Genomic DNA, 115,343 nt, shown 5'->3' with positions numbered 1-115,343 from the left:
AACCGATTCGGCGGATCCGGGCACATCCGGCGGCCGGATTTGCCGGGGGTGCGGGGTGGTGGGGTAATGGAAGCGACCCGTGCTTGAGCGTTCCGCGAACGACCCGGGAGCAGCCATGACAGACGGTCCCGAGCCCATCAGTGCCGAGGCCCTGCGTGCCGTGCAGGAGGAGCTGGCCGAGCTGCGCGCCGAGCGGGCGAAAGTGGTGGGGACGCTGCGCGGGGAGGACGTGGGCGACCGGGCGGACGCGGCGGACGAGTTGCAGCGGGCCGACGACGTCGCCCGGCTGGACGAGCGGATCGCCGAGCTGGAGGCCCGGGTCCGCGAGGGGGCCGCCGCCGGGCCGCCGTCCACGGAGGTGGTGGGGGTGGGCTCCACGGTCACCGTGCGGTTCGCGGACGGGGTGGAGGAGACCGTCGAGGTGGCGGAGCTCGCCGAGGTGCGGGAGGAGACCCTGGTGACCGCCGACAGCCCGCTCGGGCGGGCGCTGCTCGGGCGGCACGCCGGGGAGACCGTGAACTACGAGGCGCCGAACGGCGCGGCGAGCGCGGTCGTGCTGTCGGTCGGCGGACGGCGGGCTTCGTGAGCTCCCCCGACGACCCTCAACAGAGCCCCGCCCAGGACGAGCCGGCCGTGGGCCCCGACCCCGTCGGGCCGCCGCAGTTCGCGCCGTACCACCACCCGGCCGCCGGCTGGGGTGCCGCGAAGAGCGTGACGCGCTTCCTGGTCAAGGAGGGCGCGTACGTGGACGGGCCCCGGGCGATCATGCGGATGAACCACGAGAGCGGCGGCTTCGACTGCCCAGGGTGCGCCTGGCCGGACGACACCAAGGGCCTGCACCTGGACATCTGCGAGAACGGCATCAAGCACGTCACCTGGGAGATGACCCGCAAGCGGGTCGGCCGCGACTTCTTCGCCGCCCACTCGGTGACCGAGCTGTCCGGGTGGAGCGACTTCGCGCTGGAGGACCAGGGCCGCCTCACCGAGCCGATGGTGTACGACGCCGGCTCGGACCATTACGTCCCGATCAGCTGGAAGGACGCCTTCGAGCTGGTCGGCCGCACCCTGCGCGAGCTGGACGACCCGAACCGGGCCGCCTTCTACACCTCCGGCCGGCTCGGCAACGAGGCCACCTTCCTCTACCAGCTGATGGCCCGCGAACTGGGCACCAACAACCTGCCGGACTGCTCCAACATGTGCCACGAGGCCAGCGGACGCGCCCTCCAGGCCTCGCTGGGCACCGGGAAGGGCACGGTCGACCTCAAGGACTGGGAGGTCACCGACGCGCTGTTCATCATGGGCGTCAACGCCGCCTCCAACGCGCCCCGGATGCTCACCGCCCTCGCCGACGCGCACCGCCGCGGCGCGCAGATCGTGCACATCAACCCGCTGATCGAGGCGGCCGCCACCCGCACCATCGTCCCGCACGACTTCGTGGACATGGCGCTGTTCAAGTCCACGAGGACCAGCACGCTGAACCTCCAGCCGCGCATCGGCGGCGACATGGCACTGGTGCGCGGCATGGCCAAGGCGATCCTGGAGCAGGCCACGGCCGACCCCCAGGCCCTGGACCGGCAGTTCATCGAGCGCCACACCACCGGGTTCGAGGCCTACCGCGCGCTGTGCGGGGCCACGCCCTGGGAGGAGATCGAGCGGCAGAGCGGGCTCGGCCGGGCCGAGGTCCTCAAGGCCGCCCGGGTCTACCGCGACGCCGACCGCTCCATCGTCAGCTGGTGCCTGGGCGTCACCCAGCACGAGCACGGCGTGGACACCGTGCGGGAGATCGTCAACCTCCTGCTGCTGCGCGGCAACCTGGGCCGCGAGGGCGCCGGCCCGTCGCCGGTGCGCGGGCACAGCAACGTCCAGGGCAACCGCACCTGCGGCATCGACCACCGCCCCTCACCCGAGTTCCTGGACCGCCTCGCCGAGGCCTGCGGGATCGACCCGCCGCGCGCGCACGGCCTGGACACCGTCTCCGCCGTCGAGGCGATGCGGCGCGGCGAGGTGACGGTCTTCGTCGCCATGGGCGGCAACTTCGCGCTCGCCGCGCCCGACACGCCCTACACCTACGAGGCGCTGCGCGGCTGCGAGTTGACCGTCCAGGTGAGCACCAAGCTGAACCGCAGCCACCTGGTGCACGGCCGCCGGGCGCTGATCCTGCCGTGCCTGGGCCGCACCGAGAAGGACCACCAGCGCGGCGGGGTGCAGAGCACCTCGGTCGAGGACTCGATGAGCATGGTGCACCTGTCCGTCGGCATGAAGCGCCCGGCCTCCCCGCACCTGCTGTCCGAGCCCGCCATCGTCGCCGGGATGGCCCGCGCGGCGCTGCCGGACAGCGGGACACCGTGGGAGTGGTACATCGAGGACTACGACCGCATCCGCGACACCATGTCCCGGGCCCTGGACGGCTTCGAGGACTTCAACCGCCGGGTGCGGCTGCCCCTCGGGTTCCGGATCAAGCAGCCGGCCCGCGAACTGGTCTTCCTCACCCCCTCCGGGCGGGCCGAGTTCTCCACCGCCCCGCTTCCCGACGTCGTTCCCGCCCCGGGCACCCTGGCGCTGGGCACCATGCGCTCCCACGACCAGTGGAACACCACCATCTACTCCGACAACGACCGCTACCGGGGCGTGCGGAACCTGCGCACGCTGGTCTTCCTGAACACCGACGACATGCGCGAGCGCGGCATCGCCGAGCTCGACCCGGTCGACATCACCAGCACCGCGAAGGACGGCAGCACCCGCACGTTGAACGGCTATCTCGCGATCCCGTACGACATCCCGCGCGGCTGCGCGGCGGGCTACATGCCCGAGATGAACGTGCTGTGCGCGATCGGCGACTACAGCACCCAGAGCGACCAGCCGATCATGAAGCACCTCAAGGTCACCGTCACCAAGGCGTAGGAGGCGAAGGGATCAGGCGCGGCGCCTACGCCGACGACTTCGTCTACTCCGACGGCTGCGGCGTCCAGCGGTGCAGGCCCTTGCGGTCGTAGTACCGGGTCATCCCGAAGCCGAAGGCCAGGGCGAGCACCACGCCGACCGCGATCATGGTCCAGCCCCGGGCCAGGCCCGCGTCCGCCCGGGCGTCGAAGAACAGGATCGCCCGGATGCCGTCGCTGAGCTGGCGCATCGGCTCGAAGACGCTGAGGAAGCGGTAGAAGCCGGGCACCGCCTGGAGCGGGATGGTCGCCCCCGAGGAGGGCAGCGCCAGCGCGATGAAGACGAACATGGACACCAGCTGCCCGATCCCGCCGAACGCCGCGTTGATCGCCTGGACCCCGAGGCCGACGGCGAGGCTGGCGCAGTAGGCGAAGACCCAGAGCAGCGCCTGGTGCGGGGCGTCCATGCCGAGGACGGTGACCGAGCAGAGCATCACCAGGGTGGTGGTGAGCAGCATGATGCCGGCCGTCATGAGCATCTTCAGCAGCAGGGTCTGGGTGCGGGTGATCGGGACGGTCGGGCGCCGGGTGTGCCAGGGGCCGAGCTCGCTGTCGCTGTAGCCGAGCGCGGTGTCGACGCCGTTGTGGATGATGTTGCCGCCGATGAAGCCGGTCAGCACGGCCAGCAGGGTGTAGTAGAAGGCGCTCAGGCCGAGCCCGCTGTGGGTGCCGATCGGGTGGCCGACCCGGGTGGTGACGGCGAGCGGGTCGGCGAGCAGCAGCCGCGCGGTGGCGCTGGCGCCCGTGCCGGAGGCGGTGGGCGGCGCGGCGGCGGTCAGCTCCTTGCCGAGCGCCAGCGAGGCCTGGTGGGCGGCGGACTGGGTGATCTGAGAGGCCAGCGAGGAGCCGAGGCTGCCGAGGCCGGGGTTGGTCAGCACCGTCAGGGTGGGCCGTTCGGTGGCCCGGCCGGTGGTCAGTGCCGCCACGTCGGCGGTGAACGCCTGCGGGACGAGCAGCGCGCCGTAGACCTTCCCGGTGGAGAGCTGGTCCATCGCCTCGGCCTGGTCGACCTGGCGCCAGTCGACGGTGCTGCCGGGCGTCCCGGCGACGATCTCCCGGGTGAGCCGCGCGCCCAGGCTCTCCGTCCGGCCCGGCGGCGGCGGGCCCTGATCCGCGTTCACCAGGGCGATCGGGAGCCGGTGCAGGTGCCCGGTCGGGTTGAGGATGCCGCCCATGTAGAGCAGCGAGAGCACCACGGCCAGCAGGCCGCACAGGATGCTCGGAACGAGCCACAGCTTCGCGTGGCGGGCGAGCACGAGGGCCCGCGCCTGCCGGGGACCGTCCTGGGAGCCTGCGGACGCCATGCCACCCCTCGGATTCGGGCGCAACCTGGTGCTGCTGCCGATGCGGTGGGAAGTCGTTCCGTGGCGGCTCGGCGGCAAAACCCCACGTCACCCGATCCGCCCCGCCGTGCTCCGGCCGGGGCCGCCGGGACAGAAGGTAAAGGTTCTACCAAGTACGCAAGTATCGGCCTCCGCGCGGTCTATGCTTCTGGAGGTTTGAAGAAGGCACCTCGTTCGGTGAGGCTTCTTCACGGACACAGGCCACTGATCCGACGACGTCGAGAGACGCCCAGGGTTAGGACAGATCTTCCCGACCTAAGGGTTGATCCGAAGTGGCTTCCGGCCCGACCGGGCTGGACACGCCGTGGAGTGCCAAAGCTCTGACGAGTTGGGGTGAACCGGCGGTCGCTTCGCGCGCCGGCGAACTCCTTGCCGCGTCGATCACACGCACCACGGGGTGCGTCGACCGGGAGGAGGCGAGAGACATGGATTGCAGTAGTCCGGGCCACAGTTGCCCCTGCCCCCGCTTGTCCTCGCACACTCCCGGCACGCGGTAACGACCCTCCCTGCGCACATCTCTGACGGTTCATCACCTCGACACCCGGCTTCGCCGTGCCCGAACGGGCCCGCACCGCCGGGTGGCGATGCGCCGCGCCCGTCCGCAGGGGGATCGCCGCCGTGCGCCCCCGATCGCCCCGCCTGCCCGGGGCCCACGGGAGGATCGTCATGACCACCAACGCCACGCTCGACTCCAAGGTCCCCGCCCCGCGTTCAGCGGTACTGGACGACGCCCACGTCGGCGACATCAGGGGTGCGCTCGGCACCATCCGGCTCGACGACACCACGCCGCGCCACGGCCTGTCCGCGCGGCTCAAGACCCTGCTGGCGATCGTGGGCCCCGGCCTGATCGTGATGGTCGGCGACAACGACGCGGGCGCCTTCTCGACGTACGGGCAGGCGGGGCAGAACTACGGCACCCAGCTGCTGTGGACGCTGCTGATGCTGGTCCCGGTGCTGTACGTGAACCAGGAGATGGTGCTGCGCCTGGGCGCCGTCACCGGTGTCGGGCACGCCCGGCTGATCCTGGAGCGCTTCGGGAAGTTCTGGGGCGCGTTCAGTGTCATCGACCTGTTCCTGCTCAACGCGCTGACGCTGGTCACCGAGTTCATCGGCGTCACCCTGGCCGCCGGGTACCTGGGCCTGCCGAAGGTCGCCTCGGTGGTGCTGGCCGCCGTGATCATCATCGCCTCGGCGTTCACCGGCTCGTTCCAGCGCTTCGAGCGCGTCGCCGTCACGCTGTGCGTGGGTTCGCTGCTGCTGGTGCCGATCTACTTCATGGTCCACCCGAAGACCTCGCAGATGGCACACGACTTCGTGGTGCCCAGCATGCCGGGCGGCTCGGGCCAGCTGGCGGCCGTGATGCTGGTGATCGTCTCCATCGTGGGCACCACCGTCGCCCCGTGGCAGCTGTTCTTCCAGCAGTCGTACGTCATCGACAAGCGGATCACGCCGCGTTTCATGAAGTACGAGAAGGTCGACCTGTGGATCGGGATCGCCATCGTCATCATCGGCGCCGCCGCGATGATGGGCTTCACCGCCGCGGCCTTCGCCGGCACCGACGGCTTCGGCCAGTTCTCGGATGCGGCCGCCGTCGCCAAGGGCCTTGAGGACAAGGCCGGGCACGTGGTCGGTGTGCTGTTCGCCATCGCGCTGCTGGACGCCTCGATCATCGGCGCCTTCGCCGTCTCCCTCTCCACCGCCTACGCGATCGGCGACGTGTTCGGCATCAGGCACTCGCTGCACCGGGGCGTCAAGGGCGCCAAGGGCTTCTACGCGATCTACGCCGGCCTGGTGGTCGCGGCGGCCGCGATCACGCTGCTGTCCACCGGCTACACCCAGGGCCTGATGACGCAGTTCGTCCAGGTGCTGGCCGGTGTGCTGCTGCCCTCGGCGACGGTGTTCCTGCTGCTGCTGTGCAACGACAAGGCCGTCCTGGGGCCCTGGGTCAACGGGCCCAAGACCAACGCCTTCACCTCCGCCGTGGTCGGCGTCCTGGTGATGCTGTCGCTGATCCTGACCGCCGCCGTGGTCTGGCCCGACATCAGCTCGCAGGCGATCCTGTGGATCATGGCCGGCTGCGGCGTGGCCGGCGTCCTGGTCGCTGGGTACTTCTTCACCTTCGGCCGCACCGCCACCAAGGAGGACCCGATCGACCGCACCGGCCGCGAGGAATGGCGGATGCCCCCGCTGGAGACCCTCGGCAAGCCGGTCATGTCCACCGCCCGCAAGGTCGGCATGGGCGCCCTGCGCGCCTACCTCCTGGTCGCGATGGTGATGGTCATCATCAAGATCGTCCAGACCGCGCTCAACCACTGAGCCGCCGCCGGGGCGGCGCCCGACAGTACCGCCGCCCCGGCCCCGACCCGGAAACCTCGACCGCCCCGCACCCGGGGAAGGAAGGAAGTACGGCCATGCGCACCGCCCCTCACCACCACTGCCCGCGCGTCCGCCTCGCCCTGCACGACGGCGTCGAGAGGAACTACCGCCTCGACGACCCCGGCGTCTGCCCGCACTCCGGCACGCCCAACACCCGGGCCTGCGCGTACGAGCCGCGCGTGCACCTGGCCTACCTGCTGGCCCGCCAGGGCCACCGCCCGGACTGGCTCGCCGACTTCGCGGACCTCCCGCCGGCCGCCGCGCGCCGCCTCAGCCGCGCCGCCGCCCGCCACCGGCCGCACGGCTGACGCCCCGCCGACCGCACCACCCCGCGCCCTCGCGCACCCCCTTCACCCGCTGCCCCGTCACGGAGGTGACCTGCCATGTCCATCGTCGCCGCGTTCCACCCCTCCCTCCCGTCCGCCGGCCTCGGCCGCCTGCGCGCCGCGCTCGCCGCCGTGGGCCGACGCCTGGCGGAGAGCCCGCTGGACAGCCCCGTCCTGCACGCCGTCACGGCCCAGGCCCCGGCACCGGCCGCCGCCTCCGCCGACCGCCCCGCCCGACTGCGGGCCAGCTGGCGGACCGTCACGGCCCCGGACGGCACCGCCCGGCTGGAAGCCTCCTGGCACCCCTGGCACCCCTGGCACCCCGCCCGCTGACCACCCGTACCGATGCGTACAGATCCGCACCGACCCCGCACCGACCCGCCGAAGGAGCATCCGCCATGGCCGTGCGCTACCCCAGGCTCGAAGCCATCTTCTCGGACCACACCGCCGCCGCCCCGCCCCGGCGGCCGCGCCCCGCCCCGGCCCCCCGGCCCGCCGTCGACCCGGACACCGGCCTGGTGGTGGACCCCGAGCAGCGCACCGTCACCGTCGACGGGCAGCAACTGACGCTCCCCTACCTGGAGTTCGAGCTGCTCGCGCACCTGGTCGACAACCCGCTGCGGGTCCACTCCCGCCGCCAGCTGATGGAGACGGTCTGGGGCCGGCCGGACACCGGCGACACCCGCACCATCGCCACCCACATCGCCCGGATCCGCCGCAAGCTCGGCCCCGGCCACCGGGAGGCGATCGCCACCGTCCGCCAGATCGGCTACAAGTACGACCCCCGCCTGACCCGCGTCGCCTGACCGCCGCCCGGCCGCGCCGCCCGACTGCGCCGCCCGAGGCCCGATCGCCCGCCCCGGCGGCACCCCACCGGCCAGCACCCCACCGAAGGAGGACACCGCCGTGACCAGAACCGCCCTGTTCCCCTGGACCAGCAGAGGGACGGCGCTGTGCGGCGTCCTGCTCCTCCTCACCCTCCAGGGGATCGCCGTCGGCGTCGCCCCGGGGCGACTGCGGCTCTTCCTCTCCGGCGTGCTCATCGGCGCCTCGGCGGCCGGACTGCTCCTCGCCCTGCTGCTCGCCCGCAGCGGGCGCGGCACCGCCCGACCCGCCGACCCCGGCGAGGACGACACCCAGTGGTTCAGCGCCCGCTCCCTGGACGGGTTCCCGATGGAGCAGGTCCGACCGCTGCTGCTGTCGCCCGGCGCCCCCGGCCTGAACCGGCTCTACACCGCCTGGGTGTTCGCCACCCACGGGCACGACCCCCAGTGGATCGCCCACCACCTCGACCTGTCCACCCCGACCGCCCGGCTGCTGGTCACCGCGGCCCGGCACCACACCGCTCCCGACAGGAGGCCGCAGTGATCACGGCCCTCGACCACGTCCAGCTCTCCGCACCCCCCGGCAGCGAGGCCCTGCTGCGGGCCTTCTACGGCGACGTCCTGCAGATGGCCGAGATCCCCAAGCCCCGGCCGCTGACCGAGGGCGGCGGCTGCTGGTTCGCCGCCGACGGCGGCCGGGTCCGGCTCTACCTCGGCATCGAGGAGCGCTTCCGCCCCAGCACCAAGGCCCACCCCGGCATCGCGGTCTCCGAGATCGACGACTTCGCCTCGCGGCTGTCCGAGCTCGGCGCGCTCGTGGTGTGGGACGACAGCCTGCCGCCCCGGCGCCGCTTCTACACCACCGACCCCGTCGGCAACCTGCTGGAGTTCGTCGAAACGGCCTGAGCCGGCACGCGGGGGAACCCCGGATCCATTTGCCTACGGACGTACCGAAGGAGCAGACTGCCCGGGGCCCGCAGGACGGGCCGGGACGGCACCAGACGACACCACCGGAGGAGGCGGCCATGGGCGAAGACCCTCCCAGTACGCGCCGCCGTACCGGCCGCCTCCCCCACGCCCGCCCGCGCGCCTGACGCGACGGCCCGGGGGGACGCGGCGTTCGTCCCGATCCCGCTGACGTCGCACGCACCTCTCCCGACCCCGGGGCCCCGGGTGCGCGCCGGAGGTGCACCCCATGACCCTGCCGAAGCCGGCCCCGGGCGCCGCCCGGGGCTCACTGCCATCCCGGACGGCCGCCCGCCTGGCCCGGATGACCTGGGTGGACGCGCTCGTCGCGGCCGCCGTCCTGGTGCTGCTCTACCTCGCGCTGCGGGTCGGGCAGGGCACCACCGTCCGGTTCTCCACCGGCCGGAACGCGGCGGTCGACACCGACCCGGCGCGGCTGCCGTACGACGCGGCGCGCTCGCTGCTGCGGATGTTCGCCGCGCTCGCCGTGTCGGTGGTCTTCACCTTCGGCTACGCCTACGCCGCGGCCCGCAGCCGCCGGCTGGAGCGGGTCCTGATCCCGGCCCTGGACATCCTCCAGTCGGTGCCGGTGCTCGCCTTCCTGACCGTCGCGGTGACCGGCTTCCTCGCCCTGTTCCCCGGCTCCGTGCTGGGCCTGGAGTGCGCGGCGGTGTTCGCCATCTTCACCTCCCAGGCCTGGAACATGACCTTCGGCTTCTACTGCTCGCTGGTCTCGCTGCCGCCCGAACTCGACGAGCTGTCGCGCTCGTTCCGCTTCACCCGGTGGATGCGGTTCTGGAAGGTCGAACTGCCCTCGGGCATGATCGGCCTGGTCTGGAACGGCATGCTGAGCTTCGGCGGCGGCTGGTTCTTCCTGGTCGCCTCCGAGGCGATCAGCGTCGACAACCAGCGCTACGCGCTGCCCGGGGTCGGCTCCTACGCGGGCGCCGCCATCGCCGCCGGCGACCTCGGCCGGGTCGGCTGGGCGATCGCCACCATGGCCGTCCTCGTGGTCGGCGTCAACCTGCTGTTCTGGCGCCCGCTCACCGCCTGGGCCGAACGCTTCAAGAACGAGCAGTCCGAGGCCACCGAGGTGCAGCGCTCCGTCGTGCTGGACCTGCTGCGCCGCTCGCACTGGCCCGGACTGCTCGGCCGGCTGCTGCGCCCGGGGTGGCGGGCGCTCTCCCGGGCCGGGCGCCTGCTGGGCACCGACGACCGCCCGCTGGCCGTCGACCCCGGGCGGCGGCGCGCCGGGGACGCCGCCTTCGCCGCCGTCGCCGGCGGCCTCGTGCTCTGGGGCCTGGTCGACCTCGGCCGCTACCTGCACGGCGCGACCGGCCTCGGCGTGTTCGGCGAACCGCTGCTGCTCGGCCTCGCCACGCTCGCCCGGGTCGTCGTCCTGGTGACCGTCGCCACCCTGGTCTGGGTGCCGGTCGGCGTGCGGATCGGCTTCTCCCCCCGGCTGACCCGGATCGCCCAGCCGCTGGTGCAGGTGCTCGCCAGCTTCCCGGCCAACTTCCTCTTCCCGCTGGTCGTCTGGCTGCTGCTGCGGACCGGGCTGTCGATCGACCTCGGCGGCGTCCTGCTGATGGCCCTCGGCGCCCAGTGGTACATCCTGTTCAACACCATCGCCGGTGCCATGGCCATCCCCACCGACCTGCGCGAGGCCATGGACGACCTCGGCGTGCGCGGCTGGCAGCGCTGGCGGCGGCTGATCATCCCCGGGATCTTCCCGGCCTACGTCACCGGCGGCCTCACCGCCTCCGGCGGCGCCTGGAACGCCTCCATCGTCTCCGAGGTCGTCACCTTCGGCGGTACCACGCTCACCGCCACCGGCCTCGGCGCGTACATCGCGCGGGCCACCGAGCGCGGCGACTACCCGCACCTGCTCGCCGGGGTGGCGGTGATGAGCCTGTACGTCGTCGCCCTCAACCGGCTGCTCTGGCGCCGCCTCTACCGCCTGGCCGAGCGCCGCTACTCGCTCTGACCCGCGCCCGCTCCCCGCCCCGGAGGTCCCCGCATGCGCTTCCCGTTCCCCCGCGCCGCCCGCCCCGCGCCGCCCGCCGCCGCCGTGTTCTCCCCCTCCGAACCTTCCCCCGCCGACGGCGAGGTCCTGCTGGAGACCGTCGGCCTCACCAAGGCCTACGCCGGCGCCGACGGCGCGCTGCCCGTGCTGTCCGGCATCGACCTCACCGTCCGGGCCGGCGAGATCGTCGCCCTGCTCGGCCGCTCCGGCTCCGGCAAGTCCACCCTGCTGCGCTGCCTGTCCGGGCTGATCCCGCCCAGCTCCGGCACCGTCGCCTACCGCGGCACCCCGCTCACCGGTGCCAACCCGGGCACCGCCCTGGTGTTCCAGACCTTCGCGCTGCTGCCCTGGCTGACCGTCCGGCAGAACGTCGAACTCGGCCTGGAGGCCCGCGGCGTGCCGCCCCGGGAGCGCGCCGAGGCCGCCGTCCAGGCCATCGACCTGATCGGCCTGGCCGGCTTCGAGTCCGCCTACCCCAAGGAGCTCTCCGGCGGCATGCGCCAGCGCGTCGGCTTCGCCCGCGCCCTGGTCGTCGAACCGGACGTGCTGATGATGGACGAGCCCTTCTCCGCGCTGGACGTCCTCACCGCCGAGAACCTGCGCGGCGAGCTGCTGGAACTGTGGGAGTCCGGCCAGTTCCCCACCCGCGCCGTCGTCCTGGTCACCCACAACATCGAGGAGGCGGTCCTGATGGCCGACCGCATCGTCGTCCTCGGCTCCCGCCCGTACGGCACCATCAGGGAGACCGTCGAGGTCGACCTCGACCGGCCCCGCGACCGCGACGCCGCCGCCTTCGACGAACTCGTCGACCGGGTCTACCGGATCATGACCGGACGCCCCAAGGAGACCCGGCTGCCCGGCCGCGCCGACGGCGCCCGGCCCGACCGGCGCACCGTCGCCAACACCCCGCTGCCCACGGCCAGCGTGGACGGCCTCGCCGGCCTCGCCGCGATGATCGCCCACCGCGGCGGCTGCTGCGACCTCGCCGACCTCGCCGACGAACTCGGCCTCGACATCGACGACATGCTCCCCCAGCTCGACGCCCTCGACCTGCTCGGCTTCGCCGAGATCCACGGCGACGACCTGCTGCTCACCGAGGCCGGCACCGCCTTCGCCGGAGCCGACGTCCAGGAGTCCCGGACCATCTTCGCCGGTGCCGCGGTGGACGTCCCGCTGGTCCGGCTGATCACCAACGGCCTGCGCGGCCGCCCCGGCGCCGCCGTGCACGCCGGCTTCTTCCGCGACCTGCTCGCCCACCACTACACCAGCGAACAGGTCGACCGGCAGTTGGAGACCGCCACCGACTGGGGCCGCTACGCCGGGCTGTTCGGCTACGACGCCGCCCTGCGGGAGTACCGGCTCGACGAGGAGACGGCCTGAAGCCCCGGAGTCAGGCCTGGCCGGTGGCCGGGCGGCGGCGGGCGGAGCGGACGGCGCGGGCGAACGGCTGCTCGGCCGTCGCGGCGGCCGGGCCGGTACCGCCGCCGTCGCCGCCGTCACCGCGCCCGGGCAGGTCGTTGGCGATCAGCGCCGCCTCCGTCAGCAGGCCGCGCACCTCGGCGGCGCGGTAGAAGATCCGGGTGCCCTCCCGGCGCGAGACGACCAGCCCGGCCGCCCGCAGCCTGGCCAGGTGCTGCGAGGTCGCCGCCACGTGCGCGCCCAGCAGCTCCGCCAGTTCGCTGACCGGCAGCTCCCGCCGGGTCAGCGCCCAGAGCAGCCGGTACCGGGACGGGTCGGCGACCGCCTTCAGCACCGCGACCGCCCGCTCCGCCGCGTCCGTGTCCCACGCCTCTTCCTGCGCACCCATGCCAGGGATCCTACCGAGCCGGTCCCGCCGCCCCGGCGGCGCCGAAGCCGGTGCCGTCCGGCCGGGCGCGGGCGTCGCCGACAGGCGTACCCAGCGGGCGTCGACACCGGGCGTCGATAGCGGGCCGATGGCCGGGGCTGCCAGGCTTCAGCCATCCTTTCAGCCGCTGCCGACCGGCCGCGCCGTCCAGGAGTTGGAGTCCGTACGAGATGATCGAGCACACCACGTTCCGTACCGCGGTCAGCGGATCGCACGAGCACAATCCCTGGGGCTGAGCGGCCTGGGTCCGCCTTCGGACGCCCGCCCGCCGGGCGGTGTCGGGGAGGACGGACCCGGCCGCCGTGGTCGGTGGGGCGACCACGGCGGCGGTTGGGGGGGTGGGGGCGGGTCATGCCGTCAGGCCGCGGCGAGGGCCGCCCTGACCGCGGCGCCGACCTGCTCGGTGGTGAGGGTGCCGCCGAGGTCCGGCGTGCAGGCGCCCTCGGCCACGGCCGTGCCGACGGCCAGCTGGATCGCCTTCGCCTCGGCGGCCCAGCCCAGGCGCTCCAGCATCAGCGCGGAGCTGAGGATGGCGCCGAAGGGGTTGCCGATGCCCTGGCCGGCGATGTCGGGCGCGCTGCCGTGCACCGGCTCGTAGAGGCCGAACCCGGTGTCCGGGTTGATGTTGGCCGAGGCCGCGTTGCCCAGGCCGCCGGCCAGCATGGCCGCCAGGTCGCTGAGGATGTCGCCGTACGAGTTGTTGGTGACGATCACGTCGAACTGCGACGGGTCGGAGATCAGCTTCATCGCGGCGGCGTCGACGTAGAGGTGGGTGGAGTCGATGGCGGGGTGCTTCGCGGCGGCCTCGCGGAACACCCGCTGCCACACCTGGCCGCCGTGCCGGACGGCGTTGGACTTGTCGACCATGCAGACGCCGCGCTCGGCGATCGAGTACGCGTACTCCATCACCCGCGAGACGCCCATGTAGGTGCTGACGTCCGCGTCGACGGCCATCTCGTGCACGGTGTTCCCGCGCAGCACTCCGCCGATGTCGGTGTAGAGGCCCTCGGTGTTCTCCCGGACGATCACGGCGTCGATGGCGCGGGTCCGGGCGTCGCGCAGCGGGCTCAGCCGCTCCTGGAGCAGGGTGGCCGGGCGGTGGTTGACGTACAGGTCGAGGTCGAAGCGCAGGCGCAGCAGGACGCCGCGGCCGTAGTCCGAGGTCTTCACCCGGGGGTCGCCGATGGCGCCGAAGAGCACCGAGTCGCTCGCCTTGATCCGCTCGAAGTCCTCGTCGGACAGGGAGACCCCGGTCCGCAGGTAGGTGTCGGCGTTGACGTGGTCGAGCACGTCGACCGCGAGGTCCAGGCCCAGCGACTCGATGGTCTCCAGGGCCTCCTTGGTCACCTCGGGGCCGATGCCGTCACCGGGGATGACGGTCACTGTCTTGGTCATGGGTCTCTCACCGTTTCTGGGGTGGGGCCGGCCGGTTGTGGGTCGGGTCGGCCGGGCCGGGGGCGTCGGGCAGGGTCACCGCCGCGCGGCCCTGGGAGCTGCGCCGGGGGGCGCGGTCGTCAGGAGGCCCGGCGCTGCTTCGCGGTGTCCGGGGAGGAGAAGGCGCCGCGGGTGATGCTGGTCATCCAGGCCGGGCGGCCCTGCTCGAAGGCGGCGATCGCGTCGGCCTTGCGCAGGGTGACGTCGATGTCGTCGAGGCCGTTGAGCAGCAGCCAGCGGGCGCGCTGGTCGGCCTCGAACTCCCAGGTCCCGAGGTCGGTGCCGACGGTCAGCTGCTCCAGGTCGACGGTGATCTCGAACTTCGGGTCGGCCTGGGCGCGTTCGGCGAGGTCGGCGACGACGGGCACCGGCAGGGCGACGGCCAGCAGGCCGTTCTTCAGCGCGTTGCGCAGGAAGATGTCGCCGAAGCTGGTGGCGATGACGGCCCGGAAGCCCCAGTCGCGCAGGGCCCACACGGCGTGCTCGCGGGAGCTGCCGGTGCCGAAGTTGTGGCCCGCCACCAGGACGCTCGCGTCCTGGTGCTCCGGCTGGTTCAGGACGAACCCGGGCTCCTTGCGCCAGTGCCCGAACAGGGTGTCGGCGTAGCCGGTCTTGGTCAGCCGCTTGCAGAACTCGGCCGGGATGATCTGGTCGGTGTCGACGTCGTCCCGGGACAGGGCCACGGCCTGTCCGGTGTGCGCCGTGAGCGGCTGCCTCATGCCTCTGCCCCCTGCTGGTCGGTCTGGCTGCGGTCGGTGGAACGGGTCGAACAGGCCGGTCGGGTGGAACGGGTCGGGCGGGTGTGCCCGGCGGGCGCGGTCACAGCTCGGTCGGCGCGGCCAGGCGGCCGACCACGGCGGTGGCGGCGGCGACGACGGGCGAGACCAGGTGGGTGCGGGCGTGGGTGCCCTGCCGGCCCTCGTAGTTGCGGTTGGAGGTGGAGGCGACCCGCTGGATGCCCTGGAGGCGGTCGGCGTTGATGCCCATGCACATCGAGCAGCCGGAGAGCCGCCACTGCGCGCCCGCGTCGAGGAAGACCTGGTCCAGGCCCTCCTCCTCGGCCTGGGCCCGGACGGCCATCGAGCCGGGGACGACGAGCATGGTGATCCGGTCGGAGACCTTGCGCCCGCGCAGCACGTCGGCGGCGGCCCGCAGGTCCTCGATCCGGCCGTTGGTGCAGGAGCCGAGGAAGACCGTGTTGATCTCGACGTCCCGCAGGGCGACGTCCGGTTCGAGGCCCATGTACTCCAGGGCGCGGCGCGCGGCCTGCTGCTCGGCGGGGGTCGCGAAGGTCTCGGGCGCCGGCACCGCGGCGTCCAGCGGGACGGCCTGGCCGGGGTTGGTGCCCCAGGTGACGAAGGGCTTGAGCCCGGTGACGTCCAGTTCGACGACGCGGTCGAAGGCGGCGCCCTCGTCGGTGCGCAGGGACTGCCAGTAGCTGACGGCCTCGTCCCAGTCGGCCTCGGCGGCCGGGTCCCAGCGCTCGCGCAGGTAGGCGAGCGTGGTGTCGTCGGGGGCGATCAGGCCGGCGCGGGCGCCCGCCTCGATGCTCATGTTGCAGACCGTCATCCGCCCCTCCATGGAGAGGTTCTCGACGGCCTTGCCGCGGTACTCGATCGCGTAGCCGTTGGCGCCGTTGGCGCCGATGTGCGCGATCAGCGCGAGGATCAGGTCCTTCGGCGTGACGTCGGCCGGCGGCTCGCCGACGAACTCGACGGACATCGTCCGGGGGCGCTGGAGCGCCAGCGTCTGGGTGGCGAGCACGTGCTCGACGTCGCTGGTGCCGACGCCGAAGGCGAGCGCCCCGAAGGCGCCGTGCGTGGAGGTGTGGCTGTCGCCGCACACCACGGTCATGCCGGGGCGCACGAAGCCCAGTTCGGGCGCCACCACGTGCACGATGCCCTGCCGGTCGTCGCCGAGCGAGAACAGCTCGATCCCCTGCTCCTCGCAGTTCTCGCGCAGGCGCTCCAGCTGGGCGCTGCCCATCGCGTCCTTGACCAGCAGCGTGTTGGTGGGCACGTTGTGGTCTTCGAGGGCGAGCGCGAGGTCGGGCCGGCGGACCCGGCGGCCGGCCAGCTGGAGGCCGTCGAAGGCCTGCGGGGAACTCGCCTCGTGGAGCAGGTGCAGGTCGATGTAGAGCAGGTCGGGCTCGCCCGGTGCCTGGTCGACGACGTGGCTCTGCCAGACCTTCTCGATCAGGTTGCGCTCGGTGCCGCCCATCAGCTGGCCACCGCCATCTCGCTGGTGCGCTCCAGGCGCTCGGCGATGATCTCGCGCAGCTCGCCCAGTTCGATGCAGGTGCCGTCGGCGCGGCCCGCGATGTAGGTCTCGTAGATCTCGTCGAGCAGGTCGTGCTCGGCGCCGATTCCCATCTGGTCGAACAGGTTGCGGACCACATTGCGCCCGGAGTGCCGGCCGATGAGAATTCCGCGCTCGCGGCCGAAGCTGTGCGGCTCGACGTATTCGTAGGTCACCGGATTGCGCAGCATTCCGGCCTGGTGGATTCCGGCCTGGGTGGCGAAGGCGTTCTCCCCGAATATCGCCTTGTTGCGCGGCGTCGACATTCCGATGATCCGGGCCAGCAGCTGGTAGGCCTCGTAGAACTTCTCGGTGCGCAGCCGGCTGGTCAGGCCGAGCTGCTCGCCCTTGTAGAGCAGCACCGCGGCCAGCTCCTCCAGCGGGGTGTTGCCCGCACGCTCGCCGATGCCGGCGATGGTGGCCTGCACCTCGTCCGCGCCGGCCTCGACGCCGGCCAGGGCGTTGGCGAGGGAGAGCCCGAGGTCCTGGTGGCAGTGGGTGGACAGGATGATGTGGTCCGGGATCCAGGAGCGGACCCGCGCCACCTGGGCGCCGAACTCGGACGGGATCAGGCAGCCGGTGGTGTCGGCGAGCGCCACCGTGTTGGCGCCCTCCTCGATGCCGGCCTCGATCATCGGGCGCAGCAGGTCGTCGCTGCCCCGGCTGGCGTCCTCGATGCCGAGCGTGATGTCGGTGAAGCCCAGCTCGCGGGCGAACCGGATGCTGTCGATGATCTCGTGCAGGCCCTCGGCCCGGGTGAGGCCGCGCTTGTGCTCCAGGTGGACGTCGCTGCCGGTGGCCATGATCTGGACCTGGTGGCGCTCGACGCCGCCGGCCTGGGCGGCCAGCTCGATGTCCGCGCGGACGGCCCGGTTGAGGGTCGCCACCTTGGCGGTGGTGAGCGCGCCCGCGATCAGTCTGGTCGCCTCGAAGTCACGCGGTGAGGAGCTGGGGAAGCCGGCCTCGATGGTGTCGACGCCGGTGGCCTCGATGGCGAGGGCCAGCTCCAGTTTCTGGTCGGGGTTCATCGCGTTGCCCGGGGCCTGTTCGCCGTCGCGCAGTGTCGAGTCGAATACCCGGAGCCGCCGTGCGGTGGGGACGGATTTCGGAGACATGGATTTTCCGCCTCTTTCGGGAACGCCGCCGGACGGGCGACCGGACGGGAGGTCGCGGTGTGCGGCGGCGGAGGATTGTGGCTGGCAGCGGTGACTTTACTGGTCCGGAATCACTGCCCGTCAAGACTTTTCGAACAAATAATCATTCGATGGCGGGCCGATAGCGGGACCCCTGACAATAGGCTTGACGCGCCCTTTTCCCGATGCATCGTGTACTGAGGCAAGGAGTGGTTTTCATGCGAGATATCCCGTCCGAGGAACGTCCGCCGGCCCGGTTACCGCGCCCGGGGCGGGTGGGCTGATGGCGAGGGTCATCGTCGAAGCGCTGGACAGCGTCCACGGGCGCACCGCCGCCGGCCTCGACGCGAGACTGGAGTCGCTGGTCGACAACGAGTGGGTGCCGGTGGTCGAGCGGAGAACGGACGCGAGCGGCCGGATCGAGGAGTGGGGCGGGACGGACGGCGGACGCGGCCTCTACCGGCTGGTGTTCGACGTCGACCGGTACTTCAGCGGGCTCGGCCTGTTCACCGTGCACCCCGAGGTGGCGGCCACCTTCCGGGTCTCCGACGGCGAGTCGGGGCACCGGGTGAGCCTCACCCTCTCGCTGAACCACTACGCGGTGGCCTTCATCGCCGACTAGGACGGTGGACCCGGGCCCGCGGGGGGCTCCGGGTCGCCGGCGGCCAGCCGGGCGGCGCGCAGCAGGTCGAGGGTGCGGGCCTCCTCGGCGGGGGTCCGCATCAGGCGGAACACCAGCCGGGCCCGCCGCAGGTGCTGGACCGCCAGGTCGGCCTCCCCGGTGCCGAGCGCCAACTCGCCGAGGGTGACGAGGATCCGGCCCATGATCAGCCGTTCGTTGGAGCCCTCCGCGAGGAGCAGGGCGCGGTGCAGGGCGTGGGCGGCCTCGCCGCTCTCGCCGAGCCGGTGGCGGGCCGCGCCGATGCCGTGCAGGGCGTAGATCTCGCCGGTGTGGTCGCCGATCAGCCGGACGACGTCGAGGGCGTGGGAGAAGGCCTCCAGGGCCCGGTCGTAGCCGCCGCGTTCCAGGTGGCTCTGGCCCATCCGGTGCAGCACCTGGGCCTCGACCCGCCGGCCGCGGCCCTCCCGGCTGAGCCGCAGCGCCTCGTCGAGGAGCTCCCCGGCGCCCTCCTCGTCGCCCGCGCCCAGTTTGAGCTGGGCCAGGTTGTGCAGCACGTAGGCGACGGCGACGGAGCCGCCGCTCGCCCGCAGGACGGTGAGGGCGGCCTGGTAGTGGGCGGTCGCCTCGTCGATCCGGCCGTCCACCCGGGCGAGGTAGCCGAGGCCGCGGGCGGTCAGGGCGGAGCCGAGGTCGTCGCCGAGGTCGGTGAAGATCCCGGCGGCCTGGCGGAAGCGCTCCTCGGCGGCGGCGAAGTTCTGCCGGGTCAGCGCGAGCGAGCCGAGGGAGTGCAGTGCGGCGGCCTGGCCGAGCCGGTCGCCGCCCTTACGGGCGGCCGCGAGGGCGAGTTCGTGGGTGTCGCGCCAGTCGTCGAGCCGGCCGTGGGTCTCCAGGAACGTCACGGCGGTGACGGCGAGTTCCCAGCAGTGCGCGGTGAGGCCCATCATGGCCGCCTGTCTGACCCGGGGCACAAGCATGGGCCGCTCCCGGGCGAACCACCGCAGCGGCTCGGCCAGCAGCCGGTCCACCGTCCGGGCGGGCAGCGGGTGCAGGGCGGTGCCGCGGCCGCGGATCAGCACGTCGCGGCCGTACTCGCGCTGCCTCGCCTCGATCAGCAGGTAGAGGAAGCAGCCGATCACCCGGGCCAGTGCGGCCTCCCGCTCCTCGACGCTCTCCTCGTCGACGAGGCGTTCGCGCGCGAAGACCCGGATCAGGTTGTGCAGCCGGTACTGGGTGTGGCGGCCGGGCGCGGTGCCGACGGCGTCCAGCAGTTGGGCGTCGGAGAGTTCGTCGATCAGGTCCTGGACCTGGTACTCGGGGAGGTCGAGCAGCGCCATGCCGACCCAGGTGGAGAACGGCCCCTCGTCGATCAGGGCGATCCGCCGCAGCAGCCGGCGGGCGCCCTCGCTGACGCTCTCGTAGGTGAGCGAGAGGCCGGCCCTGATGCCGACGTCGGCGTACTTGAGCTCGTCGAGCCGGCGGGTCCCGTCCTCCAGCCGCTCCACCAGTTCGGTGATCTCCCAGTGCGGCCGGGCGGCGAGCCGGGCGCCGGCGATGCGCAGCGCCAGCGGCAGGTGGTCGCAGAGTTCGGCGAGCGCCTTCGCCGCCTCCGGTTCGGCCGCCACCCGCGCGGGGCCGGCGATCCGGCCGAGCAGTTCCGCGGACTGCTCGGGGTCGAAGGTGTCGACGTCCACCCGGACGGCTCCGGCGAGGCTGCCGATGTGCCGCCGGCTGGTGACGATCACGGCCGAGGTGGGCTTGCCCGGCAGCAGCGGGGTGATCTGGCTCTCGGTGGCGACGTTGTCGAGGACGATCAGCACCCGGCGCTCGGCGAGCAGGGCCCGGTACATCTCGGCCCGCTCCTCCAGCCCGTCGGGGATGGCGGTGCCGTTGACGCCGAGGGCGCGCAGGAAGCGCTCCAGCACCTGGGCCGGGCCGACGGTGTCGGGGGCCCCGGCGTGCAGGTCGGCGAAGAGCTGCCCGCCGGGGAACTCGGCGGCGATCTGGTGGGCCGCGTGGACGGCCACGGCGGTCTTGCCGACCCCGGCCTTGCCGACGACGGAGACGATCGGGACGGCCAGCCGGGACTGGTCGTGGGAGGAGAGCAGCAGCCGTTCGCGCAGGCCGGCGAGCAGGTGCTCGCGGCCGGTGAAGTCGGCGAGGTCGGCGGGGAGCATCTCCGGGACGGCGGCGGGGGCGGCGGGGGCCACGGGCGGCGCGGCGGCGGGCTCGGCGGCCGGGGCTCCGTGGGCGGCGGCCGGACGGCTGTCGGGCAGGTCGAGCCGGGGGTCGCCGGCGAGGATGGAGAGTTCGAGCCGCTGCAGCCGGGGGTCGGGTTCGACGCCGAGTTCGTCGATCATCCACTGGCGGGTGTCGCGGTAGACCTGGAGCGCCTCGGTCTGGCGCCCGGAGCGGTAGAGCGCCAGCATCAGCTGGCCGCGCAGCCGCTCCCGTAACGGGAACTCGTCGACCAGGCCCAGGAGTTCGCCGACGGCAGCGCCGTGCCGGCCGAGCGCGAGTTCGAGCTGGATGCACTCCTCGGTGGCGCCGACCCACTGCTCGGTGAGCTGGCCGGCGGCGGAGCGGATCGACTCGCTGGGCAGGCCGCCGAGGGGGTCGCCGCGCCACAGTCCGAGCGCCTGCCGGAAGAGGGCGGCGGCCTCCGCCTTGCGGTCCTGGGCCTCCGCCCTGCGGTCGCGGTCCTCCGCCGTGCGGTCGTGGGCCTCCGCCTTCTGGTCGCGCAGCGCCCGCGCCTTCCCGACCCGGTCGCGGGCCTGGAGCAGGTCGAGCTGGTCGTCCGCCGCCTTCACCATGTAGCCCTGCGGGTGGGTGGTGATGACGTCGGAGAGGCCGTGCGCGGCGAACAGCCGGCGCAGGGCGGAGACGCTGATCTGCAACTGCGCGCGGGCGGTGGCCGGCGGGGCCTCCTCGTAGAGGGCGCGGACCAGGCGGTCCACGCTGACCACCCGGTTGACGTCGAGGAGCAGCGCGGCGAGCACCGTCTGCTGCCGGATCCCGCCGAGGTTCAGCGGCCTGGCGTCGACGAGCGCTTCGAGCGGGCCGAGAATGCGGTACTCGACCCGGGGCACGGGTGAGGAACTGCCGTCGTGGCGTATGCCGGAACCAGGTCTGTGCCCCACCGTTTCCACTCCCCCCAGAGGAATAGGCGCAGGATCGCAAGGCACTCTAAGGACGGCCCGGTCAATGGGTCAACGCTATTCAGTTCTCCCCAAAAGACGCCGCCTGACGGGTTGCGATCGGCGCCCGCACCCCCGGGTGACCCACGAAAAATCGGCACGGAAATGCCGGTTGGCCGGATCGGCGCGCACCGATCCGGCCAACCGTCGCCCGGGGCGGTTTCAGGCCTTCATCAGTTCCGCGACCCGGAAGGCGAGGTCGAGGGACTGGCGGTGGTTCAGCCGCGGGTCGCAGGCCGTCTCGTAGCGCTGGTGCAGGTCCTCGGCGCGGACCTGGTCGCCGCCGCCGAGGCACTCCGTGACATCGTCGCCGGTGAGCTCGACGTGGATGCCGCCGGCGTGCGTGCCCAGCTCCCGGTGCACCTCGAAGAAGCCGGCGACCTCGCCCAGGATGTCGTCGAAGCGGCGGGTCTTGCGGCCGTCGTCGGTCTGGACGGTGTTGCCGTGCATCGGGTCGCAGATCCAGGCGACCCGGGCGCCCTCCGCCGTGACCTTCTCCACCAGCGGCGGCAGCAGTTCGCGCACCCGGCCCGCGCCCATCCGCACCACGAAGGTCAGCCGGCCGGGCCGGCGGTCGGGGTCGAGGCGGTCGACGTAGCCGAGGACCTCGTCCGCGGTGGTCGTGGGGCCGAGCTTGACGGCGATCGGGTTGTGGATCCCGGCGAAGTAGGCGATGTGCGCGTCGTCCAGGCCCCTGGTCCGCTCGCCGACCCAGAGCAGGTGCCCGCTGGTGGCGTAGTGCGCCCCGGTGCGCGGGTCGGTGCGGGTGAGCGGCTGCTCGTAGTCCAGCAGCAGTCCCTCGTGGCTGGCGAAGAACTCGGCCTCCAGCAGCCCGGCCGGGTCGCAGCCGCAGGCTTGCAGGAAGCGCAGGGCGCGGTCCACGCCGTCGGCCAGTTCCTCGTAGCGGCGGGCCTCGGCGGAGTCCTCCAGGAAGCCGCGGTTCCACTGGTGGGCCTGGTAGAGGGAGGCGCTGCCGCCGGCCGCGAAGCCGCGGACCAGGTTGAGGGTGACCGCCGACGCCTCGTACATCCGCCGCAGCCGCGCCGGGTCCGGGCGGCGGGCCGCCTCGGTGAACTCCGGGCCGTTGACCGCGTCGCCCCGGTAGGAGGGCAGGCTGAGGCCGTCGCGGGTCTCGTCCGGCTGGGAACGGGGCTTGGCGTACTGCCCGGCCAGCCGGCCGATCTTCACGACCGGGACGCCGCTCGCGTAGGTCAGCACCACCGCCATCTGCAGCAGGGTGCGCAGCTTGGCGGTGACCGCGTCCGCGGTGAGGCCGCCGAAGGTCTCGGCGCAGTCGCCGCCCTGGAGGACGAAGGCCTCGCCGGCGGCGACGGCGGCCATCCGGTCGGTCAGCCGGTCGCACTCCTCGGCGAGGACCAGGGGCGGGGCGGCCGACAGGTCGGCGACCACCTCGCGCAGCGCCGCCTGGTCCGGCCACTGCGGTTGCTGGGCCGCCGGCAGGGAACGCCAGGCGGCAGGTGCTCCGGTCTGCGGAATTCGATTCATCACGGCCCTCGGATGGGAACGGAAATCGCTGGCCCGCTCATTGCAGCCCGGCCGCGGAAAGAAGGTCAAGCGTCCGCGAATTGGCCTGCTCCCACACCGGAGAACTGGTCTGACCGCCTTCCGGGACGAACGGATTGACTGGGGGCCATTCGTTCACCGGCCGTACCCAGCCGGCCATTCACGATGAGGATTCCGATGCCAGACGCGCCATCGCACCCTCCGTTCGCCGTCCGGCTCGGCACCGCGCCGCTGCCGCCGCACGACCCGCTGGAGCTGTACACGCGGCTGGGCGACCGGCTCGGCGCGGAGCAGGTGTACCTGCTGGAGAGCCTGACCGAGTCCGGCCGGCAGGGCGGGCCCGCGGTACTCGGCTGCGGCCCGCTCGCCGAGATCCGGCTGTACGGCTCGTACCTGGAGATCGACGGGATCGCGGAGCTCGCCCCGGTGCTGCGGGCGACCGCCGAGGCGGCGGGCCTCACCCCCGCCGCCGACGCCCCCGGGCGGCTGGAGGCCCCCGACCCGGCCCGCGTCTGGGAGTTCCTGCGGCGCGCACAGGGCCTGTTCGGCCTGGAGCCGGGCCTGCCCGGCGACCGCTTCCACTTCGGCTTCCTGGCCCGGTTCGGCTACGACGCGGCCTGGCACATGGAGGACCTGCCGGCCCGGGCGCTGCCGCCGGCCCGCCCGGACGCCGTGCTGACGCTGTTCCGCGACAGCGTGCACTACGGCACCGACGGCGCGCCGGTCCTGCGGACGGCCGACAGCCCGGCCTTCGGCGAGCACGGCCGGCACGACCTCGCGGGCGCGGCCCGGGAGGCGGCCGGGCAGGAGCCGCAGGCCGCGTGCCCGCCGGCCGCCCGCCCGCAGTCCGTGCACGACAGCGTGGACCGCGACACCTTCCACGGCTGGGTCCGGCGCTGCCTGGAGCACATCGGGGTCGGCGACATCTACCAGATCCAGGTCGGCCACCGGATCGACGTCCGCACCGCGCTGACGCCGGTCGAGGTCTACCGGCGGCTGCGCTCGCGCAACCCCTCCCCGCACATGTACCTGCTCCCGAACGGCGAGGGCACGCTGATCGGCGCCAGCCCCGAGCTGCTGTTCCGGATCGAGGACGGCCGGATCGTGATGCGCCCGATCGCCGGCACCACCCGTCGCGACCAGGACGAGGAGGAGAACGAGCGGCGGATCAAGGCCCTGCTGGCGAGCACCAAGGAGCAGGCCGAGCACGTCATGCTCGTCGACCTCTCCCGCAACGACATCAGCCGGGTCTGCAAGCCGCACACCCTGACGGCCGACGACCTGATGGTGGTGGAGACCTTCTCGCACGTCTTCCACCTGGTGTCCACGGTCAGCGCCGAACTGGAGGAGGACGCCGACGTGTGGCGGTCGCTGTGCGCGACCTTCCCGGCCGGCACCATGACCGGCGCGCCCAAGCTGCGCGCCATGGAGATCATCCACGAGATCGAGCGGGAGCCGCGCGGGGCCTACGCCGGCGCCGTCGGCCTGATCGACGTCGGCGGCTGGAGCGAACTGGCGCTGTGCATCCGCACGATCGCGCACGACGGCGCGGTGTACTCCGTGCAGAGTTCCGCGGGGATCGTCGCCGACTCGACCCCCGAGGGCGAGTGGAACGAGACGTTGGCGAAGCTGGGCGCCGCCTACTGGGCCCTGACGGGTGAGGAGTTGACGGCGTGAAGGTTCTTCTGGTGGACGCGCGGGACAGCTTCGTCCACATCATCGACCAGTACCTGCGGGCGCTCGGCGCGGACACCGAGGTGGTCCGCTCGCACACCCGCACCCCCGAGCAGCTGGCCGCGACCGCGCCCGACGCGGTCGTGCTCGGCCCCGGCCCCGGGCACCCGGCGGCCTCCGGCCACGTCGAGCTCGTCCACCACTTCGCCGGGAAGGTCCCGCTGCTCGGCGTGTGCCTGGGCCACCAGGCGATCGGCCTGGCGTTCGGCGGGCGGGTCCAGGTCGCCGACCGGCTGATGCACGGACGCACCAGCACCGTGACGCACGACGGGCGCGGCCTGTTCGCCGGCCTCGGCAACAGCCTCACCGCGACCAGGTACCACTCCCTGATCGTCACCCAGCCGCTGCCCGAGGACCTGGAACTCACCGCGACCGCCGACGACGACGGCTACGTCATGGGCATGCGGCACCGCAGCCTGCCCATCGAGTCGGTGCAGTTCCACCCCGAGAGCATCACCACCACCGGCGGCATGCAGCTGCTGGAGAACTTCCTCGCGGTCGGCGCCGGGCGCTGACCGCACGCACATCGGAATCGACGAGCGGAATGGGTGACCAGTGACAGGGAATGGTGAATCGCGCAGCTGGCCGCAGCTGCTCGCGGCGCTGATCGGCGGGACGGACCTGAGCGCCGCCGACACCGCCTGGGCGATGGACCGGGTGATGCGCGGCGAGGCGGCGCCGGCGCAGCTGGCCGGGTTCCTGGTGGCGCTGCGGGCCAAGGGCGAGACCGCCGAGGAGGTCGACGGGCTGGTCCGGGCCGCGCGCGAGCACACGGTGCGGGTCGACGTGCCGGGGCCGACGCTGGACATCGTCGGCACCGGCGGGGACGGCGCGAAGACCGTGAACGTGTCCACCATGGCCGCGATCGTGGCGGCCGCCGCCGGGGCCCGGGTGGTCAAGCACGGCAACCGCTCGGCCTCCTCCGCCTCCGGCTCGGCGGACGTGCTGGAGCGGCTCGGCATCGCGCTGGAGCTCTCGGCCGAGGAGGTGGCCCGCTCGGTGCGCGAGGTCGGGATCGGCTTCTGCTTCGCCCCCGCCTTCCACCCGGCGTTCCGCCACGCGGCCGTCGCCCGCAAGGAGTTGGGCGTGCCGACGGCGTTCAACGCGCTGGGCCCGCTGACCAACCCGGCCTCGCCCACGGCCATGGCGGTCGGCGTCGCCGATCCCCGGCTGGGCCCGCTGATCGCCGCCGTGTTCGCCCGCCAGGGCGTGGACGCGCTGGTCTTCCGGGGCGACGACGGCCTCGACGAACTGTCCGTCTCCACCACCTCGACGGTCTGGACGGCGACCACCGGCCGGTTCGTGCAGGAGCGGCTCGACCCGCGCGAGCTCGGGATCGCCACGGCGGCCCCGGACGCGCTGCGCGGCGGCGACGCCGCCCACAACGCGGGCGTGGTCCACGCCGTCCTGGACGGCGAGCAGGGCCCCGTCCGCGACGCCGTCCTGCTGTCCGCGGCAGCCGGCCTGGCGGCGCTGACGCCCTCCGAACAGCCGGTCGTCGAGCGGCTGGCGGCCGCGCTGCCCCGGGCCGCCGAGGCGGTCGACTCGGGCGCGGCGGCCGCCCTGCTGAAGCGCTGGGCCGAGAGCGGGCCGCCGCGCGCGGGGCGGCCGGACTGAGCCGCCACCGGGCCGCCGTCGTCGGGCGGCGGCACCGGGGCGCGACGCCGACGGGCCGCGCGGACCTCCTCGGGGGGAGGCCCGCGCGGCCCGTCGCGTTGGTGCGGGGTGGGTCCTACGGCCCGAGTCTGCCCCGCTCGTCCGCCCCCGTTCGTCCGCCCCCGGCGTCACGGGGGCGGGCGAAGGGGCCGACCGCGGACAGGCGGACGGGCGGCGGTCAGGCCCGGTGGCGCAGCTCCAGCGTGCAGCACTTGACGCTGCCGCCGCCCTTGAGCAGCTCGGACAGGTCGACGCCGATCGGCTCGAAGCCGCGCTCCCGCAGCTTGTCGGCGAGGCCGGTGGCCGCCTCCGGCAGGAACACGTGCCGGCCGTCGCTGACCGCGTTGAGGCCGAACACGGCGGCGTCGCCGGCGTCGGCCAGCACCGCGTCCGGGAACAGCCGGCCCAGCACCTCGCGGCTGCCCGCGGAGAAGGCCTCCGGGTTGTACATGATCTCGTCGCCGTCCAGCACGGCCAGCGCGGTGTCCAGGTGGTAGTAGCGCGGGTCGATCAGCTCCAGGCCGATCACCGGGCGCCCGAAGAACTCCTGGGCCTCGGCGTGGCCGGCCGGCGTGCTGCGGAAGCCCCGCCCGGCGAGCACGTACTCGGCGGTGACCAGGAAGTCGCCCTCGCCCTCGTTGACGTGCTCCGGGTCGTGCAGCTCGGGGTAGCCGTTGGCGCGGAACCACTCCAGGTAGGCGGGGCCCTCGGCGGCGCGTTCGGCGTTGCGGAAGCGGGCGCCGAGCACCTTGCCGTCCACCACGGTGGCGCCGTTGGCGGCGTAGACCATGTCGGGCAGGCCCGGGATCGGGTCGATCAGGTCGACCCGGTGACCGAGCTCCTGGTAGAGCGCGTACAACCGCTCCCACTGCGCCACGGCGAGCCCGGTGTCGACCGGCTTCGCCGGGTCCATCCACGGGTTGATCGCGTAGGTGACCTCGAAGTGGCTGGGGCGGCACATCAGGTAGTGCCGGGGCCGGGCCGTACGCTCGGCGGGGCGCGGGGGGACAGCGTTCATCGGTGACTCCTCGTGAGGGCTTCGGACAACGGGCGGTGGCGCTGCGGTCCGGACGGGCGGCAATCGGGTGCCTGCGGGGCTCCGGGGCCGGCTCGCCGGCGGCGCGGCCGGGCGTGGGGGAAACCCAGGCGCGCCGCACTCGTTCCTGCGGGCCGGCCCCGCACCCGCCTCTGACATGCTGTCAGTTCGCTTGCGGGGGGCGGAAGATCCTTAAGCCAGGGTGGAACAGCCCTGATGGACCGGCCGATCGCGCTCAGTCGACGCGGGCGTCCATCGCCTCGGCCAGGCTGCGCGGACGCAGGTCGGTCCAGTTCTTCTCGACGTAGTCCAGGCAGGCCTGCCGGGATTCCTCGCCGAACACGCTGCGCCAACCGGCGGGCACGTCGACGAAGGCGGGCCAGAGCGCGTGCTGGTTCTCCTCGTTCGCCAGGACCAGGAACGCGCCCTGCTCGTCGTCGAAGGGGTTGGTGCTGCTCATCGGACCCTCACTTCGTGGTTGTGGTCGTGCACTTGGGCAAGGTCGTTCAACTCGTCGGCCGGCTCGTCGTCGAGCCCGCCGTCGAGCTCGTCGTTCAGCTCGTTGTTCAACTCGCCGTTCAGCTCGTTGTTCAACTCGCCGTTCAGCTCGTTGTTCAGCTCGTCACAGAACTCGGTGACCCGTCGTCGGAAGGCGGCCACCACCCGCCGGGCGGTCGGCTCGTCGCAGCCGTCCAGCGCGTGTACCAGGGCGCACTCCAGCCCGCCGGGTGCGCCGTCCGCCGTCCGCCGCTCCACCAGTTGGAGCAGCAGGTCCACGGCGGTGCGGGCCACCGGGACGGGCCGCTCGGCGACCGCCACGGCGTCGGCCCACCGCCCGCCGTCGGCCGGCTCGGCCCGCACCAGATGGGAGACCGCCACCCCGAACAGCGGCTGGCGGCCCGCCTGCCGGACCGGGTTGACCAGTTCCACCACCCGGTCGAACGGCAGGTCCTGATGGGCGTGGGCGGCCAGCAGCCGCTCCCGGACCCGCCCGACCAGGGTGCGGGCCGTCGGGGCGCCGGAGGTGTCGACCCGCAGCACCACGGTGTTGACCAGGCAGCCGACCACGCCGTCCAGCACCTCGTCGTCCCGGCCGGCCAGCGGCACCCCGATCGGCAGGTCGTGCCCCGCGCCGAGGTCGCCCAGCGCGGCGGCGAACGCCGCCTGCACCACCATGCCGGTGCCGGCCGAGCAGGCCCGGGCGGCGGCCGCCAGCCGGCGGTGCTCCCCCGGGTCCAGGGCGAAGCGGACGGTGCCGGCCGCACCCGGCCCGACGCCCGGGGCGCCGGTGGCGTCCGGCAGGCCCCGCCACGGCGGCAGGGCTGCCAACGCGCCCTTCCAGTAGGCGGCCTGCCGGGCGGCCGGGCTCTCCGGGCGCCCCTCGTCGCCGAGCCGCCGCCGCAACCACAGGGCGTGGTCGGCGTACTGGACGGCGGGCGCCGGCCAGCGCGGCGCCCCGCCGGCCGCCCGGGCCCGGTAGGCGAGCCGCAGGTCGGCCAGCAGCGGTTCGAGCGCGTGCCCGTCCACCGTCGCGTGGTGCAGCACCAGCAGCAGGGTGTGCCGGTCGGGGCCGCTGCGCAGCAGGGCGGTGCGCAGCGGCGGTTCGGTCAACAGGTCGAAGCCGCGGTCGAGTTCGGCGGCGATCCAGGCGTCCAGCCGCTCCGGTGGGACGTCGAGGAGGCGGGGCGCGGCGGACGGGACGGCGGCGAGGACGGCCTCGGCGAGGTCGGCGTCGGCGGGCGGGTCGTCGGCGGGCGGGTCGTCGGCGGGCGCGAGGATGCGCTGCTCCGGGCCGTCCGGGCCGTACGGCAGGACGGTCCGCAGGGCCTCGTGCCGGGCCACCAGGTCGCCGAGGGCGGCCCGCAGCGCGGCGGGGTCGAGCCCGCCGGTGAGGTCGAGGGCCAGGGTGGTGAGGTAGTCCGGGCGGTGCTCGCCCAGGTAGTTGGCCGTCCACAGGCGCAGTTGGGCGGGGGCGAGCGGCAGCCGGTCGGGCCGGGCCGTCCGGTCGCCGAACGCCGGGGCGCTGCCGTCGGCACCGTCGGTACGGGCGGCGCGGTCGAGCCGGTGGTCCAGCCCGGCCACCGTGGGCGCGTCGAACAGCTCACCGAGCGGCACGTCGACCCCCAGGGTGGACCGGATCCGCCCGGCCAGCCGCATCGCGGCGATCGAGTTGCCGCCGAGCGCGAAGAAGTCGTCCTCCGGCGCGACCGCCGGCACCCGCAGCACCTCCGCGAACAGCGCCGCCAGCACCTCCCGGCGGGGCGAGCGGGTCGGCCCCGGGGCCGACCGCTGCGGCGGGCCCAGGGCGGTCGTGTCGACCTTGCCGTTGGCGTCCAGCGGTAGCGCGTCGACCGGGACGAGCACGGCGGGCACCAGGTGGCGCGGCAGCCGCCCGGCGAGCCGGCGGCGCAGTTCGCCGGCGGCCACCGGCCGGTCGGCGACCACGTACCCGACCAGCGAGCGGCCCGCCGGGCCCGCCCCGTGCGGCACCACCCGGGCGGCGGTGACCTCTGGCTCGGCGCACAGCGCGGCCTCGATCTCGCCCGGCTCGATCCGGAACCCGTTGATCTTCACCTGCCGGTCCGCGCGCCCCAGGAAGTGCAGCCGGCCCTCGGTGTCCCACCGGCCCAGGTCCCCGGTGCGGTACAGCCGGCCGCCCGGCGGGCCGTACGGGTCGGCGACGAAGCGCTCGGCCGTCCGGGCCGGGGCGCCGTGGTAGCCCGCGGCCAGGCCCTCGCCGCCCAGGTGGATCTCGCCGGGGACGCCCGGCGGCACCGGGCGCAGCGCGGCGTCCAGCAGCAGCACCCTCGTCCCCGCGAGCGGGCGGCCGATCGGGACGGCCCCGCCCTCGCGGACCGGGCCCGCCGGGACTTCGTGGCCCAGGGCGAAGGTCGTGCTCTCCACCGGCCCGTACAGGTCCAGCAGCCGCTGGCCGGGCGCGGCCCGCCGGGCCCGGGCGAGCGCCGCCGGGGGGACGACGTCGCCGCCGGTGCAGATCAGGCGCAACCGGGCCAGGGCCGCCGGGATCTGCTCGGTCAGCAGGTCGAACAGGCCCGCCGTCAGCCAGGCCGCGGTGGCGCCGCCGCGCTCGACGGCCCGGGCGTAGTCCGCCGGGGTCAGCTCCCCCGGCGGGGCCACCACCACCTGGCGGCCGGTCAGCAGCGGCATCAGCAGCTCGTACACCATGGCGTCCCAGGCGTGCGGCGAGTGGAACAGCACCCGGTCGTGGTCGGGGCCGTGCCACAGCGGGTCGTCGGCCAGGGCGAGGATGTTGCGGTGGGTGACCGCCACGCCCTTGGGGCGGCCGGTCGAGCCCGAGGTGTACAGCAGCTGGGCGACCTGCCCGGGCCGCACCTCCACGCCGGGGTCGTCCGTACTCCCGCCCGCCCGCCGGGCCGCCGCCAACAGCTCGGCGTCCAGCAGCAGTTCGGTGCCCGCCTCGGCGGCGAGCGCGCGCAGCCGCTCGGCCGGGAACCCCGGGTGCAATGGGACGCAGACGGCGCCGAGCTTGGCCAGCGCCAGCATCGCCACCGGCACCTCCGGGCTGCGCGGCAGCCGCACGGCGACCCGGGTGCCGGGCCGCACCCCGAGGGCCGCCAGGTGGTGGGCCAGCCGGTTGGCGTCGGCGTTCAGCGCGCCGTACGTGGTGGTGGCGTCCGTGGCGGTACCGGTGCCGTTCGTGGTGGTGGCGTCGACGTGTCGCAGGGCGATCCGGTCCGGGTGGTCGGCCGCCAGCCGCTCGAACCGCGCGCCGACCGACACCGGTTCGGCGTCGACCGCCGGGCCGGTGCCCCAGGCCCGCAGCCCCGCCCGCTGGACGGGCGGCAGCAGGTCGACCCGGCCGGTGGTCAGCGCGTCCGCGCCCGGACCGGCCAGGGCGGCGCAGGCGGCCGTCAGCAAGGTGCGCAGCCGGTCCGCGTCGAGGTACCGGTCCAGTTCGGCGGGGCGCAGCTGGAGCCGCACGTCCAGGCCGCCCTGGCGCGGCAGCACCACCAGCGAGAGCGGGTAGTGGGTGCCGTCGAACGGTTCGACGGCGCCGATCCGCAGGCCCGGCGCGGGCTCGACGAACCCGGCCTCGTCCAGCGGGTAGTTCTCGAACACCAGTGAGCTGTCGAAGAGCCGCCCGGCGCCGGCGGCCTCCTCCACCGCGGTGAGCCCCAGGTGCTCGTGGTCCAGCAGCGCGGTGCGCTCCCGCTGGAGCCGGGCGGCGAGCTCGCGCAGCGGCTCGCCCGGGTGCAGCCGGGCCCGGACCGGGACGGTGTTGATCAGCAGGCCCACGAGCCGGTCCGCCTCCGGCAGTTCGGCCGGGCGCTGGGCGACGGTGGTGCCGAACAGGACGTCGTCGCGGCCGGTGAGGTGGGAGAGCACCAGCGCCCACGCCGTCGCCACCAGGGAGCCGAGGGTCACCTCCCACTGCGCGGCGCGCGCCCGCAGCCCGGCGGTGAGCCCGGCGGGCAGGGTGAAGACGCTCGTCGACGGGCCGTCGTCGGCGCCCTCGCCGCCGGCCGGCGCGGGCCGGCCGACCCGGGTGGGCTCGGCCCCGGCGAGGGCCGTGCGCCAGGCGCCGCGCGCGGCCGCGTCGTCGCGCCCGGCCAGCCAGTCGAGGTAGCGGCGGTAGGACGGCGCCGGGGGCAGGTCGACGCCCCGGTGCAGCGCGAGCAGCTCGCGCAGCACGATCGGCACCGACCAGCCGTCCAGCAGCAGGTGGTGGTGGGTGAAGACGAGCCGCCACCGGTCGGCGGCCAGCCGCAGCAGGGTGAAGCGGATCAGCGGCGGCGTGTCGACCGCGAACGGCCTGCGGTCCTCCTCCACGAGCCGCCGGGCGGTGGCGGACTGCTCCCGCTCCGCCCGCCCGGTGAGGTCCACGGTGCGCCAGGGCAGCGTCACCTCGACCGGCACGACCTGCTGCGGCGGGCCGGACTCGCCGCTGGTGAAGGCCCCGGCGAGCTGCGGATGGCGCGCCAGCAGCCGCTGGGCGGCGTCCTGGAGCCGCTCCGGGTCGATCGCGCCGGTGAGGTCGAGGACGAGCTGCACGAGGTACGGGTCGCGGCGGCCGTCGTGGGCGGCGTAGCGGGAGTGGAACAGCAGGCCGGCCTGGAGCGGTGTGGCGGGCAGCAGGACGGCGGCGGGCGCGGCGGCCTCGGCGGAGGCTTCGGCGGACGTTTCGGCGGGCTCCTCGGGCTGGGCCTCGGCTGCGGGCCCCTCGGCCCGGGGCGGGCCGGCGGACGACAGGGTGGTGAGGGCCTGCTCCCAGCGGGCGGCGAGTTCGGCCACCGCGTCGGCGGCCAGCACGCCGGCCGGCCAGGCCCATTCGACCCGCAGCCGCGGGCCGTCCGGGCCGGTCTCCACGAAGGCGTCGACCGAGAGGGTGTGGGCGAGCGGCAGGGTGGGGTCGGCCTCGCCGCGCAGGGTGCCGGGGACGGGCTGCCAGGGGCCGCGTCGGGTGGTGTCGAAGCGGCCCAGGTAGTTGAAGGCGATCGGGGCCGGGCGGTCGGGCAGCGTGCCGGACCGCTGGAGCAGCCCGTACGTCAGGCCCCGGTGGGGGGTGGCGCGCAGGCGCTGCCGGGCGGCCGCGACGGCGCGGGCCAGGTCGTCGGCGGGGGCGAGGTCGTCAGTGCGGGCCAGGTCGTCGGCGTGGGCCGCTCCCCCGGTGTCGGGCGCGGCCGGGCCGGTGTCCAGCAGGACGGGGTGGATGACCGTGAACCAGCCCAGCGTCCGGGAGAGGTCCAGGCCGTCGAGGGCGGCGAGTTCCGGGTCGCGGCCGTGGCCCTCGACGTCCACCAGGAGCGGGCCGTCGGCGTTGCGGGCGCGCCAGCCGTGCAGGGCGGCGGCGAGGGCGCCGAGGAGGATCTCCGGTACGGCGGCGCCGAGTCGGTCGGGCAGGTCGGTCAGCAGGGCGGCGGTCGGGCCGCCGCCCAGGGTGGTGCGCAGGGTCGCGGCTCCGGCCACGGTGTCCCGGGTGCGGTCCAGCGGCCGGGTGCCGATGGTCCCGGTGCCGGCCGTCAGCAGTCCGTGCCAGTGGTCGCGGTCGGCGGCGACCGCCGGGTCCGCCTCGGCGGCCCGCAGCGCACGGGCCCAGTCGGCGGCCGTGACGGGGACGGCGGCGAGGTCGGCCGGGTGGCCGTCGGCGGCGGCCCGGTGGGCCCGGGCGAGGTCGTCGAGCAGGATCCGCCAGGAGACGCCGTCGACGGCGAGGTGGTGGATCACCATCAGCAGCAGGCCGCCCTGGTCGCCGTCGAACCAGACCGCCCGCAGCAGGTCGCCCCGGTAGGGGTCGAGGCGGCGGCGGGCGTCGTGCCGCTGTTCCGCGACGAGTTGCAGCAGGGCGGGCGCCGGGTCGCGGCCGGGGGCGGTGGCGAGGCCCTCGCGGGCGAGGTCGATCCGGTGCAGCAGCGGGGCCGCCGGGACGGTCCCGGCGGGACGGATCTCGAAGGCGAGCGGCTCGCCCGGGGCCCCGGTCAGCCGGGTCCGCAGCGCGTCGTGGTGGTCGACGAGCTGCTGGAGGGCGGTGCGCAGGGTGTGTTCGGTGGCGCCGGGCGGCACCTCGCACAGCAGGGACTGGGCGTAGCCGTGGATCGGTCCGCCGCGGGCCGCCAGCCAGTCCGCGATCGGGGTGGGCGGCAGCACCCCGCCCGGGGGCGCGGGCGCCGCCGGGCGGGCGGCCGGGGCGCGGCCGGCGTCCGGGACGACGGCCGCGGCGGCGGCGAGGGCGCGCGGGGTCTGGTGGGTGAACACGTCCTTCGGCGTGATCAGCACTCCCGCCGACCGGGCCCGGGTGGCCAGTTGGATCGCCAGGATGCTGTCCCCGCCGAGCCGGAAGAACCCCTCCGACGGCCCGGGCCGCGCCCGGCCGAGGACGCTGCCGAACAGGGTCCGCAGCTGCTCCTCGGCGGGCGAGCCGCCCTCCGGTCCGGTGACGGGCTGCGGGCGGGCAGCCGGGTCTGGGGTGTCCGACAGGTCGCGGGTGTCAAGGACGTCGAGGGCGTCGAGGCCGTCGAGGGTGTCGACGGGTGCCGCCGGGTCGGCCAGAGCCGCCGCCAGCAGGCGGCCGAGGCCCTGCGCCAGGCGCTCGGCGGTCTCGGGGCGGAAGTGGCCGGTGCTGTACTCCAGGACGCCGCGCACCGTGCCGTCCGGCTGTTCGGTGAACTCGAAGAGCAGCGGGAACTTGGCCATCACCCGCTCGAATCGGTGCGGTGCGCCGGACAGGCCGGGCAGGGTGAGCGCGGGCCGGCGCCCGCCGTGCAGGGTGATCATCACCTGGAACAGCGGGTGGCGGCCGAGTTTCCGGTCGGGTGCGAGGGCGTCCACGACCCGGTCGAAGGGCGCCTGGTCGTGGGCGAAGGCGGTGAGGTCGGTGTGCCGGACGCGGTCGACGAGCTCCGCGAAGCCCGGACGGCCCGAGAGGTCGGTGCGCAGGGCGAGCGGCTGGGCGAAGTAGCCGACCAGGTCGTCCAGGGCGGGGTCGGCGCGGCCGGCGGTGACCGTGCCGAGGACGAGGTCGGTGCCCGCTCCGGAGCGGGCGAGCAGGCAGGCGACGGCCGCGTGCAGCACCATGAACAGGGTGGCTCCCCGGCCGGCCGCCAATTCGGCTGCTGCGGCGACCAGTTCGGTGTCCCACCGGAACTCGGCGGCGGCCCCGCGCAGGGCCGTGCCGGGCGGTGGCTCGTGGTCCACCGGCAGCGCGGTGCGCCCCGGCGCGGCGTGCAGGGTCTCGCGCCAGTGCGCCAGTTCGGTGGCCAGCGGGCTGTCGGGCTCGCCGGCCGGGCCGAGCTCCCGGCGCTGCCAGAGCGTGAAGTCGGCGTACTGGAGCGGCAGTCGGGGCCACTCGGGGGCCCGGCCGCGGGCCCGGGCGGCGTAGCCGGCGGCGAGGTCGCGGGTCAGCGGGCCCAGCGACTGTTCGTCGGCGGTGATGTGGTGCAGGACGATCAGCAGCAGGTGGGTGCCGGGCCCGGCGGTGAACACCACCAGCCGCCAGGGCAGGCCGTGTTCGAGGTCGAAGGGGCGGTGGACCTCCTCGTGCACCGCCGCGTCCAGGTCGGCGGGGTCGGGGTGCCGGACGGTCAGCGGGAGGGGCGGGTCGTCGAGGATCCGCTGGTACGGCTGCCCGTCGGTGGCCGGGAACACGGTGCGCAGGCTCTCGTGCCGCTGCTGGACGTCGCCCGCGGCGGCCCGTAGCGCGGCCAGGTCGAGCGGCCCGGTCAGCCGGGCGGCGAGCGGGACGTGGTAGGTCGACGCCTGCTCGCCGAGCCGGTGCAGGAACCACAGGCCGCGCTGGGCGTAGGAGAGCGGGATGCGCTCCGGCCGGGGGCCGGCCTGCGGGCGCTGCGGGCGCGCCCGACCGGCCTCTGCCGCACCCTGGCGGGCGGCGCCACGGGCACCGATCCGGGCGGCCAGGCCGGCCACGGTGGGGGCCGCGAAGACGTCCCGGATGGTCAGTTCGGCCGACAGCTCGGCGGGCAGCTCGGCCCGGGCGCGGACCACCAGCCGGTTCGCCGAGAGGGAGTCGCCGCCGAGGGCGAAGAAGCTCTCGTCCGTGCCGAAGCCGTCGGCCCCGAGGAGTTCGCCGAACAGCCGGTGCAGCCAGGTCTCGTGCTCGCCGCTGGGCGCCCGGCCCCGGCCGTCCGCCGCCCTGGCCTCCCGGGCCCGCAGCCGGTGCTCGTCGAGCTTGCCGTTGGCGGTCAGCGGGAAGGCCTCGACGGCGACGAAGGCCGCGGGCACCAGGTGGTCCGGGAGCGACGCGTGGGCGTGGTCGGCGGCCGCGCGGACGGCCTCCTCGGTGCCGAGCAGGTAGGCGGTCAGCGCCTTGCGCCCGGGCTCCCGTTCGGTGGCGAGGACGGCGGCGCCGGAGATGCCGGGCCGCGCGGCGAGCGCGGCCTCGATCTCCCCCGGTTCGATCCGGTAGCCGCGGATCTTCACCTGCCGGTCGGTGCGGCCCAGGTGTTCGAGTTCGCCGTCGGGGCGGCGGCGGGCGCGGTCCCCGCTGCGGTACATCCGGCTGCCGGGCGGACCGTACGGGTCGGCGGTGAAGCGGCCGGCCGTCAGCGCGGGGCGGCCGAGGTAGCCGCGGGCGAGGCCGGGGCCGGCCACGTACAGCTCGCCGGGCAGGCCGTCGGGCACCGGCCGCAGGGCGGCGTCCAGCAGGTACGCCCGCAGGTCGGGCAGCGGCCGGCCGATGGTGGCGGCGCCCGAGGCCACGGCCGAGGCGTCGAGGTCGCCGGCCGTGACGTGCACGGTGGTCTCGGTGATGCCGTACATGTTGACGAGCCGGGGCGCGTCCTGCGGGTGCCGCAGGTACCAGTCCGCGAGCCGCCAGGGTTCGAGCTGCTCACCGCCGAAGATGACGTAGCGCAGGGCGAGCCGGGCGCTCGGGCCCGGGTGGGCGGCGTCGGCTGCGGCCAGCTGGGTGAACGCCGAGGGGGTCTGGTTGAGCACCGTGACGCGCTCGTCGGCGAGCAGCCGCAGGAACTCCTCGGGCGAGCGGGCGGTGTCCCGGGGGACGACGACCAGGCGGCCGCCGTGCAGCAGGGCGCCCCACAGCTCCCAGACCGAGAAGTCGAAGGCGTAGGAGTGGAACAGGGTCCAGGTGTCGTCCGGTCCGAAGCCGAACCGGTCGGCGGTGGTGGCGAGCAGCCGGGTGACGTTGCGGTGGGTGACCAGGACGCCCTTGGGGCGGCCGGTGGAGCCGGAGGTGTGGATGACGTAGGCGACGCCGTCCGGGCCGGGGCGCTGCGGCTGCGTCCGGTCGGCGGGCTCGTCCGCGCCGTCGACGGACAGGGTCTCGACGCCGTCGGGCAGCGCCGCCCGGGCGGAGTCGTCCGTCACCACGAGCCGGGGCGCGGCGTCCTCGATGGTCGCGCGCAGCCGCTCGACCGGGTAGTCCGGATCCAGCGGCAGGTAGCCGGCGCCGGCCTTCTGGACGCCGAGCAGCGCGACCACCAGGTCCGGCGAGCGGGGCAGGGCGACGCCCACCAGGTCGCCGCGGCGCACGCCCCGGGCGGCGAGCCGGCGGGCCAACCGGTCGGCGCGCAGGTCGAGTTCGCGGTAGGTGAGGACGGTCTCCCCCAGCACCACGGCGGGTGCCTGCGGGCGGGCGGCGGCCTGCCGTTCGAACAGCGAGACCAGGGTGTCGCCGTCCGGCTCGGTCCGCGCCGACCCGGGCGCGGGCGCGGGCAGGGCGACGGCTCCGCCGCCGGTGCGCAGCCGGCCGACCGGGAGCCCCTCGGGCGCCTCGGCCAGCGCCGTCACGAGGTCGAGCACCCGGTCCAGGTGGGCCCGGACGGTGTCCTCGGGGTAGTCGCCGACCGCGTCGGCGAACACCGGCAGGGTGGCGCGGCCGTTGTCGTAGACGCCGAGCGCGAAGTCCTCGGGCAGGCCCGGCGAGACCTCGTGCACGGTGGCCGGGATCCCGCCGAACCGCAGGCCCGGGTCGAGCGGCAGCAGGTTCAGGGTGGGGCCGATCAGCGGCCGGTCGCCCCGGGCGGCGGCGGTGTCGCGGAGCAGGTCCTCGAAGCGGTACCGCTGGCGGCGCAGCGCGGCCCGGACCCGGTCCGCCGTGGCCGTCACCAGGCCGCCGACGGTGGCGGCCGGGTCGACGGCGAGCCGCAGCGGCACGACGTTCGCCGTCATGCCGAGGGCCCGCCGGGCCAGCGCGGCGTCCCGTCCGCGGACGCCGAGGCCGATCACCGCCGTGCCCTCGCCGGTGTCGGCGTGCAGCGCGACGGCGAGCGCGGCCGGGAACAGCGCCGTCCAGCCCGCGCCGACGCGCTCGCGGACAGCGGCCCAGCGTTCGGCGGACAGCTCCGTCCGGACGGCGACCGGCGGGCGCGGGCCCGAGCCGGTCGGGGCGCCGCGCCCGCCCGCGAGGCGGGGCGGGTCGCCGAGGCCGGCCAACTCCTCGGCCCAGAAAGCGGCGTCGGTGCGGAACCGGGCGGAGGCGCGGTAGACGGCGTCGTCGTCCAGCAGGGCCTGGAGCGGGTCGTGCACGCCGGTGGAGGGCGGCTCGCCCGCGTGCAGCGCCGTGTACTCGGCCGCCACCCGGCGCATCAGCCCGGCCCCGCCCACCCCGTCGCACAGGATGTGGTGCATCCGGAGGTACCAGAGGTACTCCGCCTCGCCGGTCCGCAGCAGGAAGTGGTCGAAGGGCGGGCGGGCGGTCAGGTCGTAGGGGTGGGCGAGTTCGGCGGCGAGGAACGCGCGGGCGGCGGCGGCCGGGTCCTCGTGGTGGCGCAGGTCCTGCCGGTGCAGCGGCCAGTCGGCGGCGTCCTCGATGATCTGGACGGCGCCGTCGGCGGTCGGCTCGAAGCGCACCCGCAGGCTCTCGCTGCCGGCCACCACGCCCCGCAGCGCGCGTTCGAACAGCTCCTCGTCGATCGCGCCGTGGAACTGGACGTACTGGCCGGCGGTGAACCGCCGCCGGGTGGGGTCGGCCTCGTGGCCGAACCAGATTCCCGACTGCGGGGCCGTGAGCGGCCGTCGTCGGGCGGGAGAGGCGGGAGAGGCGGGCGTGGCGGACATCCGGTCAGCTCCTTTCCGGCTCGTGCGGCTGGTGCGGCTCGTGCGGGCTCGGTGACCCGTGCGGCCCGGACGGGTCACCGAGCCGGTCGAGCAGCGCCGGGGCGAGGTCGAGGAGGGCGGCCGGGCCGCCGAGGTCCTGGTGGCCGTGGTCGGTCCGGTGCCGCAGCAGCCGGCCGCCGTCGAGGTGGGGCAGCCAGCTCTCCGGGTCCTGGACGGGCCCGCTGGTCTCCGGAACGGCCTCGATGAGGAGCAGGTCGCCGCGGTACCGGCCGGGGCGGAAGGCCCGGCCGAGCCGGACGTTGTTGTCGTAGACCTCGGCGAGCGCGGTCAGGTGGTGTTCGGAGAAGACGGAGAGCGGCGAGTCGGAGTCCTTGGCGAGGACGAGGAACTCCTCGGCGGTCGGCGCGGGCGCGTCGGCGGGGCGGTCGACGCCGGTCAGCCGCAGCAGGGCGTTACGGACGTGGCCCTGCTCGGCGAGCACCTCGGCCTCCGAGCGGGCGGGCAGGTCGGCGAGCACGTAGCTGTCGAGCATCGCGAGCAGGCCCACCTCCGCGCCCTGCTCCTGCAGCCGGGCGGCCACGGCGTAGGCGACCAGGCCGCCGAACGACCAGCCGAGCAGGTGGTAGGGCCCGTCGGGCTGGACGGCGCGGATCTCCCGCACGCAGTCCTCGGCCACCTCCTCCACGCTGGCCGGCAGCGGCCCCCGGCCGTCGAGGCCGCGGGACTGCAGGACGTAGAGCGGCCGGTCGCCGAGCGGCCCCAGCAGCGCCGCGTACGTCCAGCCGATCCCGGCGGCCGGGTGCACGCAGAACAGCGGCGCGCCGGTGCCGGTCGAGCGCAGCGGCAGCAGGGTGGCCAGCATGGGCTCCAGGCCGTCGGCGGGCGGCGCGGGGACGGCGGCGACGGTGGCGTCGGTGGCGGGGAGCGGGGTGCGGGCGGGCCCGGCGGTCGCGGGCCAGGAGTCGAGCAGACCGAGGGCGCCGACGGTGGTGTCCGGCTCGGCGACGAGGGTGTCGAGCAGCCCCAGCAGCCGGGCCAGCAGGGCGTCGGCGGCCTCGGCGTCGACGGCGTCCTCCCGGTGCAGGATGTCGAGTTCCAGTCCGCCGTCCCTCGGGATGGCCATCAGCGACAGCGGGTAGTGCGCGGCCGTCTCGCTGCCCGAACCGGTGATCCGCACCCCCGGGAGCGCGTCGCCCTGGTCGCCGGACTGCGGGAAGTTCTCGTACACCATGACGGTGTCGAAGAGTTCGCCGAGGCCGGTCGCCCGCTGGATCGCGGGGATTCCCAGGTGCTGGTGGGCGATCATCCGGACCTGCTCGCGCTGGACCCGGGTCAGCAGCCCGGCCAGCGACTCCTCCGGCCGCAGGGTGATCCGCAGCGGCAGGGTGTTGATGAGGAAGCCCATGACGGACTCGGAGCCCGGCAGCTCCGGCGAGCGGCCGTTGACGATGATCCCGAACACGGTGTCGGGGCGGCCGGTCCGCTCGGCCAGCAGCAGCGCCCAGGTGGCCTGGAGCACGGTGTTGAGCGTGATGCCCAGCCCGGCGGCGAGGGCGCCGAGCCGTTCGGTGCGCTCCTCGCCCAGGGGCCGGTAGCGGCGGCCCGGCCACCCGTCGGCGGGCGGCAGCCCGGGCGGCGTCACCAGGGTGGGTTCGATCGGCGCGGCCAGGGCCTCGCGCCACGCCCGGCGGGCGGCCTCGTGGTCCCGGCCGGCCAGCCAGGCCAGGTGGGCGCGCAGCGGCACCGGCTCGGGCAGTCCGGCCGGGTCGCGGTACAGGGCGAACAGCTCCGGCAGGAGGAGCTGGTTGGACCAGCCGTCGATCAGGGTGTGGTGGGCGACCACCTCCAGCCGGTACCGCTGCGCTCCCACGCCCTCTCCGGGGCCCAGCCGCAGCAGGGTGAAGCGGATCAGCGGCGGGTCGGCCGGGTCGAACCGGGTGGTCCTCGCCTCGGCGGCCAACCGCTCGGTCTCCGCCTCCTGTTCGGCCGCCGTGAGGCCGCCGAGGTCCAGCTCCGTGAACGGCGGCAGGCGGTCCGGGACGACCTGCACCGGGCGGCCGTCGGGGAGGCGGACGAACCCGGCCGCCAGGTTCGGGTGGCGGCGGCAGAGCGCCTCGACGGCGCGGCGCAGCGCCGCCGGGTCGAGCCGCCCGTCGAAGAGCATCCACAGCCGCATCACGTAGGCCCCGCCGCCGCCCTGGCTGTGCTGGGTGGGGAAGAGCAGCCGCTCCTGGAGCGGTGTCAGCGGCAGCACGTCCCGGTGGCCCGGGAACCGGGCCTGCAACCAGGCGCGCTCGGCGGCGTCCAGCGGGAGCAGTTCGCCGTCGGCGGGCCGGCCGGCGCCCTGGTCGGCGGGGTCGAGCGCGGTGGCGACGGCCGCGAGTCCGGCCGGGGTCGGGTGCGCGAACACGTCCTCCGGGGCGAGCGCCAGCCCGGCCCGGCGGGCCCGGCGGAGCAGCTTGATGGAGCGGATGCTGTCGCCGCCGAGGGCGAAGAAGCTGTCGTCCGGGCCGACTTCGGGCAGGCCGAGGACGCCGGCGAAGAGCTCGCGCAGCACCTCGACGGGGCCGGCGGCCGGGGCGGCGGCGGGCTCGGGCGACGCCCCGTCCACGGTTCCGGCGGCCAGGGCGGCGAGTGCGCTGCGGTCGGTCTTGCCGTTGGCGTTGGTCGGGAGGTCGTCGAGGAAGACCAGGGCGGCCGGGACGACGGGTGCGGGCAGCACCTCGCGCAGCGCCGCCCGGACGGCCTCCGGATCGGCCGGGCGGCCCTCGGCGGCGACCAGGAAGGCCGTCGTGCGGCGGTCGCCCTCGCCGTCGTCGGTGGCGACCACCACGGCCCGCCGGACGCCGTCCAGCTCCGCCAACCGGGCCTCGATCTCGCCGAGTTCGATCCGGTGGCCGCGGATCTTCACCTGGTGGTCGGTGCGGCCGGCGTACTCCAGCTCCCCGGCGGCGGTCCAGCGGGCGAGGTCCCCGGTGCGGTACATCCGGGCGCCGGGCGGGCCGAACGGGTCGGGCAGGAAGCGCTCGGCGGTGGCCCCCGGCCGGTGGGCGTAGCCCCGGGCCAGGTAGTCCCCGGCCAGGTAGAGCTCGCCGGTGACGCCGACCGGCGTGGGCCGCAGGGCCGGGTCGAGGACGTGGGCGCGCACGTTGCCGATCGGCACGCCGATCGACGGCTCACCGTCCGCGCCGGGCGGGCACGCCCCGGCCGTGGCGTACACGATGGCCTCGGTGGGGCCGTAGAGGTTGAGCACCCGGGCGTCCGGGTTGCGGGCGTGCACCTGGCGGACCAGCGCGGCGGGCAGCGGCTCGCCGCAGAACACGTAGGTCGTCGCCCGCTCGCGCACCCACTCGGCGCGGGCGACCTGCTGGTACACGGACGGGACGGTGTTGACCAGGCTGCCGGACCAGTCCGGGCGTTCCAGCAGCGTGAGCAGGTTGTCCACCAGGTCGACGCTGCCGCCGGTGAACAGCGGCACCAGGAGCTCGAAGACCGACAGGTCGAAGGAGAGCGAGGTGGAGCCGAGCACCCGGGAGAGCGCCTCGGGGCCGAGCTCGGCCGCCGCCCAGGCGGCGAGGTTGGCCACGGCCCGGTGGGTGACCACCACGCCCTTCGGCGTCCCGGTGGAGCCGGAGGTGTGGATGACGTACGCCGCGTTGCCGGGCAGCGGGCGGGTGGGCTTCGCCTCGGCGATCTCGGGACCGGCGGGCGCGGGGCAGGCGGTCTCGACGGCAGCGGGCTCGTCCAGCAGGACGACGGACGGGCCGTCGGCGGCCGGCTCCGGCAGCACGGCGGCGGCCAGCTGCGCCGTGGTCAGCACCACCCGGGGGCGGGCGTCCGCGAGCACGAACTCCACCCGGCCGCGCGGGTGGCCCGGGTCGACCGGGAGGTAGGCGGCGCCGGCCTTCAGCACGCCCAGCACGGCCGCGACCAGGGCGGGCGTGCGGGGCAGCAGCACCGCGACGACGTCCTCGCGGCCGACACCGAGGCCGGCGAGCAGCCGGGCGATCCGCTCGGAGCGCCCGTCCAGTTCGGCGTAGTCCAGCACCTCTCCCCCGCCGCGCACCGCGACGGCGGACGGGGTCCGCGCCAGCTGGGCGGCGAACGCGGCGGGCACGGTGGTCTCGGGCACCGCGTGTTCGGTGGCGTTGGCCTTCCGCAGCAGGGCGAGCTCGTCCCCGTCGGCGAGGTCGAAGGAGTGGATCGGCTCGTCGGGCCGGGCCGCCAGCCGCGCCAGCAGCCGGACCAGCCGGCGGTGGGCCGCCGGGTCGGCGCCGTGGCCGCCGGCGGCGACCCGCCACGCCCCGTCCCGGTCCGCCGGGCCGGGGGTGGGGTCGGCACGCAGGAACAGGCCGGGCAGCGGCTCGCCCCAGGCGCGGGCCAGGACGGCGACCGTCCCGGGGCCGTACGCCACCCGCTCGGCGCTGTCGGCGATCCCGGTGACCAGGCCGTACCCGGAGGACGGGCCCCAGGGCAGGTCGAGGTCCGGCCGGTGGCCGTGGCGCCGGACCGCGCGCAGGGCGCGGCCGGCCTGCCGGAGGACGGCGGTGAAGCTGAGCCCGGGGGCCGGGGCCAGGCGCACCGGGACGACCAGGCCGCGGCCGCCCGGGCCGGGCGCCGGGCGCCAGTGTCCGAGCAGCAGCTCCCGGGCGCCGGTCAGCCGGTGCGCGTGGACGGCGGCGGCGGCGAGCAGCACCGCGGCGGGGCCCGCACCGCCGGCCCGGGCGGCCCGGGCCAGTGCGGCCGGGTCGGCCACCGGCAGCCAGGGCAGCTCGGCCGGCGGCGCGACGGCCCCGGCCGGGCGGGCGGCGGCGGGCTCGGGGCCGGCGGTCCCCAGGACCTCCCGCCAGTACGCCCGGTCGGCGGGCCGGTCGGCGTCCGGGTCCGGGGCGGGGGCAGGTACCAGGGCGGGGACCGGGGCCGTCTCGGCATCCGCGGCGTCCTCGGCGTACAGCTCGCCGGCCCGGCGGACGAGCGCGGCCAGCCCGGCGTCGTCGTCGACCAGCCGGTGGTGGCGCTGGAACCAGCTGAGCCCGCCGTCGGATCGGCGGATCAGCACGTGGCGCAGCAGCGGCCCGCCGAGCAGGTCGAGCGGGCGGACGAGCTCGGCGGCGAGCCAGCCGTCCAGTTCCTCCGGGTCGAGGTCGATCACCGCGACGGCGGGCGGCTGGGCCGGGTCGGCCGGGCGGAGCAGGCCGGGGCCGCCCCCGGCGGCGGCGCGGTAGCCGGTGTGCAGGTCCGGGCGTTCGGCCAGGGCCCGGGCCACGGCGCGGCGCAGCCGGTCCAGCCCGACCGGGCCCTCGAAGCGGACCAGGCGCGCCACGCAGTCGGCGGGAAGGAGCGGGGTGTCCCGCAGGACGGCACGCCGGGCGGCGTCGAGCGGGGTGGCGGTGGAGCTGCTCACAGGGCCCTCACGGTGTCGTCGTCGGGGTGCGGGGTCACGGTCTCGGGCGCGTCGCCGTGGTCGGCGTGGTCGGCGTGGTCCGCACCGTCGGCCTGGTCCGCGTAGTCGGCGTAGTCGGCCGCCACGTCGTGGACCGGGCGGTCGGGCTCGGCGAGCAGGCCGCGCAGCAGCTCGCGCAGGCCGGTGGCGAAGCCGGTCGCGGTCGGCGGGTCGAAGAGTTCGGGGGCGTAGTGCACGGTCAGCGCCGTGGGGGCGGCGCCGCTCTCCGCCCGCCACCCCAGGTCGAGTTCGACCCCGCGCGGGGCGGCGCCGTGACCGACGCCGTGGCCTCCGCCGTCGCCCCGGGAGCGGACCGGGGGCTCGGCTCCGGGGCCGGCCGTCCCGTCGGGGGTGGTGCGCCCGAGCAGGTCGGTGAAGGCGGGCTCGTCGGCGAGGTCGGCCCGCAGCAGGGCGCCGCCGGGCAGGCCGACCGCCACCTCGTCCTGGCCGGCGATCCACGAGAGCAGCACCAGCCAGCCGGCCCGCAGCACCCGGTCGGGGTGCGGGCCGAACCGGGCGATCGCGTTGCGCAGCGACTCGTCGACCGGGACGGTGACGCTGCGCTCGGTGTAGTCGGGGCGGCCCGGGCGGGGGCGGTCGGTGGGGACGTCGAGCCGGACGGGCCCGGGCGGGCCGGCGGGGGCGGCCGGCAGCGCCGCATCAGAGGAGACGGCCGCCGGCGCCCCGGCCCACAGCCGGGAGATCGGCAACTCGCCGTCGGCTGCGGCGAGTTCACGGAGCAGCGCCGTGTACTCCTCGACGAACGCGGCCGCCGTCGCCCCCGTGAACAGCTGGGTGCTGAACTCCAGGCAGGCGGTCATGGCGTCGTCGCCGACCCGGTCGGAGGTGATCAGGGTGAGGTCGAACTTGGCGGTGCCCGCCGGCAGGCCGCCGAACAGGTTGCCGGCGCTGTGGCCGATGTCGAAGTACCCGGTCGAGGTGCCCTCGATCTGCTGGATCGGCGGCAGCTCCTGGTGCACGAAGAACACGTCGAACAGCGGGCTCCGGCCCGGATCGCGCTCGTCCGTCAGCGCCTGGACGACCCGGTCGAAGGGGATCTCCTGGTGCTCCAGGGACTCCAGCACCACGGCGCGCACCCGGTGCAGGAAGGCGGTCACCGACGGGGCGCCGGACAGGTCGGCGCGCAGTGCCACGGTGCTGTTGAAGAAGCCGATCAGGCCTTCGAGTTCGGGCCGGTTGCGCCCGGTGGTCGGGATGCCGACGACCAGGTCGTCCTGCTCGCTGCGGCGGGCCAGCAGCAGGTAGAGGCCGGCGAGCAGGACCACGAAGAGGGTGACGGAGCGGTCGGCCGCGAGCCGCCGCAGCTCCCGCATCAGGGCGGCGTCCACGGTGAACACCGCGAGGTCGCCCGCGTGGTCCTTGCGGGCCGGGCGCGGGTGGTCGGTGGGCAGCCGCAGCACCGGCGCGTCCCGCAAGGTCTCGCACCAGTAGGCGAGTTCGCCGTCCAGAGCCGAGCCGGCCACCAGTTCGCGCTGCCAGGCCGCGTAGTCGGCGAACTGGACGGGCAGCGGCGCGAGCCGGTGCGGGCGGCCCTCGCGGCGGGCGGCGTACAGCTCGGGCAGCTCGCGTTCGAAGATCCGCGGTGAGGCGCCGTCGTTGACGGCGTGGTGCATGGTCACCTGGAGCACGTGCTGCTCGGGGGCCGTGCGGACCACGAGCACCCGCACCAGGGGGTCGTGGGCGAGGTCGAAGCGGTGCTCGGCGGCCTGCCGGACGAGTTCGCGGGCGGCGGCGAGCGGGTCCGGCTCGGCGGAGACGTCCCGGAGGGTGAAGAAGTCGCCGGGCTCCGGGCTGATGCGCAGCACCGGCTCGTCGTCCTCCTCGGCGAAGTTGGAGCGCAGCACTTCGTGGCGCAGCATCAGGTCGTGCCACATGCCGCGGACGGCGTCGACGTCGAGCGGGCCGCTGATCAGGCTGACCATCGGGAGGTTGTAGAGCGTGGTGTCGGGGTCGAGCTGGTGGTGGAACCAGATCCGGTCCTGGCCGAAGGAGGTGACGGGCGGTGTGTCGCGGGGGGTGATCGGCGGCAGGGCGGGGGCCGCGGGGGCGCCGGCCCGGCGGCGGATGAGGTCGGCGAACGCGCCGACGGCGGGGTGTTCGTAGACGTCGAGCAGCCGGGGGCGGAAGCCGAAGCGGGTCTGGATCCGGTCGGCGAGCTGGAGGGCGATGATCGAGTTGCCGCCGAGTTCGAAGTAGTCGGCCTCCGGGCCGGGCGGCTGCTCGCTGTGCAGGAGTTCTCCCAGGACTTCGGCGAGCCAGCGTTCGGGGTCCTCGGCGGGGCCGGTCCCGGTGCGCTCGACGGCGGGCGCGGCGGGCGCGACGGACACGACGGGCGCCACGGATGCGACGGGCAGGGCGGGGGCCGCCGGTGCGGGCCGGATCCAGCAGGGGGTGGCAGCCAGCGGGTGTCCGGGCAGGCGCAGCCGGCGGGCGGTGCCGGGCTCGGGGCCGAGCGCCGGCCAGTCCAGGTCCAGGCCGCATTCGTACAGCCGGCCGAGCAGCGCGGCAAAGCCTCCGCCGCCGTCACCGGCGGCCGTGACCAGCCGGGCGCCGTCCTGCCCCTCCGGGCCGAACCGCTCGGCGAGCAGCCGGCCGAGGACGCCGCCGGGGCCGGGGTCGAGGAACACCACCGGCCCGGCGGCGGCGAGCCGTTCGGCCGCCGCGACGAGCCGGTCCCGGTCGGGCGGCGCGGCCTCGGCTCCGGCGGCGGTGGCGGTGGCGAGTTCGCGGGTGTCCTCGGCGGTGAGGGTGCCGAGCAGGTACCGGGCGGCGTACCGGGAGACGCCGCTGCTCAGCACGGTCCCGACGGGCACGCCGCAGCGCGACAGCTCGCGATGGAGGGCGAGTTGGCCCGCGAGCAGCCGGGCCGCCGGGCCGGTGGCGGGCAGCGCGTCGGGCAGCTCCGCCGGGCCGGGGGCGTCGGGCACGGCGTCCGGGGAGAGCAGCAGGCAGACGGCGGGCGGCCTGGTCCGGCCGCCGCGCGGGGCGCCGCCGGCCGGTGCCGAGGCGTCGAGCCGGGCCGCCCGTTCGAGCAGGGCCCGGCCGAGTTCGGCGGTGTCGCGGGCCCACACCGCCGCCCGGTGCCCGTAGTGGGTGCGCCCGGAGTTGAGGGTGAGGGCGACGTCGTCGAGGTCGGTGTCGCGGGCGGCCGGGCCGGTCAGCGCGGCGCCGAGGTCGGCGCAGAGCCGGGCGAGCGCGGTGCGGCTGCGCGCGGAGACGCCGACGAGCCGGGGCGCGCCCGACCGGTCGGCGCGCGGGGGCACAGGCGGCCGCTGGACCACGCAGTGGGCGTTGATGCCGCCGAGGCTGTACGAGCTGACGCCGGCGATCCGCTCCTCGCCCTCCCAGCGGCGCAGCGCGGTGACCACCTCGACGGGTTCGAGGGCTGCCTCGTCGACGGGCCGGCGGAAGTGCAGGGACGGGTACAGCTCGCCGTGGCCGACCGCGAGGACGGCCTTGACCAGGCCGGCGATCCCGGCCGCGTGGTCGAGGTGGCCGACGTTGGTCTTCACCGAGCCGATCGGCAGCCGCCGGCCCCGCGCCCCGAACCCGCGCGGCCCGAACACCTGGGCCAGGCCCTCCAGTTCGACGGCGTCGCCGAGCCGGGTGCCGGAGCCGTGCGCCTCCAGGTAGCCGGCCAGGGCGGGGTCGAGCCCGGCGGCGCGCCAGGCCGCGCCGATCACCGCCGCGTGCGCGGGTGCGCTCGGGGTGCTGATGGTGGCGGCCGCCCGGCCGTTGTGCCGGACGGCGCTGCCGCGGATGACGGCGTGGACGGGCGTGCCGTCGGCGCGGGCCCGGCCGAGGGTGGTGAGCAGCAGGACGGCGCCGCCCTCGCCGCTGGCGGTGCCGTCGGCGTCGGCGTCGAAGGCCCGGCAGCGGCCGCTCGGGGAGACGAGTTCGGTCATGCCCTCGGTCTGCCGGGCGGGCAGGCCGCCGGAGCGCAGGCTGAATCCGCCGGCGAGCGCGTACTCGGCCTCGCCGTCGCGCAGTTCGCGGCAGGCCTGGTGGACGGCGACGAGCGAGCCGTTGCAGCCGGTGTCGACGGCGTAGCAGGGGCCTTCGAAGCCGAGCACGTGAGCGATCCGGGCGGGCAGCGCGAAGGGCACGTTGCCGAGGGCGCTGAGCGGGCCGGGCTCGGTGGCGGCGCCGAGGTAGCCGGAGGCGGCGGCGCTGAGCACCACGGCGACCTGGCGTCCGCGCAGGGCGCTCGCGGCGTGGCCGGCGTCCTCGACGGCCTGGTGGGCGAGGACCAGCGCGATCCGCTGCTGGGGGTCCATCAGGGCGGCCTCGCGCCGGGAGAGGCCGAAGAAGGCGTGGTCGAAGGTGTGGACGTCGGCGAGGTGGCCCATCGGCAGGTAGCCCGCGTCCGGGTCGAGCCCGGTGGCGGCGGCCCGGGCGGCGGGCATGCCCCCGACGGAGTCCCGGCCGGCGGCGAGGTTGGCCCGGAAGGCCGCCAGGTCGTCGGCGTCGGGGAAGCGGGCGCCGATGCCGACGACGGCGATGTCGGTGTCGGCGGGGGCCGTCGCTGGGGTCCTGGTCACTGCTGCTCTCTCCCGTTCGTCAGACTTCGTACGCGGCGTCGGGCCGGGCGCCGCCCGTGGGCGGTCCGGCCGCCGGGGCGACGGGCTCCCGGGTGGCGGCCTCCGGGGTGGCGGGATCCCGGGTGGCCGCCTCCGGGGTGGCGGCCTCCGGGGCGACGGCCGCGGCCTGCTCGGCGACGGTGCGCAGGTCGAAGAGCCGGCCGACGCGGACGGCGCCGGGCCAGCGGCCTTCGAGGCGCAGGTGGAGTTCGACGATCCGGTGCGAGTTGCCGCCGACGGCGAAGAAGTCGTCGTCCGGTCCGAAGTCGCCGTGCCCGAGGACCTCGGTCCAGTAGCGCGTCACGAGCTGCGGGGCGCCGTCCGCCCCGGCGGGCTCGTCGCGTCCGCCGGGCTCGTCGCGGCCGCAGAGACCGTCCGGCCCGCCGGGCTCGCCGGGGTCTTCGGGGTCTTCGGCGAGCAGGGCGCGCAGCGCCTGGAGGTCGGTCTTGCCGGACGGCGCGAGCGGGAAGCCGGCCACCCGGACGAAGCGCTCCGGCCGGGCCTGGCCGCCGAGCAGGGCGGTGCAGTGCGCCAGCAGTTCGGCGGTGTCCGGCACGGGGGCGGCGGGGTCGGCGGGGAGCCAGCACGCGGCCAGCGCGGTGGCGCCGTCGGGGCCGGTCACGGCGAGGACGGCGGCCTGCCGGACGGCGGGGTGGCGCTCCAGCGCCGCTTCGACGGCCTCGCGTTCGACCCGGACGCCGCGCACCTTGAGCTGCCCGTCGGCCCGGCCGCGGAACACCAGCGCCCCGGTGGGGTCGGCGGAGGCGAGGTCCCCGGTGCGGTACATCCGGGCGCCGGGGGTGGTGGCGAAGGGGTCGGGGAGGAAGCGCAGCGCAGTGTCGGCCGGGCGCCCGGCGTAGCCCTCGGCGACCTGCGGCCCGGCCACGTACAGCTCGCCGGTCCGCCCGGGGCCGACCGGGGCGAGCCGCTCGTCCAGCAGGTGGATCCGGTTGCCCGGGGTGGACCGCCCGATCGGGACGGGGTCGAGCGGCGCGGGCGTGACCGGCTGGGCGAGCACGGTGACGGTGGTCTCGGTGGCGCCGTACTCGTTGACCAGCCGGGTGCCGGGCAGGACGGCCCGGTGCCGCTCGGCCTGCGCTGCCGACAGCGCCTCCCCGCCGACGATCCACTGCCGCAGGTGGGCGTCGGCGCCGGCCAGGTGGGGCAGCACCAGCAGGTGGAACGAGGGCGGGCCGACCGCCACCTCGACCCGGTGGCGGCGGATCAGCGCGGCGGCGGCCTCCGGGTCGGGCAGGGCCCGTTCGTCGGGCAGCACCGCCGTGCCGCCGCCGCAGAGCGTGTGGAACAGCATCAGCAGCGGCGCGTCCCAGGAGAGCCGGGAGGCGGTGAAGGTGGTCGCGGCGGGGTCCTCGGCGCGGGAGGCGACCAGGTGGGCGAGCGCGCCGCGGGAGACCAGGACGGCCTTGGGCTCCCCGGTGGTCCCGGAGGTGGTGACGGCGTAGGCCGGTGCGGTCGGGGGCACCACGGCGTCCGACCGGCCAGCGGCCACCGCCGGAGCAGGGGCCGGTCCGCTCTCGGCCACCGCCGTGACGGGCTGCCCGCAGCCGGCCGTCAGCTCCCGCACGGCGGCGGGCGGGGTGGCCGGGTCGCCGTCGTCGTACACCAGGACGGCGCAGCCGCTGTCGCGCAGCAGGGCGCGCACCATCGCGGCGGGGCGATCGGGTTCCAGGACGCACCAGGCGGCGCCCAGCCGCAGCGCGGCCAGCATGCCGACGACGGTGCGCACGCCCTGGCGGCGGTGGATCAGGACGAGCCGGCCGGGGGCGGCCCCGGCAGCGGCCAGCCGATCGGCCAACGCCTTGGTTTCGACATCGAGTTGACGATACGTCAGACTCTGCTCGCCGACCACCACGGCGGTCCGGTCGGGCAGCGCGCGGACCCGTTCCCGGATCAGGTCGAGCACGTCGATGGCCGGACGGCCGGCGGTCACGGGCGGGTCCCGTAGGCGTGGAAGCCCAGCCCGGTCTTGCGGCCGAAGTGTCCGCGCCGCACCAGGTCGAGCAGCAGGTCGCAGGGCCGGAACCGTTCGTCGCCGGTGGTCTCCAGCAGGACGTCGAGGGTGTCCACGATGGTGTCGAGCCCGATCAGGTCCGCCGTGCGCAGCGGGCCCATGGCGTGGCCGAAGCACTCCTGGAAGATCAGGTCGACGGTCTCCGCGTCGGCCACGCCCTCCTGCACCCGGGCGGCCGCGTCGTTGACCATCGGCATCAGCACCCGGTTGGAGACGAAGCCCGGCGAGTCGCGGACGACGTGGGCGCGGCGGCCGACCCCGGCGAGCAGGGCGAGGGTGGTCTCCAGCGTCCGGGCGGTGGTGGCCGGGCCGCGCACCACCTCGACCGCCTCCTTGAGGTACGCGGGGTTCATGAAGTGCGTGGCGAGCACCCGGTCGGCCCGGTCGGTGTAGGAGGCGAGCCGCTCGACCGGGATCGCCGAGGTGCAGGAGGCGAACACCGCGGCGGGGGCGCAGACCCGGTCGAGCTCCCGGAGCACCTGCTCCTTGACGGCCAGCCGCTCGGAGGCGCACTCCACCACGAAGCCGGCCGCCGCCAGCCGCCCGAACTCGTCCGTCCAGTCGACCAGTTCGACGGTCTCCGCCGCCGAGGGGCGGGCCTCGCCGGGGGTCTCGGCACGAGCCCCACCGGGGGCCGGGCGGCGGCCGAGCAGCCGCGCGGCGCGCAGGCCGTCCCGCAGCCGGCCGGGGCCGGCGTCGAGGGCGGCCCGCTGCCGGTCGACCACCACCACGGGGTGCCCGGCCGCGGCGAAGACCTGGGCGACGGCGGTGCCCATCGTGCCGGCGCCGACGATCCCGACCGGGATCCGGTCGGTGCGGGCCGCCCGGGCCTCGCCTGCCTCGCGGTTCTGGGTGTCTTGCGGGTGCACGGTGTCCTTCCTGGTCACGACGGATTGCGGCCCGGTCACGGCCGGTTCCGGGCCTCGGGGGCCTCAAGGGCGGCAGGGGCGTTGGGCGCCTCGGGGGCCTCGGGAGCGGAGGGGGCCTCGGGGGTGATCAGACGCAGGTGGCCCGGCGGCGAGGGCGGCGGAGCGGCGGGCGGGTAGCCGAGCAGCAGCCGCCCCTCCCCCTCCTGGCCCACCACGGTGAACCCGGCGAACCGGAGGTTCACCAGCATCACCCGGTTGACGTCGGTGGGCACGAACTCGGCCAGCGGGCGGCGCCCTTCGGCGAGCGCCGCGCGCACGACGTGCCCGATCAGCGCCGGCCCGATGCCCCGGGACATCACCCGGCAGGACAGCAGGAGCAGCCGCAGCACCTCGGCCGGCCCGGCCGGGCCGTCGCCTTCCCGGTGCCCGGTCCGCTCGCTCAGCGCGAGGCCGATGGTGCCGTAGTCGCCGAACCGGTCGGTCAGTTCGGCGACCAGCACCCGGTGGTCGGGCGAGTCGCACAGGGCGCGCAGCTCCGTCAGGCCGTAGGTCCGGCCGGTGGTGTTGAGCTGGTGGGTGCGGACGGTGAGCTCGTGGGCGCGGGCGAGGTCGTCCGGACCGGCCTGACGGATCGTCAACTCCAGTTCCAGAGAGGCGAGGAACTCCTCGGGGGTGCCCTGGTGATCCTCCCGGGCCTGGGTGCGGAGCGCCTCGCCGCGGTAGCGCAGCCGGCGTTCGCGGGCGTCGGCGGTGACGAACTCGGGCCGGAACTCCGGCAGTTCGGCCAGCGCGGCGACCTGCTCGGCCGGGTAGCAGCGCACCACGGGGTGGGCGGCGGCCACCTCGGCGCGCTCGACCGGATCGTTGTCGACGAAGGCCACGGTGTCCAGCCCGATGCCGATGGCCTCGGCGATCCGGCGCACCGCGCCCGACTTGGGCCCCCAGCCGATCTCCAGCACGGTGAACAGCTCGTGCAGCCCGAGCCGTTCCAGGTGTGCGGTGGCGACGGCCCGGTCGCTCCGGCTGGCGACGGCGTGCAGGACGCCGCGCTCGTCCAGCGCCCGCAGGGCGGCGGTCGCGGCGGGGAACGGCACCGGATCGTCGCCCTCCAGCACGGTGCCGTCCCAGAGGGTGTCGTCGAGGTCCCAGACCAGGACCTTGACGGTCGGCTCCGCCCTACTCGGCTCCGCCCCACTCCGCTGCGGCCTGCTCTCCTCCGCCCCACTCCGCTGCGGCCCCGGCTGCGGCCCGGTCATCGGCGCACCCCCTGACGCAACAGGCGGTCGGCGATGTGCAGTTCGGCGACCTGCGGGCTGCCCTCGATGATCTCCATCACCTTGGCGTCCCGGTAGAACCGGCCGGCCCGGACGCCGGGCTCGCAGCCCGCCGAGCCGAGGATCTGGACGGCCCGGTCGGCGACCGCCTTCGCCGCCCCGGCCGCCGCGTACTTGGCGACCACGGTCTCGGTGGCGGCGCCCAGCGGCGAGCCGGCCCTGGCCTCGGCGGCCCGCTCGGCCAGCGCCCGGGCGGCCGCCGTGTCGACGGCGGAGCGGGCGAGCAGCGAGCGCACCAGCTGGTGCCCGGCCAGCGGCACGCCGCCCTGGACCCGGCGCGTGGCGTGCTCGGCGGCGTCGGCCAGGCAGGCCTCCGCCATGCCGACGCAGCCCCAGGCCACCGTGAACCGGCCGTGGTCCAGCGCCACGGCGGCGGTGTGGGTCAGGCCCAGCCCGGGCGGCGCCACCAGGTTCTCCCGGGGCACCCGCACCCGGTCGAAGGTGAGGTGGGCGATCCGCGCGGCGCGCAGGCCGAGTTGGCCGCTGACGGGCTCGCGGACGATCCCGGGCCGGTCGGCCTCCACCAGGACGGCCGTCGGGCCGGCGTCGGTGCGCCCCAGCACCAGGAACACGTCGGCGCTCTGCCCGAAGGTCACCCAGCGCTTGGCGCCGGTGACGACCAGCCGTTCGCCGTCGTCCTCGATCCGCGTGCCGACCTCGGCGAGCGCGCTGCCGGCCTCCCGTTCGGTGGCGGCGAAGCCGGCCAGGCGTTCGCCGGAGGCCAGCGCGGGCAGCCACCGCGCGCGCTGCTCCTCGCCGCCCCAGCGCAGCAGCGCCGCGGCCGTCATGCCCTGGACGGTGAGCAGCGCGCGCAGGGCGCCGCAGACGCCGCCCAGGTGCGCGACGGCCTCGCCCAGCTGGGCCGGGGTGGCGCCGGCGCCGCCGTGGCGGGCGGGCAGGTCGAGGCCGAGCAGCCCGGCGGCGGCCACCGCGCGGACGGCCTCGTCGGGCAGCGCGCCCTGCTCGTCCCAGCGGGCGGCCTCGTCGCGGACGGCGGCGGCCAGCTCGGCCGCGGCGCCGACCGCCGAAGCCCCCAGGTCGGACGGGGCGGACGGCCTGGTCTCGCTAGCCGTGGGCGGCACAGCCGGCCCCCGTCTCCTCGCCCGTGCCCAGGCCGGCCCGCTTGCGCTCGACCAGCGCGGCGATCCGCTCGGCGGTGCGGAAGGAGTCCAGGTCGAGGTCGTCCACCTCGATCCGGATGTCGAACCGCTCCTCGACGAAGACCACGAGCTCCAGCGCGAACAGCGAGTCCGCGAGCCCCAGTGCGAAGTAGTCCTCGTCCGGCGCCACCGGCCGGCGCAGTGCGACGGTCAGGAACTCCCGTATCTCGATTGCCGTGTCGGTCACGCGGTGCTCTCCCAGGGTCCGATTTCCACCAGCAGCAGGTTCCAGGCCGCCACCGGGCTGACGTTGACCAGGACGACCCGGTCGCCCTCGGCCAGCCGCCCGTTCGCCAGCGCCGTCCAGAGGTTGAGGAAGACGTCGTTCGGCCCCAGGTGGCCGTACCGGGCCAGGTTCTCCCGGCACTCCGGCAGGAGGTCGACGCCCAGCGACTCCGCCAGGAAGCGCAGTCCGCCCGCCGAGAGGTTCTGGCTGGCGTAGCCGGCGACGTCGGCGCGGTCGAGGCCGTGCCGCTTGAGCAGCCGCTCCAGGAGCGCGGTGAGCCGGTTCCTGGTCTCCACCGCGAGCCGGAAGGAGTAGCCGGGCAGGTCCCGGCACTCCTCCTGCCAGCTCTCCCAGGGGCGGTCCCGGTAGTCCACCCGGAAGAGGTCCCAGTACGCGCCGTTGGTCTCCTGGACCAGGTCGAGCACCCGCACCGGGCCGGTGCGGGCGAGCAGCAGGGCCTGCCCGGCGTCCCCGTTGACGGTGACGGGGTGCCGGTAGCGGCCGGGGGTGGCCGGGGTGGAGGCGTGGGCGACCAGGACGTGCCGGACGTCGGGGTCGGCGGCGAGCAGTCCGCGGGCGGCGAGCAGGGCCGGGCCGAGCGAGACGCAGCCGAGGCCGCCGACGCCGAAGGTGACGGCCCGGTCGGCGCCGAGCCGGGCCTGGAGCCTGGTCGCCTCGGAGCTGAGCAGGGTCTCGGGGGCCCGGGAGTCGACGACGATCAGGGCGTCCAGGTCCTGGGCGGCGAGCCCGGCGCCGGCCAGCGCGCTGCGGGCCGCCCGCTCGGCCAGCCCGGTCGGGCCGAGCTCGCGGTCGACGGCCACGGTGTCGATGCCCAGGCCGGCCAGCGTGGTTCTGCGCTCGCCGTCCAGGCCCGCCAGTTCGGGCAGCTCGCCGACCGGCACCCGCTGCTCCGGCAGGTGCCAGGCCGCCTCGCGCACCGCGAGCGGCGCGGGGGCGCCACCCGTCCTCGTCGTCACCATGCCGTGTCCTCGACTCTCCGCTGTCTGTCCGCTGTCCGTCCGGGCGTCCGGCCGTCTCTCGGTGCCGCCCCGGCCGCATTCCGGGCAAAGCCGGGGCGCGGCTCAGGCACTGCGCAGGCAGCCGTCCGCCGCCGACTCGGCGTAGGCCTCCCCCAGTTCCCGCACCGCCTCGGCGACGCCGCTGCGGGGCACCCCGGCGTACCCCACCACCAGGGCCGGCCCGGACTGCCAGGACCGGTGGTGGTACGAGCGGCCGCCGCGCACCAGCACCGAGCGGCGCAGCGCCCGGGCGACCAGCGCGGCCTCGTCCACCCGGTGCGGGAGCTGGACGTAGGCGTGCAGGCCGGCGAAGGCGCCCACGATCCTGGCCCCGGGCAGCCGGCGCCGCACGGCCTCGTGGAAGACCTCGCGGCGGGCCCGCAGCCGTTCGCGCTGGCGCCGCAGGTGCCGGTCGAGTTCGCCGCCGTCCAGCAGTTCGGCGAACGCGTGCTGGGTGAACACGTCGCAGCCGAGGTCCCGTTGGGAGCGGACCTCCTCCAGACGGCGGCGCAGCCGGGGCGGGGCGACCAGCCAGCCCAGCCGCATCCCGGAGGCCAGCGACTTGCTCGCGGTGCCCGCGTAGAGCACCCGGGAGGGGGACAGCCGTTGCAGCGCGGTGGGCCGGCGGCCGTGGTCCAGCCAGAGGTCGCCGTCGTAGTCGTCCTCGATGATCCAGCCGTCCACGTCCTCCGCCCAGCGGACCAGGGCGGCCCGCCGCTCGGCGCTGAGCACGGCGCCGGTGGGGAACTGGTGGGCGGGGGTGACCAGCACCGCGCGGGCGCCGGTGCGGGCGAGCGCGGCCACGTCGATGCCGTGCTCGTCGACCGGGACGGACGGGCAGTCCAGTCCCGACTCGACGATGAACTGGCGCTGCTGCGGGTGGCACGGGTCCTCGACGGCGAGCGCGCCGAGGCCGGTGCGGGGCAGCGTGGCGCAGACCAGGCCGAGCGTCTGGGCGAACCCGGAGACCACCATGACGTGCTCGGGGGTGGTGTGCACGCCGCGCGCCCGCCCGAGGTAGCGGGCGAGTTCGGCGCGCAGCGCCGGGACGCCGGACACCGGCGGGTACCCGAGGTCGCGCGGGCCGAGCCGGCGCGCGGCCCGCTGGTAGGCGGCCAGCCACTCGCGCTGGGGGAAGGCGGAGGCGTCGGCGCCGCCGGCCCGCAGGTCCCAGCGGATCACCGGGGCGGGGCGGGCGTCGCCGAGCAGGGTCGGCATCCGGGTGCCCCGGTCCAGGTGGGTGGCGACCCGGGTGCCCGATCCCCGGGTGGCCTCCAGGTAGCCGCCGGCGACGAGTTGCCCGTAGGCCTCGACGACGACGCTGCGGGACACCCGGAGGTCCTCGGCGAGCTGACGGCTCGACGGCAGCCGGGTGCCGGGGTGCAGCGCCCCCTCGGCGATCTCCCGCTTGATGCCGTCCCGGATCTGGGCGGTCAGCGGGAGCACGTCCTCCCGTGCCACGTCGATCAAGGTGTTCCAGGGCATGTTCGGCTCCTCCCTCCCCCGCCCACGGCGGCCCTGTTGAGCCCTGCGGACCTGTCCGGCCCGTCGGCCCTGTTCAGCCCTCCGGACCTGCGGACCTGCTCAGCCCGCCGGCCCTAGCGGGCCTCGGACAGACCGGACCGCTCGGTGTCCAGCAGCGCCCGCAGGCACGCGACCCGGACGGCCCGGCCTACGGCCGTGCCCTCCTCCTCGGCGATGCCGACCCCCCAGTAGGAGTGGGAGTCCACGACGATCTCGAAGGCGGCGGTGACCGCGTTCAGCGGTGCGCCCGCCCGCTCCACGACGAGGCCCTGGATGACGGCGTCGAGCCCGTAGCCGGCCACCGCCTCGGCGGTGGCCCCGCTCCAGCGGGTGTCGCCGGGCTCCGCCGCCAGCGGCTCCGGCTCCGGCAGGCCGGGCACGGTCTCGGTGCCCAGCGCCACGTACCGTTCGACGAAGTGCTCCCACAGCTGGTCGCCGGTGATCTCGCCGCCGATCTCCTCGCAGACCGCCTGCATCTCGGCGGCGAAGTCGATCTGGAGGCGGCGCGGCAGCTCGATGCCGTACTCGGTGCGCAGCAGGTGGGCGATGCCGCCCTTGCCGGACTGGGTGTTGATCCGGATCAGCGCCTGGTAGTCGCGGCCGATGTCGCGCGGGTCGATCGGCAGGTACGGCACGTCCCAGACCTCCTGCCCGGACTCCTCGCGGGCGCGCAGGCCCTTGGCGATGGCGTCCTGGTGGGAGCCGGCGAAGGAGGTGTAGACGAAGTCGCCGGCCCACGGGTGGCGGGCGGGGACGGGCATCTGGTTGCAGCTCTCGACGATGCGGCGGATGCCGTCGATGTCGCTCAGGTCCAGCATCGGGTCGACGCCCTGGGAGAACAGGTTCATGGCCAGGGTGACCAGACAGACGTTGCCGGAGCGCTCGCCGTTGCCGAACAGGGTGCCCTCGACCCGGTCGGCCCCGGCGAGGACGGCGAGTTCGGCGGCGGCGACGCCGCTGCCGCGGTCGTTGTGCGGGTGCACGCTGAGGATGGTGCGCTCGCGGTGGAGCAGGTTGCGGTGGGTGTACTCGATCCGGTCGGCGAACTCCTGCGGCGGGAACACCTCGACGGTGGAGGGCAGGTTGATCCGCAGCGTGTGCGCGGCCCGCGGGGCCCAGAAGTCGAGGACGGCGTTGCAGAGTTCGAGCGCGTAGTCCGGCTCGGTCTGGGTGTAGGACTCCGGCGCGTACTGGAGGTAGATCTCCGTGCCGGGGATCGAGTCCTGGAGTTTGAGGGCCTGTTCGGCCCCGTCGAGCGCCATGGCGGTGGTCTGCCGGCGGTCCTTGCGGAAGACCAGGCGGCGCTGGACCTCCGAGGTCGGGTTGAAGATCTGGAGGACGGCGCGGGGCACGCCCTCCAGGGCCTTGACGGTGCGTTCGATGAAGTCGCCGCGGATCGGCGTCATGACCTGGACGACGACGTCGTCCGGGATCGCGCCGGTGTCGACGAGGTGGCGGAGGAAGGCGTGGTCGTCCTGCGAGGAGGTGGGGAAGCCGACCTCGATCTCCTTGAACCCCATGGCGACCAGCAGGTCGAACATCCGCCGCTTGCGGGTGATGTCCATGGGGTCGGTCAGGGCCTGGTTGCCGTCCCGCAGGTCGACGCTGCACCACAGCGGGGCCTGTTCCGCGCGGCGGCCCGGCCAGCCGCGGTCGGGCAGCCCGACCGCCTGGTACGGCTGGTACTTCCGGACCGGCATCGCGCTGTGGCGCTGGATGCCCTGGTCGCGGGCGGGTGTGCCCTGCGGCGTGTCCGCGTCGGTGGGTTGAGCGGTCATCTCTCCTCCACAACGGTGGTCTGGGCGTCTTGTGGGGACGCTCTGCTAGCTCTGCTAGGCGGGCCAGGAGCTGAACTGTCTCCTCCCGTAGAGCAGCGGCGACGCGTCGCTGAGCTCGGTGATCCGGATGACCTCGCCGAAGACCATCCGCTGGCCGCCGACGGGGACCAGCTGGCTGACCCGGCAGTCGGCCACCGCGTGGGCGTCGTGGACGAGGTGGGGTCCGCCCGCGCCGGGGGGCAGCCGCCAGGTGGTGGCGTCGAACCGGTCCGGGTCGCCGGAGGCGAACAGTTCGGCGGTGCCGCGGCCCTCGGCGTGCAGCAGGTTCACCGCGAACTGGCCGCTGCGCAGCACGGCCTTCAGGGTCGGGCTCTCCGCCCGCATGCCGACCAGCAGGGTGGGCGGTTCGACGGTGACGCTGCACAGGGCGGAGCAGGTCATGCCCCAGGGCCGGCCGGCGTCGTCCAGCGAGGTGACGATGGCGACGCCGCTCGGGAAGCCGGACATGAAGGTCCGGAAGTCGGAGGGGGTTGAGGTGACGAGTTCCACGTGATTCACCGCTCGACTGGGTAGGGGACCGGCTCCGCGGTCCGGGGCGCGTCCACGCTCGCCGTGCGCCGGTCGATGACCCACAGCAGCGGGCCGCTGAGCACCGTCGTGAACAGGGCCATCACGACGAGGGCGAGGAAGAGCGCCGGGGTGAGGATCCCGGCCTGGTAACCCGTCTGGAGGACGGCGAGCTCGGTCAGGCCGCGGGCGTTGAGGAACACCGCGATCCGCATGCTCTCCACCGGGGGCCGGCCGGCCGCCCGGGCGCCGTAGTAGCTGCCGACCAGCTTGCCGAAGATCGCGAGCACCACGGACAGGACGACGGCCTGCCAGGAGAACACGCTGAGCGGCGCCGAGGCGAGGCCCATGCCGGTCACCGTGAACAGCAGCGGCAGCACGATCCGGCCCCAGCCGCCGACGGTGTGGGCGGCCCTGGTCCAGGGGCCCGCGCCGTCGTCGCCCGGCAGCGCCAGGGCGACCAGGACGGCGCCGAGCACATCGGTGAGGCCGAGCCGCGAGGTGGTCAGCGCCGCGGCCACGGCCGCGGCGGCGGTCAGCCCGATCGGCACCGCCACCGGGATCCGCTCGGCCCAGGCCCGGGGCCCGGGCAGGGCCCCGGCCCGGCGGATCAGCCAGGCGCCCAGCAGGCCGACGACGAACACCAGGTACGGGGTGATCTTCCCGCCGCCGTGCGCCAGGCCGACCGCGATCGCCAGCAGCGACCAGGTGACGGCGTCGATGGAGACCGCGACCGCCATGCAGAGCCGGCCGATCGCGGTGTTGAGCATGCCGCGGTCGTCCAGGATGCCGGCCAGCACCGGGACGGCGGTGACCGCCAGCGCGATCGCCAGCATCAGGACCAGCACCCCGGCCGGGGCGCCGCCGCGCAGCGCCGGGGAGCCGTCGGCCAGCACCCACGCGGCGAACGCGACGCCGCAGCCGAGCGGCAGCAGCAGCGAGCCCACGGCGGTCAGTGCGATGCTGCGCCCGCCCAGCCGGCTGCCGCCGGCCCGGATCTCGTGGACGGCGCCCACCAGGAAGAGCGCGAGGCCGAGGTGGCCCGCCTTCTCCAGGACGGCCCCGCCGTCCATGGTGGCCGGCTTCCAGTGCCACTGGCTCGCCAGCAGCGCCCCGAGCAGGAGGCAGGCCATGATCTCGCCGACGATCTCCGGCTGCCGCAGCAGCTTCGCCAGCCGGCGTCCGAGCAGTGCCACGGGGACGAGCAGAGCGAGCGTCACCGCGGCCGGTACGTACGGAAGACTGTCCATGGTGCCTCCTTTCTCGGGGCGCCGAAGGGGTCAGTGCATCTGGGCGAGGTACTCGTACTGGCTGGGCAGGCGCTTCAGGAGCTCGGCGGACTGGTCGCTCAGCAGCTGGAACTCCTTCTCCGCGCGGCTGCCGTCCTGCAGGGCGAGTGCGGGCGGGGCCTTGAGCTCGATGCCGCCGAGGCCGAGCAGCATGGCCAGGTAGGAGTAGGACTCGAACCCGTGGAAGTGCGGGAAGATGGTGGCCTCCGTCGGAGGCTTGGCCTTCCACAGCTCGATCCGCTCGGCCAGGCCGTCGGGCATCACCCGGGTCTTGGCGTCCCGCCAGTAGGCGTTGTCCTCGCGGGCCGCGGCCTTGTAGTGCAGGACGAGGAACTCCCGTACGCCGTCGATGGTGTTGCCGACGATGCGGTTGTAGGAGCGGCGCAGCCCCGGGTCCCAGTTGGCGTCCGGGAAGTGCTTGACCAGTTCCTCGATGCCCTGCTGGATGAAGAAGATGCCGGTCGACTCCAGGGGCTCGACGAAGCCGCTGGACAGGCCGATGGCGACGCAGTTGTTGACCCAGGCGTTGCGGGTGCGGCCGATCCGCATCCTGATGTGGTTGGCCTCCAGGCCCTCCGACTCCGGGCCGACCTTGGCCCGCAGCGTGGCCTCGGCCTCCTCGGGCGTCGCGTACTCGTCGGAGTAGACGTAGCCGGTGCCGATGCGGCCGAACAGCGGGATGGTCCAGATCCAGCCGGCGTCCGAGGCGGTGGCGGTGGTGCAGGGGCGCAGGCCGCGCTTCTCCATGTCGACCGGGACGCGCAGCGCCACCGCGCGGTTGTTGGGCAGGGTGTCCTGGAAGGAGTTGAACGGCTCCTCCAGGGTCTGGTTGATCAGCAGGCCGCGGAAGCCGGTGCAGTCGATGAAGAGGTCGCCCTCGATCAGGCCGTGCTCCTTGGTGCGCACGCCGCTGATCCAGCCGCGGTCGTCCTGGACGACCTCGACGACGTCGTCCTCGATGTGCTTGGCGCCGCGCTCGGTGGCGTACCCGGAGAGGAAGTCGGCGAGCAGCGAGGCGTCGAACTGGTAGGCGTACGGGAACTGGGTGTCCTGCTCCGTGAGGGTGTCGCGCTCGGTCGTGTTGCCGCCCTCCTTGAAGTCCTGCTCGAAGAGGGTGCCGTCGAGGTAGCGCGGGGACTTCTCGGCGTCGCAGATCGCGGCCATCAGGAACACGTCCTGGTCGAAGCGGTCGCCGGAGCGGCTGTTCAGCCACCAGTCGGTGAGCGGCAGGCCGTCGACGACCCGGAGGCGCTCGAAGGGGTGGTAGAAGTAGTGGCCCTTGCGCCGCCAGTTCTCGAATCGGATGCCCAGCTTGTAGGTGGCATTGCACTTGGGCATCCAGACGTGCTCCGGCAGGCCCAGGTAGTTGAAGAAATGCCGGACGGTGCTGAAGGTCGCCTCGCCGACCCCGATGGACTTGATTCGCTTGGATTCCACCAGCGTGACGGAAATGCGATCGCCGAATGCGGCGCGCAGGTACGAGGCGGTCATCCAACCGGATGTCCCACCACCGACGATGACGACGTTGCCCAGCATTCCTGACCCTCTCAGCCGGTCGTTCAACCCGGAGCCCCGGGCTGTCCCATGGCTCGAAATCCTGCGGCAGCGGAGCCTCCGGAAAACAGGCTTTTAAGCCTCAGCGGAAACACGCACTCCAGCGCGTCCCGGCCTTCGCCGGGTGTTTTCCGGCATGCCGAACAGATGACACCCGATGGTTGGGGGTGCCATCTGTTCGGCGGAACTCGCCGGAATTCGGCGGGGGTTCGGCAGTGGCTGAGCCTGACCGGCAGGGCCGGCTCAGCCACCGTCCAGCAGGTAGTCGTGCAGCAGGGAGATGACCCGGGCCCGCTGCGCGGTCAGGTAGAAGTGCCCGCCGGGCAGCACGTGGAACGCGAACTCCTTGCCGGCCAGCGCCTCCCAGCCGCGGGCCCGCTCGACGCTCACCGTGACGTCGGAGTCCCCGGTGAGCACCACGACCCCGCAGTCCACCGGGCGCAGCGCGGTGGGCCGGTAGGAGTCGATCAGCAGGTAGTCGTTGCGCAGGATCGGCAGCACCATCTCCCGGATGTCCGGGTCGTCGAAGATCGACATCTGGGTCCCGCCGTGGCCCGCGACCGTGGCGAGGAGCTCGTCGTCGCCGCGGGGCAGGGCCGGCGCCCGCCCGGCCGGTCCGTCGCCGGAGCCGGCCGGCGCCTGCGGCGGCGGGTAGCCGGAGAGCACCAGCCGGGCCACCGGCAGGCCCTGCGCGTGCAGGGACTGCACGGTCTCGTACGCGAGCAGCGCGCCCATGCTGTGGCCGAAGACGACCGTCTCGACACCGGGGCGGTCGGTCTCCAGCAGCGCCTGCGTCAGCTGGGCGACCAGGGTCGCGGCGTCCTGGACGAAGGGGTCCTCGATCCGCTCCTCCCGCCCCGGGTACTGGACGAGCTGGAGTTCGACGGCCGCCGAGAGGTGGTTGGCCCAGGGCCGGTAGAAGCCCGCGCTGCCGCCGGCGTGCGGCAGGCAGACCAGCCGCCGGGTCGCCTCCGGGCGCGGCCGGGGGATCACCAGCCAGGGTTGGTCGTCGTTCAAACGGTCACTTCCTTCCGTCGGCCCCGCGGGGCCGTGTCCGTACCGGCCCGGCCGGTCATCCGCAGGCCCGGACGATCTCGCGCAGGGCCTCGTGCATGCGCTGGAGCAGGGCGGTGGCCGCCGCCTCGTCGAACCGGCCGCCCGCGTACACGCAGGACAGCTCCATCCGGCCGCCCTCGACCGCGGCGGCGACGTCCAGCTCGTAGGTGCGGGTCTCGCCCGGCTCGTGGTCGCCGCCGCCGTGGTCCAGGTGGCGCAGGATCAGCCGGTCCCCCTCGGGCAGCTGGTTGTCCCACTGGCCGAGGTAGTTGAAGCCGATCCGGGCCTTGGGCGCGGGGACCAGCAGGTCCTCCCGGGCCTCGGTGGCCGCCGCCAGCCGCAGGACGCCGTGGCCGATGCCGCGGCGCGGGACGGCCCGCAGCCGGCGCTTGGCCACCCGGACGGCGGCGGTCGGCGCCAGCTCCGCGGGCACGTCGAGCAGCACCGGGTAGATCGTGGTGAACCAGCCGACGGTGCGGGACAGGTCGACGCCGTCCAGGATCTCCTCGCGGCCGTGCCCCTCCAGGTCGATCACGGTGCCGCCGTCGCCGGCGTGGCCCTGGGCGGCGAGCGCCTGGGCGAGGGCGGTCAGCAGCACCTCGTGGACCTGCGCGCGCAGCACGCCGGGCACCCGGCGCAGCAGCGCCTCCGTCTCGTCCCCGGTCAGGGTGTGCCGCGCGGTGCGGCGGTCGCCGAACAGGCCGGTGTCCAGGGGCTCCCCGGCGGGCTCGGGCAGCGACCGCCAGTGCGCCAGCTCGTCGTCGAAGCCGCCGGTCAGGGCGTGCTCGCGCAGTCGGCGGGACCACTGGCCGAAGGAGGTGGAGCGCGGGGCGGGCCTGGCGGGGCGGCCGGCCGCCAGGTCGGCGTAGGCGGAGCGCAGGTCGTCGAGCAGGATGCGCCAGGAGACGCCGTCGACCACCAGGTGGTGCGCGGTGAGGAACAGCCGGGCCGGGCGGTCCGGCCCGAGGTCGGCCAGGACGGCGCGCAGCAGCGGCCCGTCGGCCAGCCGCAGGCCGCTCTGGGCCTGCCGGAACGCCTCGGTGGCGCGCTCCTCGGCGTCCGGCGCCCCGGCGAGGTCGAGCCGCTGGAAGTCCCAGCAGCCGTCGGCCTCGGCCGCCACCTCCTGGGACCAGGCGCCCTCGGCGTCGCGGGTGTAGCGGGCGCGCAGCATGTCGTGCTGCCTGACCAGCGCGGCCAGGGCGGCGCGCAGGGCCTCGGTGTCGGTGCCCGGGACGAGTTCGAACAGCAGCGACTGGTTGAAGTGGCCCGGGTTGACGGTGTGGTGCTCGAAGAACCACTGCTGCACGGCAGTCAGCGGCACGGGCCCGGTGGCGTACGGGTCCTCCTCGGCCGGCCCGCTCTCCCCCGTCCCGGCGGCCTTGGCGAGCGCGGCGACGGTCTTGTGCTGGAAGAGGTCCCGGGCGGTGAAGTGCAGGCCCTCCTGGCGGGCCCGGGCGACCACCTGGGTGGAGAGGATGGAGTCGCCGCCGAGCAGGAAGAAGTCGTCCTCGGCGCCCACGTCCTCGATGCCCAGCACCGAGCGGAACACCTCGGCCAGCGCCGTCTCCACCGGGCCCTTCGGCGGGGTGGAGACCCTGGTCAGGGCCTCCCGGGCGTCCGGCAGGGCGTCCCGGTCGACCTTGCCGTTGGTGGTGAGCGGCATCGCGTCCATCGGGATCAGCGCGGCCGGCACCATGAAGGCGGGCAGTTCCTCGGTCAGGGCCTCGCGGACCTCGCGGACCGCCTCGCCCCGGTCGCGGCCGGGCGCGGCGACCAGGTAGCCGACGAGCTGCTTGCCGCGGTCGCTCTCACGGACCACCACGGCGGCCTGGTCGACCGCGGGGTGGCGCTGCATGGCCGACTCGATCTCGCCGGGCTCGACCCGGAAGCCGCGGATCTTGACCTGGTCGTCGGCCCGGCCGCGGAAGTCGATCCGCCCGTCGGGCAGCCAGGCGCCGAGGTCGCCGGTGCGGTAGAGCCGGGCCCCGGGGTCGTCCGCGAAGGGGTGCGGGACGAACCGCTGCTCGGTCAGCTCCGGGCGTCCCAGGTAGCCCTGGGCGACGCCGCGGCCGCCGAGGTGGATCTCGCCGGTGACGGCGGGCGGCACCGGGTTGCCGTGCGGGTCCAGCAGGTAGACCTCGGTGTTGGGCAGCGGCCGGCCGATCGACAGCCGGCTGCCGGCCTCCTCGTCCTGGACCTCGAACATGGTGGCGCCGACGGTGTTCTCGGTCGGGCCGTAGCCGTTGATGAAGCGGTGGACCCGCGACCACTTGCGGGCCAGGCCGACCGGGCACCGGTCGCCGACGGCGAGCACCACCGAGCCGGCGGGCAGCGCCTCGGGCTCGACCGCCGCGAGGGCCGCGGGCGGCAGCGCGAGGACGGTGGGCCGGCCTCCCGCCATGGCGCGCAGCTGCTCGCTGCCCAGCGCCTCGGACTCGTTCGCCGGGAGGGCGAGCGCCGCGCCGGAGACGAGGGCGAGGAAGGTCTCCCAGACCGCGCCGTCGAAGCTGGGCGAGGAGAGCTGGGTCACCGTGTTCTCGGGGCCGGTGCCGACGATCAGCCGGGAGGCGTTGACGACGTTGGTCAGGCCGCCGTGGCCCAGCAGCACGCCCTTGGGCGTCCCGGTGGAGCCGGAGGTGTAGACGATGTAGGCGAGCGCGTCCGGCCCCACCCGGTCGCCCTCGGGCACCGGGCCGGTGTGCGCGTCGAGCTGCGGGCGCAGGTCCTCCAGGATCAGCGGCTCGGCGGCGGACTCGCCCGCGTCGGCGGCCAGCGCGCGTTCGGTGAAGACGAACCGGGCGCCGGTCTCGGCCAGCATCAGCTCCCGGCGGGCGGCCGGGAAGCGCGGGTTCAGCGGCAGGAAGGCGGCGCCGGCCTTGAGCACCGCGAGGGTGGCGGCCACCTGGTCGGGGCCGCGCTCGCAGCAGACGCCGACGACGTCGCCGGGGCGGGTGCCGCGGGAGCGCAGCAGCTCGGCCAACAGCCCGGCCCGGCGGTCGAGTTCGGCGTAGCTGAGGCGCTCGTCGCCGCGCACCACCGCGAGGCCGTCGGGGCGTTCGGCGGCCCGCTTGGCCACCAGCAGGTGCACCGGGTCCTGTTCGGGGAAGGCCACCGGGTTGCGGGCCCAGTCCACGGTGAGCCGGTTGTGCTGCTTCGGGTCGAGCAGGTCGAGCCGGCCCAGCTCCTGGTCGGGGTCGGCGGCGATCGAGCCGAGCAGGGTGGTCAGGTGGCCGGCGAAGCGGCGCACCGTGGCCTCGTCGTACAGGTCGGTGCTGTACTCCAGGGCGGACCAGAGGCTGCCGTCGGGGCGCTCCTCGAAGGCCACCACGAGGTCGAAGCCGGTGCTCGCCTGCGGCAGGGCGAGCTGCTCCATGGTCAGCCCGGGCAGGTCGAGGGTCGCCTCGGGGGCGTTCTGCAGGACGATGAGCACCTGGGCGAGCGGCATCCGGCTGGGGTCGCGCTCGGGCTGGACGGCGTCCACCACCCGCTCGAACGGGACCTCCGCGTGGTCGAAGCCGGCCAGCACGGTGTCGCGGACCTGGCCCAGGAAGTCCCGGAAGCCCAGGCCCGGCCCGGTCCGGGCGCGCAGCACCAGGGTGTTGAGGAACAGGCCGACCAGGTCGGCGAGTTCGGGCTCGTCGCGGCCGGCCACCGGGGTGCCGATCGCGACGTCCTCCTGCCGGGAGAGCCGGGCCAGCAGCAGCTGGGTGGCCGCGGTGAGCGTCATGAACAGCGTCGCCGCGGCGGACTCGGTGAGCTCGCGCAGCCCGGCGACGGTCTCCGCCGGGACGCTGAACTCGTGGAAGGCGCCCGCCCCGGTGGGCACGGCGGGGCGCTGCCGGTCGGTCGGCAGCTCCAGCACGGGGACGCCGTCGAGCTGCTCGCGCCAGTAGTCGAGCTGCTCGTCGAGCCGCCCGCCGGAGGCCCGCTCGCGCTGCCACACCGAGTAGTCCGCGTACTGCGGCCCCGTCGCGGGCAGGTCGGGTTCGCGCCCCTGGAGCGCGGCCGCGTAGTACTGGCCCAGCTCGCGGGTGACGATCGACAGCGACCAGCCGTCGTGCGCGATGTGGTGGATGCTCAGGACGAGCACGTGCTCGCGGTCGGAGAGCCGGACGAGGAGGGTCCGCAGCACCGGGCCGGTGCGCAGGTCGAAGGGCCGGCCGGCCTCCTCGCGGACCAGTCGCAGCAGTTCCTCCTCCCGCTCCTCGGGCGTCCCGCCGCCGGCCTCCACGACCGGCAGCGGGATGTCCACGCTCGGGTGCGGGACCTGCACCGGGACGCCGTCCACCTGGTCGTAGGTGGTGCGCAGCGCCTCGTGCCGGTCGACGACGGCGGCCAGCGCGCCCTGCAGCGCGGCGCGGTCGAGGTCGCCGCGCAGCCGCAGCGCGAAGGAGGAGTTGTAGCCGACCGACTCCGGGTCGAACTCGTACAGGAACCACATCCGCTGCTGGGCGAAGGACATCGGCAGCGGGCGGTCGCGGTCGGCGGGGCGCAGCGCGGTGCTCGCGGCGGCCTCGGGGGCGGGCGTCTCGGCGCCCGCCAGGCGGTCCCGCAGCAGGGCCCGCAGGTGCTCGGGCAGGGCCGCTATGCGGTCCTCGCGGGACGTGGACGTCTGGGTTTCACTCATGTCGGCTGCCCCTACTCCGCCGCCGGCGCCGACTGGCGCGCGGCCTCTCGCTCCAGTTCCTCCAGCAGCGCGTCCTCGACGAGTCGCGCCACCCCCGCCACGGTGGGGTTCTCCAGGAGGCTGCGGAAGGCGATCCGGATGCCGAAGGTCTGCTTGATCCTGGTGATCGCCTGCACGCTGGTCAGGGACTGCCCGCCGAGGGCGAAGAAGCTGTCGTGCGCGCCGACCCGCTCCACGTGCAGGGTCTCGGACCAGATCGCGGCGATCAGCTTCTCGGTCTCGTCGCGCGGCTCCACCCACTCCTCGGCGGCCTCGACGGCCGTCTCGGCGGGGTCGGGCAGCGCGGCCCGGTCGATCTTGCCGTGCCGGGTGAGCGGGAAGGACTCCACCTCGGCGAAGGCGGCCGGCACCAGGTGGGCCGGGAGCCGCTCGGCGAGGTAGCCGGCGAGCTCGGCGGCGCCGGGGACGCCGCCCGCGGCCGGCCGCAGGTAGGCGACCAGGCGGGCGTGCTCGGCCTCGCCGCGGACCAGGACGACGGACTCGGCGACGCCCGGGTGGGCGTCCAGGGCCGCGGTGATCTCGCCCGGCTCGATCCGGTAGCCGCGCAGCTTGACCTGGTCGTCGAGCCGGCCGAGGAACTCCAGCCGGCCGTCGGACAGCCGGCGGACCCGGTCGCCGGTGCGGTACAGCCGCTCCTTGGGGTCGAACGGCGCGGCCAGGAAGGCCTGTTCGGTCAGGTCGGGGCGGCCCAGGTAGCCGCGGGCGAGGCCGTCGCCGGCCAGGTACAGCTCGCCGGGCGCGCCGACCGGGGCGAGGTTGCGCTCCGGGTCCAGGACGTAGGCCCGGACGTTCTGGACGGGCAGGCCGAGGACGGGCCGGGGGCTGTCGGCGACCCGGCAGACCAGCGCGTCCACGGTGGCCTCGGTGGGCCCGTAGAAGTTGTAGGCGATCAGGTCGGACTGGGCGCGCAGCCGGTCCCACTGGGCCTGGCCGATCGCCTCGCCGCCGAGCGCCGCGCCGCGCAGCGGGTGGCTGCCGGGGGCGAGCAGTCCGGCGTCGTCGAGCTGGCGGAACCAGGACGGGGTGGTCTGCAGGAAGTCGATCCGCTGCTCGGCGCGGTAGGCGACCAGGGCGTGCGCGTCGCGCCGCACCTCGTCGTCGACCAGGTGCAGTTCGTGGCCGGCGACCATCCACAGCACCGGGTTCCAGGAGGCGTCGAAGGACGCGGGCGCCAGGTGGGCGACCCGGACCTGCCGGTCGCCGCAGGCCTCGCGCAGCGGCTCGAAGACGGTCCGCAGGTGGCTGTCGAGCAGGTTCGCCAGGCTGCCGTGCTCGACCAGCACGCCCTTGGGCTTGCCGGTGGAGCCGGAGGTGTGGATGACGTAGGCGGCGTGCTCCGGGGCGAGGTCCGGGTCGGGGGCGGTGGCGGGCCGGGCCGCGATCGCGTCCCGCTCGCGCTCGGGGACGACCAGGGCGACGTCGGCGGGCAGCGCCAGCGTGGTGCTCGCGGCCTCGTCGGCGATCACCACCCGGGGCTTGACGTCCTCGACCAGCAGCCGCAGGCGCTCGGCCGGGGCGGCCGGGTCCAGCGGGGTGTAGACGCCGCCCGCCTTGAGCACCGCGAGCAGCGCGGTGATCAGGCCGGGGCCGCGCCGCAGGCAGACCGCGACCGGCACCTCGGGGCCGACGCCCCGGTCGGCGAGGTGGTGGGCGAGCCGGTTGGCCCGCTCGTCCAGCTCTGCGAAGGTGATCCGCTCGCCGCCGTGGACCAGGGCGACGGCCTGCGGGGTGGCGGCGGCCTGGCGGGCGAACCGCTCGGGCACCAGGGCGTCGGTGGTGAGCGCGGTGGCGGTCTCGTTGTGGCCGGTGAGCAGCCGCTCCCGGTGGGCGGGGGCCAGCGCGCGCAGCTCGGCGAGGGTGCGCTCGGGCTCGGCCGCGATCTCCTCCAGCAGGGCGCGCAGGTCGCCGGTGACCCGGTCGGCGGTGTCGGCGTCGAAGAGCCCGGGGTCGTAGGCGAGCCGGAAGGAGAGCTGCTCGCCGGCGAAGACCGCGAGCACCATGGCGTAGCTGGTGGGCTCCTGGGAGCGCACGTCGCGGATCCGGATGCCCTGGTCGGAGCCCAGTTCGCCGTCGAAGGGGTAGTTCTCGACGACCACGTAGCTGTCGAACAGGTCGACCCCGGCGGGCAGCCCGGTCCAGCCGCGGATCTGGGCCAGCGAGACGTACTCGTAGCTGCGGGCCTGGACCTGGTCGCGCTGGAGGTCGCCCAGCCAGTCGAGGACGGGCTGCTCGGGGCGGACCTCGACCCGCACCGGCAGGTTGTTGATGAACAGGCCGATCATCGACTCGACGTCGGGCAGGTCGGCGGGGCGGCCGGAGACGGCCGAGCCGAAGCAGACCTCCTGCTCCCCCGCGTAGCGCGAGAGCGTCAGCGCCCAGGCGCCCTGGGCGAGCGTGTTGGTGGTGAGCCGGTGGCGCCGGGCGACCTCGGCGAGCCGCTCGGTGACCTCGGGCTCCAGCTGGAAGACGCTGGTCGCCTCGCTGCCCTGGCGGGCCGCCTCCTCGCCGGCCCGGTCGGCCGGCAGGGCGGTCGGGGCGGTGAAGCCGTCGAGCAGCTCGCGCCAGTAGCGCTCGGCGTCGGCCAGGTCCTGCTCGCCGAGCCAGGCGACGTAGTCGCGGAACGGGCGGCGGGCGACCGGGCCGGGCCGGTCGTGGCCGGTGAGCCGGAGGTAGTCGTCGACCACCTCGGAGACCAGTTCGGCGCTGCTCCAGCCGTCCAGCAGCAGGTGGTGCGAGGTCCAGACGACCCGCAGGGCGCCGTCCGGCTCGTCGATCAGGGCCAGGCGCATCAGCGGCGCCACGGCCAGGTCGATGCCGCGGGTGCGGTCCTCGGCGAGGTAGGCGGCGAACCGCTGCTCGCGCTCGGCCGCCGGCAGGGCGCTCCAGTCCAGCCGCTCGACGGGCACGGTGACGTGCTCGCGGACCACCTGGAGCGGCTGGTCGGTGTCGACCCGGGCGAAGCCGGTGCGCAGCATCGGGGTCCGGTCGGCGAGGCGCTGCCAGGCCTCGGCGAAGGCGTCCGCGTCCACGCCGCCCTCCAGCAGGAAGGACAGCTGGCCGAGGTAGACGCCCTCGCCCTCCTCGGTGAGGCTGTGGAACAGCAGGCCGTGCTGCATCGGCGTGGCCGGGTAGAGGTCGGCGATCCGGCCCAGGGCGGTCAGTTCGTCCAGCAGCGGCTGGTCGACCCGGGCGAGCGGGAAGTCCGAGGGGGTGGCCCCGGAGGCGGCGGCGCCGGCCTCGCGGCAGTGCGCGACGATCCCGCGCAGGGCCTCGACCAGCTGGTCGCCGACCCGCTGGACGGTCTCGGTGGTGTGGGTCGCGGTGGAGTGGAACAGCTCGAAGCCGAGCTTGCCGTCGCGCACGTACGCCACGATGTCGAGCGGGTACTCCAGCAGTTCCCCGGGCGCCTGCTCGGTGCCGTAGCCGAGCCGCACGTCGTGCAGCAGGCCGCCGTCGTGGCCGTCGACGACCCGGCCGAGGTAGTTGAAGCCGACCTGGGCGCGGGGGCCTTCGGCGAGCAGTTCGCCGGGCGCCCCGGCCGGGCTGAGGTGGCGCAGCGCGCCGTAGCCGATGCCGCGCTGGGGGACGGCCCGCAGCTGCTCCTTGACGGAGCGGAGCCGGGCGCCCCAGTCGGCGCCGTCGGCGGTGTCCAGGGCGACCGGGAAGGAGGTGGTGAACCAGCCGGTGGTGCGGCTCAGGTCGACGTCGTCGAAGATCTCCTCGCGGCCGTGGCCCTCCAGGTCCACCAGGACGGCGGAGCGGCCGGTCCAGTCGGCGAGCACCCGGGCGAGCGCGGTCAGCAGGACGTCGTTGACCTGGGTGCGGTAGACCGCGGGGACCTCGCGCAGCAGCGCGTCGGTGCTCTCCGCGTCCAGGCCGACCCGGACGGCGGCGGCGGTGGCGACGGTCGGGGTGCCGGTGAGGTCGGCGGGCAGCGGCTCGCCGCCGGCGCGGCCGGCCGCGAACCAGTGGTCCAGCTCCTCGTCGAAGCCGCCGACCGCGGTGTGCTCGGAGAGCCGGCGGGACCAGTCGAGGAAGGAGGTGCCGCGCGAGCCGAGGTCGACCGGCCGGCCCTCGGCGGCCTGCCGGTAGGCCGTCTCCAGGTCGCCGAGCAGGGTCTGCCAGGAGACCGCGTCGACCACCAGGTGGTGGGCGGTGAGGAAGAGCCGGGCGCCGGCGGTGCCGCCGAGGTCGGCCAGCACGGCCCGCACCAGCGGGCCCTCGGCCAGGTCGAAGCCGGACTGGGCGGCGGTGGCGGCGGCCAGCAGCGCGCCCTCCGGGTCGGCCTCCAGGGTGAGGTCCAGCCGCTCCAGCGGCCAGCCGTCGCCGGGGGCGGCGATCTCCTGCTGCCAGCGGCCGTAGACGGTGCGGAAGCGGGTGCGCAGGGCGTCGTGGTGGGTGAGGAGGGCGTCGAGCGCGGTGCGCAGGTGCGCCTCGTCGGGGAGTTCGCGCAGCTCGGCCAGCACGGACATGGTGCTGTGCTGGGGGGCCTCGGTGTGGTGTTGGAAGAAGGCGCGCTGGATCGGGGTCAGCGGCGCCCTTCCGGTGACGGGTTCGGTGTTCACGCCGGCCGGCTCCTCGGGTTCGTGGGTCGAGATCGCGGCGGCGATCCCGGCGATGGTCTGGTGGCTGAAGATGTCCTGCGAGCTGAGGCGCAGTCCCAACTGCCGCGCCCGGGAGACGACCTGGATGCTCAGGATCGAGTCACCGCCCAGGTCGAAGAAGTTGTCGTCGACGCCGACCTCGGGCACCCGGAAGACCTCCGCCCAGAGCCCGGCGAGCGCCTGCTCGGCGGGGTTGCGGGGGGCCGTCCTGGTGGTGGCCGGGCGGTCGTCGGCGGCCGCGGCCGGCAGCGCCCGCCGGTCCACCTTGCCGTTGGCGTTCAGCGGCAGCCGGTCGAGCCGGACGAAGGCCTGCGGCACCATGTGGCGGGGCAGCGAGCCCTCCAGGTAGCGGCGCAGCTCGGCGCTCTCCGGTGCGGTGCCGGGCCGGGGCACGACGTACCCGGTCAGGACGGCGCCCGGCTCGGAGCGCAGCGCCGCGACGGCCTCCAGGACGTCGGGGTGGCGGCGCAGGACGGCCTCGATCTCGGCGAGTTCCACCCGGAACCCGCGGATCTTGACCTGGTCGTCGCCGCGGCCGAGGAACTCGACGTCGCCGGTGGGCAGGAAGCGGGCCTGGTCGCCGGTGCGGTAGAGCCGGCCGTCGGGGTGGGGCGTGAACGGGTCGGCGGAGAAGCGCTCCTCGGTGAGGTCGGGGCGGCCCAGGTAGCCCCGGGTGACGCCGGTGCCGCCGAGGAAGAGCTCGCCGACGACGCCGACCGGCAGCGGCTCCAGGTCCGCGTCCAGGACGTACATCCGGGTGCCCGGGATGGGCCGGCCGATCGGCACGGACGCGACGTCCGGCAGGCTCTGCGGGGTGACGGTGAAGTACGAGGACTCGACGGTGGCCTCGGTGACGCCGTAGGAGTTGAGCACGACGGTGCCGGGGGCGACGCTCTTCAGCAGCCGCCGGCAGTCGTCGGTGCGCCAGTTGTCCGAACCGACGGCCAGGTAGCGCAGCGGCGGGAAGGCCCGGCCGGTGCGGGCGGCCTCGTCGGCCAGCGCGTTGGCCAGCGAGGGCACCGTCTCGACGTGGGTGACGCGCCGGCGCTCCATCAGGTCGAGCAGGCGCACCGGGTCGGTGGTGGCGTCCTTCGGGCAGAGCACCAGGGCGCCGCCGGTGGTCAGCGCGTGCGTCAGGTCGGAGACGAAGACGTCGAAGGCCATGCTGGCGAGGTTGAGCTGGCGGACGGGGCCGCGGTCGAGCCGGTAGGCCTCTCGCCAGGCCGCGGCGGCCCGGGCGACGCTGCGGTGCTCGACCGTGACGCCCTTGGGCTTGCCGGTGGAGCCGGAGGTGTAGATGACGTAGGCGAGGTTGTCCGGGGTCACCTCGGTGCTGGGCGCCTCGGCGGGCCAGCTGTCGATCTCCTCGCGGTCGGCGTCCAGGCAGAGCACGGTCGCGTCGCACAGCGGGAGCCGCTCGGCGAGGTCCCGTTGGGTGACGAGCATCGCGGCGGCGCTGTCGTCCAGCACCAGGCGCAGCCGCTCGGCGGGGTGGGCGGGGTCCAGCGGCAGGTAGGCGGCGCCGGCCTTGAGGACGCCGAGGGCGGCGACGACGGCGTCCGGGCCGCGGTCCAGGCAGATCGCGACGACGGTCTCCGGGCCGATGCCCTGGCCGACGAGGTGCTGGGCCAGCCGGTTGGCCCGGGCCTCCAGTTCCGCGTAGGTCAGCACGGTCTCCTCGAAGACCACCGCCTCGGCGTCCGGGGTCTGCTGCGCCTGCTCGGCGATCAGCTCGTGCAGGCAGGCGTCGGCGCCCGGGGTGCCGGTGTCGTTCCACTCGTACAGGACGCGGTCGCGGGCGCGCAGCGACAGCATCGGGACGTCGCCGACCCGCTGGCCGGGGGCGGTGGGCATGCTGCCGAGCAGGACGGCGAGCTGGTCGGCGAGCACCTCGGCCTGGGCGCGGTCGTAGAGCGCCGGGTCGTAGGAGAGCAGCAGGGTCAGCGAGCCGTCGTCGTCGTAGGCGGTGAGGTCCAGCGTGAAGCTGGTGGTGTCGACGGCGCGGACGTCGCTGAGGCGCAGTCCGTGGCGTTCGGCGGCGGCCCCGTTGCCCGGGTAGTTCTCGAACACCACCAGGGTCTGGAACAGCGCGCTGCCGCGCGGGACCTTGCTGCTGCGCTGGATCTCGGCGATCGAGGAGTACTCGAAGCGCCGGGATTCGGCCTGCTCGGCCTGGAGGGCCGCCAGCCACTCCACCAGCGGGGCGTCCTGGTCGACCTCGGTGCGCAGCGGCAGGGTGTTGAGCAGGTTGCCGACCATGGTGTCGGCGCCGGGCAGCTCGGTCGGGCGGCCGGCCACGGTGGTGCCGAAGCAGACGTCGCGCTGCCCGGAGTGGCGGGCCAGCAGGATCGCCCAGGCGCCCTGGACGGCGGTGTTGAGGGTGAGCCGGTGGCGGCGGACCATCGCGACCAGCGCGTCGGTCTCGGCGCCGGACAGGCCCACCCGGACCTGCCCGGCGGACTGGGACTCGTGGCCCTGGGGCACCGAGCGGCCGAAGGGCAGCTGGGTCGGCGCGTCCAGGTCGCCCAGCAGGGCGCTCCAGTGGGCGGCGGCCGCGGCCTTGTCCTGCCGGGCCAGCCAGGCGACGTAGTCGCGGAACGGCCGGCGCTCGGGCAGGGCCGGGGCCTTGCCCCTGCCGTCGGTGAGCGCCTGGTAGGCGGCGAAGAGGTCGGCGAACAGGTGCGAGGTGCTCCAGCCGTCCAGGACGGCGTGGTGGAAGGTCCACACGACGCGGACGGTCCGCTCGTCCTCGCGGGCGAGGGCGAGGCGCATCAGCGGCGCCCGGGACAGCTCGATCCCGGTGGCGCGCTCCTCGTCGATCAGCGCCTTGAGCCGGCGGTCCAGTTCGGCGGCGGGCAGGCCGGTCCAGTCGAGGTGGCGCACCGTCAGCCGGGCGGAGCGCTCGACCACCTGGACGGGCTCGGGGACGCCGTCCCAGACCAGCCGGGTGCGCAGCGCGGGGGTGCGGTCGACCACCTGCTGCCAGGCGGCGGCCAGCGCGTCGACGTCGCGGACGCCCTCCAGCCGGAAGGCGACGTGGTCGGAGTAGGCGCCGACGCCGTCCTGGTTGAGGGTGTGGAAGAGCATCCCGCTCTGCATCGGGGTCAGCGGGTGGATGTCCTCGACGGCGGAGCCGGCCGGCACCAGCCGGTCGACGGTCGCCTGGTCGAGGGTGAGCAGCGGGAAGTCGCCGGGGGTGGCGCCGCCGGCGCCGGGGGTCAGGCAGTGCTCGACGAGTTCGGTCAGGGCCGCCGCGAAGTCGTCGGCGAGCCGCTGCACGGTGGCCTGGTCGTGGCGCTGCGGCGCGTAGTGGAAGTCGAAGGTCAGCACGCCGTGCCGGACCTCGCCGACGATGTCCAGCAGGTGCGGCCGCTCCTCGTCCGGGTGGTGGTCCAGGCCGTAGTCGGGTTCGACGGCGCGGAACAGCTCGCTCCCGGCCGCGGCGTCGCTCCACTGGCCGAGGTAGTTGAAGCTGACCTGCGGCTGCGGCGCCGCGGCCAGGGCGGCGGCCTGCGGCTGGTCGCCGCGCAGGTAGCGCAGCGGGCCGTAGCCGGCGCCGCGGCCGGGCACGGCGCGCAGCAGTTCCTTGGTGTCGCGGATGAGCCGGCCGAGCGGGCGGTCGGCCGGGGACTCCAGCAGCACCGGGAAGATCGAGGTGAACCAGCCGACCGTCCGGGAGACGTCGGTGCCGTCGAGGATCTCCTCGCGGCCGTGGCCCTCCAGGGTGATCAGGGTGCGGGCCCGGCCGGTGAAGCGGGCGAGCGCGCGGCCGAGGGCGGTCAGCAGGACGTCGTTGACCTGGGTGCGGTAGACGGCGGGCACGTCCTGGAGCAGTTGCCGGGTGCGCTCGGCGTCGAGGCCGGCCGAGACGGCGCGGGTGTCGCCGACGCTGTTGCGGCCCTCCCGGTCGGTGGGCAGGTCGGCGGAGCCGGCCGGCACCGGGCGGGCCCAGTGCGCCAGTTCGTCGTCCAGGCCGCCGTCCCGGGTGAAGGCGGCGAGGCGGCGCGCCCAGCCGCGGTACGAGGTGCCGGCCGGGCCGAGGTCGACGTCCTCGCCGCGGACGGCCTGCCGGTAGGCGCTCTCCAGGTCCTCCAGGAGGATCCGCCAGGAGACGCCGTCCACGGCGAGGTGGTGCACGGTGAGCAGCAGCCGCGCGGGCTCGCCGGCGCCGTGGTCGAACAGCAGGGTGCGCACCAGCGGCCCTTCGGCCGGGTCCAGCGAGGCCTGCGCGGCCTCGGCGAGGGTGCGCATGGCGGCGGCGCGCTCACCGGGGGCGGCCTGGTCGAGGGTGATCCGCTCGATCCGGGCCTCGGCCGGCACGGCGTCGGCGTCCGGCGCGGTGACGGTCTGGACCCGCCGGCCGTCGGGGCCGGTGGCGAAGCGGGTGCGCAGGGCCTCGTGCCGGCGGACCAGGCCGGCCAGGGCGCGGGCCAGCGCGGGTTCGTCGACCGCACCGTCCAGGGTGATCAGCACGGACTGGTTGAAGTGGTGGGCGCCGCGGGTGTGGTGGGCGAAGAACCACTCCTGGACGGGGCCGAGCGGGGCCGGCTCGTGGTCGTCGGCGTCGACCTGGACGACCGGGGCCTGCTCCACCGGGCGGGCGGCGCGGGCGAGGTCGGCGAGCGACTGCTGGGAGAAGATGTCCTTCGAGGTGATGACGAGGCCGGCCCGGCGGGCGCGGGCGACCACCTGGATGCTCAGGATGGAGTCGCCGCCGAGTTCGAAGAAGTTGTCGTCGGCGCCGACCTTGCCGATGCCGAGCACCTCCGACCAGACCTCGGCGAGCGCCTGCTCGGCCGGGTCCTCGGGGGCCCGGTAGTCCTCCCGCTCCAGGGGGGCGTCCGGCGCCGGCAGGGCCCGGACGTCGACCTTGCCGTTGGGGGTGAGCGGGAAGGCGTCGAGGGTGGCGAAGGCCGTCGGGACGCTGTAGGAGGGCAGCCGCTGCTCGGCGAAGGCGCGCAGGTCCAGCGGCGCGATGACGGCGCCGGGCTCGGCGCGCAGGTAGCCGACCAGCCGCTTGTGGTCGCCGTCCGCGAGGGCGACCACCAGGGCCTCGGCCACCGCGGGGTGGGCCTCCAGGACGGCTTCGACCTCGCCGGGCTCGATCCGGTAGCCGCGGACCTTGACCTGGGTGTCGGCGCGGCCGAGGTACTCGACCAGGCCGTCGGCCCAGCGCACCACGTCCCCGGTGCGGTACATCCGCTCGCCGGGCTCCGCCGCGAACGGCGAGGGCTGGAAGCGCTCCTCGGTCAGCTCCGGGCGGCCCAGGTAGCCGCGGGCGACGCCGGGGCCGGCGATCCAGAGTTCGCCGGGCGCGCCGGGCGGGACGGGGCGGCGGCGCTCGTCGAGGACGTACACCGCCGTGTTGGAGATCGGGCGGCCGATCGGGATGGCGCGCACGCCGTCGGTCTCGCGGATCAGGTGGGAGACGGCGAAGGTGGTGGTCTCGGTCGGGCCGTAGCCGTTGACCAGCCGCTGCGGCGGGGCGCCGCCGGCCAGCAGTTCGGCGATCCGGCGCGGGTTGAGCGCCTCGCCGCCGACCAGCAGGTGGCGCATGCCGCCGAAGGCGGTGGGCTCCAGGCCGACGACCTGGTTGAAGACGCCGGCGGTGAGGAACATCGCGGTGGCGCCGGTCGAGCGCAGTGCGGCGGCGAAGGCCGGCGGGTCGAGCAGGACGTCCTTGGTGATGACGGCGATCCGCGCCCCGGCCACCAGCGGGCCCCAGAACTCGAAGGTCGCCGCGTCGAAGGTGGCGTCGGCGACCTGCGCCACCACGTCGTCGGCCGCCAGCGGGGCGTAGTCGGCGCCGCGGACCAGCCGGACGATGGAGCGGTGCTCGACCACGACGCCCTTGGGCCGGCCGGTGGAGCCGGAGGTGTAGATGACGTAGGCGGCGCTCTCGGGCCCCGCGTCGGTGGCCGGCGGCCCGGCCGGGAGGGCGGCCAGCTCGGCGGTGCGCTCGGCGGGCAGCAGGGCCGGGACGGCCAGGTCGGGCAGCCGTTCGAGCAGCTCCCGGTCGGTGACGCAGAGCGCGGCCCCGGTGTCCGCGAGCATGAACTCCAGCCGGTCGGCCGGGTAGTCCGGGTCCAGCGGCACGTAGGTGCAGCCGGCCTTGAGCACGGCCAGCAGGGCGACGACCAGGCCGGTGCCGCGGGGCAGGCAGACCGCGACGTGCCGGCCGGGGCGGGCGCCACGGTCGAGCAGCAGCCGGGCCAACCGGTCGGCCTGCTCGTCGAGCTGACGGTAGGTCAGCTCGCCTTCGGCGGCGGTGACGGCGATGGCGTCGGGGGTGGCCGCGGCCTGCTCGGCGACCAGCGAGTGGACGGTCCGGTCGGCCGGGTAGGGCACCCGGTTCTCGGCCCAGTCGCGGGTGACGGTGTCGAGTTCGGCGGCGGTGAGCAGCGGCAGGTCGCCGACCGGGCGGTCGGCGTCGGCGGCGACGCCCGCCAGCAGGAGCAGCAGCCGGGCGCAGAGCGCGTCGACGGTCGAGGCGTCGAACAGGTCGGTGTTGTACTCCACCGTCCCGCCCAGCGTGCCGTCGGCGGCCGGGGTGAACTCCAGTGTCAGGTCGAAGATGGAGGACACCGAGGGCGCGCGGAACTCCTCGACGGCCGGGCCGCCGAAGTCGGGCAGGGCCCCGGGGTCGTTCTGGAGCACGAGGGCGGCCTGCACCAGCGGGGTGCGGCTCGGGTCTCGCTCGGGCTGGATCTCGTCCACCAGCCGGTGGAAGGGGACGTCCTGGTTGCTGAGGGCGTCCCAGAGCTGGTCGGTGGTGCGCTCCAGCAGGTCGCCGAAGGCCTCGTCCAGGTCGATCCGGCCGTGCAGGACCAGGGTGTTGACGAAGAAGCCGACCAGCGGCTCCAGTTCGGTGCGGTCGCGGCCGACCGACACGGTGCCCAGGCCCACGGTGCGCTGGCCGGTGTGCCGGGCCAGCAGGACCTGGGTGGCGGCGGCGAGCACGGCGAAGAGCGTGGTGCCGCGTTCGGCGCCGAGCGTGTCGAGGCCGGTGGCGACCTCGGCGTCGACCTGGAAGGTGTGCAGGGCGCCGACGGTGGTGCGCACCGCCGGGCGGGGCCGGTCGGTGGGCAGCTCCAGCGGCTGGATGTCCGCCAACTCGTCGCGCCAGTAGTCCAGTTGCCCGGCCAGGCGGTCTTCGGTGCAGCGCTCGCGCTGCCAGCGGGAGTAGTCGCGGTAGCTGACCGGCAGCGGGGCGAGGGTGTGCGGGCGACCCTCGACGGCGGCCCGGTAGAGCTCGCCGAGCTCGCCGGTCAGCAGGCCCTTGGACCAGCCGTCGGCGGCGATGTGGTGCAGGTTGAGGAAGAGCGCGTGGTCGTCCGGGCCGTGCCGCACGACCGTGGAGCGCAGCAGCGGGCCGCTGGCGAGGTCGAAGGGGGTGGCGAGTTCGCGGCGCAGCAGCGCGGCGAACTCGGCCTCGCGCTCCTCGGCGCCCAGCGCGCTCAGGTCCACCGGCTCGGTGTCCGGGGCGTAGGCGGGCCGGACCTCCTGGCGGGCCACGCCGTCCTCGGTGGTGAAGACGGTGCGCAGCGGCTCGTGCCGCTCGACCAGGCCGGTCAGCGCGGTGCGCAGCGCGGCCAGGTCGAGGCCGCCGCGCAGCCGCAGGCCGAAGGAGGTGGTGTACTCGACCGCGTCGGTCTCGAACTCCTGGAGGAACCAGAGCCGTTCCTGGCCGAAGGAGAGCGGGGCCGGGCCGTCGCCGCCGGGCCGGATCGCGTCGCGGTCGCCGCCGCCGGCGCCGGCGGCTGCCAGTCGCTGCCGCAGGATCTCGTCGGCGTCCTGGCCCTCGCTGTGTCGCTGGTCTGTCATCGGTTGCTCCCCCGCGCGCCACCGCGCGTCGTCGTCCGGTCCGCCGGTGTCCGGCGCACGTCTTCGAGTACTTGCTTGCGGACCTGGTCCGCGAGGGCCGCCACGGTGCGGGCGGCGAACACGTGCCGGGCCGAGACCCCGACGCCGAACACCTCCCGGATCCGGGCGGTGACCTGGAGGGTGAGCACCGAGTTGGCGCCGTGGTCGAAGACGTTGTCCTCGGCCCCCACGACGGGCACGCCCAGCACCTCGGCCCAGATCCCGGCCAGCGCCGCCTCGGTCTCGTCCCGGGGCGCGGTGGGCTCGGCGGCCGGCCGCTGCTCCTCCGGTTCCGGCAGGGCCCGCCGGTCGATCTTGCCGCTCGTGGTCATCGGGAACGCGTCCAGGACGATGACGACCGGCGGGACCATGTAGCCGGGCAGCCGCTCGGCGAGCCGGGCCCGGATCTTCTCCGGGTCGGCGGCGCCGTCCGCGGGCACCACGTAGCCGGTCAGCACGGTCTGCCCGGACGGCCTGGTCCGGGCGACCACCGCGGTCTGCTCGACGCTCTCGTCGTCGAGCAGCGCGGTCTCGATCTCGCCCAGCTCGATCCGGTAGCCGCGCACCTTGACCTGGTTGTCGATCCGCCCGAGGAATTCGAGTGTGCCGTCGGGCAGCCAGCGGACCAGGTCGCCGGTGCGGTAGAGCCTCGCGCCGGCGGTGGCGGCGAGGTGGTCCGGGACGAACCGCTCCTCGGTGAGCTCCGGGCGGCCCAGGTAGCCGCGGGCCACCCCGGCGCCGCCGACGTACAGTTCGCCGGGCACGCCCACCGGGACGGGCTCGCGGTGCTCGTCGAGCACGTAGCCGGTGGTGTTGGCGATGGGCCGGCCGATCGAGGGCAGCCGCCCGACCGGGGCGTCCTCCTCCGCCTCCAGCACCGTGCCGGTGGTGAGCACGGTGGTCTCGGTCGGGCCGTACAGGTTGGACAGCGCCATCGCGGAGCCGCGCGGCAGCCGGCGGCGCACCACGTCGGCGCCGGTGAGGATGTGGCGCACCCGGCCCTGGTGCAGCGCGGGCTGGTCGAGCAGGGCCTCCAGGCGCGGGGCCGGGATGAGGATGAGGGTGATCCCCTGCTCGACGATCCAGCCGGCGAGCAGGTGCGGGTCCTCCAGGACGCGGTCGGAGGCGAACCGGATCTCCACGCCGCAGGCGAGGGCGCCCCACTGCTCCAGCACCGTCGGGTCGAAGCCGGGCGGCACCATCTGGGTGGCCCGGTCGCCGGGCCCGGCGTCGAAGAAGTCCCGGTACCAGTCGCACAGGTTGACCACGCCGCGGTGCTCGATCAGCACGCCCTTGGCCTTGCCGGTGGAGCCCGAGGTGTAGATCACGTACGCGAGGTCGGACGGGCCGACGGCGACCTCGGGCGGCCCGTCGTGCGTGCCGGGCCCGGTGTCCTCGACGTACAGCACCTCGACGCCTTCCGGCGCCTCGGGCCCGGGCAGGTCGCGCTGGGTGAGGAGTACCGGCACCCCGGCGTCCTGGAGCACGTAGACCGTCCGGTCGTCGGGCAGTTCGGGGTCGAGCGGCAGGTAGGCGGCGCCGGCCTTGAGCACGGCGAGCTGGGCGATCGTCATCTCGGCGGCGCGCCGGGTCCGGACGCCGACGACGGTGCCCGGGCCGACGCCGCGGTCGGCCAGCCGGTGGGCCAGCGCGTCCGTCAGCGCGTCGAGTTCGGCGAAGGTCAGGCTGCGGTCCTCGGTGGTGACGGCCGCGGCGTCCGGGGTGCGCCGGGCCTGGTCGGCGACCAGGCCGTGGATGGTCGCCGTGTGGAACCGGGCGCCGGTCGCGGTGGCGTTCCAGCCGGTGGTGACCAGCCGGCGTTCCTGCTCGTCCATCAGCGGCAGCTCGTCGACGAGCCGGTCCGGGTCGGCCGCCGCCATGCCCTCCAGCAGCACGGTGAGGTGGCGGGCGGTCCGGGCGACGGTCTCCGGGTCGAAGAGCGCCGTGCTGTACTCGACCAGGCCGCCGAGCCGCCCGTCGCGCTCCTCGAACTCGAAGCCGATGTCGAACAGCGCGTGCATCCGCGGCAGGGCGCTCTCCTCGACCCGCAGGCCGTCGGGGCCGGGCAGCGCGTCCTGGGCCCGCTTGAGCATCAGCGCGGCCTGGATCAGCGGGGTGCGGCTGGGGTCGCGGTCCGGCTTGAGCTCGTCGATCAGCCGGTCGTACGGCAGGTGCTGGTGGGTGAAGGCCTCCAGCACGCCCTGCCGGACGTCGGCCAGGAAGGCGCCGACGGTCGTGTCGGGGGTGGTCCGGGAGCGCAGCACCAGCGTGTTGACGAAGAAGCCGAGCACGTCCTCCAGTTCGCTGTGCTCGCGGCCGGAGACGATGGTGCCGACGGCGATGTCGCGCTGGCGCGCGTACCGGGACAGCAGCAGTTGGACGCCCGCCGTGAGGACGGTGAACAGGGTGACGCCCTCCCGGCGGCAGAGCCGGGTGAGGGCGGCCACCAGCTCGGGGCTCAGCTCGAAGGGGTGACCGGCGCCCCGGGTGGCGCGGGTGGCGGGCCGGGGCCGGTCGGTCGGCAGCTCCAGCGGCACCACGCCGTCCAGCCGGCGCTTCCAGTAGGCGAGGTCGGCGGCCTCCCGGGCGCCCCGCTCGCCGTGCTGGTGTACGGCGAAGTCGGCGTACTGAAGGGGCAGTTCGCTCAGCGCGGCGGGCCGGCCGGTGGCCTCCTGGCCGAGCAGGGCGACGAGCTCGCGGGCCATCACCTCCTTGGACCAGCCGTCGGTGACGACGTGGTGCATGTCGAGGACGAGCAGGTGCTCGGCATCGGCCAGCCGGATCAGCCAGGGGCGCAGCAGCGGGCCGCCGCGCAGGTCGAAGGAGCGGCTCAGCTCGGTGCGCAGCAGCTGGTCGAGGTCGTCGACGCGCCCCTCGGCCGCGAGGTCGGTGAAGCGCACCGGCCGGTGGCCGGGGGCGTGGACGACCTGCACGCCCTGGCCGCCCTCGGTGGCGAAGGTGGTGCGCAGCGCCTCGTGCCGGGCCACCAGGGCGTCGACGGCGCGCCCGAGGGCGGCCCGGTCGAGCGGCCCGGTCAGCCGCAGGCCGAGCGGCGAGTTGTACTCGGTGCCCTGGGACTCGTAGTCGTACAGGAACCAGAGCCGCTGCTGGCCGTAGGAGAGCGGCAGCGGCCGGTCGCGGCCGACCGGCACCAGTCCGGCCCGGCGGGCGGGCTCGCTGCCCAGCCGGCCGGCCAGCCCGGCGACGGTGGGCGACTCGAACAGGGTGCGGATCGGCACCTCGACGTCCAGCACCGAGCGGATGCGCCCGATCAGCCGGGTGGCGAGCAGGGAGTGGCCGCCGAGGTCGAAGAAGCTGTCGTCGACGCCGATCGAGGCGACGCCGAGCACCTCGCAGAACAGGTCGCAGAGCTGCTCCTCGCGGGCGCTGCGCGGCCCGTGCCCGCTGCCGGCGGCGGCGGTGCCCGGGTCCGGGAGCGCGGCCCGGTCGGTCTTGCCGTTGGGGGTCAGCGGGATCTCGGGGATCGGCACCACCACGGCCGGGACCATGTAGCCGGGCAGCGTGGCGGCGGCGTGCGCGCGCAGTTCGGCCGGGTCGGCGCCGCCCTCGCCGGCCGGCACCACGTAGGAGACCAGCCGGGTGTCGCCGGCCCCGTACTCGCGGGCGACGGTGACGGCGCGGGCCACCGCGGGGTGCCGCTCCAGGACGGCGTCGATCTCGCCGGGCTCGATCCGGAAGCCGCGGACCTTCAGCTGGAAGTCGGCGCGGCCGACGTACTCCAGGTTGCCGTCGGCGGCCCAGCGGACGATGTCGCCGGTGCGGTACATGCGCTCGCCCTCGGCGCCGTACGGGTCGGGCAGGAAGCGGTCCCGGGTGAGGTCCTCGCGGTGCAGGTAGCCGGTGCCGACGCCGTCCCCGGCGATGTACAGCTCGCCGGCGGCGCCGATCGGCACCAGGCGCAGCGCCTCGTCGAGGACCCGGACCCGGGTGTTGCCGATCGGCCGGCCGATGGTCGGCGCGCCGGGGCGGTCGTCCAGGCGGGCGGCGGTGGACCAGATGGTGGTCTCGGTGGGCCCGTACAGGTTGGTGACCTCGCTGCCGAGCGCGCGCATCCGCTCGGCGAGGGCGGCCGGCAGGGCCTCCCCGCCGACCAGCATCCGCAGGCCGCGCAGTGCCTGCGGGGCCTCGTCGCACAGGGCCTGCCAGAGGCTGGGGGTGGCCTGCATGATCGTGGTGCCGGTGCGGCCGACCAGGGCGCCCAGCCCGGCGGGGTCGGTGACGGTCGCGCGGTCGGCGAGGACCACGGTGGCGCCGCCGACCAGCGGCAGGTAGAGCTCCAGGGCGGCGATGTCGAAGGCGATCGTGGTGACGGAGGTCCAGACGTCCTCGGCGGCGAGCGGGAAGAGGTCGGCCATCGAGACCAGGAAGTTGGTCAGCGCGTGGCGGCTGATGACGACGCCCTTGGGGCGGCCGGTGGAGCCGGAGGTGTAGATGACGTAGGCCGGGTCGGCGGCGGTCGCGGCGGGGCCCTGCGGCCCGGCGGGCTCCGTCGCCAGCCTGGCGCGCACCTCCTCGTCGTCCAGCAGCAGCCGGTGGGCGGCGGTGGCGGGCAGCCGCCCGGCCGTCGCGCTGTCGGTGACCAGTGCCGAGGGGGCGGCGTGGTCGAGGATGTAGCCGATCCGGTCGGCCGGGTAGTCGGGGTCGAGCGGCACGTAGGCGGCGCCGGTGCGGGCCACCGCGAGCAGGGCGACGACGAGGTCGGCGGAGCGCGGCAGCGCCAGGGCGACGAGCCGGCCCGGGGCGGCGCCGTGGCGGCGCAGCTCGCCGGCCAACCGCTCGGCCCGGTCGTCGAGTTCGGCGTAGCTGAGCACGGTGTCGCCGGCGATCAGGGCGGTCCGCGCGGGCTGGGCGGCGGCCCGGGCCCGGAACAGCGCGGAGACGTCGGCGTCGGGCACCGGCCGGTCGGTGGCGTTCCACGCGGTCAGCAGGGCGTGCCGCTCGGCCGGGTCCAGCACCTCGTAGCCGTCCGGGTCGGCGTCCGGCGCGGCGACGGCGGCGGCCAGCAGGCGCGGCAGCGCGTCGGTGAGCCGCCGGACGGTCGCCGGGTCGAACAGCTCGGTGCTGAAGGTCGCGGCCAGCCGCAGCCCGGAGCCGTCGGGTGCGCTGCGGAAGCGCAGCTGGAGGTCGAACGGGGAGTGCTGGCGGGGAAGTTGGGCCACCTGGGCGTCGAGCGGGCCGAAGTCGAGCCGGGCGGGCAGGTCCTCGGCGAGGTCGAAGGCCACCTGGGCCAGCGGGTGGCGGTTGAGCGCGCGCTCGGGCCGCAGGTCGCCGACCACGGTCTCGAACGGGACGCCGCCGTGGCGCCGGGCCGTGTCGGCGACCGCCGCGCAGTCGCCGACCAGCTCGCGGAAGGAGGCGCCGGGGCGGCGCAGGACCCGCAGCACCACCGGGTTGGCCAGCGGGCCGACCACGGCGGCGCGCCGGGCGTCGTCGCGGCCCGGCAGGCTGCCGACCAGCGGGACGTCGACGCCGGCGCCGAAGCGGCCCAGCAGCGCCACGACGGCGGCGTGCAGCACCGCCTCGACGCCGGCGCCGCAGTCGGCGGCCAGGTCGGCGAGGGCCGCCGCCAGCGGGCCGTCCAGCTCGCTGCGGTACTCGTCGGCGGCGTAGCGGGTGACGGCCGGGCGCGGCCGGTCGACGGGCAGGTCGAGCTGCGCCGGCGCGCCGTCCAAGGCCGCGCGCCAGTGGGCGAGTTCGGCCGCGGCGTGCTCGGTGGGCCGCTCGGGGGCGCCGTTCAGCTCCCGGTCGGCGGCGGCCGCCGCGGCGTACTGCGGGGCGGGCTCGGACGCGCCGGGGGCGGCCGGGGCGGTGGCCGCCGCGTACGCCCGGGCCAGGTCGTCGACGATCACGGCGAGCGAGCGCTCGTCGGCCGCGATCTCGTGCACCGTCAGGACCAGCACGTGGGCGTCCGGACCGGTGGCCAGCAGCCGGGCCCGCAGCGGGGGCTCCCGGGTGAGGTCCAGGCCCTGGCCGGCCGCCCGGGTCAGCGCCTCGTCGAGCTCGTCGGGGGCGACCGGCTCGGGCCGCAGCCCGGCGAACGCCCCGCCGTCGGGGGCGGGTTCGGGGCGGCAGCGGCCCTCGGCCTCGCGGTGCACGGTGCCCAGCAGCGGGTGCCGCCGGACCAGGGCGTCCAGCGCGGCGCGCAGCTGCTCCGGACCCAGGCCGCCGGCCAGCCGCAGCGCCACCGTGTGGGTGTGGCCGGCGGCGCCCTCCTGGAAGCGGTTCAGGAACCACAGGCGCTGCTGCGCCGGCGACAGGACACTGTCGTTGGTGATCGTCACGTTCGCTCTCCAGCCTGTTCAGGCGACGCGTCGCAGGACGCGGCCGCCGAACTGCATGTGGTCCGCGCGCCCGGTCTCCGGGTCGAGCAGGAAGCGGCCGAGGTGTTCCACCTCGGGCAGCCGCGGGTGCCGGGCGGCGAAGAAGCGCTCGCCTCGGCCGGTCAGGTCGTACTCCATCCCGTCGTCGTCGACCAGGACGGTGGCGCCGGGGTGTGCGCCGTCCGCCGTGTCGGCGCCGGGGCGGATCCGGTAGACGGTCTCGCCGTTGGCCCACTGCCCGACGCGGTCCGACAGGTCCTGCGCGGCGCCGGCGGCGGGGCCCGGCGCGTAGCCGGCGACGTCCACGCCCTCGGCCCGGAGCTGGGCCAGCAGGTCCTGCCAGGCGCCGAGGCCGGCCGCGGAGTCGGCCTGGAGGGCGATCACGGTGCCGCGTTCCGGCTGGATCCGCAGGTGGCAGGTGGCGCCCGCGCCCACGCCGTCGAGGCCGAGCCAGCGGTCGGCGCCGTTGCCGTACCGGGCCCAGCCGTGGCCCCAACCGTCGGCCAGGCCGAACGGCAGGGTGTCGAAGGGCGGTTCGGCCAGCGCCCGGACGGCCTCCTGGTCGAGCAGGGCGGCGTGCGAGGCGTCGCGGTCGTCCAGGTGGAGCCGGGCGAACGCGACCAGGTCGGTGACGGTGCCGGCGATCGCGGCGGCGGGGGCGAGGTCGCGGGGGATCTCGTCGGCCGCCAGGAAGGCCGGCTCGATGTCCAGCGGCCGGAGCAGGAAGTCCGTCACGGCGTTGCGCCAACTCACCCCGGCGGCGGCCTCGATGACCTTTCCGGCCAGCGCGAACCCGGCGTTGGAGTACGAGAACGCGGTGCCGGGGGCGAACAGCGGGCCGGCCGCGACGGCGGCCCGCAGCCCGCCGTCGCCGGGGCCGTCGCAGACCAGCCCGGAGGAGTGGCTGAGCAGGTGGCGGGTCGTCAGTCCCAGCTCGGCGAAGGGTGGTTCGTTCAGGTACTCGCCGACCGGCAGGTCCAGGTCGAGGTCGCCGTCGAAGGCCAGCTGCATGGCCAGCGTCGCGGTGAAGAGCTTGGTGAGCGAGGCGAACGGCGCGGCGGGCGCCGGCCCGGGCTCCGCACCCGCCTCGGCGACGTGGAGTTCGCCGGCGTCGTAGAACGCGCACCGGAGGGAGCGCACACCGTGTTCGCGCGCGAGCCGTCCGGCCTTTTCACGCCATGACTGTGAATTCACTAAAACCCACCCACCGCATTCACCGGAATCCGAAAAAGGCGCAGCACAACAGCCCCGTTCGGCCGTGTTCCGTCCACGGCTCGTCGGTACGGGGATTACGCAAAAGGGGAATTCGCTCTGGTGAATGCAGGCTAACACCGGGCGGCGGGGCCGGTCAGGGTCGTTAAGCGGCAGCCGAATGACCCTGGTTGCCGCACTGCGAAACGCCGTTCGACCTGCCCGGAAACCCGAAAACGCCGATGGGGTCCGCGGTCGCGGACCCCATCGGCGGGTCGGTGTGGCAATGGTGGGGGCGGAGCTACTCGCGCAGTCCGATGGCCTCCACCGGGCGGGCGCGCAGGGCGAGCTTGGTCGGCACCAGAACGGCCGCCGCGGCCAGGGCCGAGGTCGCCGCCACGATCGCCAGGTAGAGCAGCGGCGGAATGTGCGGAACCAGGGACCCGGTCAGGCCCATGCTCACCGTCATCAACGGCACGATGGGCACGAGGCTGCCGACCACCACCGCGATCAGGATCAGCATCAACGTCTCGGTGCGCATCATCCGCATGACCTGTTCGGGGGTCGCGCCCACCAGCCGCAGCAGCGCGAACTCCCGTGCTCTGGACAGCGTGGTCATCACCAGGGTGTTGGCAACGGCCACCGCGATGTACCCGAAGACCAGGACCAGCGGCAGCGCGCTGCCGAACAGGTTGGCCGTGCCGGCCTTCTCCTGGGCGGCGGACAGGCCGCCCTTGTCCTGGACGTGCACCCCGGGGTAGCGGTCGTTGAGCCCGGTGAGCTCCCCGATCACCTTCTTCTTGTCGACGCCGTCCTTGGCCCGCACCAGCACCGAGTCGTACATCCGGCGCGAACTGTGCTGGAGCACGGTGTCGTAGGACAGGGTGATGTCGCCGAAGCCCAGGCCGCGCTTGTACACGGCGATCACCTTCGGCTCCAGCGTCTGCCCGTCGGGCATGTGCACCTTGATCTGGCCGCCGACGTTCGCGCCGAGCGTGGCCGAAGCCCCGCTGCTGATCGCCACCGTGTCCGTGGACAGGTTGTCCAGGGAGCCCTCGGAGACGTCCAGGTCGACGACCCGGCTCAGGTTGCCCGGGGTCAGCCCCTGCGCCTTGTAGTCGAAGATCTCCGGCGAGCCGAGCATCTTCGTCGAGGCGAACAGGTCGACCCGCACCGTCCCGGCCGCGGCGTCCACCCCGTCCAGGCCGGCGATGAACTTCGGCGCGGTGACCGGCAGGCCGCCGGAATCGCTGGTCACCGTGTAGTCGGCGACGACGCCCGCCTGGGCCTGCGCCTCGGCCGCACCCGACGTGGTGGTCGGGATGAACAGCTGCACCGAGGCGAAGCCGATCGCCAGGATCAGCGGGCCGATACCGGCCGCCAGCCGCCGGGCGTTGGCCCGGGTGTTGGCCACGGCCAGGAACCCGAGGGTCCCGAACCGCCGCTGGAACGGCGCGGCCATCAGCCTGGTCGCCTTCGCCACCACCGGCGGGGCCAGCATGAGGATCGCGATCACCATGATCAGACCGCCGCTGCCGGCCGCGGCCACCGCGAAGATGCTGCCGAAGAACAGCGGCAGCAGCGACGCGCAGAAGCCGAGGACGAACAGCAGGATCCCGATGGCCACCCGGGCGCCGCCGATGCCCGGCTGCTCGGTCTGGGCCTCGCTGAGCGCCTCCACCGGCCGGATCGACACCACCCGGCGGGCCACCGCGAACGCCGCCACCTGCGCGGCGATCACGCCGATGCCGACCGCGGCGATCGCCGGGATCGGGCCGTAGGAGAACTCGAAGTCGTCCGGCAGGATGCCGATCGCCCCGAGCGCCCCGCGCAGCACCCCGGCGGCCAGCATGCCGGGGAAGCAGCCCAGGATCGAGGCCACCAGCGAGATCACCAGGGCCTCGCCCGAGATCATCTTGTGGATCTGCTTGGGCGTCGCGCCGACCGCGCGCAGCAGCGCCAGCTCGCGCCGGCGCTGGTGCACGCTGAGCGCCAGGGTGCTGCCCACCACCATCATGGTGATCAGCACGACGGTGCCGCCGAGCGAGCCCGCCAGCTCCTTCAGGCTGCCCCGGGCCGAGGCGACGTCCGGGTTCTCGACGCTGCTGCGCCCGTCACCGGTGTAGACGTCGATCGCGGAGCCCTTGAGCGCCTTGTCGATCCGGTCGCCGAGCTTGCCGGCGTTGGTGTCCTTGGGCGCCAGCACGCCGATGGCGCTGACCTGGTCGGTGCGGCCGAACAGGGTGCGCGCCTCGTCGTCGGAGAAGAACACCGGCGGGGTGCGCAGCGCCCCGCCGCCGCCCTTGTAGGTGACGATGCCGACGATCTTGTACGAGCTGGCGTCCCGGGTGGAGGCGATCTTGACGCTGTCGCCCACCTTCACCTTGCGGTGGTCGGCGACGGACTTCTCCAGCACCACCTCGCCGGCGCGCTTCGGCTCGTCGCCGTTGCGGTCGTACGGGCCGAGCGCGGCCGCGCCCCAGTTGGTGCCGTTGGACGTCCGGTCGTCGGCGCCCTTGACCAGCTCCTCGCCGTCGTTGGAGACGACCTGCGCGGGGAAGGTGAGCACCGGGACGGCCTTGTCGACGCCCTCGGTCCTGGCGACCTTGTCGACCAGGTCGATCGGGACGCCGACGGCGTCCTTGAGGTCCTTGGACTTGCTCTTCTTGGCCTCGTGGACCGTGAAGTGCTTCTGACCGCCGACCACGACCGCAGCGCCGGAGTAGCGCTGGACCGGCACCCCGTTGCCGATGCCGGACTGGAGGATGATTCCGAAGGCCGTGACGAGCACGGACGCGCCGAACAGGGCGACGAACGCCCCGACGAACCCGGCCTTACGCTCCTTGACGGTCTGTACGACGAGCCTGAACACGTCTCACCACTCCCCCAGCCGGGTCATGCGCTCGGCCACCCGGTCCGGAGTGGGGTGCGTCATCTCCTCCGCGTAGCTCCCGTCCGCGAGGAACACCACGCGGTGCGCGTAGGAGGCGGCGATCGGGTCGTGGGTCACCATGATCACCGTCTGCCCGAGGCTGTCCACGACCTCGCGCAGCAGCGTCAGCACCTGCTTGGCGGTGCGGGTGTCCAGCGCCCCGGTCGGCTCGTCCGCGAAGACCACCTCGGGCCGCGCCGCCAGCGCCCGGGCGATGGCCACCCGCTGCTGCTGGCCGCCGGACAGCTCCGAGGGCCGGTGGCTCATCCGGTCGGCGAGACCCACCTGCGTCACGACCTGCTGCAACCACTGGTGGTCCGGCTGGCGACCGGCCAGCATCAGCGGCAGGGTGATGTTGTCCGCGACGGTCAACGCCGCCATCAGGTTGTACGCCTGGAAGATGAAGCCGACCCGCTCCCGGCGCATGATGGTCAGATCGACCTCGCTCAGCTGCGCCAGCTCGGTACCGCCGAGCACCACCGAGCCGGCGTCCGGGCGGTCCAGCCCGGCGGCGCAGTGCAGGAAGGTGCTCTTGCCCGCCCCGGACGGACCCATCACCGCGGTGAAGGTGCCCCGGGCGAAGGCGAGGGACAGATCGCGCAGCGCGTGCACGGCCCCGGCGCCCTTGCCGTACGTCTTCCGGACCCCGTCGAGGCGGACGACCCAGTGGGCGTCCAGAGCGGCACTGCCGTCCGGCCGCGGCGGCGCCGCGTACTCCTCCTCCGCGGCCGCGCTCTGGAACTCCTCCGTCCGCGCTCCGCGTCCCTTTCTGCTCACTTCCGGCCTCCACCACTCGCACGCACTACTTGACGTTCACGAAGGTAAGTCCTGGAGCAGGTGCGGAACCAGGGCACGAACTGGAGAGTCGATGGTGCAGAAAAGTGCCACCCACCGCCGCATTTGGGACGGTGGTAGGGTGATCGGGATGACGACTCGGAGGGTTTTAGGAGCCGTGCGCGCCCCCAGCATTGCCGAGTTGCGACGCTTACAACCCGAGCAGTGGGTCCGCCAGACGGTGATCCGTTTCCCTCCGGCCGCGGGCTACGTCCTGCTCTGCCTGATGACCGGACTCGCCGGGCTGCTGCTGTTCTACCTGATCGCCATCATCTTCGCGCTCTGCCTGGTCGGAACGGGCTTCCTGCTGCTGCCCAGGACACTGCGGGTGCTGCGCAGGTACGCGGAGGTCCACCGCCGGTGGGTCGGCCGGCTGCTGGAGACCGAGGTCCGCACGCCCTACCGCGACCTGGAGCCCGGCCGCACCGGCCCCCGCAAGCCCTCCCTGCGCGACCCGGCCGTCCGCAAGGACCTGGTCTGGGTGATCACCCACGGCGTCGTCGGCTCGGCCCTGTGCATCTTCGCCCTGAGCATCTGCGGCAACGCCTTCAACTGGCTGTCCGCACCGGTGTGGTGGAAGCTCGCGTCGGGCGAGCGCAACTCGATCATCCTGATGAACGTCGACTCGTGGCTGAAGTCCTTCGTCGCGGTGTTCATCGGCGTCGGCTACGCCGTGGTGGCGATGGCCGCGATGCGCGGGCTGGCCCTCGTGCACGCCCGGATGTCCCGCCGGCTGCTGACCGCCCGCCCCCGGGTCGCGCTCGCGCAGCGGGTCCGCGAACTCTCGGTGACCCGCGCCGAGGCGCTCGACGCGCACGACGCCGAACTGCGCCGGATCGAACGCGACCTGCACGACGGGGCGCAGGCCGGCATCGTCGCCGTCTCGCTGCGGCTCGGCATGATCAAGCGCGCGCTCGGCCAACGGCCCGAGCAGGTCCCGGAGATGGTGGACGCGGCCCAGAACCTCGCCGAGCAGGCGCTGGAGTCGCTGCGCCACCTCGTCCGCGGCATCTACCCGCCGGTGCTCGCCGACCGCGGGCTGACCGACGCCGTCCGGGCGCTCACCGCGCTGTGCGGGGTCCCGACCCGGATAGACATCGACGAGTCGGCCGGCGCGGCGCCCCGCGCGCCCGCCGCCGCCGAGGCCGCGGCCTACTTCGTGATCTCCGAGGCGCTCACCAACATCACGAAGCACAGCGGGGCGCGCAGCGCGCTGGTGTGGCTGCGGATCGCGTCGGACGCCATCTCGATCAGGGTCGAGGACGACGGCAAGGGCGGCGCCACCGAGGGCACGGGGAGCGGCATCCTCGGACTCCGGCGCCGGGTCGCCGCCTTCGACGGGACCACCGATCTGTTCAGCCCGCCCGGGGGCCCGACCGTACTGAAGGTGGAGATTCCATGCGGATCCTGATCGCCGAAGACAACGCCCTGCTCCGTGAGGGGCTGGTACTGCTGCTGAACAGCGAGGGGCACGAGGTGTGCGTCACCGTGGACAACGGGGACGACCTGCTGCCCGCGCTGCTCGAACACCGCCCGGACGTCGCCGTGGTGGACGTCCGGCTGCCGCCGACGTTCCGCGACGAGGGCCTGCGGGCCGTCGTCGAGGCCCGCAAGCAACTGCCCAACCTGCCCGTCCTGGTGCTCTCGCAGTACGTCGAACGGGCGTACGCGACGGAGCTGCTGGCGCAGAGCGCCTCCGGGGTCGGCTACCTGCTGAAGGACCGGGTGGGGCGCGCCGAGGAGTTCCTGCTCGCGCTGGAGCGGGTCGCCGACGGCGGCACCGCGATGGACCCGGAGGTCATCTCGCAGCTGATGGTCCGCCGGGCCGGCGACGACCCGCTGTCCTCGCTGACCCAGCGCGAGCGCGAGGTCCTGGCGCTGATGGCGGAGGGGCGTAACAACGGCACCATCGCCGAGATGCTGTTCATCGCGGAGAGTTCGGTGAACAAGCACATCGGCAACATCTTCGCCAAGCTGAACATGCCCACGCCGGACAGCGGCCACCGCCGGGTGCTCGCCGTGCTCACCTACCTGCGGGCCTGAACGCCCGAAGCAAGACACGCGGAGAGGGGCGGCGCCGGTCGGGCGCCGCCCCTCTCCGCGTCCCCCTCCTCAACTCCCGGACGGGTGCTCCCGGTTGTCGGGCAGGGCGGGGAAGGCGCGGACCGCGGGGGTGACGGCCACGCCGAGTGCGATCAGCAGGAACGCCGCCGCACAGCTCAGGACGGTGGGCACGGCGTGCACCGTCTCCAGCAGCAGCCCGCACAGCAGCGGGCCGAGCGCCGCGCCGGCGCCCATCGAGACCCCGATCAGACCGGCCAGCCGGCCGCGCATCTCATCGGGGGTGACCATCATCTGATGACCCGCCACCAGGGCGGTGGCGGTGGGGGCGAGGAACGCGGCCGCGCCCAGCACCAGCCCGGACGGCCAGCCGGTCGGCACCACCGCGAGCAGCGGCACCAGCACGGCGGTGGCCCAGGTCAGCACCATGAGCGCCGTGAACGGCGAGAGCGAGCGGCGCAGCCGCCCGGCCGCCAGCGCACCCGACACGCCGCCCGCGCCGACCAGGGCGCCGATGGCGCCGATCTCGGCACCGGACCGCCCGTCCTGCTGGGCCATCACCACCACGGCGATCAGCAGGCCGCTGAACACCAGGTTGAAGGCGGTGCCGAACAGCACGGTGGCCCGCACCGCCGGGTTGCCGCGCAGCCAGCGCAGCCCCGACGCCATCGCCTGCAACGTCCCCTCGGGCCGGTCCGCACCCTCGCCCTCGCCCTCGGGCGACGACGCCGGTGCGGGCGGCGGCGCCGGCAGCCGCAGGAACAGCAGCGTGACGAAGGCGATCGCCGAGGTCACCGCCTGGGCGACGAACGGCAGCAACCGCTGGACGCCGTACAGGAATCCGCCGATCCCCGGGCCCACGATGGTCGCGAGGTAGTAGCGGGCGGTGTTGCGGGTCACGGCGTCGGCGAGTTGCGAGGACGGCACGACGCTCGGCAGCAGCGCCTGGTCGGCGGTGCCGAACAGCGAGGTGCACACCCCTTCGACCACCGCCACCACCACGATGGCCGCCAGCGGCGCGTGCCCGATCGCCACCAGCAGCGCGAGCACGCCCAGCGCCGCGGCCCGCCCGAACTCCGAGACCAGCATCAGCGTCTTGCGGCTGACCCGGTCGGCCAGCGCCCCCGAGGGCAGCGCCGCGAGCGCCCGCGACCCGGCGATCGCGAACTCGGCCAGCGAGGCCTCGAAGGCGGAGCCGCCGAGCCCGAGCACCAGCAGCGGGTACGCGATCAGCGTGCCCTGCGCCCCCAGCTGGGAGACCATGTTCGCGGTCCACAGCACGTTGTACTCGCGGTTGCGGGACAGCGGCGGCGGGCCCGGCTCCGCGGCCACGGCGGCATCGGCCGTCGTACTGCCCGAGGTCACTGCGGCGGGGTCGGCAGCGCCACCGCGGGCGCCGACGTCCGCTCCACCGGGCGGAGTTCGGACCACGCGTGCGCCCCGGCCATGCTGACGAACAGGTCACGCGGCGGCACGAAGGGGGCCCGCCCGTGCGCCACGCTGATGTTGTCCACGATCAGGACCTCACCGGTGTGCACGTTGACGTCGATCTGCTGCGCCCGGTACGCGGCCTGGAGCTGCCGGACGACCTCGTCCGGGATCTCGCTGCCGTCCGCGTAGAAGGTGTTGGTGGGCATCCCCCACGGGCCGTACTCCTCCAGCAGGAAGTCGGCGACGTCCTCGCGCAGGGTGCGGGCGTGGAAGAAGGTCAGGTGGTTGAACCAGGAGCGGACACCGGTCTCCGGGTGGGTGGCGACGGCCCAGCGGAGCTGACGCGTCCTCAGGTGGTTTCGCTCCAGCCACTCCAGCTCGATGCTGTTGGCGTCGCAGTAGGCCTTGACCTCGTCCGGGTCGCTGGTGCCGAACGCCTCCTGCCAGGAAAGGCCCAGGCCGGGGCGGAAGTTGCGGACGAGCAGGTAGCCCTCGCGCTCGAACCGCTCGGCGGTCTCCCGGGGCAGCCCGGCGTGCAGGGCGCGGCAGTCGGCCAGCAGGCTGGCGCCGCCGTCCGGCGACTCCTGGCGGCAGAAGAAGAACAGGTAGCGCGGGACGTTCAGGTTGTACGACTGCTCGGTGTGGAGGAAGATCTCCTCGGTCGCCGGGTGGTCGGTGGCCGTGAACACCCCGGGGTGCAGCTCGGTGCGCGGCGAGGAGCGCTCGGTGTAGTCGAGCGGCCGGCCGACGACGGCGTTGACGAAGGTGTCCAGCTCCGGCCACTCCTGCCAGTCGAAGCCGCTGAGCACGACCGCGCCGTGCTCGGTGATCCGCCGGCGGATGAACTCCCCCTGCTCCTTGCCGAGGTCGACCAGCCGGTTCCCCGCGGTCTCGGCGGTGATCCCGAGGACCAGTCCGTCGTGCCGCGCTTCGGTCGAGATGCTGATGGCGGTTGTCACGGAGTGACTCCCTTCTGCGGGCTGCGGGCGCGAAGCCGCTCGGCAGCGGTGTCGAGGGTCTGGAGTGGACGGTTGAAGGCGATCCGGACGTAGCGCTCGCCATCGGCCGGATCGACGAAGAACGAGGTGCCCGGCGCCACCAGCACACCGGTCTCGGCGAGCAGCGTGCGGACGAAGCGCGGACTGGGCTCGTCGGTCAGCCCGTCGATCCGGGCCAGCACGTAGCAGCCGCCGGCCGGGGGCGTGAAGTCGAAGCCGGCGTCCCGCAGCAGGGCCACCGTCCGGTCGCGCCGCTCGCGCATCCCCGCCGCGTGGTCCCAGCGCTCCGGCAGCAGCAGGTCCGCGTTGGCGGCGGCGTGCTGGAGCGCGGCCGCCGCGCCGCCGGTGGTGGCCACGTGCACCTTGCGCAGCAGGGCGGTGAGCTCCGGCGCCGCGCGCAGGAAGCCGAGCCGCCAGCCGCTGATCGCATGGCTCTTGGAGAGGCTGCCGACCACCACGGACCGGTCGGCCAGGCCCTCGATCTCGGCGACCGAGCGGTAGCCGGCCGACTCGTAGACGTACCCGGCGTACACCTCGTCCGAGATCACCACGGTGCCCCAGCGCCGGCACAGTTCGGCGAGCAGGTCGAGGGTGCCGCGCTCCAGGACGACGCCGGTCGGGTTGGCCGGGCTGTTCACGATGACGGCGCGGGTGCGCGGTCCGAAGGCCGCGGCCAGCTCGTCCGGGTCGACGCTCCAGTCGGGCTCCCGCAGCCGGACCGGGCGCGGGCGGGCGCCGGTGAGGGCGATGGCGCTGAGGAAGTTCTCGTAGAAGGGCTCGAACACGATCACCTCGTCGCCGGGGTCGACGAACGAGAGCAGGGCGACGGCCAGCCCCTCGCTGCCGCCGACGGTGACGGTGATCTCGGAGCCCGGGTCCGGGGCGCCGGGCAGGGCCGCGGCGATCCGCTCGCGCAGCAGCGCCAGCCCGGCCGGGTCCTGGTACTGGTGGACGCCGGCCCGCAGCGCGGCCACCGCCGCCTCGACCAGCCCGGGCGGCGTGTCGGGGTAGGCCGGGGTGCCGACGGCGAGGTCGACGGTGTCCGGCGGCAGCCCCTCCAGCAGCAGCGCGGCCAGCCCCCCGCCGGGCAGTCCGGCGACCCGCTCGGCGCCCAGGGCGCGGCGGGCCGGGGTGTCATGGTGCGTGGTGGCGCTCATCGGCTCACTCCCGCGGCGTCGGTCCGCAGCCGCTGTTCGGTCTGGAGCGGCGCTTCGCCCTGGAGCCGCTGTTCGGCCAGGTCGAAGGCGCCGCGCGGGATCTCGGGCAGCCAGGACGGGCGGCCCGCCTCGTACGCCTCGATGTCCCCGGTCCTGAGCAGGGTCTCCGCGATCACGTCCTGCCCTTCGAGCAGCCGGGCCCGGGCCCGCGCGTCGACCGTGAACGGGTGCTCGCCGCCCGGCCGGCGCAGCAGGCCGGCCCGCAGGTCCACGGTGAGCCGCAGGCCCTCGGCGGACTCCGCGAGGTCCATCAGCTCCTCGACCACGGGCGTCGGCAGGTCGACCGGGACGAGCCCGTTGTTGAGGGCGTTGCGGCGGAAGATGTCGCCGAAGCCGGTGGCGACGACGGCGCGGAACCCCCAGTCGCGCAGCGCCCAGACGGCGTGCTCGCGGGAGCTGCCGATGCCGAAGTCCCGGCCGGCCAGCAGGACCGTCGCGCCCGCGTGGCGCGGCTGCTCCAGGACGAAGCCGTCCTCGGCGCGCCAGCGGGCGAACAGCGCGTCCTCGTAGCCGCTCTTGGTGACCCGCTTGCAGAACTCCGCGGGCAGGATCTGGTCGGTGTCGACGTCGTCGCGGCGCAGGGCGACCGCGCGACCGTGGTGTTCGACGAAGGGTTCCATACTCAGCTGTCCTCTCTCCGGCCGGGCCGGCGCTGTCAGGCCAGGTCGGCCGGGGCCGCGAGCCGCCCGGCCACCGCCGTCGCGGCGGCGACCGCGGGCGACACCAGGTGGGTGCGGGCCCGCGCCCCTTGGCGGCCTTCGAAGTTACGGTTCGAGGTGGAGGCGCAGCGCTCGACACCCTCAAGACGGTCGGTGTTCATCCCCAGGCACATCGAGCAGCCGGGTAGCCGCCACTCGGCGCCGGCGGCCGCGAAGACCTCGTGCAGTCCCTCCGCCTCGGCCTCGGCCCGCACCTGCATCGAGCCGGGGACGACCAGCATCCGGGTGCCGGCGGCGACGGTGCGCCCGCGCAGCACCCCGGCCGCGGAGCGGAGGTCCTCGATCCGGCCGTTGGTGCAGGAGCCGACGAAGACGACGTCGATCGCGAGGTCCCGCATCGAGGTTCCGGGCCGCAGGCCCATGTAGGCCAACGCCTTCTGCGCGGAGGCGCGTTCGAGCGGGTCGGCGAAGGTCTGCGGGTCGGGCACGGCGGCGGCGAGCGGCACGGTCTGGGCGGGGTTGGTGCCCCAGGTGACGAGCGGGGTGAGCCCGCCCACGTCGAGCACGACCGTCCGGTCGAACACGGCGCCGGGGTCGGTGGCCAGGGTCGACCAGTCGGCGACGGCGGCGTCCCAGTCCGCCCCGGCGGGGGCGTGCGGACGGCCGCGCAGGTACTCCAGGGTGGTCTCGTCGGGTGCGACGATCCCGGCCCGGGCGCCGGCCTCGATGCTCATGTTGCAGAGCGTCATCCGGGCCTCCATGGAGAGCCCGCGCACCGCGTCGCCCCGGTACTCGATGAGGTGGCCCTGCGCCCCGTTGGCCCCGATCCGGGCGATCAGCGCGAGGATCATCTCCTTCGCCCCGACCTCCGGGGGGAGTTGGCCGGTGAACTCGACGGCCAGGGTGCGCGGCCGGCCGATCTCCAGGCACTGGGTGGCCAGGACGTGCTCCACGTCGCTGGTGCCGATGCCGAAGGCGAGCGCGCCGAACGCGCCGTGCGTGGCGGTGTGGCTGTCCCCGCAGACGATCGTCATGCCGGGCTGCACCAGGCCGAGTTCGGGCCCGACGACGTGCACGATCCCTTGCCGCCGGTGGCCGACCGAGTAGAGCTCGACGCCCTGTTCGGCGCAGTTGCGGCGCAGCGTGTCCAGTTGGACCAGGCTGACCGGGTCGAGCACCGCGGTCGCCGTGGTGGCGACGTTGTGGTCCTCCAGCGCCAGGGTCAGCCCCGGCCGCCGGACGCTGCGGCCGGCCAGCCGCAGCCCGTCGAAGGCCTGCGGGGAGGTGGCCTCGTGGGTGAGGTGGAGGTCGATGTAGAGGAGGTCCGGTCCGCCGGGCCGGGACGCCACGACGTGGCGCTCCCACAGCTTCTCCGCGAGTGTCCGTGCTGGGCCCATCGTCGTCCCTCTCTCCCCTGCGCTGTCCGTGCACTACGGCCTCGGGGCGGAACCCCGGCCACCGCATGCCGTCCCGGCCGTACGGACCTCAGCCTCCATGGCGCCACCCGCCGCCCACCACGTCTTTAAGCCGGTGCGAAAACGCCCAGCACAGGCGATCACGTGCACGAAGAAAGGTGCAGAGAACTGCACCTCGGATCGGAAGTAAGCCCCCATGAAATCGGCGGCGCCCGGGTTCAGGATGGAGTCATCGAAGGCGGAACCAACGCCGGGACGACGGGCAGAAGATCATCGGATCCCACGGGACCCAGGGAGGAAGCATGTACCCGATGCGCAGGAGCCACGGGGCCGAACCCGGACACCGGCGGAGCAGGACGGTCGTGCTGACCCTGGCCGCCGTCCTCCTGGTCGGCGCCGGAACGTCCGCCTGCCAGGTCAGTACCAAGGCCGCCGACCGGATCGAGCTGTGCGCGAAGATCTTCGGCAAGACCTTCACCGATCCGTTCCCGGACAACGTGGAGGAGGCCCGCAAGAAGATGCGGGCACGGGCCGACGAGCTCGACGGGCTGGCCAAGCAGGCCGGGGACGACAAGCTCCGCAATGCGATCCAGTCGACCGCCGACAAGATGCGCAACGCCGACATCCGCGAGAAGGGTGCGGTGCGCACCGTGGTCGGATACATCGGTGAGCAGAACGACCGCATCAAGGAACTGCGCCAGACCTGCCTCGACCACCACGACTACCCGTGATGACTGGGCTTCCGAACCAGCGTCACCGTTGAGGCTCCCAGCGAGCGCACGGTGACCACAGACCGGAATCGGTGAACAGGGCGCTAACAGTTCCCCCACCGATTCCCTTGGCCGGGCCCCTCGTTGGGTCCCCCGTCTTCCGGGGGGCCCGGCCGTAAATCTCCCCGTACCAATACAAGCCAGGAGCAGTCATGCCCGATTCGAGCGGCTGGAAGCCCACTAAGGAACGCCCGATGTGGCCCTGGGTCGTCCTCGCGGTGGTCGCCGTTGGTGTTCTGATCAACGTGCTTATCACGATCTGACGAGCAGATCGAATCCGCGCCTGAGGAACTTCCGCGCTCTTGGCAGGTAGGCCGAGAGCGCGGACCCACGTCCGGCGCGACTCCGGCCCCACAGACCCCTCTCACCCCACCCGCCCCACGGGTCGCACGACCCGTCAGGGGGCGGTCGAACCGAGTCGAGTCCGCTATCCGGATCAGGTGCAGAGAACTGCACCTTCGAACTGGCGAAGACTCGACTGTCACCCCCCTAAAGCGCCACGTAGCGTAGTCGGTACGGGAACGGGCATGGCCATGTCGAACTTGCGGTCACGCACGATCGACCATCCACCTCACCGTGGATCCCGGCTCCCGACCCGCCTACATCAACGGCATTCATGGGGGACTCGTGCCACGTCTGCACTTCACGTCGGCAAGCCTGTTGAGAACGCGTATCATGCCGACCCCGGACTGGGTCAGCGAATCACTCTTCGCCCTGGACCTGCTCTCTTCCCGGCACCGCCAGGCGAAACGCCGGCTCCGATGGCATAAAACCCGTCCCGTCGGGCCGGCCCGCCGGCTGGGTCCCACCCACCGGCTCGGCTCCACCCAGCGGCTCGTCGAACTCGCCCGGACCATCCGCCCGTTCCCCGACATGGACACCATGGTCCGGCGCGCCCGGCACTCCGGGAACGGCGCCGACCTGCGCCTGCTCCGGGACCTGGAGTCCTTCTACCGCATCATGGTCGCCCCGCACTGGGACGTGATCTCCCTCACCGTTCAGAGCGACCGGAAGAAGCGGCTGGAAATCCTCCAGGACTGCGGCGCCCGCAGCCTGCTGAGCACTCTTCACCCGACCGTCCGGCTCTCCACCTGCTCGCTGGAGATACCCGGACAGAACGAGGACGTGCAACTGGAGGAGGTCGGGCTGACCATTGCGCCGTCCTACTTCCTGGCACCCGATTCCCCGGTCCTGGTGGACGACCACACCATTGCCGACGGACCGACGCTCTTCTACCCCATTCTCCCCGACGGACCGAACTGTGCGACCGAGGGCGTGATCGAAGCGGCAGCGATGCCGGCCTGAGACCGATGACCTCCGATCGCGACAGCATCGGAACTTCAAGGGGGAAAACAGCAATGCGACGCATATTCTTCAGTCCGGCGAGCCTGGCCAAAGTATCGTCGGCCGCCCATCTGGATCCGATGAGAGAGGCGCTGTGCGCCCTCGAAACCTTCGCGACGGGCGGCGGAGGCCCCGTCTTCCATTCCTGGCGACGCCGGGTCGCGGGTGAACGGGACGGCCGGGCGCTGGCCGAACTCGCCCGCACCGTCCGCCCTTTCCCGGATCTCTACCGAATTCTCGAAAACTCCTCCACGGCCGGATCCGGGAACGAATTCCGACCGCGGGTCCTGCGCGATCTGGAGACATTCCACCGGATCGCCGTGGAGCCGTACTGGAACCAGGTGTCGACCCTGCTCGAAGTCGACCGGAACGCCCGGGCCCAGATCATGATGAGCGGCGGCGTCGACCAGTTGCTCAGCACCCTGCACCCGGCGATCCGCTGGCGCCCCCCGGTGCTGGAGGTCCCCGGGACGGGGCACGACATCAAACTGGAGTCGACCGGCCTGGAGATAGCGCCGTCGCTGTTCCTGTTCTCCCGGTCGCCGATCCTGGTCGAACAGCAGGGCGACCGGCCCCTGCTGCTGCTCTACCCGATCCCCGTCCCGCGCGACCGGGAGAACCTGTGGGACCCGGCGCCCGACGGCGACCAGGCCCTGGGCGCCCTGCTGGGGCGCACCCGGGCGGCCGTCCTCCAGGTGCTGACGACCACCTGCACCACCACCGAGGTCGGCGAGCTGGTGGGCATCTCCACCGCCGCCGCGAGCCAGCACACCGCCGTCCTGCGGGCGGCCGGCCTTATCACCACCCTGCGCTCGCTCAACAAAGTGCACCACACCCTGACCCCCCTGGGCGGGGCGCTTCTTCGTGGGGATCCACTCGTCTGACAATTCGCCCTATACCGACGATTCCCGAAGTAACGAACCCGCAACACGCCCCGAGGAGCGATCTGGATCCGACACGGATGGTCTAGGAAAGTGCACCATACATACGGATGCGGGCAGCATGGCCTAAACCCATTACGAGCGAGTAGGTTCTGGGCATGCACGCACGATGCCTTGTCGCCGCACGCATCATTTACGGAAGCCTGGGAGCGGATTCATGATGGGAGGTGGACCAGCTGAGCGGGAAGCCGCCCCAGACTGTGCCGTCACGCTGGAAAACGTGTCGAAAATCCACCCGGGCACGAACGGTCCCACAGCGGTCCTGCGCGAGTTCTCACTCGGCGTACGAAAAGGCCGCTTCTGTGCCGTCATGGGAGACGAACGCGCCAGCACCACAGCACTCCTGGAGTGCATGGCCGGCGTCACCACCCCGTCCACCGGAACGGTCCACTGGGCCGACGGTGGACGGGGTTCCGTCGGTGCGCTCTGGGGCCAACACGAGCCAGTCCACCCGAATGTGACGGTTCGTGAATTCGTCGACCCGGGTGTTTCCGCACTCGGCCGCCGCCAGGCCTGGCAGATCAGCCGGGTCACCCGACTGTGGCTCTGGCGGCGGCCGCTCCGGAGGCTGGGCCGGGTCCAGCAGCACAACGCCATGCTGGCCCGGCTGCTGGCCGGCTCACCGCGCCTGCTGTTGGTCGACACCCCCGGCCACGACGACTCGCCCGAACTCGCCCGCGCCATCGGCGCCTCACTCCGCCGCGCGGTCCGCGCCCTCGACCTCACGGCGGTCCTCGTCACCACCGACCCGGAAGCCGCCGCGTGCGCGGACAGCGTCGTCTTCCTCCACCACGGCCGCCTCGCCGACGCCCTCGGCCCCTCCACCCCCGCCGAGATCGCCGACTGCCTCCAGCACCTCCGAAGAGGCTCGACCACCTGATCCGCCCCGCCTTCCCCGGCGCCCCTCTCCCAGGGCGCCCCCGGCGCCCCTTCCCCGGCGCCCCTCGCCCTCCCCGGCGCCCCCCGGTCAAGCGGTGCACAGCGCTTCCCCAGTCGCGGCTCCCGCGCCCCGTGCGCCCTCCCGCGCACCGCGCCGGCGCATCCCGGACCGCCGCCCGCCGCACCCGCCGCCGCGGGGCAGTGCGGCGGCAACGTCGCCGACTCCACCACCTCCGGCACGTGGGAGCCGCACGACCCCGACGGGCCGAACCCCGCGAAGATCGGCGTGGTGACCTTCTGCACCACCGCCTCCCCCGCCGTCACCGGCGCCGGCGTGGCCGCCATCCACCACTGCGTCGGCCAGCCCGTCTGCAACCCCACGGCCGCCGACCCGGCCGAGAAGCTCTTCCAGATCGTCGGCGACGTCCAGCTCCAACCGGTCTGCGCGGACGGCGGCTTCGGCGCCCTGAGCACCCTGAGCGCCCTGAGCGTCATCAACGGCTTCTCCGCCGACCGCTGAGGACCGGCCACCGCGCACCGATCACCGCGTACCGATCGCCGATCGCCGAGGACGGACCGCCCGACCGCCGAGGACCGACGCCGAAAGATCCCCGAGCCCCTTCCGGAAGAAGGGACTCGGGGATCCTCGGACCGGCCGGCCCGACACCGGCGGTCAGTTCGGGGCACCGCCTGCGCGGTCAGGCCGGCTCGACCGGCTCCGGGTTCCGGGAGGCGGCCAGGGTGCGGCTGAACGCGGCGAGGGTGGCGGCGACAGCCAGCAGACCGACCACGACCGCGAGGTTGCGCCCGAGGTCGGCGAGGTCGCGCGGCAGCGCCCAGTAGTAAGGCGCGGGGAGCATGACCGCCCAGGGGAGGGCGGCCAGCGCCACGCCGACGGCGCGCGGCCGGTCGGGCCGGCGGGCGGCGAAGTGGACGAAGAAGGCGATCGCCATCACCACGGCGGGCCAGGCCGACGACGCGTCGAGCAGCATCTGGGTGCTGCGCGGGAAGATGACCTCGGAGTAGTCCTCCAACTCGCGCCAGGGCCAGGCGAGGACGAGCGCGCTCATCGGCAGCACGATGGCACCCGCCGCGACGACCGTCCCGACCCGGGCGCGGACGCGCTGGTCGACGCCGTCGGGCGGGGCGATGAGCAGCGGCACCCCGAGCAGGAGCCAGAGGGGCAGCTGGTAGAGGGACAGGAAGAGCACCCCGGCCGGGTGGACGAAATAGCCGACCGCGGCGCCGATCCGGACGAGGACGCCGACCAGCACCAGGACGCGGGCGGCGCCCCAGTGCCCGAGGCCGGCGCCGAGCAGCGCGAGGAGCCAGGGGACGGTCTGCACCACGCCCACCGCGGACGCGGCCGTGGTGTGCAGGCCCATCAGTTCGGAGTGCGGCTCCCTGATGAAGAGGCCCATCAGCAGCTGGACGAAGGCCAGCGCCGCCCCGCCGGCCAGCAGGTACGGCGCGGCGCCGGCGAGCGCCCGGCCCGCGGGGTCTCCGGAGCTGAGCCGGGTCCGCAGCCGGGCGGCGTGCGCGGCCAGGGTGACCCACTCGCGCAGCACGGTGCGCCGGTCGGCGCCCTCGACGGACTCGGCGAAGACGGCGGCGATCTCCTCGCCGTGCGAGGCCCGGTAGGCGGCGGGGTAGATGCCGATCAGCGGGAGCCTGCCGGGCAGCGCCCCGGCCTGCTGCGCGGTCATGCCGCACCGCCGCTCAGCCGGAGCGCCCCGAGGCGCGGACCCCGCCCGAGGGCGAGCCTGCGCTCGGCCTCGACGACTCCGGCCCGCAGCCGCGCCGTCTCCGCGCCCAGGACGTCCCGGCCGTCCTCGGTGAGGGCGAAGGTGCGCCGCATCCGGCCACCGACGACCTCCTCGTGGTCGATCCGGATCAGCCCCTGCTGGAGGAGCCGGTCCAGCGCGGTGTAGAGCGTGCCGGTGAGCAACTTGGTCCGGCCGTCGGAGATGGCCAGGACTTCCTGGACGATCGCGTAGCCGTGCCGCGGGGCATCGGCGAGCGCGGTGAGCACGAGCCGGGTCGGCTCCTGTAGTTGACGGTTAGCCATGACCGTGAGCATAGATCAATGGCAAACATATGTCGATGATTTAGCTATCGGCCCGCTCCGCCCCCGCACCCGGCGGCCGCCGGAGCCGGCAGGCGCACGGTGAACACCGAGCCCGCGCCGGGGCTGCTGGCCGCGTGGACGCCGCCGCCGTGGAGCTCGGCGAGCTTGCGGACGATGGCGAGGCCCAGACCGCTGCCGCCGCTCTGCCGGTTGCGGGACTTGTCGGCCCGCCAGAAGCGCTCGAACACCAACGGCAGGTCCGCCTCGGCGATGCCGCCGCCGGTGTCGGCGACCTCGATCAGCAGGGCGTCGGCCTCCGGGCGGGTCCGCAGGGTGACCGTGCCGCCCTCGGGGGTGTGCCGGACGGCGTTGGCGACCAGGTTGCCCACCAGCTGGCGCAGGCGCACCGGGTCGGCGGACACCTCGCACCCGGCCCTGGTCGTCGAGGCGGTATCGACGACCAGGGCCACGCCCGACGCCTGCGCCCGGGCGCCGTGCGCGGTGGCGACCTGGGCCAGCAGGTCCTCGACGTCCACGGGCTCGCGGTGCAGGGCCAGTTCACCGGCGTCGGCGTCGGCGAGGTCCCGCAGGTCGTCGATCAGGTGCTGGAGTTGCAGGGCCTCCTCCAGCAGCGAACTCGTCAGGGCGCCGTCGGCGGTGACGACGCCGTCCTCGACGGCCTCCAGCCAGCCGCGGATGTTGCTGAGCGGGGTGCGCAGCTCGTGCGCGATGTCGCCGACCATCGCCCGGCGCAGTTCCTCCAGCTGTTCGCGGCGCTGCGCCATGGCGTTGAAGGCGGCGGCGAGTCCGGCGATCTCGTCGCGGCCGGTCGCGGACACCCGGGCGGAGAGGTCCCCGTCGGCCATCCGCCGGGCGGCGCGGGTGAGCGCGTTCAGCGGCCGGGAGAGCCGCAGGCCGACGATCGTGGTGATCGCCACGGTGACCACCAGCACCAGCGCGGCGACCTCGGCGACCCGCCCGCGGTGCGGGGCCGACAGCGCGGGGGCCTGGTCCGCCGCGCCGGCGGGCGCGCCGACGAACAGCAGCACGGGCGGCGCCACGTACCGGACGAGCTGCTGCCGGCGGGAGTTGGCGAGGCAGGCGGAGATCACCTGCTCCTGCTCCCGGTCGCGGGCCGGGGCCCACTGCAGCCCCAGGGACAGCGTCACGGGCCGGATCTGCTGGCGCTCCAGGCAGGCGTTGACGAGCGCGGTGAGGTCGGCGAGGGCGGCGCTCTCGGTGCGGGTCGGGGCGTCCAGCACCAGCGGGGGCGCGCAGCGCACGCCGAGCGGCCGGCCACCGGGGACGCTCACCACGGGGCGGCCGCCGGCGTCGTCGGTGACGGTCGCCTCGACGCCCAGTTCCGACCGCAGGCAGCCGGCCCGGCTCCGCGCGGCCTCCTCCATGGCCGCGCGCTCGGCGGTCGTCAGCCGGAACGGGCCCACGGCGCGGGCGTCGATCCGGTCGGCCGGGGCGTCGGGCAGCATGGCGAGGTCGACGGAGAGCGGGTCGACGGTGGTGGTGGGCGTCCGGGGCAGCACCGTCCGGTCGGCGGCGCCCGGGGGCGGTGACCCGGGTGCGGTGGCGGCCGGGGGCGGTGACCCGGGTGCGGTGGCGGCCGACGGCGGTGACCCGGGTGCGGCGGCCGCGGAGTCGACGACCGGCTCGAAGCGCGGCGTGGTCAGCAGGATGCGCTGCCCGGTCTCGGCGGCGAGCCGCCGCACGGTGCTCTCCGCACCCGTCCAGTCGGGGTGGGTCGCGGCGTAGCCGAGCAGTTCGTGGTAGATCCGGGCCTGGTCCGCGAGGACCTGGCGCTGCTCCTGTCTGATCGCGCCCGTCGTGGTGCGGGCGGTCAGCCAGGCCGTCGCGGCGATCGAACAGAGCGAGACCAGGGCGGAGAGGGCGAGCAGCCGGACCAGCAGGCTGCGGCGCGGCGGGGCGTCACGACGCACCGCGCGGCCCCTCCGCGAGCTTGTAGCCGATGCCGTAGACCGTCAGCAGGCGGCTGGGGCACCGCGGTTGGGGCTCGATCTTGCGGCGCAGGTTCATCACGTGGGTGTCGACGGTCCGGGTGGTGATGTACCGGTCGATGCCGTGCAGGTGCTCCAGCAGCTGGGCCCGGGTGAAGACCCGGCCGGGCTGGGCGGCCAACACCTGCAACAGCCGGAACTCGCCGGGCGTACAGCTGACGGGCCGTCCGTCGGCGGTGACCTCGTGGCGCAGGGGGTCGATGGTGAGGGCCCCGGCGGTCAGCACGGCCGGCGGCGCGGCGGCGGGCGGCGGGAGCGGTGCCATGGTGGGCGGCGCGGCCGGCGGCGCGGGAGCTCCCGGGGCCAGCGGCCGGGACCCGCGGCGCAGCAGGGCCCGGACCCGGGCGACGAGCTCGCGCGGGCTGTACGGCTTGGTGAGGTAGTCGTCGGCGCCGAGGTCGAGGCCGAGCAGCAGGTCCTCCTCGGCGGTGCGGGCCGTCAGCATCAGTACCGGCAGGGCGGATTCGGCGCGCAGGGCGCGGCAGACGTCGAGCCCGTCCATGACGGGCATCATCACGTCGAGGACCAGGAGGTCCGCCGGGCCGCGCCGGGCCTGTTCCAGCGCGGCCCGGCCGTCGTGGACGACGACCACGCGGTGCCCTTCCCGCTCCAGGTACAGGCGGGCCAGGTCGGCCTGCTTGGGATCGTCCTCGGCGACCACGACATGTGCGCACATGAGGATGATCGTAAGTCGCCCTCCGGAAGCACCCCTACCGGTTCCCGACAGCCTCTCGACAAGTTCCTGACATCGACGGACCAGGGTGGGTCGAGTCCGCCGGGGGAAGCCCCCCGGCCCCGCCTCCGAAAGGCTCCCGCGTGATGCCCTCCCGCCGTCTGGTGTCCCTCGCCGCCCACGTCCTCGGGGCCGCCCTGCTGCTGTCCACCGTCCCCGCCGTCGCGGCGACGGCCGCCGAGCGCAGGCCCGCCCCCGCCGCGCCCACCGTCGAGGCGGCCGAGGTGATGCCGCACCTCCAGGCCCTGCAGCGGATCGCGGACCGCAACGGCGGCAACCGCGCGCACGGCACCAAGGGGTACGCGGAGTCGGTGGCCTACATGAAGCACGCTCTGGACCGGGCCGGCTTCCAGACGCAGCTGCGCCGCTTCTCCCACGACGGCAAGGACGGCTACAACCTGATCGCCGACTGGCAGGGCGGCGACCCCGACCACGTGCTGCTCACCGGCGCCCACCTGGACAGCGTCACGATGGGCCCGGGGATCAACGACAACGGCTCCGGCTCGGCGGCCGTCCTGACCACCGCCCTCCAGGTGGCCAAGGCCAAGCTGAAGCCCGAGCGGCACCTGCGCTTCGCCTGGTGGGGGGCGGAGGAGCTGGGGATGGTCGGTTCGGCGGACTACGTCAAGAACCTGTCCGCCGGTGACCGCAAGGCCATCGACCTGTACCTCAACCTCGACCAGGCGGGCAGCAAGAACCTCCAGCAGTACCTGCTGGTGAAGGACGCGAAGAACAACGAGACCGCGGCCTTCCAGGCCTTCGAGAAGTGGTTCACCGACCGGGGACTGGCCACCTTCGACATCCCGCTGGACAGCTCCGACAGCCAGCCGTTCGGGGACGCGGGCATCCCGTCGTCCGGCTTCAGCAGCGGAGTCTCGGACTGCCTGCACAGCGCGTGCGACAACCTCGCCAACGTCGACCCCGCGACGCAGGCGACCAGCACCAACGCCATGATCGGCGTGGTCTGGCAGTTCGCCACCGCCAAGCCCGCCGCCCCCGCCGCTCCGGCCACCACCGCCCCGGCCACCACTCCCGCCGCCGACCGGTCCTGACCGCCCGTCCCCAGGAGGCACAGATGCGCACACCACCGATCCGCCCCCGCAAGGCCACCGTCCTGCTGGCGACCGCCACCGCCCTCGGCGTCGCCCTGACCGCCCTCCCCGCGGGCGCCGCCGGGATCGGGGACCCGTACTTCCCCGAGGACGGCAACGTCGGCTACGACGTGGCGAACTACGACGTCCGGATCGCCTACGACCCGGCGCACCCCGACCAGTTGAACGGCGACACCACCGTCACCGCCCGGGCCCTGCAGTCGCTGGACCGCCTCTCCCTGGACCTCAAGGGCTTCCAGGTCACCTCCGTCACGGTGAACGGCACCCCGGCCAAGTCGTTCTCCCGCTCCGGCACGCACAAGCTGGACATCGTGCCCGCCCGCCGGGTGACCGGCGGCGCCACCTTCGCGGTGCGGGTGGTGTACGCGGGCAAGCCCGACCCCGAGGGCTGGCACCAGCTGGTGTCCGGCGGCGTCAACGCGATGGGCGAGCCGCACTCGGCGACCTCCTGGTTCCCCTCCAACGACCACCCGTCCGACAAGGCCACCTTCTCGCTCGCCGCGACCGTCCCCGACGGCTGGACCGCCATCGGCAACGGCCGGCCCGGCCAGACCACCAGCAAGGACGGCTCGACGACCTTCCGCTGGCGCGAGGACAAGCCGATGGCGACCTACCTCAGCACCGTCGCCATCGACAAGTTCACCGTCCACCGCTCGGCGCTGCCCGACGGGACGCCGGTCATCACCGCCTACGGCCCGGACGTGCCGATCGACGACATGGCCAAGGCGACCGAGGCCCAGCAGCCCGAGATCATCGCCTTCCTGGCCTCCAAGTTCGGCCCGTACCCGTTCTCCTCCGCGGGCGCCATCGTCCGCAGCTGGACCAAGGAGACGGGCACCGGCGCGCCGGACCTGGAGACCCAGAGCCGGCCCACCTACACCAACTACTTCTGGGACTCCGCGGCGGTCCACGAGATCACCCACCAGTGGTTCGGCGACAGCGTCTCGTTCACCGACTGGCGCGACGGCTGCATCGCCGAATGCGTCGCCCAGTACGCCAACCAGCTGTGGGACGAACACCAGGGCAGCAACCTCGACACCGGCTTCTACGCCCCCGGCGTCGAGGAGAACCGGAACAAGCCGGAGTACTGGTCCACCAAGCTCTACGACCCCGGGCAGGGCAAGGAACTCGCCTCGGCCCTCTACTTCAAGGGCTCCCTGATGATGCACGCCCTGCGGCGCACCGTCGGAGACGACACGTTCTTCGCCACCCTCAAGCGCTGGACCGCCGACCACGCCTACGGCAACGCCTCCTTCCCCCAGTTCGAGGCCCTCGCCGCCAAGGTCTCCGGCAAGGACCTCAAGGGCTTCTTCGACGCCTGGGCCCACGGCACCACGATCCCGGCGAAGGAATACCTCTACCCCGGCACCCTGGCCCCCCTCGCCCCGCCCGCCAGCCGATAGCCCCCACGCCCCCCGCACCGACGCCAGCCCTCCTGATCTTCCATCAGGAGGGCTGGCGCACGCCCGGGCTGAGCTCCTCCAGGACGATGTCGGAGACGGTCCTCGACTGCGGGCGGTGCGGAACCGAGGTGCCGCCGTGCGTCGGCCTGAAGTCGCCGACGGGGGCCGGGAAGTGGCCCATCTCGTGGAACAGGCCCGAGAGGTCCGTGTCCTGCGGCGGCAGCGGCGGCAGCTCATGGGGCAGGTCCCCGACCGGGACGAGCTCGATCTCCGACGGGCCGCCCCCTGGCGTGCCGTCCCCCGTCGTACCGCCGCGCGGTGGGCGCGGGCCCTCCAACCGGCCGTTCAGCCAGCCCTCGATGTGGTCGCCCGGCGAGATGGAGAACTTGTTCCCGGGGTTCATCACCCCGTGCCGCCACCCCCACGCCCCGGCGAACGCGCCGTTGGCCGCGCCGGAGACGTAGTCGCCCGACAACCCGAACACCGCATCCTGCGCCGCGCCTTCGGCCATCCCGGTCAGCGCCCCGTAGCCGGTGTTCCAGACCAGCCCGGCCGCGCCCTTGGCGAACGCGCCGGCCTCCTTGCCGGTCAGCGAGGTGAAGCCCTTCCCGAGCCCCTTGCCCAAACCCTTGCCCAGCCCCTTGCCGAGCCACCCGGCACCGACACCGACCGCGCCGCCCACCGCCCCGTTGACGGCGGCCGTGCCCAGCTCGCCGCCGTCGATCGACGTGCGGTGGCCCTGGCCCAGCTCGATCACCTGGGCCAGCAGGTCGAAGCCCACCTGGGCCAGCACAGACTCGGCGACCCGGGTCACCGCACTGATCAGCGCCTTGCGCAGGAAGGCCCACACCAGGGCCCTGGTGAAGGCTATCTCCACGGGCGCCGCCTCGGCCCCGCCGAAGAGGAACAACGCTGCGTCGATGGCCAGTTGAACGGCCAGGACCACCAGCGCACCGATGATCTCGATGCGCAGGGTCTCGATCTGGTTCGCCAGGTTGTGCAGCGCGTCGGCGGCGGCGTCGCAGCACTGGGCGATGAGCGGCAGCGCGGCGTCGTCGGCGACGGCGAGCCTGGCCAGATAGGCGTCGAACGCGTCCCTGGTGGCACCGCTCAGACCCTGGTCGAGCTGGGACTTGGCGTCCGCCAGGTCCAGGACACAGGCACGGATCGACTTCGCCGCCTCGGTCCAGGCATCCGCCTCGGCCCGCAGCGCACTCTCGTTCCCCGTGGGCCACTTGTTCCCCACCAGGATCATCAGCAGGTTCTGCAACCCGTCCGGCAGCGAGGCGTTGGGGGCGTCGACCGCCATCACGCGCCGCCGCTACCGGGCACCGGGAACGTCCAGGCGAGTTCCGTGGCGTGCTCGTCGGCCTTCTCGAACGTGCTGCGAGTGGCGCCGAGGGCATCGGCCAGCTTGCGCAAGGTGTCCGGCAGCGCCTGCACCGCCTTCAGCAGATCGTCCCGCGGCTGGGCGAAGACCTGGTCGAAGCCCTGCCCGAGCGCCGGATCATCCCCCCAGGGCGCCGCGCCGAACAGGGCCGCGGAACTCAGCGCCGTCCAGGCGGCAGCCATGCCGTCGGCCGCCCGCCCCGCATCCGCCCCGGCCTTGCCCACCAACGCGAAGTCGACCACCAGCGTCCCGTCCAGAGCCGGCAGCTGCGGCACCGCCGGCCCGCCGTACGGCGGCACCCCGGTAGGCGCATTGCGGTAACCACCAGTGGGACCAGGCACATCAGGCAACGGAGGACTCGGCACCCACCCACCTCACCCGACCCCACCCCGGACCTCGACCACTCTTGACGACATCCCAACGATCACCGCCCCACTCCTGACACCCCCCTGACGCCCCCGGACCCCGCGTCGCCCATGCTCCATCGCGAGAGCCGCCCCATCCGATACATCGGATGGGGCGGCTCTCGAAACGGACCTACTGCCGAAGGAACGCGGCGAACGGCACGCCACCGTCGTCCACACCGGTCAGTCCCAACCGCTCCTCACCTTGGCGCTTGACGTACTGAAAGAACCGCTCGCACCTCAGATCGCCGTCGACGGAGACCAATTGGGCGACCGCACCAGGTCCGGCGTCGGAAAGCGTCCCGTACTTCCAGGTGCCGGTGAACTTCACCACGGTCGAGGACTTCTTTCCACGACACATGGCGGGGAGCAGGCTCACCTCGCCGAGCTTGCCGCCCTCCAGGAACTGAATCGAAGCAACGGGCGCCTTCCAGGACCCAATAACAGCCGGGACAGGATCCTTCGCCACCGTGCACGAAACCGCCAGCGGCAGAGCCGATGCCACACAGACAGCCAGAACAGGCAGCCTCCCACGTCCACGCACCCGGCTCGGCCTCTGCATCCCGATCACTCCCACCCCGTTCCATACCGCCAGGAATCGAATCCCCCGCGACATCTCAGTCCTTCTTCATGACGAACCCCTGATCGACCAGCACCCACAGGTCCTTCCCGTTCTCCTCGGCCGTCAGCCAGAACCGACAACTACCGCTCCCGTCCTTCCGGGTCGCGTCCACGTAGACCCCCGGCCCCACGTCATCGAGAACCGACTTCTTCCAGCGCCCCTCAATCTCCGTCGGCTGTTCCCGGTCCACCAAGGCAGCGCTGCACACGCGGGCCGGCACTTGTGCCGATCCGACCCGCCCATCCGGAAGAAGCTCGACAGCCGCCGCTCCTCCGGCCCACCGTCCGACCGGATCCGGCACATCAGGCCCGGAAGGTCGGACCGTCACCCACACGGCCCAACCCAACCCGAGGACACCCAGCACCCCACCGACCACACTCCACAGGACAATTCGCTGCCCCTTCACGCACCCTCCATCAAAGGATCTGGCGGCGAGGCCGTCCCGAAGACCGCCCCACCGCCTCAGAAGTCACGCGCCACCACCTGCGACAGTCCGAACAGGTCAGCGCAGGATCGCCTTGACGGCCATGCCGAGGACAGCCACCCCAGGAACCACAATGAAGAACCAGCCGACAATCAACGCGATCACCGGGATCGACTTCTTCTCAGCGCCCTCCACGAAGAAGTCGCGGATTCCACGAAAATTTGCGACCAAGGCTAATCCCAGGACAACCGGTATCAGCATTCCAAGGACAACCATCAAAGCCCCCGACCTCACAGGACAAGGACCGCATACGGTAGCACCGCCCAGCCAGAACTGACAATCCATCAGTTCATTCTGGATCCCGGCCACCCTGCCCTGCAACGAAAGCCTTCCCCGTCCACTTATTATCCTCCACGCAACAGCTCCACGAGCTAACCCCTCAACAGCTGAGCGCCCCATCCGGCAACCGGATGGGGCGCTCATGGCACAGACCTACTGGCTATCCACAGCCGACGGACTACTGTCGGGTGAACGACTCTTGACCAGCATCCACCCCCCCCTTCCATGATCCCCCACTCGTGGCGGGCTCGCCGAGCGATTACTCGATGAACCCCACCAGGATTGAACGGGAAGTTACCGTAAGTGCCCAGAATAAACATCTGGGTCCCCGATGCGCATCACGCGCCCGGGGACCCAGATGTCGCAAAATCAGGATCTAGACGCAGGCGCGGGCATCACTACCATTGCGTAGATCACACCGAGTGCGCTCATCAGCAGGAAGGGCCAAGCACCCGCAAGGAGATAGAGCACTGGGGGCAGAGCAAACAACACGGCAGCCACCCCCCGAACATTCCTCCCCCTGGCCGCCCAAAAAGAGACCAGGAAGAGAAAGAACAGTGTGGGGACAGTTATTGTGAGCGAGATGAGCGCCAGCAGCTTGAGGTCATCCAGGGAGTCGGCTAGAGAGAATCCATTGGCGTCATGCCCTCCGGGCGCAAATGCTGAAAGAACGAGCATAAAAACGCACACGGGAGCCACGCACACCGCAAGATATCTCAGCAGCGCCCGACTGAACCACCGGCCGACTCGATTAAATCTGTTAATCAGCACCCTGATACACACCCGCCATTCTGGTAGGTACGGCCCGAAGGCGAGAAGAGGGATGACACAAACGGAACTGCAAGCAGACCAGGATCTCCCTCTCTTTCGCTGGAACTATCCGCGGCGGCACCCAGACATTCCTCGTAGTCGGATGGCGCGACGTGCCGCCAATTACCGTATCGTGATGCCCCGCCACAGTTGACGGCACCACGGTAAACGTTGCTCCACCGGTATCGGTATCCCAGAAAACGGTCATGCGTGCGCTATCGGCTGGCGAATTCGACCAAGATCGATTATCCCCCAGCAAACTCCCAAAGGCGGCACTCTTCATATGGATGAAGAACCTCGCCATGATGATGCCGTTACCACCGCCATTGCTGGGACCCGACTTAGCGAACCTCTGTGAATATGCGGGCGTCGGCCCAAACCCCACCTCGCGAGCAGTGTCGTAGTAGTCGCGGTTGTTCTGTTCAACGATCTTCTGGTAGTTCGGCCCCTCGCTCTCCACCTTGGTGCCCATGTTGGAACACTTGGCCATCCCGCTGGCGCATTCCTCCAGGGCCATGCCGGTGGGGTCGGTCTTGTTGACCGGGTCGTTGTTGCTGTACACGTAGGCGTTCCACTGCTGCGGGTCGTTGGGCAGGAG

The 115,343-nt window shown here is 74.3% G+C and carries 69 protein-coding genes and 1 riboswitch; of the genes, 23 read left to right on the top strand and 46 right to left on the bottom strand.

Features of this window, described 5'->3' with window-relative positions:
• Positions 1–115 precede the first annotated feature (115 nt).
• Both ACFWPT_RS11200 and ACFWPT_RS11195 read left to right on the top strand, forming a co-directional pair.
• Entirely contained in the window at positions 116–586 is a 471-nt protein-coding gene (locus ACFWPT_RS11200; RefSeq protein ID WP_063349744.1) for a GreA/GreB family elongation factor, read from the top strand.
• The gene (locus ACFWPT_RS11195) at positions 583–2,901 is read left to right on the top strand and encodes an FdhF/YdeP family oxidoreductase (RefSeq protein WP_380481221.1); all 2,319 of its coding nucleotides are present in this window, start codon (positions 583–585) and stop codon (positions 2,899–2,901) included. The genes ACFWPT_RS11200 and ACFWPT_RS11195 overlap by 4 nt, the downstream gene beginning before the upstream one ends.
• Positions 2,902–2,944: 43 nt before the next feature.
• Here ACFWPT_RS11195 and ACFWPT_RS11190 read toward each other — a convergent pair whose 3' ends face one another.
• Positions 2,945–4,243, bottom strand: a complete 1,299-nt coding sequence (locus ACFWPT_RS11190) for a YhgE/Pip domain-containing protein (protein ID WP_380481219.1) — start codon at positions 4,241–4,243, stop codon at positions 2,945–2,947.
• A gap of 201 nt (positions 4,244–4,444) precedes the next feature.
• Positions 4,445–4,622: riboswitch (M-box (ykoK) riboswitch) on the top strand.
• A gap of 326 nt (positions 4,623–4,948) precedes the next feature.
• Between ACFWPT_RS11190 and ACFWPT_RS11185 the strand changes: the two genes are divergently transcribed.
• The 8 genes from ACFWPT_RS11185 (at position 4,949) to ACFWPT_RS11150 (ending at position 12,180) form a co-directional block, all read left to right on the top strand.
• Complete coding sequence (locus tag ACFWPT_RS11185) at positions 4,949–6,598, top strand: NRAMP family divalent metal transporter (RefSeq protein ID WP_380481216.1); 1,650 nt, start codon at positions 4,949–4,951, stop codon at positions 6,596–6,598.
• Between the two features lie 95 nt (positions 6,599–6,693).
• Positions 6,694–6,966 carry a hypothetical protein gene (locus tag ACFWPT_RS11180; protein WP_380377906.1) on the top strand — a complete coding sequence of 91 codons (273 nt, stop codon included), beginning with the start codon at positions 6,694–6,696 and terminating at the stop codon, positions 6,964–6,966.
• Between the two features lie 75 nt (positions 6,967–7,041).
• On the top strand, positions 7,042–7,317 hold the full coding sequence (locus ACFWPT_RS11175) for a hypothetical protein (RefSeq protein ID WP_380481213.1): 276 nt from the start codon (positions 7,042–7,044) through the stop codon (positions 7,315–7,317).
• 65 nt (positions 7,318–7,382) lie between these two features.
• Positions 7,383–7,790, top strand: a complete 408-nt coding sequence (locus ACFWPT_RS11170) for a winged helix-turn-helix domain-containing protein (RefSeq protein ID WP_363623399.1) — start codon at positions 7,383–7,385, stop codon at positions 7,788–7,790.
• Between the two features lie 100 nt (positions 7,791–7,890).
• A complete protein-coding gene (locus tag ACFWPT_RS11165) occupies positions 7,891–8,352 on the top strand; it encodes a hypothetical protein (protein WP_380377912.1) in 462 nt (153 codons plus the stop codon).
• Positions 8,349–8,714 carry a glyoxalase gene (locus ACFWPT_RS11160; RefSeq protein WP_380481210.1) on the top strand — a complete coding sequence of 122 codons (366 nt, stop codon included), beginning with the start codon at positions 8,349–8,351 and terminating at the stop codon, positions 8,712–8,714. Before ACFWPT_RS11165 ends, ACFWPT_RS11160 begins: the two co-directional genes overlap by 4 nt.
• A gap of 289 nt (positions 8,715–9,003) precedes the next feature.
• Complete coding sequence (locus ACFWPT_RS11155) at positions 9,004–10,761, top strand: ABC transporter permease (RefSeq protein ID WP_380481207.1); 1,758 nt, start codon at positions 9,004–9,006, stop codon at positions 10,759–10,761.
• A gap of 33 nt (positions 10,762–10,794) precedes the next feature.
• Positions 10,795–12,180 (top strand): nitrate/sulfonate/bicarbonate ABC transporter ATP-binding protein, encoded by a 1,386-nt coding sequence (locus tag ACFWPT_RS11150; RefSeq protein WP_380481204.1) that lies wholly within the window; start codon positions 10,795–10,797, stop codon positions 12,178–12,180.
• A 10-nt stretch (positions 12,181–12,190) separates the two neighbouring features.
• Here ACFWPT_RS11150 and ACFWPT_RS11145 read toward each other — a convergent pair whose 3' ends face one another.
• The 5 genes from ACFWPT_RS11145 to ACFWPT_RS11125 all read right to left on the bottom strand — a co-directional run bounded on the left by ACFWPT_RS11145 (position 12,191) and on the right by ACFWPT_RS11125 (position 17,493).
• Positions 12,191–12,607 (bottom strand): metalloregulator ArsR/SmtB family transcription factor, encoded by a 417-nt coding sequence (locus ACFWPT_RS11145; RefSeq protein ID WP_063349734.1) that lies wholly within the window; start codon positions 12,605–12,607, stop codon positions 12,191–12,193.
• Between the two features lie 396 nt (positions 12,608–13,003).
• Positions 13,004–14,041 (bottom strand): isocitrate/isopropylmalate dehydrogenase family protein, encoded by a 1,038-nt coding sequence (locus ACFWPT_RS11140; RefSeq protein ID WP_063349733.1) that lies wholly within the window; start codon positions 14,039–14,041, stop codon positions 13,004–13,006.
• A gap of 119 nt (positions 14,042–14,160) precedes the next feature.
• On the bottom strand, positions 14,161–14,799 hold the full coding sequence (gene leuD / locus ACFWPT_RS11135) for a 3-isopropylmalate dehydratase small subunit (RefSeq protein WP_063349732.1): 639 nt from the start codon (positions 14,797–14,799) through the stop codon (positions 14,161–14,163).
• Between the two features lie 100 nt (positions 14,800–14,899).
• Positions 14,900–16,300, bottom strand: coding sequence for a 3-isopropylmalate dehydratase large subunit (gene leuC / locus ACFWPT_RS11130; protein WP_063349731.1), 1,401 nt, complete (start codon positions 16,298–16,300; stop codon positions 14,900–14,902).
• Positions 16,300–17,493 carry a LeuA family protein gene (locus ACFWPT_RS11125; protein WP_063349730.1) on the bottom strand — a complete coding sequence of 398 codons (1,194 nt, stop codon included), beginning with the start codon at positions 17,491–17,493 and terminating at the stop codon, positions 16,300–16,302. The genes leuC (ACFWPT_RS11130) and ACFWPT_RS11125 overlap by 1 nt, the downstream gene beginning before the upstream one ends.
• Before the next feature lie 301 nt (positions 17,494–17,794).
• Here ACFWPT_RS11125 and ACFWPT_RS11120 point away from each other — a divergent pair, with 301 nt between their 5' ends.
• The gene (locus tag ACFWPT_RS11120; protein ID WP_063349729.1) at positions 17,795–18,133 is read left to right on the top strand and encodes a hydroxyisourate hydrolase; all 339 of its coding nucleotides are present in this window, start codon (positions 17,795–17,797) and stop codon (positions 18,131–18,133) included.
• Here ACFWPT_RS11120 and ACFWPT_RS11115 read toward each other — a convergent pair.
• Together ACFWPT_RS11115 and ACFWPT_RS11110 are read right to left on the bottom strand one after the other, a co-directional pair.
• Positions 18,130–21,219 carry a BTAD domain-containing putative transcriptional regulator gene (locus tag ACFWPT_RS11115; RefSeq protein ID WP_380481199.1) on the bottom strand — a complete coding sequence of 1,030 codons (3,090 nt, stop codon included), beginning with the start codon at positions 21,217–21,219 and terminating at the stop codon, positions 18,130–18,132. The genes ACFWPT_RS11120 and ACFWPT_RS11115 overlap by 4 nt on opposite strands.
• A 270-nt stretch (positions 21,220–21,489) precedes the next feature.
• Positions 21,490–22,833, bottom strand: a complete 1,344-nt coding sequence (locus ACFWPT_RS11110) for a class II 3-deoxy-7-phosphoheptulonate synthase (protein ID WP_063351485.1) — start codon at positions 22,831–22,833, stop codon at positions 21,490–21,492.
• 195 nt (positions 22,834–23,028) lie between these two features.
• Here ACFWPT_RS11110 and ACFWPT_RS11105 point away from each other — a divergent pair, with 195 nt between their 5' ends.
• From ACFWPT_RS11105 to trpD, 3 genes are read left to right on the top strand one after another with little or no spacing between them, the layout of a single operon-like run.
• Positions 23,029–24,528, top strand: a complete 1,500-nt coding sequence (locus ACFWPT_RS11105; protein ID WP_380345904.1) for an anthranilate synthase component I family protein — start codon at positions 23,029–23,031, stop codon at positions 24,526–24,528.
• Positions 24,525–25,100, top strand: coding sequence for an aminodeoxychorismate/anthranilate synthase component II (locus tag ACFWPT_RS11100; protein WP_063349726.1), 576 nt, complete (start codon positions 24,525–24,527; stop codon positions 25,098–25,100). Before ACFWPT_RS11105 ends, ACFWPT_RS11100 begins: the two co-directional genes overlap by 4 nt.
• Before the next feature lie 40 nt (positions 25,101–25,140).
• Positions 25,141–26,202, top strand: coding sequence for an anthranilate phosphoribosyltransferase (gene trpD / locus ACFWPT_RS11095; protein WP_380377931.1), 1,062 nt, complete (start codon positions 25,141–25,143; stop codon positions 26,200–26,202).
• 217 nt (positions 26,203–26,419) lie between these two features.
• On the opposite strand, the gene ddaH is transcribed toward trpD, so the two are convergent.
• The 23 genes from ddaH to ACFWPT_RS10980 form a co-directional block, all read right to left on the bottom strand.
• The gene (ddaH, locus tag ACFWPT_RS11090) at positions 26,420–27,259 is read right to left on the bottom strand and encodes a dimethylargininase (protein WP_380481195.1); all 840 of its coding nucleotides are present in this window, start codon (positions 27,257–27,259) and stop codon (positions 26,420–26,422) included.
• Positions 27,260–27,512: 253 nt separating this feature from the next.
• A complete protein-coding gene (locus ACFWPT_RS11085) occupies positions 27,513–27,737 on the bottom strand; it encodes an MbtH family protein (protein ID WP_063349723.1) in 225 nt (74 codons plus the stop codon).
• A complete protein-coding gene (locus tag ACFWPT_RS11080) occupies positions 27,734–38,791 on the bottom strand; it encodes an amino acid adenylation domain-containing protein (protein WP_380481192.1) in 11,058 nt (3,685 codons plus the stop codon). Before ACFWPT_RS11080 ends, ACFWPT_RS11085 begins: the two co-directional genes overlap by 4 nt.
• 4 nt (positions 38,792–38,795) lie before the next feature.
• Positions 38,796–44,195, bottom strand: coding sequence for an amino acid adenylation domain-containing protein (locus ACFWPT_RS11075; RefSeq protein WP_380481190.1), 5,400 nt, complete (start codon positions 44,193–44,195; stop codon positions 38,796–38,798).
• Positions 44,192–48,796: a condensation domain-containing protein gene (locus ACFWPT_RS11070; protein ID WP_380481187.1), complete on the bottom strand. Its 4,605-nt coding sequence runs from the start codon at positions 48,794–48,796 to the stop codon at positions 44,192–44,194. Before ACFWPT_RS11070 ends, ACFWPT_RS11075 begins: the two co-directional genes overlap by 4 nt.
• Positions 48,797–48,815: 19 nt before the next feature.
• Positions 48,816–50,786, bottom strand: coding sequence for a non-ribosomal peptide synthetase (locus ACFWPT_RS11065; protein ID WP_380373357.1), 1,971 nt, complete (start codon positions 50,784–50,786; stop codon positions 48,816–48,818).
• Complete coding sequence (locus ACFWPT_RS11060; protein WP_380373372.1) at positions 50,783–51,643, bottom strand: 3-hydroxyacyl-CoA dehydrogenase family protein; 861 nt, start codon at positions 51,641–51,643, stop codon at positions 50,783–50,785. Before ACFWPT_RS11060 ends, ACFWPT_RS11065 begins: the two co-directional genes overlap by 4 nt.
• Before the next feature lie 128 nt (positions 51,644–51,771).
• On the bottom strand, positions 51,772–52,992 hold the full coding sequence (locus ACFWPT_RS11055; protein ID WP_380373355.1) for an HAD-IIIC family phosphatase: 1,221 nt from the start codon (positions 52,990–52,992) through the stop codon (positions 51,772–51,774).
• Positions 52,989–54,152, bottom strand: a complete 1,164-nt coding sequence (locus ACFWPT_RS11050; protein WP_380481184.1) for an acyl-CoA dehydrogenase family protein — start codon at positions 54,150–54,152, stop codon at positions 52,989–52,991. Before ACFWPT_RS11050 ends, ACFWPT_RS11055 begins: the two co-directional genes overlap by 4 nt.
• Positions 54,136–54,417 (bottom strand): phosphopantetheine-binding protein, encoded by a 282-nt coding sequence (locus ACFWPT_RS11045; RefSeq protein WP_079135959.1) that lies wholly within the window; start codon positions 54,415–54,417, stop codon positions 54,136–54,138. The genes ACFWPT_RS11050 and ACFWPT_RS11045 overlap by 17 nt, the downstream gene beginning before the upstream one ends.
• A complete protein-coding gene (locus ACFWPT_RS11040) occupies positions 54,414–55,436 on the bottom strand; it encodes a 3-oxoacyl-ACP synthase (protein WP_380481182.1) in 1,023 nt (340 codons plus the stop codon). The genes ACFWPT_RS11045 and ACFWPT_RS11040 overlap by 4 nt, the downstream gene beginning before the upstream one ends.
• Before the next feature lie 102 nt (positions 55,437–55,538).
• Positions 55,539–56,960: a PLP-dependent aminotransferase family protein gene (locus ACFWPT_RS11035; protein WP_350880968.1), complete on the bottom strand. Its 1,422-nt coding sequence runs from the start codon at positions 56,958–56,960 to the stop codon at positions 55,539–55,541.
• 113 nt (positions 56,961–57,073) lie between these two features.
• A complete protein-coding gene (locus ACFWPT_RS11030; RefSeq protein ID WP_380481179.1) occupies positions 57,074–58,777 on the bottom strand; it encodes a 2-isopropylmalate synthase in 1,704 nt (567 codons plus the stop codon).
• A 54-nt stretch (positions 58,778–58,831) separates the two neighbouring features.
• Positions 58,832–59,335: a flavin reductase family protein gene (locus ACFWPT_RS11025; RefSeq protein ID WP_380434202.1), complete on the bottom strand. Its 504-nt coding sequence runs from the start codon at positions 59,333–59,335 to the stop codon at positions 58,832–58,834.
• On the bottom strand, positions 59,332–60,594 hold the full coding sequence (locus ACFWPT_RS11020) for a cation:proton antiporter (RefSeq protein WP_380481177.1): 1,263 nt from the start codon (positions 60,592–60,594) through the stop codon (positions 59,332–59,334). The genes ACFWPT_RS11025 and ACFWPT_RS11020 overlap by 4 nt, the downstream gene beginning before the upstream one ends.
• A 30-nt stretch (positions 60,595–60,624) precedes the next feature.
• Positions 60,625–62,169, bottom strand: a complete 1,545-nt coding sequence (locus tag ACFWPT_RS11015; RefSeq protein WP_079135958.1) for a tryptophan halogenase family protein — start codon at positions 62,167–62,169, stop codon at positions 60,625–60,627.
• 261 nt (positions 62,170–62,430) lie between these two features.
• Positions 62,431–63,204 (bottom strand): alpha/beta fold hydrolase, encoded by a 774-nt coding sequence (locus ACFWPT_RS11010; RefSeq protein WP_363375474.1) that lies wholly within the window; start codon positions 63,202–63,204, stop codon positions 62,431–62,433.
• 55 nt (positions 63,205–63,259) lie between these two features.
• The gene (locus ACFWPT_RS11005) at positions 63,260–67,870 is read right to left on the bottom strand and encodes an amino acid adenylation domain-containing protein (protein ID WP_380481173.1); all 4,611 of its coding nucleotides are present in this window, start codon (positions 67,868–67,870) and stop codon (positions 63,260–63,262) included.
• Positions 67,871–67,881: 11 nt separating this feature from the next.
• Positions 67,882–80,358 (bottom strand): amino acid adenylation domain-containing protein, encoded by a 12,477-nt coding sequence (locus tag ACFWPT_RS11000; protein ID WP_380481170.1) that lies wholly within the window; start codon positions 80,356–80,358, stop codon positions 67,882–67,884.
• Complete coding sequence (locus ACFWPT_RS10995) at positions 80,355–86,699, bottom strand: amino acid adenylation domain-containing protein (RefSeq protein WP_380481167.1); 6,345 nt, start codon at positions 86,697–86,699, stop codon at positions 80,355–80,357. Before ACFWPT_RS10995 ends, ACFWPT_RS11000 begins: the two co-directional genes overlap by 4 nt.
• Positions 86,700–86,717: 18 nt before the next feature.
• Complete coding sequence (locus ACFWPT_RS10990) at positions 86,718–87,932, bottom strand: serine hydrolase domain-containing protein (RefSeq protein WP_380481164.1); 1,215 nt, start codon at positions 87,930–87,932, stop codon at positions 86,718–86,720.
• Between the two features lie 298 nt (positions 87,933–88,230).
• Positions 88,231–90,801 (bottom strand): ABC transporter permease, encoded by a 2,571-nt coding sequence (locus ACFWPT_RS10985; RefSeq protein WP_380481161.1) that lies wholly within the window; start codon positions 90,799–90,801, stop codon positions 88,231–88,233.
• Between the two features lie 3 nt (positions 90,802–90,804).
• Positions 90,805–91,539 (bottom strand): ABC transporter ATP-binding protein, encoded by a 735-nt coding sequence (locus tag ACFWPT_RS10980; RefSeq protein ID WP_063351478.1) that lies wholly within the window; start codon positions 91,537–91,539, stop codon positions 90,805–90,807.
• A gap of 298 nt (positions 91,540–91,837) precedes the next feature.
• Between ACFWPT_RS10980 and ACFWPT_RS10975 the strand changes: the two genes are divergently transcribed.
• Together ACFWPT_RS10975 and ACFWPT_RS10970 are read left to right on the top strand one after the other, a co-directional pair.
• The gene (locus tag ACFWPT_RS10975) at positions 91,838–93,106 is read left to right on the top strand and encodes a sensor histidine kinase (RefSeq protein WP_244293481.1); all 1,269 of its coding nucleotides are present in this window, start codon (positions 91,838–91,840) and stop codon (positions 93,104–93,106) included.
• Entirely contained in the window at positions 93,094–93,738 is a 645-nt protein-coding gene (locus ACFWPT_RS10970; RefSeq protein WP_363375491.1) for a response regulator transcription factor, read from the top strand. The genes ACFWPT_RS10975 and ACFWPT_RS10970 overlap by 13 nt, the downstream gene beginning before the upstream one ends.
• Positions 93,739–93,807: 69 nt before the next feature.
• Here ACFWPT_RS10970 and ACFWPT_RS10965 read toward each other — a convergent pair whose 3' ends face one another.
• The 5 genes from ACFWPT_RS10965 to leuC (ACFWPT_RS10945) are packed head-to-tail and all read right to left on the bottom strand — an operon-like array spanning position 93,808 to position 99,458.
• Entirely contained in the window at positions 93,808–95,088 is a 1,281-nt protein-coding gene (locus ACFWPT_RS10965) for an MFS transporter (RefSeq protein WP_380481159.1), read from the bottom strand.
• A gap of 29 nt (positions 95,089–95,117) precedes the next feature.
• Positions 95,118–96,146, bottom strand: coding sequence for a TauD/TfdA family dioxygenase (locus ACFWPT_RS10960; RefSeq protein WP_063349705.1), 1,029 nt, complete (start codon positions 96,144–96,146; stop codon positions 95,118–95,120).
• The gene (locus ACFWPT_RS10955; protein WP_380373313.1) at positions 96,143–97,342 is read right to left on the bottom strand and encodes a pyridoxal phosphate-dependent aminotransferase; all 1,200 of its coding nucleotides are present in this window, start codon (positions 97,340–97,342) and stop codon (positions 96,143–96,145) included. The genes ACFWPT_RS10960 and ACFWPT_RS10955 overlap by 4 nt, the downstream gene beginning before the upstream one ends.
• Positions 97,339–98,022 (bottom strand): 3-isopropylmalate dehydratase small subunit, encoded by a 684-nt coding sequence (gene leuD / locus ACFWPT_RS10950; protein ID WP_363375500.1) that lies wholly within the window; start codon positions 98,020–98,022, stop codon positions 97,339–97,341. Before leuD (ACFWPT_RS10950) ends, ACFWPT_RS10955 begins: the two co-directional genes overlap by 4 nt.
• A gap of 35 nt (positions 98,023–98,057) precedes the next feature.
• Positions 98,058–99,458 carry a 3-isopropylmalate dehydratase large subunit gene (gene leuC, locus ACFWPT_RS10945; RefSeq protein WP_380338220.1) on the bottom strand — a complete coding sequence of 467 codons (1,401 nt, stop codon included), beginning with the start codon at positions 99,456–99,458 and terminating at the stop codon, positions 98,058–98,060.
• A gap of 329 nt (positions 99,459–99,787) precedes the next feature.
• Here leuC (ACFWPT_RS10945) and ACFWPT_RS10940 point away from each other — a divergent pair, with 329 nt between their 5' ends.
• From ACFWPT_RS10940 to ACFWPT_RS10920, 5 genes are all read left to right on the top strand, one after another.
• Positions 99,788–100,207, top strand: coding sequence for a hypothetical protein (locus ACFWPT_RS10940; RefSeq protein WP_159398537.1), 420 nt, complete (start codon positions 99,788–99,790; stop codon positions 100,205–100,207).
• Between the two features lie 714 nt (positions 100,208–100,921).
• Complete coding sequence (locus ACFWPT_RS10935) at positions 100,922–101,551, top strand: hypothetical protein (protein ID WP_063349701.1); 630 nt, start codon at positions 100,922–100,924, stop codon at positions 101,549–101,551.
• A gap of 119 nt (positions 101,552–101,670) precedes the next feature.
• Complete coding sequence (locus ACFWPT_RS10930; RefSeq protein WP_159398536.1) at positions 101,671–102,474, top strand: helix-turn-helix transcriptional regulator; 804 nt, start codon at positions 101,671–101,673, stop codon at positions 102,472–102,474.
• A gap of 166 nt (positions 102,475–102,640) precedes the next feature.
• Positions 102,641–103,411 carry an ATP-binding cassette domain-containing protein gene (locus ACFWPT_RS10925; protein ID WP_107452943.1) on the top strand — a complete coding sequence of 257 codons (771 nt, stop codon included), beginning with the start codon at positions 102,641–102,643 and terminating at the stop codon, positions 103,409–103,411.
• 288 nt (positions 103,412–103,699) lie between these two features.
• Positions 103,700–103,930, top strand: coding sequence for a hypothetical protein (locus ACFWPT_RS10920; protein WP_380481155.1), 231 nt, complete (start codon positions 103,700–103,702; stop codon positions 103,928–103,930).
• 178 nt (positions 103,931–104,108) lie between these two features.
• On the opposite strand, the gene ACFWPT_RS10915 is transcribed toward ACFWPT_RS10920, so the two are convergent.
• From ACFWPT_RS10915 to ACFWPT_RS10900, 4 genes are read right to left on the bottom strand one after another with little or no spacing between them, the layout of a single operon-like run.
• Complete coding sequence (locus ACFWPT_RS10915; RefSeq protein WP_380481152.1) at positions 104,109–105,116, bottom strand: hypothetical protein; 1,008 nt, start codon at positions 105,114–105,116, stop codon at positions 104,109–104,111.
• Positions 105,113–105,478: a PadR family transcriptional regulator gene (locus tag ACFWPT_RS10910; protein ID WP_063351477.1), complete on the bottom strand. Its 366-nt coding sequence runs from the start codon at positions 105,476–105,478 to the stop codon at positions 105,113–105,115. The genes ACFWPT_RS10915 and ACFWPT_RS10910 overlap by 4 nt, the downstream gene beginning before the upstream one ends.
• A 44-nt stretch (positions 105,479–105,522) precedes the next feature.
• Entirely contained in the window at positions 105,523–107,430 is a 1,908-nt protein-coding gene (locus ACFWPT_RS10905; protein WP_380481149.1) for an ATP-binding protein, read from the bottom strand.
• Positions 107,420–108,184 carry a response regulator transcription factor gene (locus tag ACFWPT_RS10900; protein ID WP_380481147.1) on the bottom strand — a complete coding sequence of 255 codons (765 nt, stop codon included), beginning with the start codon at positions 108,182–108,184 and terminating at the stop codon, positions 107,420–107,422. Before ACFWPT_RS10900 ends, ACFWPT_RS10905 begins: the two co-directional genes overlap by 11 nt.
• A 143-nt stretch (positions 108,185–108,327) precedes the next feature.
• Here ACFWPT_RS10900 and ACFWPT_RS10895 point away from each other — a divergent pair, with 143 nt between their 5' ends.
• Both ACFWPT_RS10895 and ACFWPT_RS10890 read left to right on the top strand, forming a co-directional pair.
• Entirely contained in the window at positions 108,328–109,293 is a 966-nt protein-coding gene (locus tag ACFWPT_RS10895; protein ID WP_380481144.1) for a M20/M25/M40 family metallo-hydrolase, read from the top strand.
• Between the two features lie 23 nt (positions 109,294–109,316).
• Positions 109,317–110,756, top strand: a complete 1,440-nt coding sequence (locus ACFWPT_RS10890; protein ID WP_380481141.1) for a M1 family metallopeptidase — start codon at positions 109,317–109,319, stop codon at positions 110,754–110,756.
• Between the two features lie 43 nt (positions 110,757–110,799).
• Here the strand turns inward: ACFWPT_RS10890 and ACFWPT_RS10885 are convergent, their stop codons facing one another.
• The 6 genes from ACFWPT_RS10885 to ACFWPT_RS10860 form a co-directional block, all read right to left on the bottom strand.
• Positions 110,800–112,065: a hypothetical protein gene (locus ACFWPT_RS10885; RefSeq protein WP_380481138.1), complete on the bottom strand. Its 1,266-nt coding sequence runs from the start codon at positions 112,063–112,065 to the stop codon at positions 110,800–110,802.
• A complete protein-coding gene (locus ACFWPT_RS10880; protein ID WP_380481135.1) occupies positions 112,065–112,421 on the bottom strand; it encodes a hypothetical protein in 357 nt (118 codons plus the stop codon). Before ACFWPT_RS10880 ends, ACFWPT_RS10885 begins: the two co-directional genes overlap by 1 nt.
• A gap of 262 nt (positions 112,422–112,683) precedes the next feature.
• Entirely contained in the window at positions 112,684–113,055 is a 372-nt protein-coding gene (locus tag ACFWPT_RS10875) for a hypothetical protein (RefSeq protein WP_380374133.1), read from the bottom strand.
• A gap of 112 nt (positions 113,056–113,167) precedes the next feature.
• The gene (locus ACFWPT_RS10870; RefSeq protein WP_380481132.1) at positions 113,168–113,578 is read right to left on the bottom strand and encodes a hypothetical protein; all 411 of its coding nucleotides are present in this window, start codon (positions 113,576–113,578) and stop codon (positions 113,168–113,170) included.
• Between the two features lie 96 nt (positions 113,579–113,674).
• Positions 113,675–113,857, bottom strand: a complete 183-nt coding sequence (locus tag ACFWPT_RS10865; RefSeq protein ID WP_380481130.1) for a hypothetical protein — start codon at positions 113,855–113,857, stop codon at positions 113,675–113,677.
• An 838-nt stretch (positions 113,858–114,695) separates the two neighbouring features.
• On the bottom strand, positions 114,696–115,343 hold a 648-nt coding region (locus tag ACFWPT_RS10860), incomplete at its 5' end, for a hypothetical protein (protein WP_380481127.1).

This window comes from Kitasatospora sp. NPDC058478, assembly GCF_042720345.1.
In the GTDB taxonomy this organism is placed as follows: Bacteria; Actinomycetota; Actinomycetes; order Streptomycetales; family Streptomycetaceae; genus Kitasatospora.
This window is presented reverse-complemented; position numbering and strand designations above follow the sequence as displayed.

Excerpts from the sequence above, each read along its gene's own strand:
- ACFWPT_RS11015 (WP_079135958.1), bottom strand. The coding sequence starts at position 62,169 with ATGCTGGGCAACGTCGTCATCGTCGGTGGTGGGACATCCGGTTGGATG.
- ACFWPT_RS11020 (WP_380481177.1), bottom strand. The coding sequence starts at position 60,594 with ATGGACAGTCTTCCGTACGTACCGGCCGCGGTGACGCTCGCTCTGCTC.
- ACFWPT_RS10890 (WP_380481141.1), top strand. The coding sequence starts at position 109,317 with ATGCGCACACCACCGATCCGCCCCCGCAAGGCCACCGTCCTGCTGGCG.
- ACFWPT_RS11110 (WP_063351485.1), bottom strand. The coding sequence starts at position 22,833 with ATGAATCGAATTCCGCAGACCGGAGCACCTGCCGCCTGGCGTTCCCTG.
- ACFWPT_RS11200 (WP_063349744.1), top strand. The coding sequence starts at position 116 with ATGACAGACGGTCCCGAGCCCATCAGTGCCGAGGCCCTGCGTGCCGTG.
- ACFWPT_RS11180 (WP_380377906.1), top strand. The coding sequence starts at position 6,694 with ATGCGCACCGCCCCTCACCACCACTGCCCGCGCGTCCGCCTCGCCCTG.
- ACFWPT_RS10970 (WP_363375491.1), top strand. The coding sequence starts at position 93,094 with ATGCGGATCCTGATCGCCGAAGACAACGCCCTGCTCCGTGAGGGGCTG.
- ACFWPT_RS11080 (WP_380481192.1), bottom strand. The coding sequence starts at position 38,791 with ATGTCCGCCACGCCCGCCTCTCCCGCCTCTCCCGCCCGACGACGGCCG.
- ACFWPT_RS10910 (WP_063351477.1), bottom strand. The coding sequence starts at position 105,478 with ATGGCTAACCGTCAACTACAGGAGCCGACCCGGCTCGTGCTCACCGCG.
- ACFWPT_RS10940 (WP_159398537.1), top strand. The coding sequence starts at position 99,788 with ATGCGCAGGAGCCACGGGGCCGAACCCGGACACCGGCGGAGCAGGACG.
- ACFWPT_RS10865 (WP_380481130.1), bottom strand. The coding sequence starts at position 113,857 with ATGCTGATACCGGTTGTCCTGGGATTAGCCTTGGTCGCAAATTTTCGT.
- leuD (WP_363375500.1), bottom strand. The coding sequence starts at position 98,022 with ATGGAACCCTTCGTCGAACACCACGGTCGCGCGGTCGCCCTGCGCCGC.
- ACFWPT_RS11150 (WP_380481204.1), top strand. The coding sequence starts at position 10,795 with ATGCGCTTCCCGTTCCCCCGCGCCGCCCGCCCCGCGCCGCCCGCCGCC.
- ACFWPT_RS11105 (WP_380345904.1), top strand. The coding sequence starts at position 23,029 with ATGCCAGACGCGCCATCGCACCCTCCGTTCGCCGTCCGGCTCGGCACC.
- ACFWPT_RS11140 (WP_063349733.1), bottom strand. The coding sequence starts at position 14,041 with ATGACCAAGACAGTGACCGTCATCCCCGGTGACGGCATCGGCCCCGAG.
- leuD (WP_063349732.1), bottom strand. The coding sequence starts at position 14,799 with ATGAGGCAGCCGCTCACGGCGCACACCGGACAGGCCGTGGCCCTGTCC.
- leuC (WP_063349731.1), bottom strand. The coding sequence starts at position 16,300 with ATGGGCGGCACCGAGCGCAACCTGATCGAGAAGGTCTGGCAGAGCCAC.
- ACFWPT_RS10900 (WP_380481147.1), bottom strand. The coding sequence starts at position 108,184 with ATGTGCGCACATGTCGTGGTCGCCGAGGACGATCCCAAGCAGGCCGAC.
- ACFWPT_RS10935 (WP_063349701.1), top strand. The coding sequence starts at position 100,922 with ATGCCGACCCCGGACTGGGTCAGCGAATCACTCTTCGCCCTGGACCTG.
- ACFWPT_RS10885 (WP_380481138.1), bottom strand. The coding sequence starts at position 112,065 with ATGGCGGTCGACGCCCCCAACGCCTCGCTGCCGGACGGGTTGCAGAAC.
- ACFWPT_RS11175 (WP_380481213.1), top strand. The coding sequence starts at position 7,042 with ATGTCCATCGTCGCCGCGTTCCACCCCTCCCTCCCGTCCGCCGGCCTC.
- ACFWPT_RS11060 (WP_380373372.1), bottom strand. The coding sequence starts at position 51,643 with ATGGGCACCGCCGTCGCCCAGGTCTTCGCCGCGGCCGGGCACCCCGTG.
- ACFWPT_RS11170 (WP_363623399.1), top strand. The coding sequence starts at position 7,383 with ATGGCCGTGCGCTACCCCAGGCTCGAAGCCATCTTCTCGGACCACACC.
- ACFWPT_RS11145 (WP_063349734.1), bottom strand. The coding sequence starts at position 12,607 with ATGGGTGCGCAGGAAGAGGCGTGGGACACGGACGCGGCGGAGCGGGCG.
- ACFWPT_RS11035 (WP_350880968.1), bottom strand. The coding sequence starts at position 56,960 with ATGCCCTGGAACACCTTGATCGACGTGGCACGGGAGGACGTGCTCCCG.
- ACFWPT_RS11120 (WP_063349729.1), top strand. The coding sequence starts at position 17,795 with ATGGCGAGGGTCATCGTCGAAGCGCTGGACAGCGTCCACGGGCGCACC.
- ddaH (WP_380481195.1), bottom strand. The coding sequence starts at position 27,259 with ATGAACGCTGTCCCCCCGCGCCCCGCCGAGCGTACGGCCCGGCCCCGG.
- ACFWPT_RS10955 (WP_380373313.1), bottom strand. The coding sequence starts at position 97,342 with ATGAGCGCCACCACGCACCATGACACCCCGGCCCGCCGCGCCCTGGGC.
- ACFWPT_RS11000 (WP_380481170.1), bottom strand. The coding sequence starts at position 80,358 with ATGACAGACCAGCGACACAGCGAGGGCCAGGACGCCGACGAGATCCTG.
- ACFWPT_RS11005 (WP_380481173.1), bottom strand. The coding sequence starts at position 67,870 with ATGAGTGAAACCCAGACGTCCACGTCCCGCGAGGACCGCATAGCGGCC.
- ACFWPT_RS11155 (WP_380481207.1), top strand. The coding sequence starts at position 9,004 with ATGACCCTGCCGAAGCCGGCCCCGGGCGCCGCCCGGGGCTCACTGCCA.
- ACFWPT_RS10930 (WP_159398536.1), top strand. The coding sequence starts at position 101,671 with ATGAGAGAGGCGCTGTGCGCCCTCGAAACCTTCGCGACGGGCGGCGGA.
- leuC (WP_380338220.1), bottom strand. The coding sequence starts at position 99,458 with ATGGGCCCAGCACGGACACTCGCGGAGAAGCTGTGGGAGCGCCACGTC.
- ACFWPT_RS10915 (WP_380481152.1), bottom strand. The coding sequence starts at position 105,116 with ATGACCGCGCAGCAGGCCGGGGCGCTGCCCGGCAGGCTCCCGCTGATC.
- ACFWPT_RS11085 (WP_063349723.1), bottom strand. The coding sequence starts at position 27,737 with ATGAGCAGCACCAACCCCTTCGACGACGAGCAGGGCGCGTTCCTGGTC.
- ACFWPT_RS11185 (WP_380481216.1), top strand. The coding sequence starts at position 4,949 with ATGACCACCAACGCCACGCTCGACTCCAAGGTCCCCGCCCCGCGTTCA.
- ACFWPT_RS10895 (WP_380481144.1), top strand. The coding sequence starts at position 108,328 with ATGCCCTCCCGCCGTCTGGTGTCCCTCGCCGCCCACGTCCTCGGGGCC.
- ACFWPT_RS11040 (WP_380481182.1), bottom strand. The coding sequence starts at position 55,436 with ATGGTGACGACGAGGACGGGTGGCGCCCCCGCGCCGCTCGCGGTGCGC.
- ACFWPT_RS11030 (WP_380481179.1), bottom strand. The coding sequence starts at position 58,777 with ATGACCGCTCAACCCACCGACGCGGACACGCCGCAGGGCACACCCGCC.
- ACFWPT_RS11190 (WP_380481219.1), bottom strand. The coding sequence starts at position 4,243 with ATGGCGTCCGCAGGCTCCCAGGACGGTCCCCGGCAGGCGCGGGCCCTC.
- ACFWPT_RS10925 (WP_107452943.1), top strand. The coding sequence starts at position 102,641 with ATGCCTTGTCGCCGCACGCATCATTTACGGAAGCCTGGGAGCGGATTC.
- ACFWPT_RS11055 (WP_380373355.1), bottom strand. The coding sequence starts at position 52,992 with ATGACCGGGCCGCAGCCGGGGCCGCAGCGGAGTGGGGCGGAGGAGAGC.
- ACFWPT_RS11125 (WP_063349730.1), bottom strand. The coding sequence starts at position 17,493 with ATGTCTCCGAAATCCGTCCCCACCGCACGGCGGCTCCGGGTATTCGAC.